The sequence below is a fragment of the Streptomyces barringtoniae genome, assembly GCF_020819595.1.
Lineage (GTDB): Bacteria > Actinomycetota > Actinomycetes > Streptomycetales > Streptomycetaceae > Streptomyces > Streptomyces barringtoniae.
This window is the reverse complement of the sequence record NZ_JAJHNP010000001.1, coordinates 115,344-228,755: the sequence shown is the minus strand read 5'-3', so window position 1 is coordinate 228,755 and position 113,412 is coordinate 115,344. Positions and strand designations below refer to the sequence as shown.

Here is a 113,412-nt window from a genome sequence, read left to right as displayed (position 1 = left end):
GGAGGCCTGGAACTCGGCGTCCGCGTTGATGATCCGGGCCCGGCGCTCCCGGTCGGCCTCGGCCTGGCGGGCCATGGACCGCTTCATCGTGTCCGGCAGCGAGACGTCCTTGATCTCCACCCGGTCGACCTGGATGCCCCAGCCGACGGCCGGGCTGTCGATCATCAGCTCCAGCCCCTGGTTGAGCTTCTCGCGGTTGGAGAGCAGATCGTCCAGGTCGCTCTTGCCGATGATCGACCGCAGGGACGTCTGGGCCATCTGCGAGACCGCGAACTTGTAGTCCTCGACCTTCACCAGCGCGCTCTCCGCGTCGACCACCTTGAAGTAGACGACCGCGTCCACGCGGACGGTGACGTTGTCGCGGGTGATGCCCTCCTGGGCGGGGATCGGCAGCGTCACGATCTGCATGTTGATCTTCTGCAGCCGGTCCACGAAGGGGATGATCAGCGTCAGCCCCGGTGGCCGTACGTCACCGGCGACGCGCCCGAGGCGGAACAGCACGCCCCGTTCGTACTGCTTGACCACGCGGGCCGCCATCGCCAGGTACACCAGTGCGACGCACCCCGCCCCGGCGATCGCTCCCAGCAGTTCCTGGACCATGATGACCTCCTCACCGAGAGGCCTGTGTTTGTCCGCTGCTGTAACGATATGCCACTTCCGTGCGAACCGAGTCAGGGGGGTACCAGGGGCCGGAGCACCCTGGTACCGCCACCGCGGGCGAGCTACCCCACCGGCACCGTCAGCCTCACCGGCTCCGTCCCCGCCGCGCTGTGCCGCTCGGCCCAGTTCTCCAGGGCCGTACGACAGGCGTGGTCCAGATGGTGCAGTCCGGACAGGTCCAGGCGGACCGGACGGTCCTGGGGCAGCGACTCCAGGCTGTCCAGAATCTTCGGCAGCCGCAGGAAGGTCGCGTTGCCCGAGAGGTGGGCCTCGACCGGGCCCGCGCCCTTGTCGACGACCTCCAGCCTGACGTGCGAGGCCTGCCAGGCCGTCTTGACCACGGCCATCGCCAGGCCGATCAGCACGCCCTCGAACATGCTGACCGCCACGATCGAGACCGCCGTCACGGCCAGGATCAGCGCCTCGCCCCGGTGCTCGCGCCACAGCACCGCCAGCGCCCGGACCGGGACCAGCTTGACGCCCGAGTGGATCAGGATGCCCGCGAGGGCCGGGATCGGGATGTGGGCGAGCACGTCCGGCAACAGCGCGGCGAACAGCAGCAGCCACACCCCGTGCAGGACGCGGGAGGCCTTGGTGCGGGCGCCCGCCTGGACATTGGCCGCGCTGCGCACGATCACCGCGGTCATCGGCAGTGCACCGAGCAGCCCGCACACCGTGTTGCCGGCGCCCTGGGCGAGGAGCTCCTTGTCGTACTCGGTGCGCGGTCCGGAGTGCAGCCGGTCCACGGCGGCCGCGCTGAACAGCGACTCGGCGGAGGCGATCAGCGTGAACGCGAGAATCGTGCCGAGCATCCCGACACCCGCCAGCTCGCCGAACGTGCTCAGCGGCGGCGGCTGGACCGAGCCCAGCAGGCCCTGCACCTCGACCGTGGCCACCGGCAGGTCCAGCGCGAACACGGCAACCGTGGCGAGGCCGACCGCGGCCAGCGGGCCGGGCAGCGTGCGCAGCTTCGCCGGGACGTGCTTCCACAGCAGCAGCACCGCGATCGTGCCCGCACACACCGCGAGCGAGGCCACCGCCCTGCCGTCGCCGAGGGCGTCCAGGAACGCCCCGGGCAGCCCGGCGATCTTGTCCAGGCCGGAGTCGGGGGCCTTGGCCGCCAGCGCCGGGTACAACTGCCCGGCGACGAGCACCAGTCCGATTCCGGCCAGCATGCCCTCGACGACGGAGACCGAGATGGCACGGAAGTAGCGGCCCAGCCTCAGCAGCCCCATCGCCACCTGGAGGAGCCCGGAGGCGAGCACGATCACGCCGAGCGCCGGCAGCCCGAACTCCTTGACCGCCTCGAAGACGAGCACGGTCAGGCCGGCCGCCGGCCCCGACACCTGCAGGCTGCTGCCGCGCATCAGCCCGGTGACGAGGCCGCCCACGATGCCGGTGACCAGGCCGAGTTCGGCCGGGACACCGGAGGCGACGGCCACGCCCACGCACAGCGGCAGCGCGACCAGGAAGACGACGAGGGAGGCGGTGAAGTCCTGCCGCAGATACGGGAACCGGGATATGAGGGTGGTGTTCTCACTGGTCATCGGCGCGCTCACAGGGACTCGAAGGTGTCGGTCTGCGGGCGGTGCGCCCGTACGGTGCCGGTGTGCACCTCGTAGTACCAGGCGTGCAGGCGCAGTCGACCTCCCGTCAGCTTGCGCTCGACGCACGGGTAGGAGCGCAGCCGCAGCAGCTGGGTCAGCACATGGGCCTGCACGCCCTCGGCGACCTCCGGGTCCTCGGCCTGGCCGGCCGGGCGCGGGGTGGCGTGCGCGAGCCAGTCGCGTACGGCGGGTACGGCGTCGAGGTCGTCGCCGCGCACCAGTGCGCCGACCGCACCGCAGTGCGAGTGACCGCAGACCACGATGTCGCGGACGCCGAGCACCTCCACGGCGTACTCGATGGTGGCGGCCTCGCTGGTGGGGTGCTGTGAGGTGTGGGGCGGGACGATGTTGCCCGCGGTGCGCAGCTCGAAGAGCTCGCCGGGGCGGGCGCCCGTGATCAGGGCCGGGACGACCCGGGAATCGGAGCAGGTGATGAACAGCACCTGCGGGGACTGGCCTTCGGCGAGCTTGGCGAACTCCTCAGGGCGCTGTCCGAAGGTACGGGCGTTGTCGATGAGGGGCTGCATGTATGTGGTTCCTCCTGGCGCGCCTGAGCGGCGCGTCGGACTTGAACGACGGGTTGTGGGGGAAAGGCTGAGTGCCTGTCAGCAGCGGAAGACCTGAAGTGCTGCCGGGGCGTGGGCTCTGGAGGCTGTGGGGGCCGGGCCGTGCGCGGTGCCGGGTGTGTGTGAGGGGCCGGCACCGGCTGCCCGGCCGGTTATCAGCGGGTGGTGCCGCGCGCAGCGGGAGGCGGGGCTGCGGACCGCGTCCGCCTCGTCCCCCGCCGGCAGTTCGGACGACGCGGTTCCGGCCTCAGCTTTGGCCGTTGCCTCACCGAGAGTGTGCGCAGGTGCGAAGGTTTCCGTGGGTGCCGGGGACAGCAGGGCGAGCAGGATGACGGTCAGGGTGACGAGCACGGTCCCGGTCGTCGTACCTCGGAACATGCGCCCCCCTTCCGGAAGTCCACGTCTCTCGCGTGCGCCAAGCATTGGTCAATGCTTGGTCAAGAAACACATTAACCCTGCAAAGTCCTTTGCAGGGTTAACTGCGCGTTACGAGCGCAAGAGAGCGTGAAAAGTGCCGGTCGGTGGCGCGATCTCGCCCTTGACTAGGAGCCGACGAGTCCCTTCGCGTCGCGGGCCAGCGCGGTGAGCCGGGATATCGCGCGGAAGTACTTCTTGCGGTAGCCGCCGTTGAGCATCTCCTCGCTGAACAGCTTGTCGAACGGCAGCCCCGAGGCCAGTACGGGGACCTCGCGGTCGTAGAGCCGGTCCGCGAGCACCACGAGCCGCAGCGCCGTCGACTGGTCCGGCACCGGCCGCACATCGGTGAGGCACACCGCCGTCACGCCGTCCGTCAGCGCGCCGTACCGGCTCGGGTGGACCTTGGCCAGGTGCTCCAGCAGATGAGGGAAGTCGTCGAGCGAGGCGCCCTCGGTGGCGTAGGCGGCCTTCGTCACCTCTTCGTCGGTGAAGGGCTGCGGCGCCTCGGGCAGGCCGCGGTGGCGGAAGTCCTCGCCGTCGATGCGCAGGGTGCGAAAGCGGGCCGACAGGCCCTGGATCTCGCGCAGGAAGTCGGCGGCCGCGAACCGGCCCTCGCCCAGCTTGCCCGGCAGCGTGTTGGAGGTGGCGGCGAGCGCCACGCCCGCCTCGACCAGCTTGCCGAGCAGGGTCGACACGAGGACCGTGTCGCCCGGGTCGTCCAGCTCGAACTCGTCGATGCACAGCAGGCGGTGGCCGGAGAGGGTCTGCACGGTCTGCTGGAAGCCGAGGGCGCCGACCAGGTTCGTCAGCTCCACGAAGGTGCCGAACGCCTTGAGCGCGGGCTCGGCGGGGGTGGCGTGCCACAGGGAGGCGAGCAGGTGGGTCTTGCCGACGCCGTAGCCGCCGTCCAGATAGACCCCGCGCGGGCCGGCCGGGGCCTTCGGTGCCCTGGCCCTGCCGAAGCCGAAGAAGGCGCGCCTGCCGGGGCCGGAGGCGTGCGCCCCGCCGAGCCCGCCCGCGAAGCCCTCGAGCACCTGCACGGCCTCGCTCTGGCTGGGCTGGTTCGGGTCCGGTATGTACGTCGAGAAGCGGACCGAGTCGAAGCGTGGGGGCGGGACCATCTCGGCGACCAGCCGGTCCGCGGGGACGTGCGGCTCGCGGGTGCACAGGGACAGCGGGCCCGCGTCGGTCAGAGGGCTGGATCCGGGGGTGGTGATGGAGGACGACACGGTTATCCATGCTAAGCGCCGTGTCACACTGCACGACATGCGACGCCTGTTCCCTGTGACCGACGAAACAGCAGCCCAGGCCTCCGGCGGGACGGCCGAGAGAGAGGGGATGAGGGGGGTTGCCGGGGCGCTGGTGGCGCATGTGCCCGGCGGCGCCGGCGGCCACGTGGACCATGACGCCCACGTCGATCGCGAGTGGAGCCTCGCCGAGCTGGCCGCCGCCTACGCCTACCCGGAGCCGCCGGGCCCCCCGCGGCCCTGGCTGCGGGCCAACATGGTCTCCACGCTCGACGGCGCCGCCCAGCACGAGGGGCGTTCCCAGCCCATCTCCAGCGCCGCCGACATGCGGATCTTCGGCACGCTGCGGGCGCTCGCGGACGTGGTCGTGGTGGGCGCGGAAACGGTACGCCAGGAGGGGTACCGCCCCGCACGCGCGCGTGCGGAGTTCGCCGAGGCCCGGGAAGCCGCCGGGCAGGGCCCGGCCCCGGCGATCGCGGTCGTCACCGCGAGCCTGGATCTGGACTTCTCGCTCCCGCTGTTCACCTCGCCCCTGGTGCCCACGCTGGTCCTGACCGGCTCCGGGGCCGCCCCCGACCGTGTCGCCGCCGCCGAGAAGGCCGGCGCCAAGGTGGTCATCGCCGGTGAGGGCGGCGGTGTCGACCCCGTGCGGGCGGTGCGGGCCCTGGCCGGCCTCGGCCACACCCGGCTGCTCACCGAAGGCGGTCCCCGGCTGCTCGGCCAGCTGGTCGCCGCCGAGGTGCTGGACGAGCTGTGCCTGACCCTGTCGCCCATGCTCACGGCGGGCGACGCCCAACGCATCGCCGGGGGGCCGTCGGTCGCCGTGCCGCACCGGTTCGAGCTCGTGTCGCTTCTCGAGGACGCCGGATTCCTGTTCGGTCGTTACCGTCGGTCCTGAAAACAGCGGAATATGCCGTTCCGTTTAGCTTCCGGAGGGCAGACTTAGTCCGGCACGATCCGTGCGATCACGGGGCAGGATGGTTTCCGCAGGGGCCTTGTCAGGGCCCACCGGAGGAGAAGAGGCGTTTGGTGTTCACCAGCGTTCTGATGATCGAGAAGGCTTTGACGTCCGCCGACGTGGAGTTCGTCACCACCTTGCACGGAGACGAGCCGGTCGCTTTCCATGTGCTCCTCCAGCCGCGTGGCGACCAGGCGGACCGCCTGCTGCGGGCCATCGACGACATCGCGCTCGGCGAACTCGACGAGGCGGTCCGCGAACACGAGACGCCCGAGGGCGAGGACGCCAGGAGCGTCGGACAGCAGGCCCTGGACGTGTCGGTGCAGGCGCTGCGGGCCGCCGGGAGCCAGGCGGAGGGACAGATGGTGGAGGACCATCCGCTGGACGCGCTGAAGTCCCTGGTCGCCGAGGTGGGTGCGGACGAGGTGATCGTCCTCACCGACCCCCACTACGTGGAGGAGTTCTTCCACCGGGACTGGGCCTCCCGGGCGCGGCACAAGGTGGGGGTGCCGGTGCTGAAGCTGTTCTCGCACAGCAAGGCGTAGCGCCACCGCCCCTGCTGCTCCGCCGCTCACCTGGCACTCCGCCGGTGCTCCTGGTGCTCCGCCCGGCTCCTCGCCTCCGCCTCGGCCATGGTCCGGGCCTCCGCCTCGGCCAGGGCGATGGCCACGCCGAAGGCCTGCGCGACGTGGCTCGCGGCCGACATGACGCGCGCCGTGCCGATCACGGGGGCGATCGCGACCAGGACGTCCTGGAGCTGTTCCACGAGGACCGGAGCCTCTGATGCGGCGGCCATGTCCGGACCGCCTTCCCGACATGCCGACCGCTTGCTCGGCCACCGTATGAGCCCGCCCGCGCCTCCTCGCCTCACCCCTGCCGGGTGAAGGCAGGCCGCGGCCTCGGGTGGTGCGATACCGGCATGAGCGGGACCGGGGATCGGCCGGCCGCGCCGGCGCCGGAGAGCCGGCCGGGTGCGGACGGCCTCGAACGGGCCGTCGCCGTGGGCGTCACGCGCGTGGTCGTGGGCCTCGCCGACCTGGCCGCGCAGGCGGTCGCCGTGGCGCGCCCGCGGGCGCTGCAACCGCCGGGCGGGTCGGCGTCCCTGCCGGACGCCGTGCTCGGACTCGCTCTCGCGGTCCCGCGGCGATCGGTGTCCGCGGCCCTGGACACGGCGGACCGGGCCGGGCGCTGGGCGCGTGCCGCGACCCGGGCGTTCGTGCCGCCGGCCGTGCGGGGCACGGTGGTTCGCCGGATCCGCGACTGGGGTGTGCGGGGAGCACTGGAACGGGCCCAGGCGCGGGAGGAGGCACGCTCCGTCGCGCGGGCGCTCGTCCGGACCCTGACGGCGGCCGTGGTGGACGAGATCGACCTCGACGCCGTGGCCGACCGGCTGGACGTCGACCGCGTGGCCCGGCGCATCGACCTGGACGCCGTGCTGGCGCGTGTGGACCTCGATGCGGTCCTTGCCCGGGTCGACGTGGACTCGGTCCTGGACCGGGTCGACTGGGACGCCGTGCTTGCCCGTGTCGATGTGGACGCGTTCCTGGGCCGTGTCGACGTGGAGGCCCTCCTCGGCCGTGTCGACGTGGATGCCGTTCTCGGTCGCGTGGACGTGGAGGCCCTCCTCGGTCGCGTGGACGTGGGTGCGGTGGTGGACCGGGTGGATGTGGACGGTGTGGCCCGGCGCGTCGACCTGGATGCCCTGCTGGCGCGCGTGGACCTCGATGCGGTCGTTGCCCGGGTCGACGTGGACTCGGTCCTGGACCGGGTCGACTGGGACGCCGTGCTTGCCCGTGTCGATGTGGACGCGCTCCTGGCCCGGGTCGACGTGGACGCCCTGCTTGCCCGGGTCGACGTGGACAGCCTCCTGGCCCGGGTCGACCTGGATGCCGTCCTCGACCGCGTCGACCTGGACGCGATGGTCGACCGGCTGGACGTCGGCCGGGTGGTACGGCGTGTCGATGTCGACGCGGTGCTGGCCAGGGTGGATCTGGCGAGCTGGGCGGAGCGGGTGCTCGAAGAGGTGGACCTCGGGCGGATCGTCAGGGACACCGGCGGCAGCATCACGGCGGAGACGCTGGACGCGTTCCGTGAGCGGAACGCCCGTGCCGACGGGCTCGTGGACCGGATGACCGACCGGCTGCTGCATCGCGACGGGCCCGGCGGGGCGGCTCCGCGGGCGGGCAGGGGGAAGAAGGCGCCATGACCTCGGTGGCCCGCCCTCGGGGCCCGGTGGCCGTCCAGGGGCGGCCGGCCGGGATCGTCACGCGCCTGGTCGCGGCCGGCGTCGATCTGCTCGTCGTGCTCGCGACGGTCGCGGCCCTGGATCTCGGCTACGCGGCACTGAGGTATCTCCTGCTCGGGCCGCCGTTCGTCCTGCCCGACCTGGGCCCGTGGGGCGCCCTGGGATACGGGGCCGCCGTCATGGCGGGCTATCTCGCCGTCAGCTGGGGCACGGCCGGGCGTACCGTCGGCGACCACGTGCTGGGCGTGCGGGTGACGAGCCGGTCGGGGTCCCTGCTCACTCCTGTCGCCGCGGTGCTGCGGGCCCTCCTGTACGTGATCTTCCCGCTCGGACTGCTCTGGGTGGCCGTCGGCCGGCGCCGGGCCTCCGTGCAGGACCTCCTGGTGCGCAGCGTCGTGGTGTACGACTGGTACGGCCACGCCGGGGCCACCGCGGCCCGTCCGCACGCATGAGCCCGCGGACCGGTGATGCCCGGGCCGTCCCCCGGTCCGCTCGGCCGGGCCCAGGGCCTGTCGTCAAGGACCGGCACCACCCCGCTGCAGTTGCTGCTGACCCAGCGGATCCGCCGCGCCCAGGAACTTGCCGGAGACCACCGACACCGGCAGCGAGGCCATCGCGACGGCCACCGGCACGGGCACGGCCACGACACTGTGCCGCCACTTCCACCGCACGGCCGGCGTGCCCCCGGACACCTGCCGCCGCACCTTCCGCGCACGCACCCCGGAGCCGGGTGAGCCGGGGCCCGGCGTCGCGCCTCGCCCCTTGCACGGGGCTCGGCACCCGAGCGCATAGGCTAGGGCGCGCTCAGCCCGTACCGGAATCTTGGGGAGAACCACATGGCACCCGGCCTTCCTACCGCCATGGACCGACCGCACTTCATCGGCATCGGCGGCGCCGGGATGTCGGGCATCGCCAAGATCCTGGCGCAGCGCGGGGCGAAGGTCGCAGGCAGCGACGCCAAGGAGTCGGCGACCGCCGAGGCGCTGCGGGCGCTCGGCGTGAGCGTGCACATCGGGCACGCCGCCGAGCACCTCGCCGGCGACGCGAGCTGTGTCGTCGTGTCCTCGGCGATCCGCGAGGACAACCCCGAGCTGGCCCGCGCGGCCGAGCTGGGCATCCCCGTGGTGCACCGCTCCGACGCGCTCGCCGCGCTGATGGAGGGGCTGCGCCCGATCGCCGTGGCCGGCACCCACGGCAAGACGACGACCACGTCGATGCTGGCCGTCTCCCTCACCGAGCTGGGCCTGAAGCCGTCGTACGCCATCGGCGGCGACCTCGACGCGCCCGGCTCCAACGCGCTGCACGGAGAGGGCGACATCTTCGTCGCCGAGGCGGACGAAAGCGACCGCAGCTTCCACAAGTACGCGCCCGAGGTCGCCATCGTCCTCAACGTCGAACTCGACCACCACGCCAACTACGCCTCGATGGACGAGATCTACGAGTCCTTCGAGACCTTCGCCGGGAAGATCGTCCCGGGCGGCACGCTGGTGATCTCCGCCGACCACGAGGGCGCACGGGAGCTGACCCGGCGGCTCGCGGGTTCGGTGAGGACGGTGACGTACGGCGAGGCCGAGGACGCCGGCGTACGTGTCCTGTCGATCGTCCCGCAGGGGCTGAAGAGCCAGGTCACCGTGGTCCTGGACGGGCAGGAGCTGACCTTCACGGTCTCCGTGCCCGGCCGCCACTACGCCCTCAACGCCGTAGCCGCGCTCACCGCCGGTGCCGCCCTCGGCATCCCGGCCACCGGCCTGGCGCCCGCGCTCGCCGCCTACACCGGCGTCAAGCGGCGCCTGCAGCTCAAGGGCGAGGCCGCCGGGGTGCAGGTCATCGACTCCTACGCCCACCACCCCACCGAGATGACCGCCGACCTGGAGGCCATGCGCGCCGCCGCCGGCGACTCCCGGATCCTCGTCGTCTTCCAGCCGCACCTGTTCTCCCGCACCCAGGAGCTGGGCAAGGAGATGGGCCAGGCCCTCGCCCTCGCCGACGCCTCCGTGGTGCTCGACATCTACCCGGCCCGCGAGGACCCGATCCCGGGCGTGACCAGCGAGCTGATCATCGAGGCCGCGCGCGCCGCCGGCGCCGACGTCACCGCCGTGCACGACAAGGACGGGATCCCCTCGGTGATCGCGGGAATGGCCAAGCCCGGCGATCTCGTTCTCACCATGGGCGCGGGCGACGTGACCGACCTGGGCCCGCTGATCCTGGACCGCCTGTCGCAGTAAAAGGGGCTGAGGCTCATGTCGTACGACGTCGAGAAGCCGGACGAGCAGTGGCGCGCGGAGCTGAACCCCGCCGAGTACGCCGTGCTCCGCCAGGCCGCCACCGAGCCGGCCTTCACCGGTGAGTACACCGACACCAAGACCAAGGGTGTCTACTCCTGTCGCGCCTGCGGCGCCGAACTGTTCACCTCCGACACCAAGTTCGCGTCGCACTGCGGCTGGCCGTCCTTCTACGACCCGAAGGACACCGACGCGGTGGAACTGGTCGAGGACCGCTCCCACGGCATGGTCCGCACCGAGGTGCGCTGTGCCCGCTGCGGATCGCACCTCGGGCACGTCTTCGAGGGGGAGGGGTATCCGACCCCGACCGACCAGCGGTACTGCATCAACTCCGTCTCCCTGCGGCTGGCGCCCACAGAGGACTGACCCGCCCTTGATCCCCGCTCCGATCGGTCGACACTCCGAATCTGGCAAAACACATCCTCGACAGGGCTCGTCCGGTCGAAGATGAACCCCATCGGATACCGGAGCGGGGCTCATGTTCTGTGCTGGGGCCTGCCGAGGGCACTGGGACGATGAGGCTGGTGCCCGACTTGCTCCGGTTTGAGATTCTGTGAGGGTGTTGGGTGTGGCGCGCTGGATCCAGTCCCGTCGCAGGCCTGTGCCCGCCGACAGCGGTCGCCACCACGAGGACGGAGGCGGGCACGACGCGACGGCGATATCCGCGCGGGCCGGTGATTCCGCGGATGTGGCGGGCTCCGCGGATGTGGCGGGCTCTGCTGATGCCGCGGGGCCCGCTGGTATCGCGGGCCCTGCGGAGACGGCGGGCTCCGCGGAGGCGGCGCAGAGCGTGCCGGCCGCCGATCCCATGGCGGCCGGCGGCGAACCGCTGAGCCTGCTGCGGGACGCGCTGGCCGGGATAGGCACCACCCTCGACGAGGCCACGACCTGCGCCGAGCTGACCCGGATCGCCGTACGGCTGGCCGGCGGTACGGCCGCCGTGCTGCGCCTGACCGGTCAGACCCTCTCCGGATACGAGGCGATCGCGGGGGACGCCGACGCGCTGCCCGACGTCCGATGGGCGACCGCGGCGGCCCGCGAGGCCGGGATACCGGCGCTCGACGCACAGCCGGAGCCCTGGCTGGAGTACGTGGGCGCCCCCCGCTCCCGGATCGCGCTGTGCACGCCGCTGACCAGCGGCGAGGACGGGTACGGCGTCCTGGTGTGGGCCCGCTCCGGGCAGCCGCTGCGCCGCGCGGAGGCCGAGCTGCTCAGCCTGCTCGCCGAGCGCGCCGCCTCCCACATCCGGCACGCCCGCGCCTACGCGACCATCAACCGCACCGCCGGCGACCTGCAGCGCGCCCTGCTCGCCGAGCCCGGCCGCCCGCACCCCAACCTCGACGTCGCCATCCGCTATCTGCCGGCCGGCGGCGGCGTGCTGGTCGGCGGCGACTGGTGCGAGACCGTGCGGCTGCACTTCGGGCGGACCCTGCTGGTCGTCGGCGACGTGATGGGCCACGGCCTGGAGGCCGCCGTCGACATGAGCGCCTACCGTTCCTCTCTGCGCTACATCGCCTCCGCCGACCTTCCCCCGCACCGGGTGCTGCGGCAGATGGACGAGATCGCCTCCCGAGAGGCCGACCTCAGGCCCGCCACCTGCCTGCTCGCCCGCGTCGACCCGGGCCGCCACCAGGTCACGCTGGCCAGCGCCGGGCACCTGCCGCCCGCGCGGATCAGCTCCGGCGGTGAGGCCTCGTTGCTGTCCGTCCCCGTGGGACCACCGCTCGGCACCGGACTCGGCGGCTACGAGTCGGCCACCCACCCGCTGGCCGAGGGGGAGACGCTGGTGCTGTTCACCGACGGGTTGGTGGAACGACGCGGGGAGGACATCGACCAGTCCCTGGCCCGGCTGTCCGCCCTGCGGTTCCCCGGCGGGGACGGACTGGAGAACGTGCTGGACCTGATCCTCAGCCGGTTGGACGCGCGGCATGCGGAGGACGATGTCGCTGCGTTGGCCTGCCGGCCGCACAGCCGACAGGGGCCTTCGGCCGACGCGGTCTCGCCGTAGAGGGTGCTGTGCGCTCGCGGGTGCGGGACTTGTCGACGCGGTAGAAGCGGTCGAGCACGGTGTGGACCAGCGGCTCCCCGCCCGGACCGTCCAGCTTGCGGCGCAGTACCTCGAACAGGGTGGGGGTGAGGGCGCCCATCCTCGTGCACCCGTCCGGCCCAGCCGGAGCTGCCGCCCCCACCGGTCACATCAATACTCAAGTGAAAGTCGTCCGACAGGGAAACGACAGCAATCCCGGGCGAAGCTCGTCATCCAGGACCCGATCAAGGAGCCGCGTCCGTGACGACCCTCCAGACACGTCTCGAACCCCCCACGACCATCCGCCCCCGGGTCGTGGCCCGCACCGGCCTGTACACCCTGCTGGCCGTCAACGCGGCCGTTGTGGCCTGGTTCTTCGTCCAGGCCGGATTCGCCTCGAACACCCTCATCGTGCTGGGCCGCCTCGCCGGCCTGAGCGGCGCCCTCCTCATGGCCTTCCAGCTGCTGCTGGTGGCCCGGCTGCCCTGGCTGGACCACCGGATCGGCATGGACCGGCTGACCTCCTGGCACCGCCGCACCGGCTTCGGCATCCTGTGGACCCTGCTCACGCACGCGGTGTTCATCACCTTCGGCTACGCCCAGGCGTCCTCGATGGACCCGGTGAACCAACTCGTGAACCTCGCCGAGACGGTCGAGGGCGTGCTGCGCGCCGTCGTCGCGCTCGCCCTGATCGTCCTGGTCGGCGCCGTCTCGGCCCGCTGGGCACGCCGCCGACTCGCCTACGAGACCTGGCACTTCATCCACCTGTACACCTACGCCGCCGTGGTCCTCGCCTTCACCCACCAGGTCGCGGCCGGTACGACCTTCACCTCCTCGCCCGCCGCGAGGACGTACTGGTACTCGGTGTGGGGCACGGCCCTCGGCGCGGTCCTCGCGGGCCGGCTGGCGCTGCCGCTGTGGCGGAACCTGCGGCACCGGCTGCGGGTCTCGGCGGTCGTACCCGAGTCCGACGACGTCGTCTCCGTCTATGTCACCGGACGCCACCTGGACCAACTGCCCGCCCGCGCCGGCCAGTTCTTCCTCTGGCGGTTCCTCACCCGGGACCGCTGGTGGCAGGCCAACCCGTTCTCCCTGTCCGCCGCCCCCGACGGCCGCACCCTGCGCCTCACCGCCAAGGCGTCCGGCGACGGCAGCGCCGCCCTGCGGCACCTCAAGCCCGGCACCCGCGTCTTCGCCGAAGGCCCCTACGGCGCCTTCACCACGCTGCACCGCACCCGCCCGGAGTCCGTGCTGATCGCCGGCGGCGTCGGCGTGACACCCATCCGGGCGCTGCTGGAGGACCTTCAGGGCCACGCCGTGGTCATCTACCGGGTGGCCACCGACCGCGACGCCGTCCTCTACGACGAGCTGTGCGACCTCGCCCTCACCAAGGGCGCCGAACTCCACCTGGTGACCGGCCCGATCCTGCCCGACCGGCTCGCCCCCGACGAACTGGCGCGGCTCGTCCCCGACATCGGGGCACGGGACGTCTTCCTGTGCGGGCCGCCCGGGATGATGACCGCCGTGCTGCGCAGCCTGGCCGAGCTGGGCGTGCCCAAACGGCAGATCCACTTCGAGCGCTTCAGCCTCGCGGGCTGAGAGAGGGCGTTTGACCGTGAAGCGAGCCATTCCCGTCTTCGTCCTGACCGTCGCCGGACTGATACCGGTGTGGCGCTACCACCCCTCGGCCGGGACCGTCGAGACCGCACAGCCGGCGTCGACACCGCCCCCCGTGCCGTCCGGTACCGCGTCCGCGCCTTCCGCGTCGTCCTCCGCGGCCTCCTCGAAGGTCGTCCCGGGCACCGCGGTCAGCACCACGAAGGGCGTCTTCCAGGTGGAGGTGACCTTCCGGGGCGACCGGATCGCCTCCGTGCGGATGCTCCAGGCGCCCCACCATCCGCAGACCCGGTGGGCCGTACCGGAGCTGATCGCGGAGACGCTCACGGCGCAGAGCGCCCACATCGACACGGTGTCCGGGGCCACGATCACGAGCCAGGGATACCGGGAGTCCCTCCAGGCCGCGCTCGACGCCAAGGGCTCCTGACGTGCGCCGGGTCGAACACGTCATGGGGTTTCCGGTCTCGCTGCGGATCGACGACGAGGGCGACTTCGGCGCGGCCGCCGACGAGGTCTTCGCCTGGCTGCGCCGGGTCGACGCCCGCTTCAGCCCGTTCAAGTCCGGGAGCGAGGTGTCCCGGTACGGGCGCGGGGAGCTGGCGGAGGACGAGCTGAGCGCGGACCTGAGGGAGGTCCTCGGCCTGTGCGAGCGGTACCGGTCCGCCACCGGCGGTGCCTTCGACGTGCGGCTGGCCGGCCGGGGCCTCGATCCCTGCGCGGTGGTCAAGGGCTGGTCGGTGCAGCGGGCGGCCGGGCTGCTGGCGGCGGCCGGGGCGCGGCGGTTCTGCCTCAACGCCGGCGGGGACGTGGTGGTCTCCGGCGGGCCGTGGCGGGTGGGCATCCGGCACCCGGAACAGGCCGACCGGGTCTGTTCCGTGCTGGCCGTCACCGACGCGGCCGTGGCGACCTCCGGGCGGTACGAACGCGGTGACCACATCCTCGACGGCCGTACGGGACGTCCCGCCACGGGGCTGCTCAGCCTCACCGTGGTGGCCCCGACCCTGACGGAGGCGGACACGACCGCGACGGCCGCCTTCGCACTGGGCGCCGACGGTCCGGCCTGGGCCGCCGCGCGCCCCGGCTGCGAGGTGTTCGCGGTGGACACCGCACGGCGCGTGCTCCGCACCCCGGGACTGCCGGTCGCCTAGCCATTCACCCGCCAAAACGCCGAAACACTCGAGGTCTAGACTCTCCCCGCAACGGGCTGCGCAGCGACGACCGTGGCCGAAAGCGGGCGGAAATCCGCCAAACCCGAAGGGCATTCGGCGTTTTGATACGGATAGAGTCAGTCACGAAGCGGTATCCGGACGGCACGGTCGCGGTCGACCGGCTGTCGCTGGAGATACCGGACCGCGCGATCACCGTTCTGGTCGGGCCCTCGGGCTGCGGCAAGACGACGACCCTGCGGATGATCAACCGGATGGTGGAGCCCACCGAGGGCAGCATCCTCCTCGACGGCACGGACATCCGGCAGCAGCCGGTCAACACCCTGCGCCGTTCCATGGGTTACGTCATCCAGAACGCCGGACTCTTCCAGCACCGCACCATCCTCGACAACATCGCCACCGTGCCCCGGCTGCTCGGCTGGAGCAAGCAGAAGTCGCGCGCGAAAGCCGCCGAGCTGATGGAGCGGGTGGGGCTCGACGCCGCGCTCGCCAAGCGGTACCCGTACCAGCTCTCCGGCGGCCAGCAGCAGCGCGTCGGCGTGGCCCGGGCGCTCGCCGCGGATCCGCCGGTGCTGCTGATGGACGAGCCGTTCTCCGCCGTCGACCCCGTGGTGCGCAAGGGACTCCAGGACGAGCTGCTGCGCATCCAGGACGAGTTGGGCAAGACCATCGTCTTCGTCACGCACGACATCGACGAGGCGATCAAGCTCGGCACGATGGTCGCCGTGCTGCGCACCGGCGGGCGGCTCGCCCAGTTCGCCCCGCCCGCCGAACTGCTCAGCGCGCCCGCGGACTCCTTCGTGGAGGACTTCCTCGGCGCCGACCGGGGCATTCGCCGGCTGTCCTTCTTCCCGTCCGCCGGCCTGGAGCTGCAGACCGCGCCGATCGTGGCCATCGACGCCGACGCCGGCCTGCTCGCCTCCCGCGCGGACGCCCCCTACCTCCTCGTCACCGACCCCGACGGCAGGCCGCTCGGCTGGAGCGAGCCGGACCGGCTCACCGCCGGGGCCGTGGACCGGGCACAACTCCTCGACCACGGGCGGCCCTTCGTGCCCGGCAAGGACTCGCTGCGCACCGCCCTCGACGGCGCGGTGCTCTCACCGACCGGCTGGGCCGTCGCGATGGACGACGAGGGACACGCCGTGGGCGTCGTCTCCCAGCAGACCATCGCCGAGGCCATCCGCGCGGCACACAGCCGGGCCGCGCGAGGTCGGGCTGAGGATGCCGGCGATGCCGAGCGCGGCCAGGCCGCGGACGGCACCGACGCCGAGCCCGCTGGGGCTGAGGGCGGCACCGAGGCCGCACAGGGCCGGGCCGAGGACGGCGGCGACGCCGCGCAGGGCCGGGCCGACGGCGGCGCAGCGCAGGGCCGGGCCGAGGACGGCGGTGGCGCAGCGCAGGGCCGGGCCGAGGACGGCGCCGAGGCCGAGCGCGGGCAGGTCGCAGACGGCGCCGACGCCGAGCCCGGTGGGGCTGAGGGCGGCACCGAGGCCGCACAGGGCCGGGGCGCGGACGGTGGCGACGCCGCGCAGGGCGGGTCCGTCGACGGGGTCGACCTCAAGGCCGCGCAATGAACGGCTTCTTCGACCTTCCGAGCGATCTTCAGCACAGCTATCTGGGGCTCGTCGGCCTGCATGCGCGTGAGGGCCTGCTGCCGGTGCTGGTCGCGCTGCTCGTCGCGCTGCCCGTGGCCCAGCTCTGCGTACGCTTCCGCTGGGTCTACCCGCCCGTCCTCGGCGTCACCACTGTGCTCTACTCCATCCCGTCGCTGGCGTTCTTCGTCGTGCTCATCGACTACTTCGGGCAGAGCGAGACCACGGTGATGATCCCGCTCGCGGTCTACAGCCTGGTGGTCCTGGTGCCCGGGATCGTGGACGGCGTCCGCTCGGTGCCGCAGGAGACCCTGGCCGCCGCGCAGGCCATGGGCTTCGGCCCCGTACGCCGCTACCTCCAGGTCCAGTTGCCCATCGCCGCACCCGCGATCATCGCGGGCCTCAGGGTCGCGGTCGTCTCCAGCCTCTCCCTGGTCAGCGTCGGCATGCTCATCGGCAACCAGGGCGCGCTCGGCAACATGCTCAACGACGCCACCACCTACCACCGGCCGGCCCTGGCCGTGAACTCGGTCCTGACGACGGCGCTGCTGGGCATCCTCGCCGACGCCCTGCTGGTCCTCGTCCGCCGTCTCCTCACCCCCTGGATGCCGAGGAAGGGTGCCACCCGGTGAACGTCCTGAACTTCGCACACGCCTTCTTCAGCGACAGCGCCCACTGGCACGGCTACGACGGCATCCCCACCCGGCTCGCCGAGCACGTCAGGTACTCCCTGGAAGCGCTGCTGTTCGCCGCCCTGATCGGACTGCCCGTCGGCCTGGTCACCGGCCACTACGGCCGCGGCGGCAACGCCCTCGCCCTGATCGCCACGGCGGGCCGGGCGCTGCCCAGCTTCGGTCTGCTGGTCCTGATGTTCATCTGGATCGGGTTCGGTCTGCTGCCGGTGATGATCCCGCTGGTCGTGCTCGCCGTACCGCCGATCCTGGTCACCACCTACGAGGCGGTCCGCTCCGTCGACCCCTCGCCCGTGGACGCGGCCCGGGGCATGGGCATGCCCGAGGCACGGGTGCTGTTCCAGGTCGAGCTGCCGGTCGCGCTCCCCCTCATCCTGAGCGGGCTGCGCACGGCGGCCATCCAGATCGTCTCCACCGCCACCATCGCCGCCTACGTCAGCCTCGGCGGGCTCGGCCGCTACATCATCGACGGTCTCTACCAGAGGAACTACGAGAAGGTCGTCGGCGGCGCCACCCTGGTCGCCGGACTCGCCCTGACCACCCTCGTGGTGTTCTGGGCGGCCTCCCGGATCACCGTCTCGCCGGGGGTGCGGCGCAGCAGCTGACGCCTGCCCGCCGGTCCCGGCCGACAGGGCGCGGACAGGCGGGCAGGCGGGCTGTGCCCACAAGTGTCCGCAGATCGAGGCCAATCGGTGATCTGCGGCCCTTGACTGACCGAGAACCGGCTGGATTGGATCGGCGGGTGACTTCCAACAACCGCATCAGCAGGTCCATCCGGAGGAACCGAGGCGCGGCGGTGGTCGCCCTCGCGGCGGCGACGGCTCTGCTGGCGGGCTGTTCCTCCAGCGACGGAAAGTCCGGCGGCAACCCGCTGACGGACAGCAAGGCGAGCGGCGACACCGTGGTCGTCGGATCCAACAACTTCCCCGAGAGCACCCTGCTCGCCGACATCTACGGCGAGGCCCTCAAGGCCAAGGGCATCAAGGTCAGTTACAAGCCGAACATCGGCAGCCGCGAGACCACCTACGGGCTGATCAAGAACGGTTCCATCAAGGTGCTGCCCGAGTACAACGGCGCCCTGCTGGCCTACCTCGACCCGAAGGCCAAGCCCACGACGGCCGAGGCCACCACGACGGCCATCGAGGCCAAGCTGGACTCCAAGCTGACCCTGCTCAAGCCGGCGGCGGCGGAGTCCAAGGACTCCGTGACGCTCAACGCGGCCACCGCGAAGAAGTACCACCTCACCGACAAGTCGACCATCGCCGACCTGAAGGGCATCGCGAAGGACCTGGTCATGGGCGCCTCGCCGGAGTTCCAGACCCGGCAGCAGGGCCTGGTGGGCCTGAAGTCGGTCTACGGTCTCGAGTTCAAGTCGTTCAAGGCGCTCGACGCGGGCGGCCCGCTCACCCAGGCCGCGCTGAAGAAGAACGCCGTGCAGGCCGCGGACATCTTCACCACGGACTCGACCATCTCCAAGGAGAAGTTCGTCGTCCTGCAGGACCCGAAGAACCTCTTCGGGTTCGAGAACGTCCAGCCGCTCGTCCGCAAGGGCGTCCTGTCGCAGAAGGGCGTCGACGCGCTCGACGCGGTTTCGGCCAAGCTCGACACCGCCACCCTGCTGGACCTGGACACCCAGGTGCAGGTCCAGGGCAAGGACCCGCTGGACGTGGCCAAGGCCTGGCTGCAGTCCGCCGGTATCGCCTGACGTCCCGTCTCCCTTCGACACGACCCTGCACTGCCGACGCGGGTGCTCCCGAGGACCGGGAGCACCCGCGTCGTGCTGTGGCATGTGGCATGTGGGATGCGGGGCGTGTGGGATTTCTTCGGGGGCAACGCTGCTGATGGAGGAAATCCGCATGCACACCGCTCCTGCTGGAGCCCCTCTCCCTCGCTCTCGCACGCTGGCCCGGGGCCGGTCCCGGTCCCCGCACCGAGCGTGAGAGGAACAGCTGAACACCCATGACCACAGCACACGTGGCTGTCGCCACTCCCTGCCGAGGGCGGTGGCCCGGCCTGGCCGCCCTGCTGCTCGGCGAGGCGATGAACCTGCTGGACGCGACCGTCGTACAGGTGGCCGCGCCCGCCGTCCACGCCGACCTGGGCGGGCCGGTCTCCGACGTCCAGTGGTTCGGCGCCGCCTACACCCTGCCGTTCGCGGTGCTGCTCATCAGCGGCGGGCGGCTGGGGGACATCGCGGGCCGGCGCCGCGTGTTCGTCCTCGGCGTCACGCTGTTCACGGCGGCGTCCGTGGCGTGCGCTCTGGCGCCGTCCCCGGGGCTGCTCATCGCCTTCCGGGCCGTGCAGGGCGCCGCGGCGGCGCTGATCATCCCGCAGACCATCGGGCTGATCAAAGCGATGTTCTCGGGCGAGGAGACGGCGAAGGCGCTGGGCAGCATCGGACCGGTGATGGGCCTCGCCGCCGTCTGCGGACCCGTCGTCGGCGGAGTGCTGACCCACGCCGACCTGTTCGGCTCGTCGTGGCGGTCCGCGTTCCTGGTGAACGTGCCGGTGGCCGCGCTGGTGCTGGCCCTCGCCCGCAACCTCCCGGAGAACCGCGCCCCGCGCCGCCCGTCCCTCGACTGGCCCGGCACCGCACTGGCCGCGCTCGGCACCGGGCTCCTGGTGTACCCGCTGATCGGCGGAAACCTCCGTCAACTGGGTGCCGAAGACTGGCTGTTGCTCGGCGCGGGACTGCTCGTGCTGGCCGGTTTCGCCCGACACCAGCGGCGCACGGCACGTCCGCTGCTGGAGCCCAGCCTGTTCACCCACCGCGGCTTCCCGGCCGCTCTCGTGACCTCCACCGCCTTCTTCGCGGCGACCAACGGGCTGACCGTCGTGGTCGTCCTGCAGCTCCAACTCGACACCGGAACAGGCGTGCTGGCGTCGGGACTGAGCCTGCTGCCGTGGTCCGCCGGTCTCGCCCTCGCCTCCTGGTGGGCCGGCTCGCGGCTGGTGCGGCGGCACGGGCGGCGGGTCATGCCGTACGGGCTCGGGCTGCTGCTGGCCGGGCTGCTCGCCGCCGTGGCCGCGTACCGGTCGGCCGCGCCGGGGCACTACCCGGTCGCGCTGCTGCCGGCCCTCGCCCTCGTCGGCCTCGGCGCCGGCCTGTTCACGCCCGCCTTCTTCACCCTCGCCCTGCACCCCCTGCGTCCCCAGGAGGTCGGCTCGGCGGCGGGCCTGCTCAACGCGGTGCAGCAGTTGGGGGCCACGCTGGGAGTGGCGGTCCTCGGCAGCGCCTACCTGGCGGGAACGGGCCCGGCCGCACCCCAGGGCGCCTGCTGGGTGGCGGTGGGGCTGCTGGGCGTGGCGTGGGCGGCGAGTGCGCGGGTCGGAACGGGGGAGGGAGCTTAGGCGCCGGTGGCTGAGCGCACCAAGGGGCGCGGGGCTGTGCCGACATGCGGCTCCGCCGCCCGGGCGCGACCAGCCCCCCCGGCACCCGCAGCCGCGTACGGCCTCAACCACCCCGCCGGGCGGGCGCCACCCGGTGCCCGGCCGTCAGCGCAGGACTCGCCGCTTTCAGGGTGCGCAGCACCGGGCTGGTCTCCAGCGTGTCGATCTCCCGCAGCGCGCCGAGCCGCCGGGTGAGGTAGCGGTGCAGGTCGGCCGGGTCGCGGCACAGCGCCTGGGCGACCAGGTTGGTGCGGCCGGTGGTCGCGGCCACGAAGGCGAGCTCGTCATGGCCGGCCAGGGCGACCGCGACCTGCTCCAGGTCCGCCGGCCGCACCGACAGCCACAGCAGGGCCCGGGTGCGGACGCCGAAGAGCCCGGCGTCCACCTCCACGTCGAAGAACAGGGCGCCCGACGCGCGCAGTTCGGCCATCCGCCGGGCCACCGTCGTGGGCGACCAGCCGGTCGCCCGGGCCAGCTCGCCCTGCCCGGCCCGCCCGTCCCGCTCCAGCGCCGCGAGCAACTCGGCGTCCTCCGGGCCCGGTTGCCGTACCCCCTCGGCGTTCTCCCGGTACTCCAGTGCCGCCTGCTGCCGCTCGTCCAGGGCCCGGGCGCTGCGCCGCCAGTTGGCGGGGCCGCCCAGATAGGTGTGCAGCAGGCAGTGCGCGGAGACGGCCGTGATGCCGCCGGTGCGCGGGACGTCGTGCAGCAGGAGGGAGCCGGGGGAGGCGTCCACGGCCGGGGCGTGGATCACCGCGGTGATCTCGGTGCCCCCGGAAGTGAGCTTCACCCAGGACGTGTCCGGCCGCCGCACCAGCGCCCCGGCGATGTCCTGCGCCGAGCGTGCCGTCGCCGTCAGCCGGACCAGCCACTGGGCGCGGCCCGCCCGGTCCGGGTCGGCGAGGCCCACCACGCGCAGCCCCGCCTCGGTGCGCAGCCGGCGGTAGCGGCGGGCCACGGTCTGCGCCGAGACCCCGAGCACCTCGGCGATCCTGCTGAACGGCGCCCGGCCGTCCAGGTGCAGGGCGTGGATGAGGGCACGGTCGAGGTCGTCCAGCATGCCCCCATCCTCGCGCGGCCCGACGGGCTCGGAGTTCCAGCCCGCCTACACTTGGTTCCCGCACACGGACGGAACAGACGGAACAGACGGACCACAGGACGACGCGGAGGGAAGGCGACAGTGGCGACAGGGCCCGGCACCGGCTACCAGGACCCCTCCGCCGAGGTGCTCACCGAGGCGGCCGCCGCCTTCGGACTGCTCGCCTCGCCCGCCCGGCTGCACATCGTCTGGGCGCTGATCCAGGGGGAGAGCGACGTCACCGGGCTCGCCGAGCGGGTCGGCGGCGCGCTGCCCGCGGTCAGCCAGCACCTGACCAAGCTGAAGCTCGCCGGGCTGGTCCGGTCCCGGCGCGAGGGCCGCCGCCAGGTGTACTTCGTGGACGCCGCCGGACAGGCCGCCGTCGTCGACGTCGTACGCCTCCTCGTCGGCCGGCTCGCGGAACGGGCCGCGGACGCACCGGCCCCGGCCCGCCGCCTCCATGGCCTCTGAGACCCCGACGGGCCCGGCGGGCGGACCCGCGACCGGGCCGGTGAGCGGTCCCGGGACCGGTCCGGTGGGTGGCACGTCGCTGCAGGTGCTGCGGCGCCTCGGCACCGGCCCGCGCGGACTCACCGACGCCGAGGCCGCCGCCCGGCTCGCCACCCACGGCGAGAACGCGCCGCCCCGCTCGCGCACCCCCTCCGTGCTCCGGCGCTGTCTGCGGGGCCTGCGCGACCCGTTCACCACCGTCCTGCTCACCCTCGGCCTGGTCTCGGCGTTCGTCGCCTCCTGGGGCACCGCCACGGTGATCCTCGCCCTGGTCGCCGTCAGCTGTGCGCTGCGCGCGGCCGGCGAGCGCCGCGCCGACCGCGCGCTCGCCGCCCTGCGCGAACTCGTCGCCGGCACGGCCACCGTGCTGCGCCGCACCGGCGACACCGCCGCTCCGCGCACCCGCGAGGTCCCGGTGGCCGACCTGGTCCCCGGCGACGTCGTACGGCTCGGCCCGGGCGACCTCGTGCCCGCCGACGTACGACTGCTGCGCGCCCGCGGGCTGACGGTGTCCGAGTCCGCGCTCACCGGCGAGTCCGCGCCCGTGGCCAAGGCCGCCGCCGATCCGCCGGAGCCGTCCGCCGAATCCCCCCTGTGCTTCCAGGGCAGCGCGGTCGTGGCGGGCAGCGCCACCGCGGTCGTCGTGGCCACCGGGGCCGACACCCGGTTCGCCGCCGCGCAGCGCACGCCGGAGCCGCGCGAACCCAGCGCCTTCGACCGGTCCGTGCACGGCATCGCCTGGGTGCTGGTCCGGTTCATGCTGCTCACCCCGCCGCTGGTGCTCATGGCCGGCGCGGCGCTGCGCGGCCGCGGGCTGCAGACGCTGCCGTTCGCCGTGTCCGTGGCCGTCGGGCTCACCCCCGAGATGCTCCCGGTGATCGTCACCACCTGCCTGGCCCGGAGTGCCGCGCTGCTGGCCCGCACCCGCCGGGTCGTCGTACGGCGGCTGCCCGCGCTGCACGACCTCGGCGCGGTCGACGTGCTGTGCGTGGACAAGACCGGCACCCTCACCCAGGACCGGCCGGTCGCCGCACGCTCCCTCGGACCGGACGGCCGGGACGATCCGGAGGTGCTGCGCTGGGCGGCCGTAGGCGCCTGGTGGACCCTGCAGCTCGCCGAACTGCCCGCTCCCGACGCCCTCGACGAGGCGCTGCTCGACGTCGCGGGAGCCGTGGGGGAGGAGTACGACGGGCTCGCCGCGCTGCCCGTCGTGCCCGGCCGGCGCCTCGCGACCGCCGTCGTCGCCGGCCGGCTCGGCCACCACCTGCTGATCACCAAGGGGGCCGCCGAGGACGTCCTGGAGCGCTGCGACCTGCCGGACGCCGAGCGGCAGCGGCTGCTGGCGCTCGCCGCACGCGAGGCGGAGAGCGGGCAGCGGGTGCTGGCCGTCGCCACCGCCGAACGACCCGCCCGCACCCGCCCGTACACCCCCGCCGACGAACGCGGGCTCGCCTTCCGCGGTCTGGTCACCTTCCACGACGAACTCGCCCCCGGCGCCGCCGAGTCCCTGCGCACCCTCGCCGCCCTCGGCATCCAGGTCCACGTCCTCACCGGCGACCACCCCGCGACCGCGGCCCGGGTCTGCCGGGAGGCGGGGCTGGAGCCCGGGGAGGTGCGGACTGCCGGGGGCTGGAGCCCGGATGCGGCCGACGGGACCACCACGGTCGTCGCCCGGTGCACCCCCGAGGACAAGGCCCGTGTCGTCGCCGGGCTGCGCGCCGCCGGGCACACCGTCGGATTCCTCGGGGACGGCGTCAACGACGTGGCCGCGCTCCTCGCCGCCGACGTCGGGATCGCCCCGCGCGGGGCCGTCGCGGTGGCCCGGGAGAGCGCGGACGTCGTGCTGGCCGAGAAGGACCTCACCGCGATCGGACACGCCGTCACCGCCGGCCGGATCGGCAGCGCCAACATCGCCGCCTATCTGCGGGTGACCCTCTCCTCCAACCTCGGCAACGTCCTCGCCATGCTCGCGGCCGGACTGCTGCTGCCCTTCCTGCCGATGCTCCCCGTGCAGGTGCTCGCGCAGAACCTGTGCTTCGACGCCGCCCAGCTCGCCTTCGCCCACGACCGCCCGGCCCCGAGCGAGCTGCGCCGGCCGACCGTGCTGCGGCCGCCGGCCTTCCTGCGGTTCATCACCGGCTTCGGCGTGCTCAACGCCTTCGCCGACCTCGCCACCTTCGAGGTTCTCGCGCTCGCCCTGAACGGCCCCGACGCCCTGGACGACGAGGCCGTCTTCCACTCCGCCTGGTTCACCGAGAACCTGCTCACCCAGGCGCTGGTCATGCTGCTCCTGCGCGACGGCCGGCGCCTGACGCGCGGCGGCCGTCCGGGACCGGTCGGCTGGGCCGCCGTCTTCCTCGCCGCCGTCGGACTCGCCGTACCGCCCAGCCCGCTCGGCGCCGCGCTCGGCATGACCGCGCTGCCCGCCCCGTACCACCTGTTGCTCGCCGCCGTCCTCGGCCTGTACGCCCTCGCCCTCATCGTGGTCATCGCCCGCCACGCGCGGTGCCGGCCCCAGCCCGCGGGTTGTACAGTTGCGCAAAACAGCAAGCTTTCCCGGAAACAGCAAGCTTTCCCAGAAGGGGGGCGGTCGTGCTCCGCAACGGACTCGAGCCCTGGCACCTGTTGATCGTCGCCGTCGTCTTCATCGTGCTGTTCGGCTCCCGGAAGCTCCCGGACACCGCGCGGGCGCTGGGCAAGTCCATGCGCATCCTCAAGAGCGAGGCGAAGGCGATGAAGGACGACACCGGCGCGCCGGGCGCCGCCGGCGCACCGGTCGTGGAGCCGTCGCAGGTCATGCCCGCGAGTGACGTCCGCGCGTCGACGGCGGAGCGTACGGCCGCGGAGGCGCCGAGGCCCACCGATGCCCCGGCGAGCGCCGGCTGAGTCCCGGCGCCGGATCGGTCGAGCGGCGGACAGCTGTGTCCGCCGTACCGGGGCGTCGGGCCGTCAGACGGTCAGGCCCTCCGGGCCCGTGGTGCCCTCGGCCGGTGTGCGTGCCGCCGCCTTCGCCTGCCTGCGGCGCTCGCGGCGGCCGACCCGCGGTTCCTGGTCGGGGAGCCAGCCGAAGGCGAGGCAACTGCCGGTCACGCCCAGCAGGAGGCCGATGAAGAAGCCGCCCAGGTTGGACGTGACCCAGGTGCCCAGGGAGAGCAGGACGCCGGTGATGGAGTAGAAGAGCCGCTGCGCCGGGTTGAAGAGGATCAGCAGGCCCAGCAGTGCCATCAGGCCCGGCAGCAGATAGCCGGCCGCCCCCTGCATGCCGATGTGCATCACGACCTTCAGCGAGGCCTTCTCCGTGAGCAGGATCTCACCGCCGGCCAGCGCGAGCAGCAGCCCGCCCCAGAACGGCCGCCGGGCCCGCCAGCCACGGAAGGCGGCCCGCGCTCCCCGGCGTGGACGGTCGGCCACCGCGATCAGCAACCCGAGTCGCTGAAGCGGAGCTTGAGACCGGGAAGCTTGAACACACCGGCCGTGGTCGCGTAGTTGGTCTGCCGCAGGTTGGCGATGTGCACGGTGTCGGCCTGCTGGCTGAACACCCCGATCGGGCCCTTCACGCCCGCCTTCGTCAGCGTGCTGGCGTCGTTGCCGATCTCGATGTTGTTGAACTCTGCGTTGCCGGACAGCTCAGTGGAGTCCGTGGTCAGAGCGCTCGCCTGTACCTTGTCCGCGCCGCCGCCCGCCGTGATCATCAGGTTGGTGCCGCCGAGGTCGACGCTCTGGCACAGATGGTCGAGCGTGGCCTTCTTGATGGCGGAGGTCACCACGAGCTCCTGGCCCCCGGTGTCCCCGGCGTTCGGGCTGCCGTCCGCCATGTTGTCGAGGGCGCCGAACTGCTCGAAACCTGTTCCGTTCAGGTCCGTCGCGGTGACCGCGAACGGCATGCCGGAGATCGCGAACTGCACACCCAGCGCCCCCTGGGCGGTCAGCACCGCGAGACCGGCGGCGACGAGGGTGGCAGGTACGGCCATCACCGCGGCCCGGCGTGCCCGGACCCGGCCCCGCCTCTCGTCGGCGGCGGGCTCGGCCGCGAGCGGCGCTTCGGAGGACCCGGAGGCTGCGGAGGCGGCGGAGGTCTCGGAGGGTGAACCGTTTCCCGGGTTCTCGGGGGTGTTGCCGACGGACGGGACGTCCGGGGACGAGGCCATGTCTGCTCCCATGGGCATGGATCAATGCGGGTTGGGCTTCAGCGGCGCGGTGTCCTGGCGCGGACAGCGACTGTCGCGTACGCCTCCTCGCACCCCGGCGGAGCAAGGGCTTTCTCGTTACGCGGCAGTAGCCTGCGAGGAAGTTACCGCCGGTTACTTCGGGGGGTCAAGGCGGATGTGAAAAAAGAGTGTCGGATGTGCCAGACCTGCGATCGCATGCCGCAACTCCCCTTGCCCGGCTTGACGTTGACGGTTGATCAGGTCTACAACTTCCCCTGATCTCGCGGATCCGTGGCGCCGGGTCCGCCGAGCGGCACCGGATGCGTTTCCCGGTCTCTCACGCCGACCGCTCACCACGCCGACAGAAACCGTTCACACCGCTGCGGCCCCGCACGGCCCCGCCCCCCGGCCGTGCCCGGCCGCCCCCTGCCGGCCCGGCCGAAGGCCTTCCCCCGGGTCTTCGGCCGGTGCCCGGACCGCCGCCGTCGCCGGACCGTCGCGTACGGAGAAGGCGCACGGTCCTGCGCCGGCGGCACCGCGCGCATCACCGCACCACGCCGCTACGGCATCACTCGTCACCCGCGCGCCGGCCACCCCCACCATCCGCCACCCCCACCATCCGCCACCCCCCATCCCCACCTCACCCGGACCCCACCCAGGAAAGAGGCACCCGCATGCGTACGCGATCCCTTCTCGCCCTCGCCGGCACCGCCACCGCGCTCACCCTCGCGGTCGCCGCACCGGCCTCCGCCGACGGCAGCGCCGTCCTCACCACCGGCGGCGCGGGCGGCACCGCCGTCGCGACCGGCGACACCCTCACCGCGCCGCTGGCCTCCGGCACGTCCGCCACGCTCTACTCCAGCGCGACCGGCACCAGCGGCGTGACCTGCAAGTCCTCCCAGTTCACCGCCGCGGTCACCGGCAACCCGACCGCCCCCGGCACGGCCACCGAGTCCGTCACCGGGCACACCTTCGACAGCAGCTCCTGCACCAGCAACGTCACCGGCGTCCTCGGGGTCAGCGGCATCACCGTCGACAACCTGCCCTACACGGCGACGGTCGCCTCCGACGGCACCCTCACCGTCTCGGCGGCCAGCGGCTCCACCATCCAGACCACGGTCAAGCTGCGCACCCTGCTGGGCTCGATCACCTGCGTCTACCAGGCGCCCTCCCTGACCGGGAAGGCCGACAACGCCGACAACAGCATCAGCTTCACCAACCAGCAGTTCACCAAGACGTCCGGTTCGTCGCTGTGCTTCGCCAGCGGTTACTTCACCGCCAAGTACGCGCCCGTGACGGACGGCGGCGCGCCGGTCTACGTCAACTGATCGTCAAATACCCAGCACCACAGCCGAGTTCAGCGGCGACGTAGACGCGCCGTGAGGGCGGCGCCCCCGGTGAGCACCAGCACCGCGGCGGCGCCGCCCGCCAGCACGGGCGCCGAGGGGCCCGTGTCCCGGGCGGCCTGCCCGCTCACGACGGAGGCCGGACCTGCCGACACGGCAGGTCCGGCCTCCGTCTTCCCCGCACCCTTCTCCGGGAAGACCACGTCGGAGCACGAGTAGTAGGTGTCCGACGTGCTGCTGTTCTGCCACACCGTGTACAGGACCTGACGCCCCGTCCGGTCTTGCGGCAGCCTGGCGGCGATGTGGTAGGCCCCGTCGCGCAGTGGCGGATCGGTGACCTGCGCGAAGGGCCGCTCCGGCAGATCCGACCAGGCGAGCGGTTTCGCCGGGTCGTAGCCGGGCCTGGTCAGATACAGCCGGAACGTGCCCGTGTGCGCGATCGTCGAGGCGTACGTCATCGTCAGTGCGGCCCCGGGCGTCAGCCGGGTCGCCGGCCAGTCCCGCCGCGCCAGGTCCAGGCCCCGGTACGCCGGAAGGTTCCCGCTGCACAGTCTGCCGTCCGGAATCACCTGCCGGTCACGGCCGTTCACCCCTGCCACGCGCAGGTTGTCCCACGCGGTGAAGGGGGCGCCGTTCGCCGCGACCGCCGCCCGGCAGGCCGCCGAGCGGCCGGTGTCGCCACCCTCGGGGGAGCAGGCGTAGACCCGGCTGACCGGATCCGTGGGGGCCCCGTGCGCCCGGGCAGGCCCCGCCGCCCACGACAGGAGCAGGAGCGGGGCCGCGGCGGCGGCCGCCATGACGCTCGGGCGGGCGGTCATCCGGGTCATCCGGGATCTCTCCTCGGCGGGCGCGGGAACGGGTCTGCCCGGTCCAGTACGGCGGCGGCGTCGAGGGTGTTCAGCCGGACCGGCGTATCGGTGCTCGGGGGGCGCAAAAGCACCGACTGGTTCGGACGTTTCGCGCCTGATTCGAGGCCCCGTTGAGGAGCCGCCGGTCATGCTCGTATCGTGGCGATCACGGGTCCGGCACCCACCGCCCCGCGGCTGCCGATCGTAGCCGGGCAAGGAAGGGGGAAACCGTTCTGGTCTCGTGGTTCCCGAAGCCCCGAGGGCCCGTTCGGCGCCGGATCCGCCGTGACACGTGTCGGGGCGCCCACCGCCCGGGTCCCGGACTGCCGCTGCCACTCGGTGAGTTATCGTGTGCAGGGGGTTAAGAACAAACCGCATGTCCCGTTCGTACGTCGCGAGGAGGGGTCCCAGGATGGCGAGGCAGTTACGCGCCGAACAGACCCGGGCAACGATCATCACGGCCGCCGCCGATCTGTTCGACCGGCAAGGCTACGAGTCCACGAGTCTGAGTGACATCGTCGCACACGCAAAGGTCACCAAGGGTGCGCTGTACTTCCACTTCGCCGCGAAGGAGGATCTCGCCCAGGCCATCCTCGAACTCAACGCCAGGGCCGCCAAAGCGCTCGTCGCCGAGGTCGACAGCCGCGGCTGCTCCTCGCTGGAGGCCCTGATGCGGACCACCTTCGGGGTCGCCAGACTCGCCGTGGAGGACCCGGTGCCGCGCGCCGCGCTCCGCCTCGCCACCGCCGACGTCGCCGTACGGCCGCCCCTCAGGCACCCCTTCAACGAGTGGCTGGAGTTCGCCACCCGGAAGTTCGCAGGAGCGGTCAGGGAGTCGGACGTGCACAGCGATCTCGACGTCGGAATCGTCGCGCACTCCCTGGTCTCCTTCTTCGTCGGCACCCGGGTCGCCGGCCGCTCGCTCGAACCGACGGGACGGCTTCCGCGCCGGGTCGCCGAGATGTGGCACCTCCTGGTCCGGGGCCTGGTCCCGGTGCACCGCCGTCCCCGCTACGTCACGCTCGCCACGCAGCTGGAGCGGGAGATCAGAACCGCTTGAGTCGCGCGATACGGTGACGGACATGCCCTCCACCCCCTTCGCACCCGTGATCCTCGGCAACGAACCCGGCTCGTTCCCGCACAGCGTGCTGGCCGAGCGGCACCCCGCGATCATCGGCCGGGTACGGGACGCCTTCCCCTACGGCCCCGGGCAGCACCGGGCGCTGGACGAACTGCTGAAGAACTGCACCGAGGGGACGGTCGAGCCGCTGCCCGCCGATGCCCCGGACCGCGACCGGTGGGATGAGTGGGGCCTGGCCGACTGCGCCGGGCGCTCCTGGTACGACGTGCCGTGGCTGTGGTCCGAGAGCTACTTCTACCGCCGGCTGCTGGACGCCGTCGGCTGGTTCGGCTCCGGCGCCTGGCAGGGCATCGACCCGTTCCGGCCGTTCAAACGCGCCGAACTCGACGCGCCGGAGACGGACGAGGAACTGGCCGCGCTGGACGCCCTGCCCGGCCTGCCGCAGGAGGAGCGGGCGCGTGCCCTGCTGCACGGCTCGCTGTGGGGCAACCGCGCCGACCTCGGCTTCCGGCTCTCCGCCGAGGGCGCCGAGACCCGGGAACCGGCACCCGCGCTGGTCGCCGACGACAGCGCGGCCCTGTGGTCGCTGCTGCCGCCCGGCAACGCGGCCACACTCGTCCTGGTCGCGGACAACGCCGGCCGCGAACTCGTCCCGGACCTGCTGCTGATCGCCCATCTCCTCGCCGAGGGCCGGGCCGCACGGGCGGTGCTGCACGTCAAGCCGTACCCGTACTACGTCTCCGACGCCACCACCGCCGACGTCGTCGACGCGCTGCACCGGCTGCGCGCCGCCTCCGGCGCGGCCGCCGAGTACGCGCGCGTGCTCTGGTCGGCGATGGCCGACGGCCGCCTCACCGTGCGCGCCCATCCCTTCTCCTGCGCCCCGCTGCCGTATGCGCAGATGCCGGACGACCTGCGTGCCGAGTTCGCCGCGGCGACGCTGACCGTCTTCAAGGGCGACCTCAACTACCGCCGTCTGGTGGGCGACCGGCTGTGGCCGCCGACCACGCCCTTCCAGGAGACGACCGCCTACTTCCCCGGCCCGGTCGCCGCGCTGCGCACCCTGAAGTCGGACGTGATCACCGGCCTGTCCGCGGCGACCGAGGCCGCACTGGTGGCGGCCGAGGGCGACCGCTGGCGCACCAGCGGCACCCACGCCCTGATCCAGGTCTCCGGTGCCGACGTCAAGTGACCTGCAGCCGCAGTGACTTGATGCCGTTGATGAAGTTCGACACCAGACGCCCGGCCGGTGCGGCGAGCCGCGGCCCGGGAAGCACCCGCAGCGCCTCCTCGTAGAGCAGCCGCAGTTGCAGCCGTGCGAAGTGGGCGCCCAGGCACACGTGCGGACCGTCGCCGAAGGACACGTGCGGGTTGGGGGAGCGGGCGAGGTCGAGCCGGTCCGGATCGGTGAAGACCCGCTCGTCCCGGTTGGCGGAGGCGTGGAACACCACGACCTTGTCACCGGCCCGGATCCGCTGCCCCGCCAGCTCGGCGTCCCGCACGGCGGTCCGCCGGAAGGTCAGCACCGGCGGATGCCAGCGCAGCAACTCCTCCACAGCGGTGGCGAGTTCCACCGTGCCGGCGCGCAACGACTCGTACGCCTCCGGGTGTTCCGCCAGGGCCAGCAGTCCGCCGGGGGCCGCACTGCGCACGGTGTCGTTGCCCGCGACGGTGAGCAGGAAGAAGAACATCTCCAGCTCGCCGTCCGCGAGTTCGGTCTCCCCGGCGAGGGTGGTCATGACGTCGTCCGCCGGACGGTCCCGCTTGTGGACGGCCAGCTGCCGCGCATAGGCGAACATGTCCTTCAGCATCGCCGGGGACCGCGGATTGACCGGCTTGCCCGTCGCGCCCAGCACCGGGGGACCGGCCTCGTCCGGGTCCTGGTAGCCGATGACCCGCTGCGTCCAGTGCAGCAGCAGCCGCCGGTCGCTCTCCGGCACGCCCAGCAGGTCTGCCAGGTTGAGCAGGGCGTACTCGTCGGTGACGGCGGCCACCAGATCGACCGTCCCGTCCCCTTCCCGCGCCCGCTGAAGCGCCCCGGCCAGCAGGGTGCACGCCCGCTCCCGGGCGACGGCCGCGAACCGGTCGATACGACCCGGTGTGAACGCCCGGCTCACCAGTCGCCGCAACCGCCCGTGATCCGGAGGATCCTGATTGAGCATCATGCGGCGGATGAACGGCAGGTCCGCCGGATCCGGGTCGCGGATCTGGGTCGCGCCGAGATGAGAGGAGTACGTCGTGGCGTCCTTCAGCACCCGGACGACGTCCGCGTGCCGGGTCACCGCCCAGAATCCCGGCCCGGCCGGCCAGCCCAGCACCTCCGGCTCGTCCTGCCAGGCGACCGGGTGCCGGTCGCGCAGCAGGCGGTAGTCGTCGTACGGCACACCGACGGCGTACCGGCGCGGGTCGAACACGTCGGGCACCGGCCGGGTCTCGCGCACGCTCACGCCGGTTCGCTCTCGCCGGGAGGGGCCACGGCGACCGCAGGATCTCCGGCGTCCGCGCGCAGGAAGTCCTCGACCGCGCGGATCAGGTCCAGCGGGGCCTCGTCCATGGCGTAGTGCCCGGCGAACGGCAGCGCCACGAGTTCGGCACGCGGGTACCAGGACATCCAGGTCTGCCGCATGACCTCGGGCGACAGGGCCGGGTCCAGTTCCCCGGCCACGGCCAGGGCGGGCACCTCGCTGCCCTCGACGTCGGCGTGGAAGTCCTCGCCCGCCCACGAGTCCAGCCAGGCCCGGAACGCCTTGGCGTCGCTGCGCTCCAGCGACCGGGCGACCATCCGCTCCAGCCAGGCGGCGGGACGCCGGCCCCCGGTGGTGAAGTCGATGATCGCGCGCCGGTTCTCCGGCCTGTGCGCGGCGTCCGTGAACAGCGCGGACTGCTCACCGGCCAGCGGCACCCCCGAGGCCGGCACCGGGGAGACACCGACCATCCGGCGCAGCCGGTCCGGTACGGCGGCCGCGAGCCGCTGAGCCACCGCTCCGCCCATCGAGTGCCCGACGACCGAGAACCGCTCCCAGCCCAGCCGGTCGGCCAGCTCCACCAGGTCCCAGGCTGCCTCGGCCGTCGTGTACGCGCCCGCCGCGTCCCGGGCCTCGCCGTAGCCGCGCAGGTCGACCAGCGCGTAACTGAACGAGGTGCGGTCGAGATCCGGCAGGACGGCGGCGTAGGCGGACCGGTCGGCGAACCAGCCGTGCACGGCGAACACCTTGTGGGCACCGTCGCCGTGCACCTCATGGGGCAGCACAAAGGAGGTCATGCGCCTACCGTGGCCCGCCCGTCGGGGCACGGCAAGGGAGCGGGCGGGGCATACCGGGGCTTCGACCACATCATCGGCTGCGGCCCCCCGGCCGGAGGCGTCTGGGTGACCTCGGATCCACTGGTCCTGCCGGCGGCGGTGGCGGGCGCGAGCGGGCGGATCCGCCGGGGACACCCACGTCCTGGTGCAGCCCCGTACGCCCCGGTCGTCCTCGCCCGCCCGCCGGACCGCCACCCTCCACCCACGGCCGCGTCGCCCTCGGGGCAGGCACCGGATGGGAGCGCGCGGAGTTCGCGGCCGTCGGCGTCCCCTTCACCGGACGGGCCGGGGCGTGGTTCGGCTGACCGCAAACCGGGGCGCCTGGCGGAGGCCGGGCTGTCGTCCCTCGCTTCGGGGCCGTCCGTCGCCGCGCCCGCGCTGCCGGACGCCGTGGACCGGGCAGTGGCGGAACTGCTGACCCGTTCGCCGTGAGGGCTGATCGTCCACGGCGGGACGGCGTAAGTTCCCCGTTCCGGGGGCAGTTCACGCGATGGTGTGATCATGTTCCGCGCGGTGGATGGCCGTCGGGGGCCGCGGGTATGGCCCCGGCCATGACGCAGCCGTTCGAACTCCCGCACTTCTACATGCCGTATCCCGCGCGGCTCAACCCGCACCTCGACGAGGCCCGCGCCCACTCGACCGAGTGGGCGCGCGGGATGGGCATGCTGGAAGGGTCCGGGATCTGGGAGCAGGCCGATCTGGAGGCGCACGACTACGGACTCCTGTGCGCCTACACCCACCCCGACTGCGACGGACCCGCTCTCTCGCTGATCACCGACTGGTACGTGTGGGTCTTCTTCTTCGACGACCACTTCCTCGACATGTACAAGCGCACCCCGGACCGCGCCGCCGGAAAGGCCCACCTGGACCGACTGCCCCTGTTCATGCCGCTCGACCCGGCAACCCCCGTGCCGGAGCCGGAGAACCCCGTCGAGGCGGGGCTGAGGGACCTGTGGGCGCGCACGGTGCCGTCGATGTCCGTGGACTGGCGCCGCCGCTTCTCCGTGGCCACCGAGCACCTGCTCAACGAGTCGATGTGGGAGCTGTCGAACATCAACGAGGGGCGGATCGCCAACCCCGTCGAGTACATCGAGATGCGCCGCAAGGTGGGCGGCGCCCCCTGGTCGGCCGGGCTCGTGGAGTACGCGACCGCCGAGGTGCCCGCCGCCGTCGCCGGCACCCGCCCGCTGCGCGTGCTGATGGAGACCTTCGCCGACGCCGTCCACCTGCGCAACGACCTGTTCTCCTACCAGCGCGAGGTCGAGGACGAGGGCGAGAACAGCAACGGCGTGCTCGTCCTGGAGACCTTCTTCGGCTGTACGACCCAGGAGGCCGCCGAGACCGTCAACGACATCCTCACCTCGCGCCTGCACCAGTTCGAGCACACGGCCCTCACCGAAGTCCCCGCCGTCGCCCTGGAGAAGGGCCTCACCCCGGCCGAGGCCGCCGCGATCGCCTTGTACACCAAGGGACTTCAGGACTGGCAGTCCGGCGGCCACGAGTGGCACATGCGCTCCAGCCGCTACATGAACAAGGGAGCGCGGCCAAGCGCGCCCTGGCAGCTGCAGAGCGGCCCCGGCATCTCGGCCGCCGCCATCGGCGCACTCCTCGCCTCGGCCGCGCAGGAACGCCTGCGCGCCTACACCCACGTGCCCTTCCAGAAGGTCGGCCCGTCCATCCTGCCCGAGTTCCGCATGCCGTACCGGCTCGAACTGAGCCCGCACCTCGACGACGCCCGGCTGCGCCTCGTCGCCTGGTCGCACCGCATGGGCATCCTGGAGGAGGGCGTCTGGGACGAGGACAGACTCGCCGCCTCCGACCTCGCGCTGTGCTCCGCCGGCCTGGACCCGGACGCCACCCCCGAGGCGCTCGACCTCAGCGCCCAGTGGCTCGCCTGGGGGACGTACGGCGACGACTACTACCCGCTGGTCCACGGCCGCCGCCGGGACCTCGCCGCCGCCCGCCTGACCACGGCCCGCCTGTCGCAGTGCATGCCCGTGGAAGGAGAGCCGGCCCTCGTGCCCGCCAACGCGATGGAACGGGGGCTGGTCGACCTGTGGGCGCGGACGACGGCCGGCATGACCGCCGACCAGCGGCGCACCCTGAAGGCCGCCGTGGACACGATGACCGAGAGCTGGGTGTGGGAGCTGTCCAACCAGCTGCAGAACCGCGTCCCCGACCCGGTCGACTACCTGGAGATGCGGCGCGCCACCTTCGGCTCCGACCTCACCCTGAGCCTGTGCCGGATGGGCCACGGCCCCGCCGTCCCGCCGGAGGTCTACCGCAGCGGTCCGGTGCGCTCCCTGGAGAACGCCGCCATCGACTACGCCTGTCTGCTCAACGACATCTTCTCGTACCAGAAGGAGATCGAGTACGAGGGCGAGCTCCACAACGCCGTTCTCGTGGTGCAGAACTTCTTCGGCGTGGACTACCCGGCCGCGCTGGGAGTCGTCCACGACCTGACGACCCAGCGCATGCAGCAGTTCGAGCACGTCCTCGAGCACGAACTGCCCGTGCTCCACGACGACTTCGCGCTCTCGGAGGCGGGCCGGGCCGCCCTGGACGGCTATGTCCTCGACCTGCAGAACTGGATGGCCGGGATCCTGAACTGGCACCGCCGCGTCGACCGGTACAAGGCCGAGTGGCTGGGCCGCCGTGCACACGGCTTCCTGCCCGACCGGGCCCCGGCGCTGCCCGTCCAGCTCGTCAGCTGACCTCGCCGAGCCGCTCCGCCACCTTTGCCACGGCCTCGTCCAGCCCCGTGCCGGCCGCCCCGCGCAGTTCGCCGCGCATCGCTGCCGCCCGCCAGGACCGCGCGGGCCTCCTGACGGAGGTCCGCGCCGCCGCAGCAACCGCAGGCCGAGACCGGTCATGTCACAGAACGCAACAGCGGCCACTGACAACGCCGCCCCGCCCTCGGGCCCCGCCCGTGCACCGCCGTTTCCGAACCTTCGCGTGCGGAAGGGGACATTCAGGGAACTTCGGGGCGGTCCCGGGAGTCTTGCTGGGTAAGGGGAACGAACAGAACACACGGGGGTGTTCAATTTGACCGACATCATCGAGTGGACCGACGGCGCGGCCGGGCAGCAGGCGCAGAAGGAGTCCGACCAGTTACCGGCAACCGCCGAACTGACGCCGTACACCGCGCCGTTGACCGTCCCGCCCGTCCTGCGCCCGGCTTCCGCGGATGTCCTGCGCGAGACCGAGATCGCCCTGCGCCCGACCTGGGTGCGCCTGCACCCGGAACTGCCGCCGACCCTGATGTGGGGGTACGACGGCCATGTGCCGGGCCCGACCATCGAGGTGCGGCGCGGACAGCGCGTCCGCATCGCCTGGACCAACCGCATACCGAAGGACAGCGAGTACCCGGTCACATCCGTCGAGGTGCCCGCCCGCGCGCCCGGCACCCCGCCGCCCAGCACCGAGCCGGGCCGCGAGGGCGTCGAGCCGGACAAGGACGTCGCCGCCCTGCCCGCCTGGACGGTGACCCATCTGCACGGCGCCCAGACCGGCGGCGGCAACGACGGCTGGGCGGACAACGCCGTCGGGTACGGCGACGCCCAGCTGTCGGAGTACCCCAACGACCACCAGGCGGTGCAGTGGTGGTACCACGACCACGCCATGAACATCACCCGGTGGAACGTGATGACGGGCCTGTACGGCACCTACCTCGTCCGTGACGACGAGGAGGACGCCCTTCACCTGCCGTCCGGGAAGCGGGAGATACCGCTGCTCCTCGCCGACCGCAACCTCGACACCGACGAGGACGGCCGCCTCAACGGCCGGCTGCTGCACAAGACGGTGATCGTCCAGCAGCGCAACCCGGAGACCGGAAAGCCGGTCTCCATCCCGTTCACCGGCCCGTACACCACGGTCAACGGCCGCATCTGGCCGTACGCCGAGGTGGACGCCGCCTGGTACCGCTTCCGGCTGGTCAACGCCTCGAACGCGCGCATCTTCGAGCTCGTGCTGATCGACGAGGACGGCAACCCGGTGCCGGGCGTCGTGCACCAGATCGGCAGCGACGGCGGGCTGCTGCCGCGCCCCGTGCCCGTCGACTTCGACGGCGACCTGCCCACGCTGACCGCCGCGCCGGCCGAGCGCTTCGACCTGCTGGTCGACTTCCGCGCCCTCACGGGCCGTACCCTGCGGCTGGTGAACAAGGGCCGCAACCAGCCGGCGGGCGTGTCCGACCCGGCGGGCGACGTGCGCCACCCGCACGTCCTGGAGTTCCGGGTCCGCGAGACGTGCGAGGAGGACACCTTCGAACTGCCCGAGGTGCTCTCCGGGTCCTTCCGCCGCCTGACCCACGACCTGCCGCACAACCACCGCCTGGTCCTGCTCACCCCGCCCGCCACCAAGGGCGCCGGCGGCCATCCGGAGATCTGGGAGCTGACCGCGGTCGAGGACCCGAGCGGCCTGCAGCTCCCGGCGGACGGCATCGTGCAGGTCACCGGGCCCGACGGCACCACGAAGACCTACCGGCGCACGTCCCGGACGTTCAACGACGGCCTCGGCTTCACCATCCCCGAGGGCGGCTACGAGCAGTGGGGCTTCCTCAACCTCGCGCCCATCGTCCACCCCATGCACATCCACTTGGCCGACTTCCAGCTGCTCGGGCGGGACGCCTACGACGTCTCGGGCTTCGACCCGGCCGTCGGCGGCACCCGCACGCCGATCCGGTACGACGCCGGCCGGGTGATCCCGCTCGCACCCAACGAGCGGGGCAACAAGGACGTCTTCCGGGTGCCGGGCAGCCAGATGCTGCGAGTGATGGGCCGTTTCGACGGGGCGTACGGCCGGTTCATGTACCACTGCCATCTGCTGGAACACGAGGACATGGGCATGATGCGGCCCTTCGTCGTCATGCCGCCCGAGACCCTGAAGTTCGACCACGGCGCCACCCACGGCGGCCACGGAGGGAGCCACACGGGCTGACCCAGCGCGGCCCGGCCCCCGGACCGACGGCTGCCCGGGCGCGAGGCGGGCGGACAGTGTGCGGGCGATTCGTGGGCCCGGGCGGTGTGTGGGGTGGCTGTTTCGTGGCCGCCCGCTCCGGTGGTCCGAGCTCTGGCTGTGCCGAGTCTCGGGGGGCTCCGAGGCTCTGCGGTCTGGGGGGCCGTTCTCCCGATGCTTGGGTGGCCGGGTGGCCGGGTGATCCGGCGGGGCGGCCCGAGGCGGGCGGATGGTGTGCGGGGTGGCTGTCCGATGGGCGGCGGTTTGTGGGCCCGGGCGGTGTGTGGGGTGGCTGTTTCGTGGCCGCCCGCTCCGGTGGTCCGAGCTCTGGCTGTGCCGAGTCTCGGGGGGCTCCGAGGCTCTGCGGTCTGGGGGGCCGTTCTCCCGATGCTCGGGTGGCCGGGTGGCCCAGCCGTCCGGCGCCCGCGGCCCTGTGTTCAGGCGACGGGAGGCGGGGAGGTCCAGCGGTCCGGCGGCTGGGCGTGGGGAGGCCCGGAGCCGCTGCGGCCTGGTGCCCGCGGCTCGGCATGCGAGGAGATCCCGGCCGCCGTCGCCACCGGCACCGCGGCCTCGGCCTCGTCGACGGGCTCGCCGCACCCAGCGACCCGCTGCGCCTGCCGGACGTGGCGCCGCCGACGGGGCACGGCCTCGCCGAGGAACCCGTGAGCGTTCTGCTGCCCGCTGGGCACCCCCTCGCCGCCCGGACCGGCCTGTGCCTGGACGACCTCGCCGTCGCCCGCCGGCTCGACGCGCCCGACGCCGCCCTCCCGCTCGACCAACTGCGCGCCGCGACCGGCGCCGGCGCGTTCCGCCCCGCCCTGCGCTACGAAGGCACCGACCTGCGCATCCTCACCGCCCTCGCGGCCGCAGGAGTGGCCTCGCCCTGCTGTCCCGCTCGGCCGCCACCGCCGTACCCCGCACGGTCGCCGTCCCGCTCACCGCGCCCCGGGTCGTCACCGCACGGAACTCCTCCACGACTCCTCCACGGCGGAACTCCCGGGGGAGCGGAACGGGAGGTGGTCCGGAGGCTGGTGGGAACGGTGTGATCACCCGACGCGACCGCCGGTGACCCGGGGAGCCGGGCGCGTCCCCGCGCTCGCCCCCGGAGGTTATGGCTACCCTCCGCCACGCTCCGGCCAGTCTCACCCGTTCGTGTCTCGTGGCGGCCCGGCGCCCCGGGTAGAGCATCACCCGGAGGCGAGCGAACCATGGAACAGACTGCGTTGCGTCCCAAGCCGATGCCCGGTCAGGACCGGCGGGAGGGCGGCACCCCCGGTCCGCCCCACCGCCCCCACGCCGCGCCACGGCGCGGACGGCGGCTGCGGACCCTGCTGTTCGCACTGTGCACCGGCATCCTGCTGGTGCTGTCCGGCGTCGGCGTGGGCACGGTCGGGGCCACGGTGATCGGCATGAGCCGGCTCGCCGAGCTGCAACGCCAGGCCCCGCCGGCCACACCCCCGGCCAGGGCCGCATCCACCGCCCCCGCCGCCACCCCGAGCCCCGCTCCTGACGCCGCGGCCGGGGCGACCCTGGGCATCGAGGCCGTCGACGCCGAGAAGGCGGGCGCGCTGGTCGTGGGCGTGCACGTGCCCGGCCCGGGCTATGCGGCGGGCCTGGTCCGCGGAGACCTGCTGCTGCAGTTCGGCTCCGTCCGCGTCGACAGCACCGCCGACCTCGCCCGGGCCGTCGCGCGGGCCCGCCCCGGGAAACAGGTCCTCCTCACCGTGCGTCACAGGGGCGGGGGCTACCAGCAGTTGACGGTCGTACCCGGCGTGGTGATCTGAGCCTGCCGGCGCGGGTCCCTGCCCCACGACCTCTCGGTCACCCCGGGAAACCCGCTGGTCACCGTCCGCCCCACGCGCCATGATGGCCCCATGCGGAGTCCCTTCCGAGCCGACCGCGCCAAGCGGGAAACACCGGCGATCGGCTCGCGTGACCCTGTCCGGCCGGGCAGGATGCTGCCCGAGACGCCGTCGCCCGTTTTCCCACCCGTGCCCGGAGGCCCGGATGACCGGTAGTACGCCCGCGCTCTTCACCGCCGCCGACTACAGGGCCCGCATGGACCGTGCCGCGCGTTCCGCGGCCGACGCCGGCCTCGCGGGACTGCTCGTGGCCCCGGGACCGGACATGGTCTGGCTCACCGGCTACACGCCCACCGCCGTCACCGAGCGGCTCACCGTGCTGGTGCTCACGCCCGGCCAGGACCCCGTGCTCGTCGTACCGACCCTGGAGGCCCCGGACGCCGAGCACGCCGTCGGCTCCTCCACCCTCACCCTGCGCGACTGGACCGACGGCAAGGACCCCTACGCCGTCACCGCCGCCCTCCTCGACGGCCACGGCCGGTTCGGCATCAGCGACAACACCTGGGCCATGCACCTGCTGGGCCTCCAGCGGGCCCTGCCGGACACCTCCTACGCCTCTCTCACCGACGCCCTCCCCATGCTGCGCGCCGTCAAGGACGCCGCGGAACTGGAACTCCTCGCCGCCGCCGGAGCGGCTGCCGATGCAACGTTCGAGGAGATCCGCAAAGTTCCCTTCGCCGGCCGCCGCGAGTCCGACGTCGGCCACGACCTCGCCGGCCTGCTGCGCCGCTTCGGCCACGAGCAGGTCGACTTCACCATCGTCGGCTCCGGCCCCAACGGCGCCAACCCGCACCACGAGGTCGGCGACCGCGTCATCCGGCGCGGCGACATGGTCGTCCTGGACTTCGGCGGTCTGAAGGACGGCTACGGCTCCGACACCACCCGTACGGTCCACGTGGGCGAGCCCACCGAGGAGGAGCGCCGGGTGTACGACGTCGTCCGCGAGGCCCAGGAGGCGGGCTGCCAGGCCGTACGGCCCGGGGCGGCCTGCCAGGAAGTCGACCGCGCCGCCCGCGCCGTGATCAGCGACGCCGGGTACGGCGAGTACTTCATCCACCGCACCGGGCACGGCATCGGAGTCACCACGCACGAGCCGCCGTACATGATCGAGGGCGAGGAACAGCCACTCGTGCCCGGCATGTGCTTCTCCGTCGAGCCCGGCATCTACCTGCCCGGCCGCTTCGGGGTGCGCATCGAGGACATCGTCACGGTGACCGGGGACGGCGGCCGCCGCCTCAACAACACCACGCGTGACATGGTCATAGTGGGCTGAGAGAGCACGCGGAGACCCAGGAGACACACTTTCCGACGACATCCCGGAACGGCGACGCGCGAACCCATGACCCAGGCACCGACACCTACCGCGGACACCGTCCGCCGACTGGTCCGTTCGCTGCTCAAGGAGGGCGGCGACGACACCGCGGGCCCCGATGTGCGGCCCGTGACGGAGGGCCTCGAGTACACGTGGTGGGTCGGCACCCGCCATGTCCTGCGCCTGGAGCCCGACCGCGAGGCCTCGGTACGGCGCCGCCGGGAACTGCGCCTGCGCGACCTGGTCCGGCCGCACGTGCCCGTGGCCGTCCCCACCAGCGTCGCGCACGGCGACTGGGCGCCCGGCCTCGCCTACACCCTGGACACCAAGGTGCCCGGCGGCACGGCCGACGAACACGAGGTCTCCGCCGTCGGCGAGGCCGACCTCGCCGGGCTGCTCACCGGGCTGCGCGCGGTGCCCGTACGGCAGGCCGAGGCACTGGGCGCACCGCGCACCGCCCCGCGTTCCCTGGAGGCGCTGCGCCGCATGGCCGTGCACGCGGCCGAACGGCTCGCCGCCGCCGACGAGTTCGACGCCGCCCGGCTGCACCAGCTGACCCCGCCCGGCGCGGCCCAGCTCGCCGCGCAGCCCGGCACCGCGGTCCTCACCCACCACGGGCTGACCGGCGAGCACGTGGTGGTCAGCGCCGACGGCCGGGTGCGCGGCATCCTGGACTGGACCCGGGCCGCCCTGGGCGACCCCGCCGAGGACATCGCCGGCCTGGCCGTCGCCGTCGGCTCCCCGGCGGCCGTACGCGCCGCCACCCTGGCCGGCTACGGCGCCCGCCCCTGCCTGCGCGGCCTGTGGCTCGCCCGCTGCGACACGGTCATCCGGCTCGCCGCCCACCTGGAAGGCCGCGCGGGCGGTTCCCCGGTGCTGCTCCGGACCCAGCTGCGGCGCGCGTGGGAGCCGATCCTGCTGGAGCGGCTGTCGGACTTCAAGGAGGACGAGCCGGAGCCGTAGACAGCGGGGTACGGGCGCGCGCCGTCCGCCCGATGGGCGCGCCGGCCAACCCAGGGCCTGCCGCGGGCCCGGGGCCGGTGGTCCGGCGGGACGGCCGGGTGGCGTGCGGCCGCCGCACCGCGGGTCGGCGCGGCCGCGCACGGAGGGACCGTCCGGCGCCCGGGCAGATGCCCCAGGGGCTGCGGCCCGGGCACACCGCGAGCCCGCCGCCCCTGCCTCGGCGCCGTCCCCCGGCCACCGGGCTTGCTTCAGGGCTGCGTCAGTACCACGCACGACTCCCCGGGTACCTGGAGCAGGCCGTCCCCGCCGGGGGGCTCCACCTGCTCCCAGGCCGCCAGGAGCACCGCGGGGCGGGTGCCCAGGGGGATGGACGCCGGTGCCTTGCCCAGGTTCACCGCCACGCACACGTCACCGCGCCGGAAGGCCAGCCAGCGGGCGTCCTCGTCGTACGCCACCTTGGTGTCGGCCAGGTCGGGGTCGGTGAGGTCCGGCTGTTCGTGCCGGAGGGCGATCAGCCGGCGGTACCAGGCGAGCACGCGCGCGTGGGGCTCGCGTTCCGGTTCCGACCAGTCCAGACAGGACCGCTCGCGGGTCGCCGGGTCCTGTGGGTCCGGTACGTCCTCCTCGGCCCAGCCGTGCGCCGCGAACTCCCGCCGCCGACCCCGCCGTACCGCCTCGGCCAGCTCCCGATCGGTGTGGTCGGTGAAGAACTGCCAGGGCGTGCCCGCCGCCCACTCCTCGCCCATGAACAGCATCGGCGTGAACGGCGAGGTCAGCGTCAGCGTCGCCGCGCAGGCCAGCAGACCGGGGGACAGGCGGGCGGAGAGACGGTCGCCCTGGGCGCGGTTGCCGACCTGGTCGTGGGTCTGGCTGTAGCCCAGCAGCCGGTGCGCGGCCACCCGGGCGCGGTCCAGCGGCCGGCCGTGGTGCCGTCCCCGGAAGCTGGAGTACGTGCCGTCGTGGAAGTAACCACCGGTGAGCGTCTTGGCGAGCGCGGGGAGCGGGGCGCGCGCGAAGTCCGCGTAGTAGGCCTGCGACTCCCCGGTCAGCGCGGTGTGCAGCGCGTGGTGGAAGTCGTCGTTCCACTGCGCGTGCAGCCCGAGGCCGTGCTGCGCGCGCGGGGTGATGACCCGCGGGTCGTTCAGGTCCGACTCGGCGATCAGGAACAGCGGCCGGCCCACTTCCTCGGCGAGAGCGTCCACGGCCGCCGACAGCTCCTCCAGGAAGTGGCACGCGCGCGTGTCGTACAGGGCGTGCACCGCGTCCAGCCGCAACCCGTCGATCCGGTAGTCCCGCAGCCACGCCAGCGTGCTGCCGACGAGAAACGCGCGCACCTCGTCCGAGCCGGGGCCGTCCAGGTTCACCGCCGAGCCCCACGGCGTGTGGTGCGCGTCGGTGAAGTACGGCCCGAAGAGCGGCAGACAGTTCCCGGACGGGCCCAAGTGGTTGTGCACGACGTCCAGGACGACCCCCAGGCCGAGTTCGTGCGCCCGGTCCACGAACCGTTTCAGCGCTTCCGGGCCGCCGTAAGGCTCGTGCACCGCCCACAGGGACACGCCCTCGTAGCCCCAGCCGTGCCGCCCCGGGAACGGGCACACCGGCATCAATTCCACGTGCGTGACGCCCAGTTCCACCAGATGCTCCAGCCGGGCCGCGGCCGCGTCCAGGGTGCCCTCGCGGGTGTACGTGCCCACGTGCAGCTCGTAGAGCACCGCACCCGGCAGCCCGCGCCCCGCCCACTGCGCACGCCACGCGTACAGCCCGTGGTCCACGACCGCGCTGAGCCCCTCCGGGCCGTCCGGCTGGCGGCGTGAGCGCGGGTCGGGCCGCACGGGCCCGTCGTCCAGCGCGAAGCCGTACCGGGTGCCGTCCCGGGCAACCGCCTCGCCCCTCCACCAGCCCGCCCGCTCGGGATCGCGCGCCAACGCGCGCGTGCCGTCCTCGCAATGAAGCGTCACTCGGTCTGCCTGCGGTGCCCACACCTCGAACTGCACGGACGGTTCCCCTTCGCCTGTGATCTCTCGCCTGCTCACCGTGATGTCCCGCGCCCCCATCGTGCCCGCCGCAACGATCAATCCGCTTTCGAATCCGCCCTTTCCCGGTGGGTGTCGTGGAAGTACCCGCAGATCGGCGCCGATTCCCCGTTTTCTGGACACCCGGGGTTCACTGCCCGACAATCACCTGCGTGACGTCGTCCTTCGAGTTCTCCACGTACCCCGCGCGGCTGTCCGACGCACAGCGCGACAAAGCGCTGCAGGTGCTGCGGGACGGCGTCGCCATGGGCCGGCTCTCGCACGACACGTTCGTGCGCCGCATGGAACTGGCGCTGGCCGCCCGCCGCGCCGACGAACTGGCCGCCCTCGTCGCCGACCTGCCCCGGGAGAACCGCTTCTCCCGCGCCCTCCTCGGCAGCGTCGAGGCCGTCTCGGGGTTCACCGTACGGCTGCGCCGAGCCTGGCAGGCCGAGCGGCTGCCCAAGCTGCTGCTGCCGCATCCCGCGCACACCCATCCGCTGCGCATCGGCCGCGACCCGGCCAACGGGCTGCGCCTGAACCACGAGACCGTCTCCCGTGTGCACGCCGAGCTCAGCCGCCAGGGCGGCATGTGGGTCCTCAGGGACCTCGGCTCCACCAACGGCACCACCGTCAACGGCCGGCGGGTGATCGGCTCGGTCGTCGTCCGCGAGGGCGACCAGGTCGCCTTCGGCAGGATGGCGTTCCGGCTCGCCACGAGCTGAGCGGCGCCGTCAGTGGGCGTGCGAACCGGCTCACCCTCACGGGCGGGTGACGAACCGATCGGGTGAGCCGGGCTGTGGAACGCGGGCCTGTGTGCCGATGCATCGGTCATGACGTACATCACCCGAGTCACCGCGGCCGCCGGCGCCCTGCTCACCTGTGCCGGCCTCCTCGCTGCGGCCCCGGCCCAGGCGGCCCCCCGCACCTCGTTCCCGCTCAGCGACAACTGGCTCTACGTCACCGTCGCCCCCGGCGAGAAGGCCCAGTCCGGTGACAAGCACGGCACGCTGCTGCTGTGCGACCCGCTGCCCCTGGGGTACGCGCGCGCGGCCGAGGCCTGTGCCGAACTCGCAAAGGCCGACGGTGACATCGCGCGCATCCCGCAGAAGAAGGGGGTCTTCTGTCCGATGATCTTCGCCCCCGTGACCGTCCACGCGAGCGGCCAGTGGAACGGACGGCCGGTCGACTACCAGGAGACCTACTCCAGCAAGTGCGCCATGGAAGCGCGGACGGGAGCGGTGTTCGCCGTGGACCACTGATCCCGGCTGCCGGGCGGCGCGGCACGGGCGGCACGGGCGGCGTGGCACGGGCGGCACGGGCGGCGTGGCACGGGCGGCACGGGCGGCGTGGCACGGGCGGCACGGGCGGCGTGGCACGGGCGGCACGGGCGGCGTGGCACGGGCGGCGCGGAGGTCTCACGCCGCCCGTTCCCGGGCCTGCTGCGCCGCCACCAGCACCGTCCGGGACTGGTGCTCCACCTGGTGCTCCAACGGCACCCAGCGGGCCCGGAACCGGGCCGCGAAGGCATCGCACCAGTCGGTGACGAGTTGTTCCAGCCGCGGCGCCGCCCGGTCGTCCGTCTCCCGCAGCACCCGCAGCAGCATCGCAGCCGCCCGCAGCGGCAGCCGCCGCCCGAAGGCGTCCACACTGCCGACGTACGCCATCGTCGTAGCGGCGGGCGGGGTGTGGATCCAGTCCTCGGCCAGACCCGGGATCAGCTCCAGCGCCCAGCGCGCCGCCCGCAGCAGGGGCCCGTCCACGCCGTCGAGGCGGGGCAGCGCCTCGGCGAGGATCCCCTCCACCTCCAGCGAGTCCCGCAGCAGCCGCTGCGCCAGGCGCCGCATCGCCGCCGCCGGCGCCGGGTGCGGTGCCGGGTCGTCCACCAGGTCGCTCGCCCACATCGGCACCTCCACCACGGCCGTCAGACCGCCGTAGCGGTGCGCGTGGTACCAGGTGCTGTGCCGGGCGTCGTCCGGCATGCTCGGGTAGGCGGCGCCCGTCTCCGGGCCGGGCATGACATGCACCCCGGGGCCGGAGGCCGGCCAGCCGGCGGCGTCCGAGGCGCCCGTCTCCACCGGGATGTGCAGCTGCGCCGCCGACTTGGCGAACGGCTCCGCGAGCCCCGGCACGTCCCTGGTCAGCTGCACCCAGCTGCCGCCCAGATCGGTGCCGTGCAGGGTCACCTGGAGGTAGGGCCGCAGCTCGTCGATCACCCCGGTCAGCGCCCGGGTCTCGGGCGGCAGCCGGTCCGGTGGCAGCACGGACGGCGACCACTCCGGCTGCTCGGCGCCCGTCGGGCGGTAGAAGCCGAGGTGGTAGTCGAGCAGGCTGCGCGGCGCCGGCGTCACATGCAGGCTCGCGCCGTCCGGGTCCGCGCACAGCAGGAAGTGCCAGGACGTGTCCGCCCGCAACTCCCGCTCGGCCAGAACGCGTTCGGCCAGCACCCGCAGGGTGGAACCCCCGGTCGGCTCGTTGGCGTGGGCGCCGGCGACCACCAGCACCGCCCGCCGGGCGTGCCCCACCGTCAGCAGGTGCAGGGGTCTTCCCGCGCGCGAGAGGCCCACCTGCCTGAGCGAGCACAGCCCGGGTTCCTGAGCGGCCAGCGCCTGTGCGGAGGCCACCAGTTCGGGAACGCTGGGATAGCGCAGCTCCGGCAGAAGACTCACCCCCGACTTGTTCCCGCCCGGCCTCGCCCTCCAAGTCCCGCACGCGAAAGGTGAACTGTCAAGCATGCGGCGGGGGAGGCTATGGGGGGCGCCCGGACGGAATCGAGGGGGCGCGGCGAGCCCGGTGCGTGCCGTGCGTTCACTGCTGGTGCAGGCCGCGTCCCGCGAGCGTCAGGAACACCTCGCCCACCGCCTCCGACAGCGTCGGGTGCGCGTGACGTGCCGGGCCCGTTGAGGCTCGTCAAGCGGATCCCCTGTGCTGCTGATCCCTCGGCGACCTGCTCCGCGCCACGTGGCCCGCCCCGGCGGCCTCCCTTGTCCGTTGAGGTTCGAGTGGTTGTCCCGGCGCCGCCGAGGCCTTCGCGGACCTGCTCCGCGGCACGTGGCCCGCCGCCGGCGGACTCGCGGGCCCGTTGAGGTTCCTCGAGCGGTTCCCGTGCGCCGCTCAGCCCTTGGTGAGGCGCTCCGGCGCCGGGTGGCCCGCCCCGGCCGCCTCCCCGGCTCGCTGGGGCTCGTCGAGTGGTTGTCCCGGCGCCGCCGAGGCCTTCGCGGACCTGCTCCGCGGCACGTGGCCCGCCGCCGGCGGACTCGCGGGCCCGCCGAGGCTTCTCGAGCGGTCCCGTGTGCCGCTCAGTCTCGGTGACTCGCTCCGCCAGGTAGCCCCCGCCCCCGCGGCCTCCCCGGCCCGCTGAGGCTCCTCAGCCTCCCCGGTCGCTGAGGTGTCTCAAGCGGTTCCCGGTGCCGGTCAGCCCTCGGTGACCCGCTCCAGCAGTACGACCGGCAGCCGGTCGAAAAGGTCCGCCACGCGCGCGTCGCCGGTGAACTCCCGCTCCGGGGCGAGCACGTCCGCCCACCGGCCGGGCGGCAGCGCCAGCCGGGTCTCCTGCCAGCCGGCCGCCTCCGCGAGCCGCATCGACAGCCGGGTCACCGCCGTCACCACCTCACCGGAGCGCGCGAACGCCACACAGTGGCCTGCGGCCGGGCCCTCGGCGGTCAGCGGGTCGTAGGACGCGGCCGTGCCGAACGCGTCGGGACGCCGGGCGCGCAGCCGCAGCGCCGCCGCCGTCAGCGCGTCCTTCTCACCGGGCATCTCGGGCGGGAACGCCACCGCGCGCCGGTTGTCCGGGTCCACCAGCGCCCGGTACTCGCCCTCCGTTCCCTGGTACACGTCCGGCACGCCCGGCATCGTCAGATGGACCAGGGCCGTGCCGAGCACGTTGGCCCGGATGTGCGACTCCAGTGCCTTGCGGAAGGCCGCCACGCGCTCACCGGGAGCCCCGCAGGGCCCAGCGGCGACGAATGCGGCCACCGCCTCCTCGTACGGCGGCTCCTGCTCCGTCCAGCTGGTGTACATGCCCGCCTCGCGCACATGCTTCAGCAGCGCCTGCCGCACCCGCTCCTCCTCGGCCGGCCCCAGCCCGAACACCGTCTGCCAGGCCGCCCAGGCCAGCTGCCCGTCCGGCACGCCCACGCCCTCCTCGGGCCGGTTCACCTCGGCCAGCAACTCCGTCCACCGGCCGGGGCACTCGGTGAGCACGGCCAGCGCGGCGCGTACGTCGGCGCTGCGCTTGGTGTCGTGCGTGGAGACCACCGTGCCGGTGCCCGGCCAGTCGCGCTGCACGCGCGCGCAGTACGCGTGGAAGTCCTCCGGGGACACTCCAGGCCGGCCCGGATCGCCGCCCACCTCGCTCGCCGACAGCAGCGGCACATAGCGGTAGAACGCGGTGTCCTCCACCGACTTGGCGCGCAGCGCCGACGCGGTCTGCGCGAACCGGGTGCGGAACTCCACCCGGTCGGCGTGGTCCGGTGCCGACGGCTCACCGGGCGGCTCGACCAGCAGTCGGCGCACGATGCCGACGGCCTCCGCCTCCTCGGGCACCACGAAGGCGAGCCGGGCCTCCTCGGCGGCTTCCTCGGTGACGACGGCGGAGGCGTCGGTGGAGGCGTACGGCCGGTACACCCGCATCCGCACCAGCAGCTCCTCCACGGCCGTGCGCAGCGCCCAGGGCGCCCGGTCGCGCAGGCCGAGGTCCGGCGAGGTGGCACACACCCGGGTGGCCACCCGGGTGAGCCGGTCGGTCTCGGCGGCCAGCTCGTGCGTGAGCACCTTGTAGGCGGCCCGCCGTACCGTCGCGTCCCAGTTGCCGCCCCGGTCCGTCTGCGGCGCCGCGAACGCCCGGTAGCGGCCCAGCAGTTCGTACGCTCCCGTCTGGTCGGTGAACAGGCCGTCCACCTGGCGCAGGGCGTCGTAGCCGGTGGTTCCCGCGACGGGCCAGGACGCCGGGAGCCGTTCGCCGTCGGCGAGGATCTTCTCCACCACCGTCCAGCGGCCGCCGGTCGCCTCGTGCAGCCGCGCGAGGTAGCCGTCGGGGTCGGCGAGGCCGTCGGGGTGGTCGACGCGCAGCCCGTCGAACACGCCCTCGTGCAGCAGCCGGAGGATCTTGGCGTGGGTGGCGTCGAACACCTCCGGGTCCTCCACGCGCACCCCGATCAGCTCCGAGATGCTGAAGAACCGCCGGTAGTTCACCTCGGTGCGGGCCAGCCGCCACCACACCGGGCGGTACCACTGGGCGTCCAGCAGCTCGGGCAGTGGCAGGTCGTGGGTGCCCGCGCGGAGCGGGAAGGCGTGCTCGTGGTAGCGCAGCACGTCGCCGTCGACGACGAGGTGCTCCAGCTGCGAGCCGACCGGACCGCCGAGCACCGGCAGCAGCAGCCGCCCGCCCTGCGCCTCCCAGTCGATGTCGAACCAGCGCGCGTACGGCGAGTCGGGCCCCTCGCGCAGCACCTCCCACAGGGCGTGGTTGTGCCGGGGCGCCATGGCCATGTGGTTCGGCACGATGTCGGCCACCAGGCCCAGACCGTGCTCCCGCGCGGTCCGAGCCAGCGACCGCAGGCCCTCCTCGCCGCCCAGTTCCTCGCGCACGCGCGCGTGGTCCACGACGTCGTAACCGTGCAGGGAGCCGGGCACGGCCTCCAGGACGGGGGACAGGTGCAGGTGCGAGACGCCGAGCGACGCCAGGTACGGTACGGCCGCCGCGGCGGCGGCGAACGGGAACGCGGGCTGGAGCTGCAGCCGGTAGGTGGCCGTGGGCACCTCCGGTCCGGGTCGCGCAGAAGTCATGGAAACCTACGTACCCAGCCCGCCGCCTTTCGTGTCACCGGCCCCTGAACGGACCCATACTCGCCCATCCGGCCCATGCGGCGAAAACGTCCTCCACGCGCGCGTGAGCCGGGCGGGCAGTCTCGCCGGCTGGGCCGCCGCCGCGCGGGCCCGGTTACGCCGGCCGCTGCAGTACCGTCATGCTGCGGTCGGGCAGGGTGATCTGCTCGCCCGCCGCGACCTTGGTCCCGGATCCTGGCGGCACCCCGTCCGGGCAGGCGGTGTCGACGACCACCTGCCACTGCCTCCCGTGGTTGACCGGCACCAGGAAGTCCAGCGGCTCCGGGGAGGCGTTGAACATCAGCAGGAACGAGTCGTCGGTGATGCGCTCCCCCCGCGCGCCGGGCTCGGAGATCGCGTTGCCGTTCAGGAACACCGTCAGCGCCGACGCCCGCGCCGAGTCCCAGTCCCGCTGGGTCATCTCGTCGCCTTCCGGAGTGAACCAGGCGATGTCGGACAGATCGTCGTGGGTGCCCTCCACCGGACGGCCGTGGAAGAAGCGGCGCCGGCGGAAGACCGGATGGTCCCGGCGCAGCCACACCATCGCGCGCGTGAACTCCAGCAGGTCGCCTTCCAGGGGCTCCGGCCAGTCCAGCCAGGACAGTTCGCTGTCCTGGCAGTAGGCGTTGTTGTTGCCGCGCTGGGTGCGGGCGAACTCGTCGCCGTGGCTGATCATCGGCACGCCCTGGGACAGCATCAGCGTGGCGATGAAGTTCCGCATCTGCCGGGTGCGCAGCGCGAGCACGTCCGGGTCGTCGGTCTCGCCCTCCGCCCCGCAGTTCCAGGACCGGTTGTGGCTCTCGCCGTCCCGGTTGTCCTCGCCGTTGGCCGCGTTGTACTTGTCGTTGTACGAGACGAGGTCGTGCAGGGTGAAGCCGTCGTGGCAGGTGACGAAGTTGATCGAGGCCAGCGGGCGGCGGCCGTCGTCCTGGTAGAGGTCCGAGGAGCCGGTCAACCGGGAGGCGAACTCGGCGAGCGTCCGCGGCTCGCCCCGCCACAGGTCCCGTACCGTGTCCCGGTACTTGCCGTTCCACTCGGTCCACATCGGCGGGAAGTTGCCCACCTGGTAGCCGCCCTCGCCCACGTCCCAGGGCTCGGCGATCAGCTTCACCTGGGAGACCACCGGGTCCTGCTGCACCAGGTCGAAGAACGACGACAGCCGGTCCACCTCGTGGAACTGCCGGGCCAGGGTCGCCGCGAGGTCGAAGCGGAACCCGTCGACATGCATCTCGGTGACCCAGTACCGCAGCGAGTCCATGATCAGCTGGAGCACGTGCGGGGACCGCATGAGCAGCGAGTTCCCGGTGCCCGTGGTGTCCATGTAGTAGCGGGGGTCGTCGGCGAGGCGGTAGTACTGCCGGTTGTCGATGCCCTTGAAGGACAGCGTCGGGCCCAGATGGTTGCCCTCGGCGGTGTGGTTGTAGACGACGTCCAGGATGACCTCGATCCCGGCCTCGTGCAGCGCCCGGACCGCCGACTTGAACTCCAGCACCTGCTGACCGCGGTCGCCCCAGGAGGCGTACGCGTTGTGCGGGGCGAAGAAGCCGATGGTGTTGTAGCCCCAGTAGTTGCTCAGGCCCATGTCGACGAGCCGGTGGTCGTGCACGAACTGGTGGACGGGCATCAGCTCCAGGGCCGTCACCCCGAGCTTGGTCAGGTGTTCGATCACCGCCGGGTGCGCGAGCGCCGCGTAGGTGCCGCGCAGCTCCTCCGGCAGCCCCGGATGACGCATGGTCAGGCCCTTGACGTGGGCCTCGTAGATCACCGTGTGGTGGTACTCGGTGCGCGGCGGCCGGTCGTCGCCCCAGTCGAAGTAGGGGTTGATCACCACCGAGGCCATGGTGTGCGGGGCCGAGTCCAGGTCGTTACGGCTGTCCGGGGTGCCGAAGTGGTAGCCGTACACCTCCTCGCCCCACCGGACCGTGCCGCTGACCGCCTTCGCGTAGGGGTCGAGCAGCAGCTTCGCGGAGTTGCAGCGCAGTCCGCGCCCGGGCTCGTACGGGCCGTGCACCCGGAGCCCGTACCGCTGTCCCGGCATGACGCCCGGCACGTACGCGTGCCGCACGAACGCGTCGCTCTCGCGGAGCTCCACCGCGGTCTCCGAACCGTCGTCGTGCAGCAGACACAGCTCTACTCGGTCCGCGACCTCCGTGAAGACCGCGAAGTTGGTTCCGGCGCCGTCGTAGGTGGCGCCGAGCGGATACGCCTGTCCAGGCCAGACCTGCATGGCTACGACTCTCCCAGGTGTGCCGCCGTCCCGGGGCCGCGTTGGCCCCCGAGTCGCCCCGAATTGGCGGAACCTCACGTGTCTTGTGTCCCTCTTACCCACCGACCGGCGCATACGGTGGCTCTCGTACCCGCCGTGTGCCGAGCCAGTGGGGCGACACGTACTCCCGTGAACCACGGGGAGCAGGGGGAAATGTGCGTGAGACAGTGCACCGCCATCTGGGCAAGTTAGTGGCAGGAGTGGCCGTCGCGGCGGTGGGGACCGCCGCGACGGTCGCGATCACGCTGCCGGGCACGGCGGGGGCGGACACCTCGGCGGGGGCGAGAGGCGGTACGCGGGCCGGGCAGGGCCCGGACGCGGTCCGGCCCGGTGTCGTCGAGCAGGCGCCCGCCGAGCGCGGCAGGGGGACCGGCCGGGATCCGCTCACCGACGACGAGATCCGGCGGGCCGAGAAGATCGCCCTGAACGGGCAGCTGCCGACCACGGGCGAGAACGTCGACGGCGGCCGCGGACCACAGCGCCTGAGCGTCGACCTCGCCGAACCCGAGCCCGGCGGGGCGGACGACCCGGCCGCGCCGCGCCGGGCCGACATCACCTTCTACGACTACAAGAGCGACACCCTCCTCACCAGGACCGTCGACCTGGACACCGGCAAGGTCGAACGGACCGGCACCCAGCGCGGCGTCCAGCCGCCGCCGAGCCGGGACGAGAACGCCGAGGCCGCCCGGCTCCTGATCGCCTCCCCGCTCGGCGCGGGTCTGAAGGCGGACTACAAGGACGCCACCGGCAAGGAGCTCACCTCCCCGGACCAGCTGCTGCTGAGCGGCGGCGTCTACCGGGCCGCTCCGGGCGCCCAGCCGGCGGTCCTCGACCAGTGCGGCACGCACCGGTGCGTCCGGCTGTTCACCAAGGTCAGGAACGGGCCCTGGATCGACACCAGGTCCCTCGTGGTCGACCTGAGTGCCCGCAAGGCCGCCGCCCTCGACCGCGGCTGACCGAACGTTTCCCCAGACCTGCACCTCCTGAAAAGGGAGCCATATCGTCATGCCCGAGTACGGAACCCGCCGTGCCCGCAGGGCAGCGGCCGTCGGCCTGACCGTGGCCGCGCTGGCCGCCGGCGCGACGACCGCTGCCGGACCGGCCGCCGCCCGGCCGAGAACGGCCGCCGCCGCGCCCGCCGCCGACTGCAGCGCCTCCTACCGCATCGAGCAGAAGCTCTCCGGCGGCACCACCTGGCGCATGTGCTGGCACTACGACAGCAAGGCCGGTCTCGTCCTGGAGGACATCAGCTACCAGCCCAAGGGCGAACCGAAGCCGATCAAGGTGCTGAACAGCGCCAGACTCGCCCAGATCCACGTCCCCTACGACGACGGGAAGAACGAGTACAGCGACCTGACGGGGCAGGACTTCGCCCAGGCGCTGATGAACCTCTCGCCCGCCGAATGCCCCGGCGGCACCATCAAGACCGTCAAGGTCCCCGACGCCGTCGACCCGCGGCACCCGAACGTCAACGGACTGTGCACGACCACCCGGGCCCGCGGCCACGCCTACCGCATGCACGACGTCGGCACGGACAAGGTCCACCAGGCCCAGGGCAAGGACTTCCTCGTCTACACCGTCAACCAGGTCGGCTGGTACGAGTACATCACCGAGTGGCGCTTCCAGGACGACGGCCTGATCTCCATGAACATCGGCGCGACCGGCAGCCTCTCCTTCGACGACTACGACTCCGGCGACGGACGCGGCTGGCCCATCGGCAAGGGCGCCAGGGCCTACGCCACCAGCCACAGCCACGACGTCTTCTGGCGGCTGGACTTCGGCCTCGACGGCTCGTCGAAGACGAAGGTCGAGCAGTACGACTCGGTCGTGAGCCCGCGCACCGGCGGACAGCAGGGGCCGACCACCCGGACCACCCGAACGAAGGTCACCAGGGAACTCGCCGGCGACCTGAAGGACTACCGCTGGTGGCGGGTGGTCAGCGCGACCGGAACGAACAAGGACGGACACGCACGTTCGTACGAGATAGTCCCCGGGCCCACCACCAAGTACCTCGGCCGCGGCTTCACCCGGCACGACCTCTACGTCACCGAGTACAACCCGTGCGAACTGTTCGCCAGCGACAACCCGAAGTGCGACCAGGGACACCCCGCATCCGTGGACCGATGGGTCGGCGGACAGACCCTGACCCACCCGGTGATCTGGATGAACGTCGGCTTCCACCACATCGCGCGGGACGAGGACCAGCAGCCCATGCCGGTGCACTGGCAGGGCTTCGCCATCGCGCCCCGGGACGTGACCGCTATGAATCCGCTCACTCCGAGTGACCTCGCATGGCAGAACGGCCATTGGGAGCCGCGTAGTTGAGCGTGACAGTTGGGAAACCGACCTGTCCATCCGGCTGCACCGCCCACCTCTCGCGGAGTACCCTTCCTTGATCGTTGAGACGGGAAAGGCCCGGGGATCGGAAGGCGGTGCACGGGTGGGCTCGGGAGGCCTGGAGCTGCCCCCTGGTGACGAGGGTCACGAGGGGAACTCCAAAGACGTCCCGCCCGGCGCGGTGTCCCTGGCCCGCCCGATGGACGCGGGGTCCATCGGGCCGGAGCTGGACTGGGACGCCGACGCCTGGCGCGAGGTGCGCACCCGCGCCCAGCGGGCCGGCCGGGCCTACATCTGGCTGAACCTCGTCGAGCAGCGGCTGCGCGCGGTCGTGGCCGCCGTACTGCGGCCCATCTACGAACCCGTCCACGGGGACGACTGGGTGGTCGCCGCGGCCGGTCCGGCCGGTCAGGAGTGGGTGCAGCGGGCCGTCGCCGTCCGCGAAGTCAGCCGCCGCAAGGGATACCTGCTCGATCCGGCCGACGACAACGTGCTCAGCTTCCTCACCCTTCCCCAGCTGCGCGAACTGATGGTGCAGCACTGGCCGTGCTTCGAGCCGTACTTCGACGAGCGCCGCGACCTCGAACTCGCCCTGGACGAGCTGGAGGTGACCCGCAACGTCGTCTCCCGCAACCGGGCGCTGTCCGGGGCGGTTCTGAGCCAGGCCGAGCGCGCCGCCGCCCGGCTGCTGGAGACGCTCGGTGCCGGCGGCGACGTCCCCTCGGCGCGCCGGCTGCCCGTGGACGCGGTCGAGGACCTGGTCGGCGACCGGTACGCCGACGTCGTCGCCGTCCACCCCGACCGGGTGCGGCTTATGCGCCAGTTCCCCGCCGAGGACCTCTTCGGCGGCGCCCGCCGCCTCGACGCCATCGGCATCGGCCTCAACCTGCTCGTGCAGAACTTCTCCGGCCGCCGTCTGGTCCGGCTCGCCGAGACCGGCTGCCGGGTACGGCTGCTCTTCCTCAACCCCGCCTCCAGCTCGGTCAAGCGCCGCGAGCGCGAACTCGGGATGAAACGGGGCGAACTGAGCCGCTCCGTCGAGATGAACATCCTGCACATGCGCCGGGTCCGCTCCCGGCTGCGCGACCCGGGCGCCTTCGAGATCCAGGTCTACGACGAGACACCGCGCTTCACCGCCTACCTGGTGGACGGCGACGGCGCGGACGGCATCGCCGTGGTGCAGTCCTATCTGCGCGGGGCGCGCGGGATGGAGTCGCCGGTGCTGGTACTGCGCAACGGCAGCAAGCTGGTCAAGTCGGACGAGGTGGGGGAAGCAGGGCTCTTCCCGACATACCGCGAGGAATTCGAGCTCGCCTGGGCGGATTCGCGCCCTGTGTCGTGAACGTCCGCCGGTGCAAGCGGAACGCGCTCCTCTGATTGTCAGTGCCGCGTGCGAGGGTGGAGACCACTGGGGGAAAGCACCACCAAGAAGGGGGGCCGCCCATGGGCTGGCACCGGGAGCTGCTGATCGGCTTCGACCTGGAGACGACCGGGACCGATCCGCGCGAGGCGCGCATCGTCACCGGCGCGGTGATCGAGGTCAGGGCCGGTGAGCCCATGGGACGCCGGGAATGGCTGGCCGATCCGGGCGTGGAGATCCCGGCGGACGCGGTGGCGGTGCACGGGATCAGCAACGAGCGGGCGACGAGTGAGGGCCACCCGGCCGACCGGGTCGCCGACTCCATCGCCGACGTCCTGGTCTCCTACTGGAAGGCGGGCGTCCCGGTCGTCGCCTACAACGCCGCGTTCGACCTCACCCTGCTCTCCGCCGAACTGCGCCGCCACGCGCTGCCGTCCCTCGCCGACCGCCTGGGCGGCGCCGCCCCCGCCCCGGTCGTCGACCCCTACACCATCGACCGCTGGGTCGACCGCCACCGCCGCGGCAAACGGAACCTGGAAGCGGTCTGCGCCGAGTACGGGATAGTCCTCGACGCGGCCCACACGGCCCCGGCCGACGCCCTCGCCGCCGCGCGACTCGCCTCCGCGATAGCCGACCGCCACCCGAAGATCGCGTCCCTGAGCCCGGTCGAACTCCACCGGCGGCAGATCGAGTGGTATGCGGAGTGGGCGGCGGACTTCCAGGCGTTCCTGCGGCGCAAGGGGGATGCGGGGGCGGTGGTGGACGGGGCGTGGCCGCTGCGGGAGTTGGCGGAGAGTCAGCCCGTTTAGTCCGGCGGCCGTTTGCGGCTGCGGGTGAGTGGGGCCGGTCGCGCCCACGCGGCGGAGCCGCGTATCGACCCAGCCCCGCGCCCCTCAGGTGCGCGGAACAGCCTCAGAACGGGTACCAGCGCACCGTCTCATCCCCGTCCCGCAGCGACGCCACCCGCCGCCGAAACTCGGCCAGCGCCTTCGGACTGCTCGGCGCGTGCTGGGCCACCCAGGCGCAGCTCGCCGTCTCCCGGGCCCCGCGCAGCACGCTGCACCCCTCCCACTCCCGCACGTCCCACCCGTACGCCTCGGTGAAGGAGTCGTACGCCTCGGCGGGCAGCCCGTACCGGTCGCGGGAGAGGGCCATGACCACCAGGTCGTGCTCGCGCAGGTCGGCGGAGAAGGTCTCCAGGTCGACCAGGACCGGCCCGTCCGGCCCGATGTGCACGTTGCGGGGCAGCGCGTCGCCGTGGATCGGGCCCGGCGGCAGACGGGGCGTCAGCGCCGCCGCGGCCGCCGCGAACCCGTCCCGGCGCGCGCGGAGGTAGGCCGCGTCCTCGGGCTCGATCGCGTCGCCCGCGAGCCGCAGCCACCGTTCCACACCGCCCAGCAGCTCGCGGGGCGGCAGCGCGAAGGGAGGAGGGGGAAGTGCGTGCACCATCCGCAGCAACCGCGCCAGGTCCCGCGGCTCGGCGGGCCGTACGGGGTCGGGCAGCCGGTGCCACACGGTCACCGGGTGGCCCTCGACCAGCCGCGGCTCCGGCTCCGCCGCCCGTACCGCCGGCACGCCCGCCGCGGCCAGCCAGCCGGCGATGTCCAGCTCGCGCCGGGCCCGTTGGAGCAGCTCGGCGTCGCGGCCCACCTTCGCCACCAGATCACCGGCGGCGAACACCGCGTTCTCGCCGAGGGCGAGGAGGGCCGCGTCCCGGGCCGGGCCCGGCAGCACGCCCGCCGCGGCCAGTACGTCCCGTGCCCGTGCCTCGTCCATGGTGCCTCCGTGCCGCGCCGTCGTCCCGTGCCGTCTCTCCGGCCAGTCTCGCATTCGCACAGGTCGGGCGGTGTGCGCGGGCCCTTGACGAGGATGCGGCGCCTCCAGCCCCGGGCTTGCGGCAGGCGCTGGGCCCGCTGCCGTCCCCCTGACGGCGAACGGAAAATGACTTTGAACGAGACGTCTCGTCTCGTCTACTCTCGGCGCCATGACCACGCCCGCCCATATCGCCATGTTCTCCATCGCCGCGCACGGCCATGTGAACCCCAGTCTGGAGGTGATCCGCGAACTGGTCGCCCGGGGCCACCGGGTCACGTACGCCATTCCGCCGGTGTTCGCCGAGAAGGTGGCCGCCACCGGGGCCCGGCCCGTGCCGTACACCTCCACACTGCCCGGACCCGAGGCCGACCCGGAGGCCTGGGGGAGCACGCCGCTGGACAACGTGGAGCCGTTCCTCGCGGACGCGATCCAGGCACTCCCGCAGCTCGCCGCGGCCTACGCCGGCGACGAGCCTGGCCTCGTGCTGCACGACATCGCCTCCTACCCGGCCCGCGTCCTCGCCCACCGCTGGGGCGTCCCGGCGATCTCCCTCTCCCCGAACCTCGTCGCCTGGGAGGGGTACGAGGAGGAGGTGGCCGAGCCGATGTGGGCGGAGCCGCGGAGGACCCCGCGCGGGCAGGCGTACTACGCCCGGTTCGAGGCGTGGCTGGCGGGGAACGGGATCACCCAGCACCCGGATTCCTTCGTCGGCCGCCCGGCCCGCTCGCTCGTCCTCATCCCGAAGGCGCTGCAGCCGCACGCCGACCGGGTCGACGAACGCGTCCACACCTTCGTCGGCGCCTGCCAGGGCGACCGCGCCGACCAGGGCGACTGGCAGCGGCCCGCCGGCGCCGAGAAGGTCGTGCTGGTGTCGCTGGGCTCGGCCTTCACCAACCAGCCGGGCTTCTACCGCGAGTGCGTCCGCGCCTTCGCCGGCCTGCCCGGCTGGCACCTGGTCCTTCAGGTCGGCCGGCATGTGGACCCCGCCGAACTGGGCGACGTACCGGAGGGCGTCGAAGTGCACGACTGGATACCGCAGTTGGCGGTCCTGCGGCAGGCCGACCTGTTCGTCACGCACGCCGGTGCCGGCGGCAGCCAGGAGGGGCTGGCCACCGCCACGCCGATGATCGCCGTACCGCAGGCCGTCGACCAGTTCGGCAACGCCGACATGCTCCAGTCCCTCGGCGTCGCCCGCCGGCTGGACACCGAGGAGGCCACCGCCGACCGCCTCCGCGAGACCGCGCTCGCCCTGGTCGCCGACCCGGAGGTGGCGCGGCGCCTGGAGGACGTCCAGGCGGAGATGGCGAAGGAGGGCGGCACGCGGCGGGCGGCGGACCTGATCGAGGCGGAATTGCGGGGCCGCGTGGGGAAGTAGGACACCCGGCCCCGGATTTCACCGGCCCCCTGGGCCGGGGCGGGTGCTGGGTCGCTTGCCCGCGCCTGCGGGGGCCTTCCCCGCCGGGGGTACTCCCGGCGTCCATCCGTGCCGCCCCCAGCGGCACGACTGCCCGCGGCTACGAGCGCCCGAAGGGGGCGCGGGAACTGTGCCATCAGCCCCCACACCCCCGCACCCGCGCACGCTCTCAACCGCCCGGCGGGCAGGCGCCCATCCGCCCGCGGAATCAGACCGGGAGCCGCTCCCCTTCCTCCCGCACCGGACGGGCGGCGACCACAGCCGGCGTCTCGTCGTGGGTCAGGTCCGGCAGCCAGTGGAGCCACTTCGGCAGGTACCAGTTGCGCTCGCCGAGCAGGGCCATCACGGCCGGCAGCAGCACACCGCGGATGACCGTCGCGTCGATGAGGACCGCCGCGGCCAGGCCCACGCCCATCTGCTTCATGGACTGCATCGACAGCGTGCCGAAGATCGCGAACACGGCGACCATGATGACCGCGGCGCTGGTGACGACACCGGCCGTGGTCACCACGCCGTGCCGGATCGCGTCCTTCGTCGTACGGCCGTTCATGCGGGCCTCGCGGATCCGGGACACCACGAACACGTGGTAGTCCATCGACAGCCCGAACAGGATCACGAACAGGAACAGCGGCAGCCAGGTCACGATCGCACCGACCCCCTCCGCCCCCACCAGCGAGGCACCCCAGCCGTGCTGGAAGACGGCGACGAGGATCCCGTACGCGGCGCCCACCGACAGCAGGTTGAGCACGATCGACGTGATCGCCACGGTCAGCGAGCGGAACGACAGCAGCATCAGCAGGAAGGCGAAGACGATCACGAACGCGAAGACCGGGACGACGGAGCCGAGCAGTTGGTCGTTGAAGTCGTGGTTGCCGGCCACCTGTCCGGTGATCGGTGCCTGCACGCCGCCCACCTTGCCGAGGGTGGCGGGCCGCACCTCGTCGCGCAGCTTGTCCAGGCTCTTGACCGCCCGGTCCATGTCGGAGCCGCCGACCAGCGGCACGGAGACCAGGGCGACGTTCTGCGCGTCGTGCACGCGGATGTCGACCGGGCCGCGCGAGGCGCCGGAGGCGATCGCCTCCTTCTTGAAGTCGGCCAGCGCCTGCCGCACCTCGGGCGCGTTGATGTCCCTGGCCTTGACGACGACCTGGGCCGGCTCACTGCCGCCCGGGAAGGCGTCGTTGACGCGGTTGTACGTCTGCACGATCGGCAGCGACTTCCCGAACTCCTGGTCCAGGGTGAGCTGCTGGGTGTTCATGCCGAGCGCGGGCGCGGCGACCGCCAGCAGCGCACCGGCGGCCACGACGACGGAGACCAGCGGCCTGGCCAGCACCGCGCGCAGCACGGCGGTCCAGACCCGGCTGCCGTCGCCCGCGGGCCGCTTCCGGTCGCGGTTGCGGCGGTTCAGGAACGGGATCTTGCCCTTCTCCACCCGCTCGCCGAGCAGCGACAGCAGCGCCGGCAGGACCGTCACCGACCCGACCATGGCGACCGCGACCACCATCAGCGAGGCCAGACCCATCGCCTCGAACTGGGCGAGCCCGGTGAAGAGCATGCCCGCCATCGCCACGCACACCGTGACACCGGAGACGATGACCGCCCGGCCGCTGGTGGCGGCGGCGATCCGCAGGGCGGTGCCCGGGTCCCGCCCGGCCTGCCGTTCCTCGCGCTCGCGGCGCAGATAGAACAGGCAGTAGTCGACGCCGACGGCCATACCGACCAGCAGCATCACGGAGTTGGCGGTGTCGCTCATCGGCTGCAGATGGCTGACGATGCCCATCAGACCCATCGTCGCCATGATCGCGGTGATCGCCAGGGCCACCGGCAGCAGCGCCGCGACCAGCGCCCCGAAGGCGATCAGCAGGATGCCGAGGGCCACCGGCACCGCCGAGTACTCGGCCTGCTTGAAGTCGTCCCCGAAGGCGTCCTTGTACTGCTTCTGCATGCTGGCGCCGCCGATCTCCTCGATCCGCAGCGAGCCGTGCGCCTTCCGTACCCCGGAGACCGCCTTCAGCACCGGCTCGACCCGGTCGACGGCCGTCTTGGCGTCGCCGCGCATGTCGAACTGCACCAGCGCGCTGCGGCCGTCCCGGGAGATGGTGTGCGTGTCGTACGGCGAGGTCACGGCCGTGACCTTCCTGGTGCCCTCGACGGCCTTCACCACGTCGGCGACGGCGGCGCGGAACTCGGCGCCGGTCGCCGTGACTTCGGCGTCCTTGGACTGGATCAGGACCGTCTCGCCGGCCGGCTCCTTGATCCCCGCGTCGTCGATGATCTGGGCGGCGGTGTGCGTCTCGCCCTTGAGCTGGTTGTTCTCGTCGACGTCGACCCGGCCCGCCGCCGAGCCGAGCCCCATGGCCAGCACTACGAACAGCACCCATATGCCGACGGCCGCCCAGCGGTGCCGGGCGCTCCAGCCGCCGGCGCGGGCGGCCAGCCCCCGCACCGGCACGTCCCTGTTCCCCATCGCGGGTTCTACCCCCTCGTGTGCGGTGGCGGCCCCCTGCCGCCACCTCTGCGCTTGCTCCGGTATGACCGTATGAGCTGGATAAACGCGTCTCGTCGTGCTGCCCGGTGAACTCGGCGAGCGGCCGGTCAGCACTGGGGAGGACGGCGGCCCCTTACACCTATCCGCACTTCTCGGGGGCGCGTCTCGGGGTTCGGCAGCCCGTTTCGCCGCCGGTCGGACGTGGGTTGTCCGTTCTGCCGCCGGCGCGTTGGTTTGTGATTACGAAACCTTGTTGAACAAGTCACAGCTGCGTGTAGAGGTTGATCCGGTGCCCGCCGATCGGCGAGAGTTTCGCGCAGCCCCGCCCGGCGCGGGCCCGGCCGTCGTGCCCACCCCCACGGGGCACGACGGCCCCTTAGGGTGGCCGGATGACGACCTACGCGGCGCTGTTGCGCGGAATCAACGTCGGCGGCAGCAGGAAACTGCCGATGGCCGACCTCCGTACGCTGCTGACCGGCCTCGGCCACACCGGCGTACGGACGCATCTGCAGAGCGGCCAGGCCGTGTTCACCGCCGATCACGGCGACGAGGAGTCGCTGGCGGCGGAGTTGAGCCGGGCGATCGAGGAGCGGTTCGGCTTCCCGGTCGACGTGATCGTGCGTGACCACACCTATCTGAAGGCGGTCGCCGAGGCCTGCCCGTTCCCGGCCGCCGACCTGGAGCCCAAGCAGCTCCACGTCACGTACTTCTCCGCACCGGTCACCCCGGACCGCTACGCGGACATCGACCCCGCCGCCCACCTCCCCGAGGAGTTCCGCCTCGGCGACCGCTGTCTGTACCTGTACGCCCCCGAGGGCCTCGGCCGCTCCAAGCTCGCCGAGACCCTGTCCCGGACGCGGCGGACCAAGGACCTGATCGCCACCAGCCGCAACTGGAACACCGTCGTCAAGCTGGTCGAGCTGACCGCTCCGGGAGCCTGAGGGCCCGCGGGGTCCAGCGGGTCGCCCGGATCGCTGTACGGCATCCGCCGCAGGTGGACGTCGTCTTTGCCCTCGCACACCTCGCCTTGTCCCAGAGGCGAGGTGAAGCACGGACGCTTGCCGGGCCTTGTCGGGCGGGGTCACGTACGCGTGTGCGAGGCTCTGCCCATGCGCTACATCATCATCGGGGCCGGAGCGGTCGGCGGGACCGTCGGCGGGCGGCTGGCCCAGTCGGGGCGTGAGGTCGTCCTCGTGGCACGGGGCGGGCATCTGGCGGCGCTGGCCGAGCAGGGGCTCCGGCTGCGGGTGCCTGAAGGCGAGTTGACGTACCGGCTGCCGGCCGTCGACGGGCCGGGACCGCTCGGTGAACTGCGGGGCGACGACGTACTCGTGCTCGCCGCGAAGACCCAGGACACCGTGGCCGCCCTGGAGACCTGGGCCCACGTGCCCGTGGCCGGCGGGGGCACGGCGGCCGAGCGGCTGCCGCTCCTCCTGCTGCAGAACGGGGTCGAGAGCGGGCGGCTCGCGCTGCGCCGCTTCCGGAACGCGTACGGCGTCTGTGTCTGGCTGCCCTCGACCTTCGTGGAACCCGGTGTCGTCTCCGCCGCGGGCACCCCGCTCAGCGGCATCCTCCACCTCGGTCGCCTCCCGCACGGCACCGACGACACCGCCCGCCGGATCGCCGCCGACCTGGAGGCCTCCCGCTTCGAGGCGCCGGTGGTGCCCGACGTGGCCCGCTGGCAGTACGCCAAGCTGCTCTGGAACCTCGGCACCGCCTTCGAAGCCCTGTGCGGGCCCGCCTCCGACGAGGGCGCGCATGCCCTGCTCGCCCGCGTGCGGGCCGAAGGGGAGGCCGTGCTCGACGCGGCCGGCATCGCGCGCGCCGGCGCCGGGGAGCAGCGCGCGGCCCGCGGCGACAAGGTCACCCTGGTCCCGCTGGACGGGGCTCCGCGCGGCGGCGGTTCCTCCTGGCAGTCCCTCGCCCGGGGCACCGGCACCATCGAGGCCGACTACCTCAACGGGGAGATCGTGCTGCTCGGCCGGCTGTACGGCGTAGCGACCCCGCTGAACGAACTGCTCCAGCGGCTCGCCAACCTGTTCGCACGGGAGCAGCGGGCCGCCGGGTCGTTGCCGGTCGCGGAACTGGTGCGGATGGCCGACGCCGCCGAGGGCAGGGTGTCATCCGACTCCTTTGCACCGCACGGCAGTTGACCTTGCGGTCGGTTCGGCGTCCCATCAGGGCCCGGACGGTGCCTACCAATTCGCAGCAGGGGGCGGGGGAACGGTGGACGACGTCACCGAGGACGCCGGGCGGCGGCTCGCGGAGCGGTTCGAGGCGGACCGGCCGCACCTCACGGCCGTGGCATACCGGCTGCTGGGCTCGGCCGCCGAGGCTGACGACGCGCTGCAGGAGGCCTGGCTGCGGTCCCGGCAGGCCGACCTCGACACGGTACACAACCTCACCGGCTGGCTGACCACCGTGGTGACCCGGGTCTGCCTCAACCTGCTGCGGGCCCGCCGCAACCGGCGCGAGGAGTTCCTCGGGGCCTACGACCACGACCATGACGCCCCGGCGGTCTCCGCCGAGGCCGGCGACCCCGCCCGGGAGGCGCTGCTGGCCGACCAGGTCGGCGTCGCGCTGCTGGTCGTCCTGGACACCCTCCGCCCCGCCGAGCGGGTCGCCTTCGTGCTGCACGACATGTTCGCCGTGCCCTTCGAGGAGATCGCCCCGCTGATCGAGAAGACTCCGGCCGCCACCCGGCAGCTCGCCGTCCGGGCCCGTCGCCGGGTCCAGGGCCGGCCGGCCGCGCCCGCCGCCGACGCCGTACGCCGTCGGCGGGCCGTCGAGGCGTTCCTGGCCGCCACCCGCGGCGGCGACTTCACGGCCCTGGTCGCGCTGCTCGACCCGGACGTGGTGCTGCACGCCGACGCGCTGGTGGTGCCCACGCCGGAACCGATCACCGTGCGGGGCGCCGTGCCCGTCGCCCAGGAGGCGATGGCCGCCACGGCGCGCGCCCGGCTCACCGGACTCGCCCTGCTGGACGGCGAGTTCGGCCTGGTCATGGCGGAGCGCGGGCGGGCGCGCCTGGTCCTGGCGTTCGCCTTCGGCGCGGACGGCCGGATCACCGGGATCGACGTCGTGGCGGAAGCGGAACGCCTGTGCGGGACGGAGATCGCGGTGGCGGACCCGGTACCGGCCGGGGCAGGTGGCGGCCTGGAGGAATTGGACCCATGAAGTAAGAGCGGATTGGGCCGGGACGCTGCACCAATCCGGCGGTAGCGTCGCTGCCATGACATACCGCGACACCGCCACCGAGCCCGCCCCGACCCGGGTCGACTTCTTCTTCGACCCCGCCTGCCCCTTCGCCTGGATCACCTCCCGCTGGCTGCTGGAGGTCGAGCGCCTGCGCCCGCTCGACCTACGGTTCCGGGTGATGAGCCTGTACCTGCACAACACCGGCAACGAACTCCCCGACTGGTACCGGGACCTGGTGGACCGCTCGATCGGCCCGGTGCGGGTCGCCGTGGCCGCCGCCGAACGGCACGGCGACAAGGTGCTGCGCGACCTGTACACCGCGTTCGGCACCCGGATCCACGAAGCCCGGATCGAGGACTTCGACCGGGTGGTCGCGGAGTCGCTGGCCGAACTCGGGCTGCCCGCAGACCTGTCGGCCGCTGCCGACGATCCGTCGTACGACGACGCGGTGCGCCGCAGCCACGAGGCCGGCGCCGAGCCGGAGACGGGCGGCTACGTGGGCACGCCGACCCTGCACGTCGACGGCACGGTGTGGTTCGGCCCCGTGCTGCGCGCCGTTCCGCGCGGCGAGGAGGCGGCCGAACTCTTCGACAGCTTCCGGGTGCTGGCCCGCCACCCCGACCTCTTCGAACTCAAGCGCACCCGCGCCGGAGCCCTCCGCTTCGACTGAACGAGGAACGGACCGACCGGGAAAAAGAGGTGGCCGATAAACGCCCCCCGAACGCCTCGGGTCCGCCGCTCCTGTGACACACGAATCGTGAGCGGCGCAGAACGAAGTGCCGCCGTGGTCCGACGTCGCAGGGGAGCGCCGGACCACCGCGGCCCCTCTATCACGCGCCCGCCCTCCAGGGCCAGCCCTCGCAGAACCTCGCGACAAACTCATCCCGTTGTCCCTAGGGTGAAGCGCGCAGACGCCGGAAGGGCGACCGGAAGGGGCGAGGGAACCGATGAGCGCGACGGGCAGTCCGTTACGGGCACTGCCGCGGTACCACTGCGACGGGGGCGACCCCGGAGGCGGGACGCCCCCGTGCTCCCTGCTGTTCGGTCAACGGACGCCGGTCACCCGGACGGGTGGCGATTTTCGGCCTAGTAGGCGCCATCGCGGCTGGCCGGGCCCTGGCCCACCGCACTGCACGCGCGGTGTTCTTCTCCGCAACATCGGTAACGTCAGCCGCCCCAGCACCTTCGGTAGCCAGAGCCCGGTCGCCCGCGCCGAAGCCGTAGCCACCCCCCATCCCCGAAGGCTCCTTCGGACCACAAGCGAGGACAGGACATGAGCACCTACGACTTCGGGAACACCCCGGCCTACTTCGCCCGCATCGACCCCAGGAACGGCACACCCGACATCGAAACCCTCATGGACGTCGCCGACCGGCTCACCGAGGCACTGCGGGCCGAGTACCCCGGGATCGCCGGGAACGGGGAGGTCATCCAGGCGGAGCTGGCGCTGTCGGCGGAGGACGGCCTGCCGCCCAACCGGGGCCGGATCCGCACCGCACTGGAGAACGTCGCCATCACGGCGGGCGCGGGCACCGCCAGCCTCACCTTCACCCAGCACCTCCTGCACGCGCTCGGCCTGTGACCCCAGGAGAGCCGGCAAAGCCGCGGAAGCCGGGCAACGGTCAGGCGCCCAGGGCCGCAAGCGCCGGCCGGCGGGCCGCGTCGTAGCGTTCCAGCAGCACCCGCGCCACCTCCGGCGCGGGACCCAGCACGTCCGCCAGTACGTCCGCCCCGGCCGCGCCCCGCGCGATGCGGTCCGGCAGAAAGCCGGGGGCCAGGACGTACGGCGCGACGGCGACCCGCTCGCAGCCGAGGGCGCGCAGTTCGGCCACCGCGTCCTCGGTGCGCGGAAGGGATGCGGAGGCGAACGCAGGTCGCACGGCGCACCAGCCGGTGTGCCGCCACTCCCGCGCGATCTCTGCGATCACTGCGATCGCCTCCGGGTCGGTGGACCCCGCCGAGGCCAGCACGACCCCGGTCGAGGACTTGTCGGCGGGCGTCAACCCCGCCTCGTACAACCGTCGTTCCAGCGCCGACAGCAGCAGCGGCGACGGACCCAGCACGTCCGCCTGCCGGATCCGCAGCCGCGCCGGCGCCTCCCGCAGCACGGCGGGGATGTCGGCCTTGGCGTGGAAGGCGCGGGTCAGCAGCAGGGGCAGGGCGACGACGTCCTGGACGCCGTCCGCGGCCAGGGACTCCAGCACCCCGTGCACGGACGGCACGTTGAAGTCCAGGAAACCGGTCTCCACGCGCAGCCCCGGCCGCTGCGACCGCACCCGCTCCACGAGGGCGTGCACGGTCGCGGCGTGCCGCGGATCGCGGCTGCCGTGGGCGATGACGAGAAGGACCGGTTCGCGCATGTCGTGCCTCAGCCCTTCACCAGCAGGCCGCGGCTGCGCAGCACCCACCGCTCCAGCGGGCTGAAGATCAGCAGGTCGATGGCGATGCCGACGAACAGGATGAGCAGGATGGCCTCGAACACCATGGCCATGTCGCTGGCGGTGCGGGCGTTCTCCAGCAACTGGCCGAGGCCCGTGCCCAGGTCGGGGAAGTTGGCGATGATCTCCGCGGCCATCAGGGAGCGCCAAGAGAAGGCCCAGCCCTGCTTCATGCCCGCCACATACCCCGGCAGGGCGGCCGGCAGGGTGACGTGCCAGGTGCCCTTCAGGCCCCTGGCCCCCATCGTGCGGCCCGCGCGCAGGAACAGCGGCGGCACCTGGTCCACGCCGGACACCAGACCGTTGGCGATGGACGGCACGGCGCCGAGCAGGATCACCGCGTACATCATCGAGTTGTTCAGCCCCAGCCAGATCACCGCGGGCGGCACCCACGCCACCGACGGCAGCGACTGCAGACCGGACAGGATCGGGCCGATGGCCGCACGCACGAACCTCACCCGCGCCACCAGCAGGCCCAGCGGGGTGCCGATCAGCAGCGCGAGGCAGAAGCCGAGCAGACCGCGCGAGACGCTGGTCCAGATGTAGCCGAGCAGTTTGCCCTGCAGCCAGTCGTTGCGGAAGGCGTGCCAGACCGCGCCCGGCGTGGGCAGCTTGGTGGGATCGGCGACGATCTTCAGCGTGATCAGGCCCTGCCAGACCACCAGGACCACGACGATCGCGGTGATCGGCGGTACGACCTTGTCGACGAAGGTCTTGCGGAACGGCGTACGGCCCGGCTGCGCGGTCTCCAGCGCGTCGAGGCCCGCCTCCACGCTCCCCGACTCCGGGGAGGTCTTCGTCTCAGTGCTGGCCATGACGGCGGATCTCCCCACGCAGGACTTCGGTGATCTCCAGCGACAGTTCCGCCACGGGCGCGTCCTCGATGCGGCGCGGCTGCGGAATGTCGACATCCCACTCCCGGGCCACCCGGCCCGGACGGGAGGACAGCAGCACGACACGCTGCGCGAGCCGCACCGCCTCGCGCACGTTGTGCGTCACGAACAGCACGGACAGCCCGGTCTCCGACCAGATGCGGGTCAGCTCGTCGTGCAGCACGTCCCGGGTGATGGCGTCCAGCGCCGCGAACGGCTCGTCCATCAGCAGCAGGTTGCTCTCCTGCGCGAGCGCGCGGGCCAGCGCCACCCGCTGCCGCATACCGCCGGACAGCTCGTGCACGCGCTTGCCGTACGCGCCCTTCAGGCGGACGAGTTCGAGCAGCTCCTCGGCCCTGCCGCGCCGCTCGGACTTCGCCACGCCCCGCAGTTTCAGGGCGAGTTCGATGTTCTTGCCCGCGGTCAGCCACGGGAACAGGGCGTGTTCCTGGAACATCAGGGCCGGGCGGCCGTCGGTCGTGATGGACCCGGCGGTGGGCCGGTCCAGGCCCGCCACCAGGTTCAGCAGCGTGGACTTGCCGCAGCCCGAGGCCCCCAGGAGGGTGACGAACTCGCCGGGCGCGACATCGAGGGTGATGTCGTCCAGGACGAGCTGCTGCCCGCCGGGCGTCGCGAAGGACTTCGAGACTTGCTCGAGGCGTGCGGCGTACTCGACCGACTCAGCGGCCTTGGCAAGGGTTGTGGCCATGGTCGTCACCTCCTGGGAACTCGTCGGGCTCTTACGTCAGCTGCTGCCGAGACCGGCGTCGCCGACCGTGCTCTCGCCTGAGGCCTTGAGGACCTTGTTGAGGATCGTCAGGTCGTAGATCCCCTTGAGGTTCGGCTTGTCCAGCAGGCCGGCCTTGACCGCGTGCGCCGCCTCGGTGCCGAGGGTGGAGGCCAGCGGGTCGTCGGTGAACCGGATGGACTTCCAGGCCGGGTCGAGCACCTTGGCCGGGAGCGCCTTGCCGGAGTCCGCCGCCAGCTGCTTGTTCGCGGCCGCCTTCGCCTGGTCCGGGTTGGCGTTGATCCACTTGTTGGCCGCGACCGAGGCCTTCAGCACCGCCTCGACGGCCTTCGGGTGCTCCTTGAGGAAGGCCTGCCGCACGATGATGTTCGTGATCACGAACTTCTTGTCCGGCCACAGCGACGACTCGTCCAGCAGCACCTTGCCGCCCTCGGCGACCAGCTTCGACGCGGTCGGCTCCGGCACCCAGGCGCCGTCGACCGAACCGGACTTGTAGGCGTCCGGGGTGATCTTGTTGTCGGTGCGCACGACCGTGACGTCACCCTTGCCGCTCTGCGCGTCGACCTTCCAGCCCTGCTCGGCGGCCCAGTTGAGGAACGCCACGTCCTGGGTGTTGCCGAGCTGCGGGGTCGCGATCTTCTTGCCCTTGACGTCCTTGAGGGACGTGATCTTCTTCGGGTTCACGACCAGCTTGACGCCGCCGGAGGCCGAACCGCCGATGATCTTCAGGCTCTTGCCGTCGGACTTGGTGTAGCCGTTGATCGCCGGGGACGGGCCGATCCAGCCGATGTCGATGGAGCCGGAGTTGAGGGCCTCGATCTCGGACGGGCCGGCGTTGAAGGTGGCGTAGTCGGCCTTGGTGGCGCCCAGTTCCTTCTGGAAGAAGCCCTTCTGCACGCCGACCAGCGCGGTCGCGTGGGTCAGGTTGCCGAAGTAGCCGATCTTGACGGAGTCCAGGCCATCGATCTTCTTGGCCCCGGCGGCGACCTTGGTGGTGTCGTCGTTCTTGGCATGGGAGCCGTAACCGCAGGCGGCGAGCGTGAGGAGGGGGAGCGCGGCGAGCGCGGATATGCCGCGACGGAACAGTTTCGAGCGGTTGGCAGGCACGGGAGGGTGTCCTCTCGTTGGCCCGGCGGTCACGGTCTCTCAGGTCGTGGCCGGGAAATCGGCAAGGGTCTTCGTCGCTTCCGGGACGTCGGGTGGGGGGTCAGGGCGCGCAAGCGGTGCGCGTACGTCAGCACACACATCGAGCCACTCCGCCCTGCCCGCTGCCGAGGGCGCCGCTGCCGACGCGGCCGCCCTCCTTCGCGAACGTCGAGTAGATGTCGGTCATCGTCATGATCAGAAGTCCCAGCCGTCGTCTTCGGACTCGTCCTTGACCGGCTCGGGGGTGGCGAACGACTCGCCGACCATGCCCGCGGTGAGGGTGGTGCCGTCGCCGGGGTCGATCAGGATGAAGGAGCCCGTGCGGCGGGAGTCGGCGTAGGAGTCGAGCGGCAGCGGCTCGGCGGTACGGATCTTCACCCGGCCGATGTCGTTGGCGACGAGCTGTCCCGGGTGCGGATGCAGGGACAGGTCGTCGAGCGTGAGCCGGGACGGGATGTCCTTCACGATCGCCTTGACCGTGCGGGTGCCGTGCTTGAGCAGCACGCGGTGGCCGACGGTCAGCGGGGCGTCGGCCACATGGCAGACGGTCGCCTCCACGTCCTGGGTGGTGGCCGGCGCGTCCTTCGTCGGCACGATCAGGTCGCCGCGCGAGACGTCGATGTCGTCCTGGAGCAGGACCGTCACCGACTGCGTCGTCCACGCCACGTCCACCGGCTCGCCCAGCAGGTCGATCCCGGAGATCCTGGTCGTCCGCCCCGACGGCAGGACGGTGACCTCCTCGCCGACGCGGAAGGTGCCCGCCGCGATCTGACCCGCGTAGCCCCGGTAGTCCGGGTGCTCGGCGGTCTGCGGCCGGATCACGTACTGCACGGGCAGCCGGGCGTGGCAGTGCGCCAGATCGTGGCTCACGGGAACGGTTTCGAGGTGTTCCAGGACGGTCGGGCCGCCGTACCAGTCCATGTTCGCGGACGGCTCCACCACGTTGTCACCGGCCAGCGCCGAGATCGGGATCGCAGTGACCTCGGGCACGCCCAGCTCGGTCGCGTACGTCGTGAACTTCTCGGCGATCGCGGCGAACACGGCCTCCTCGTACGCGACGAGGTCCATCTTGTTGACCGCGAGGACGACGTGCGGCACGCGCAGCAGGGCCGCGATCGCCGCGTGCCGGCGGGTCTGCTCGACCACGCCGTTGCGGGCGTCGACGAGGACCACGGTCAGCTCGGCGGTGGAGGCACCGGTGACCATGTTGCGGGTGTACTGCACGTGCCCGGGCGTGTCGGCCAGGATGAACCGGCGGCGCGGGGTGGCGAAGTAGCGGTAGGCGACGTCGATGGTGATGCCCTGCTCCCGCTCGGCGCGCAGGCCGTCGGTGAGCAGCGCGAGGTCCGGGCCGTCCTGGCCACGGGACGCGGAGGCCCGCTCCACGGCCTCCAGCTGGTCGGTGAGGACCGACTTGGAGTCGTGCAGCAGCCGTCCGACGAGCGTGGACTTGCCGTCGTCGACGGAGCCCGCGGTGGCGAACCGCAGCAGCGTGGTGGCCGAGAGCGCCTCGGTCGTGGTCGTGCTCATGGCTAGAAGTACCCCTCGCGCTTGCGGTCTTCCATCGCGGCCTCGGACAGCTTGTCGTCGGCGCGGGTCGCGCCCCGCTCGGTGAGCCGGGACGCGGCGATCTCGGCGATCACGGCGTCCAGCGTGGTGGCGTCGGAGTCCACGGCGCCGGTGCAGGACATGTCACCGACGGTGCGGTAGCGCACCTGCCGCTTCTCCACGGTCTCGCCGTCCTTCGGGCCGCCCCACTCGCCGGCCGTCAGCCACATGCCGCCCCGCTGGAACACCTCGCGCTCGTGCGCGAAGTAGATCTGCGGCAGCTCGATGCCCTCACGGGCGATGTACTGCCACACGTCCAGCTCGGTCCAGTTGGACAGCGGGAACACCCGCACGTGCTCGCCGGGCGCGTGCCGGCCGTTGTACAGGTTCCACAGCTCCGGCCGCTGGCGGCGCGGGTCCCACTGGGAGAACTCGTCGCGCAGCGAGAACACCCGCTCCTTGGCGCGCGCCTTCTCCTCGTCGCGGCGGCCGCCGCCGAACACCGCGTCGAACTTCTCGCTCTGGATCTTCTCCGTCAGCGGAAGCGTCTGCAGCGGGTTACGGGTGCCGTCGGGACGTTCCTTGAGCACACCTCGGTCGATGTAGTCCTGGACGGAGGCCACATGGAGCCGCAGCCCATGTGCGGCCACCACACGGTCCCGGTATTCAAGGACCTCGGGGAAGTTGTGTCCCGTGTCCACATGCAGCAGCGAGAAGGGCACCGCCGCCGGGGCGAACGCCTTCAGCGCCAGGTGCAGCATGACGATCGAGTCCTTGCCGCCGGAGAAGAGAATCACCGGGTTCTCGAACTCGCCCGCCACCTCGCGGAAGATGTGCACCCCCTCGGACTCCAGCGCGTCCAGGTGCGACAGGGCGTACGGGCTGTCCGTACCGTCCTCGACCTCGGCCACGGTCGTCATGCCAGTCCCCTCTCGCTCAGCAGGGCGTACACGGACGCCGCGGACTCCTGCACGGTCTGGTACTGCGACTCGATCCGCAGATCCGGCGCCTTCGGTTCCTCGTAGGGGTCGTCGACACCCGTCAGCCCCGACAGCTCGCCCGCGGCCTGCTTGGCGTACAGCCCCTTCACATCGCGCACGCTGCACACCTCGACGGGGGTGGCCACATGGATCTCCAGGTACGGCGTCCCGTTCTCCGCGTGCCGCCCCCGCACCGCCTCCCGGCTGTCGGCGTACGGCGCGATCACCGGCACCAGCGCCTTGACGCCGTTGCGGGCGAGCAGCTCGGCGAGGAAACCGATGCGCTGAACGTTGGTGTGCCGGTCCTCGCGGGAAAAGCCGAGGCCCGCCGAGATGAACTCGCGGATCTCGTCGCCGTCGAGCACCTCGACGCGGTGGCCCTCGGCACGCAGCCGGCCGGCCAGCTCGTAGGCGATGGTGGTCTTGCCGGCGCTCGGCAGACCCGTGAGCCAGACAGTGGCTCCGGTGGTCACGTCGTTCTCCTGAAGAGTGTGATGGTTCGTCATCCGTGCAGCCCGCACTCGGTCTTGGCGCGGCCCGCCCAGCGGCCGGCGCGGGCGTCCTCGCCTTCCAGGACCCGGCGGGTACAGGGGGCGCAGCCGATGGAGGCGTAGCCGTCCATCAGCAACGGGTTGGTGAGCACGCCGTGCTCGGTGACGTAGGCGTCCACGTCGTCCTGGGACCAGCGGGCGATCGGGGAGACCTTGACCTTCTGCCGCTTCTCGTCCCAGCCGACGACCGGGGTGTTCGCCCGGGTCGGGGACTCGTCGCGGCGCAGGCCGGTCGCCCACGCCTGGTAGCCCTTCAGCCCCTCCTCCAGCGGCCGCACCTTGCGCAGCTTGCAGCACAGGTCGGGGTCGCGGTCGTGCAGCCTCGGGCCGTACTCCGCGTCCTGCTCGGCGACCGTCTGCTTCGGCGTCAGGGTGATGACGTTGACGTCCATCACGGCCTCGACGGCGTCGCGGGTGCCGATGGTCTCCGGGAAGTGGTAACCGGTGTCGAGGAAGACGACGTCCACGCCCTTCAGCACCCGGGAGGCGAGATGGGCGACGACGGCGTCCTCCATGGACGAGGTGACGCAGAACTTCGTGCCGAAGGTGTCGACCGCCCACTGCAGGATCTCCAGGGCGGAGGCGTCCTCCAGGTCGCGGCCCGCCTGCTCGGCGAGCGCCTTCAACTCCTCGCTCGTGCGGTCTTCCTGAGCCGTCGTCATGTCTGCGGGTCCCCTCCGTTGTCGGCTCGCTGAAGGCCCCGGGCCAGCAGCCCGAGGAACTTCAGCTGGAATGCGCGGTTGCACGCCCCGCATTCCCAGGCGCCGTGGCCCTGCTCGCCCGGACGCAGGTCCTCGTCGCCGCAGTAGGGGCAGTAGAAGGGCGCGGCACGCTCCGTCACGACAGAGCCTCCTCGCCGGCCCGCGCGGCCCAGGCGGCGAACCGCTCGCCGTCCTCGCGTTCGGCCTGGAACCGCTTCAGCACCCGCTCGACGTAGTCGGGCAGCTCATCCGCGGTGACCTTCAGCCCGCGCACCTTGCGGCCGAAGCCCGGCTCCAGGCCGAGGGCGCCGCCGAGGTGCACCTGGTAGCCCTCGACCTGCTCGCCCTTGTCGTTGAGCACGAGCTGGCCCTTGAGACCGATGTCCGCGACCTGGATACGGGCGCAGGCGTTCGGGCAGCCGTTGAGGTTGATGGTGATCGGCTCGTCGAAGTCCGGCAGACGGCGCTCCAGTTCGTCGATCAGCGTCGAGCCGCGCTGCTTGGTCTCGACGATGGCGAGCTTGCAGAACTCGATGCCGGTGCAGGCCATGGTGCCGCGCCGGAAGGAGGACGGCCGGGCGGTGAGGTCCAGCGCCTCCAGGCCCTCGACCAGCGAGTCGACCTTGTCCTGCTCGACATCGAGGACGATCATCTTCTGCTCGACGGTGGTGCGCACCCGGCCCGAGCCGTGCGCCTCCGCGAGATCGGCGATCTTCGTCAGGGTGGCACCGTCGACGCGGCCGACCCGCGGGGCGAAACCGACGTAGAACCGGCCGTCCTTCTGCCGGTGCACACCGATGTGGTCGCGCCACTGCTGCACGGGCTGCTCGGGGGCGGGCCCGTCGGTCAGCTTGCGCCCTCCCAGGTACTCGTCCTCCAGCACCTGACGGAACTTCTCCGCGCCCCAGTCGGCGACGAGGAACTTCAGCCGGGCCCGGTTGCGCAGCCGGCGGTAGCCGTAGTCACGGAAGATCGAGATGACGCCCTCGTAGACGTCCGCGACCTCCTCCAGCGGCACCCAGGCGCCGAGCCGCACGCCCAGCTTGGGGTTGGTGGACAGGCCGCCGCCGACCCACAGGTCGAAGCCCGGGCCGTGCTCGGGGTGCCGTACGCCGACGAAGGCCACGTCGTTGATCTCGTGCACGACGTCGAGCAGCGGCGAACCCGAGATGGCCGTCTTGAACTTCCGGGGGAGGTTCGAGTACGCCTTGTTGTTCAGGACGCGGCGCTTCATCTCCTCCAGCGCGGGGGTGGCGTCGATGATCTCGTCCTCGGCGATGCCGGCGACCGGCGAGCCGATCATCACACGCGGGGTGTCACCGCAGGCGGTGAGGGTGGACAGGCCCACGCCCTCCAGCCGCTCCCAGATCTCGGGCACGTCCTCGATCCGGATCCAGTGGTACTGCACGTTCTGCCGGTCGGTGATGTCCGCGGTGCCGCGCGCGAACTCCTGGGAGATCTCACCGATGACCCGCAGCTGCTGGGTGGTCAGCGCGCCGCCGTCGATGCGCACCCGCATCATGAAGTAGCGGTCGTCCAGCTCCTCCGGCTCCAGCACCGCCGTCTTGCCGCCGTCGATACCGGGCTTGCGCTGGGTGTACAGCCCCCACCAGCGCATCCGGCCGCGCAGGTCGCCGGGGTCGATCGAGTCGAAACCGCGCTTGGAGTAGATCGTCTCAATGCGTGTCCGCACATTGAGACCGTCGTCGTCCTTCTTGACCTGCTCGTTGCCGTTGAGCGGGGTGAAGTGACCCACCGCCCACTGACCCTCACCACGGTGACGGCTCACCTTGCGGCGGGGCGCGGAGGCGGCGGGGTTCGGCGGAGTGGCGGCCATGGTTCTACGTCCTTCGGGACCGGTGGGAATCGGCTCTCACCTGCACATACGCGCGCACGCGGGCAGGCGTGCGCGTCGTTGCGCAAGGAAAAATCAGGCAGAGGGTTCGCGGCGGTGCTGGGGCGCTCAGCTCGCCGGACAGATGGCGCTGGACATGCGGCCGAGGTCGACGTGCCGCCGACTCACCAAGGCAATTCCAGTTCCAGACATGACGGAAGCGTGTCATGGCGATCTGGACACAGTCCAGCTTTATCCATCATGCGGACACCCTTGTCCCGGAATATGGGACAAGGGTGTCGTCGCTCACATGACCTGCGGGAAGGCTTGTCTCGGCAGGTCAGACGGGGTATCAGGCCGGGTGTGCGCCGGGCCAGGGCCCCGGCGCCGGTGCGTCCGGCTCCAGCTCGACCTTGGTGTCGAACAGCGTGAAGCCGCGCCGCTGGTAGTTGTCCATGGCGAACTCGCCGTCCTTGCTGCAGGTGTGCAGCCACACCCGCTTCGTCGGCGTCAGCTGCGGCCACCGCTCGGCCAGGTCCCAGGCGCGCGCCGTACCGTACGACAGCAGGTGGCCGCCGATGCGCCGGCCGCGGAAGGCGGGGATCAGCCCGAAGTAGACGATCTCGACCACGCCCTCGTCCTGCGGCTCCAGCTCCACATAGCCGGCCGGGGTGCCCCGGTCGTAGGCCACCCAGGTCTCCACCCCGGGCCGGACCAGGTGCTCCTGCCACCGGGCGTACGTCCAGCCCAGCCGGTCGGTCCAGCGGATGTCGCCGCCGACCGAGGCGTACAGGAAGCGGCTGAACTCGGGGGAGGGAACCTCGGCGCGGACGATCCGGACGTCTCCCTCGGGCGCGGCGGCGGGCAGAAGGTCGGCCGGCGAGGTCTGCTCCAGGGACCAGGTGGTGACGGGGACGCTGCTCATGCGGGCCAGGGAATCATCCCGGCCCCCGGTCTGTCGATCGACCTGGTCGAGCGACGGGGCGGGGGCATCTCGGGCCGACTCCGCGACAAGACCGGCTCAGGGGCCGGACGGGGGAGTGGGTGGCCTTTCAGGGGCCGTCTGATTGCGGGCCTGGTTCGGGGGTTGGGCTGGCGGGTGGGGCATTCGGGGCCGGTGCGGTGAGCGAGCCGGTGCCGGGGATGGTCCGGGGAGTGGGTTGCCTCAGCGGATGGTCCGGCGGCGGAGCACGGCCCAGTGGGGCGGGCGAGTGGGTAGTCCAGCGCGGTCCCGCGGGGGGGTCAGCCAGGTCGCTTCAGTGGATCGTCGTCCCGGGGCGTGGTTCGAGCGGTGCGGTCAGTGCAGGGAACGGTCCAGCTCGGCCAGGGGCAGGGCGAAGAGCATGCGGTCCGTCAGTGACCACACCTCGCCGGTCTCCTGCCAGTAGGACAGGGCACCCGCGGACTCGGCCCAGCAGCGGTGCGAGCCGTCCGAGCCGCAGTGCGCGGCCTTCGCCCCGCCGGCGTCCTGCCGCCACAGGGTGCCGTGTCCGTCCCGTGAGCCGGGCAGACGTCCCACATACCAGGACGCGTCCTCCGCGCCAGGCTGCCAGTACGACAGCACGCCCCGGATCCCCGCCGCCCGGGTCCGGTACGCCTCCGCCGCCGTAACCCGCCCCGCGGCGTCCGTGGCGAGCAGCCCCCCACGCGCCGGATCCGTGCTGAACGCGTACCGCCACAGCCGGGCGTTCCGCTCGCCGTCCGGCGCGGTCCACTCCGCGGCGACCAGACTGTCCGGCACCGTGCCCCGGTCGACGGCGAGCGCACCGGGACAGGGCGGGCCGGAGCGGTCGCAGCGACCCCCGGTGAAGCGGTAGGAGCCGATCGCGGGCATCACATAGCGGTAGCCGTCGGCGGACCAGCCGCCGGGCACCCGGCCGACCGCGGGCCCGTCGACGCCCACGCGCTGGATCCGGTCCAGGTCGTAGACATACAGCGCGTCGGCGCCGCCGGTCCTCGCAGTGACCAGCAGCTTGTCCTGGTACCAGACCATCCCGGAGATCCCGGAGGCCAGCCCCCGGTAGTCGCGGCCGCCGTCGACCGGCACCACCAGCAGCACCCAGCGGTAGGCGAGGCGGGCCGGGTCGTCGGCGTTCACGAAGGCCACCCTGGCCAGCCCCCGCTCGGATGCCGGGCCGGTGGAGGTGCTGTGGGTCCAGCCGGCGAGCAGGACCCGGTGGGTGCCCCAGACGCCGTCGTCGTCGGCGTCCCCGGACGTCGTCACCGATGCCGGCCGCCAGCCGGTGCCTTCGGAGTCGGCCGGGTCCCAGCAGTAGCCGCGGGTGGCGGACGGGGTGACGGGCAGGGACGCGCGGTCGGCGGAGGAGCAGTCGGCGGAGGTGCGCATCCCGCGGTCGGCGCTCGCCAGGACGGCGTCCACGCCGACCGGGCGGCCCATCGCGGCGGAGAGCCGGTCCAGCGTGCGGGCGGGGACCAGCTGCTCCTGGAGCCGCAGCCGGCCGGTGTCCGCGGGGGAGGAGAGCGGCTTGAGCGCGCCGGGGCTGTCGGTGACGTCCGCCTGGGAGGCGCTGATCAGGGTGGCGGCCGCGGTGAGCGCCAGCGCGGTCCCGGTCAGGACCGCGCGCAGTGCAGCGCCTCGTCTGCGCCGGCGGTGTCTGCCGCGATGCTTCATCTCGTCCCCTTCTCCAGGGCTCCTTCGCCGCCGGGGCGCGCCGGCCGGTGGCGGACCAACTGCGCCCGACGGCCCGTACGTTGACGCGAGAAGCGGCTGGGGAGGCCCTCATGGGATGCTACGGCAGCAACGGCCCGCGCAGGGCGAAGACCCCGCAAATATGCGGAAGACACGCTCACCGGTCGGCGGGCCCGCCGCACTGCGCGGCCGTCCGCCTCCGCGTGATCGCCGGAGCCGTCGAGGAGAGCAGCAGGTCACCGGGGTTGTCGGGGAGGAGCACCTCGATCTCCGTATCTTCGCGGAAACGATACGGCCGATGCTGCAGAAGTTCCCCGCAGTACCGCCGTATCCGGGACATCTCCGCCCGTACCGTCACCGTGCGTGAGGGATCCCCGAACAGATCCTCGGCGAGGGCCGCCGCCCCCCTGCCCGCGCGATGCGCGGCGAGCAGATACAGCAACTCGGCGTGCCGGGGGCTGAGTTCACGCGACCAGGAACCCGCCGATCCGGACACCGTCAGCGTGTTGCGGCCCGGCCTGGCCAGATCCAGCACGATCCGCGTGACCGTGCCGACCGGTTCCTCGGCCGCCCGCAGCAGCCAGCCCCCGGCCAGCGGCTCCACCGCGCACGAACCCAGCGACGGCAGCCACCGGCGGCCCGGTGCCAGCGCCTTGGGCAGCGCGACGCGCCGTACGTACGGCATCCCGGACACCGCCGCCGACCAGCCGTCCCGGTCCACCACCAGCGCCCGCCCGTCCAGCCGGGCGAGCACCGGCGCCGCCACCGACCGCAGCCGCTCCAGCGAGTCCAGGTGTATCTCCCGCAGCCGCGCCTCGGCCAGCTTGGCCACCGAGTCCACCCAGGCGAGGGTCGCCGGATGCATGGTCTCCAGCGGACCGCTGACGTCCACCACACCGATCAGCCGGCCGTCCCTGGGGTCGGTGATCGGCGCGCCGGTACAGGTCCAGGCGGCGTGCGAGCGGACGAAGTGCTCGGCGGCGAAGACCTGCACCGGCCGCCGTACGACCGCCGGGGTGCCCACCCCGTTGGTGCCGACGACGTCTTCCCGCCAGTCCGCGCCGAGTTCGAAGCCCAGCCCGTCCGCCTTGCGCAGCACCGGCGGGGAGCCCTCCCGCCACAGCACCCGCCCGTCGGCGTCCGCGACGACCATGATGTGCTGGGCGACGTCGGCGACCGAAAGCAGACCCTGGCGCAGCACCGGCAGGACGTGCCTGAGCGGTGACTCCTCGCGCCGGCGCCGCACTTCGTCGGAGGACAGCAGCCCGGATCTGAAGTCGTGGTCGGGATCGACACCGCTGCGCAGCATCCGTCCCCAGGACTCCTCGATCACCGGCCGGGGCGCGATCCTCGCCCGCTGACCGGCGAGGGTCGCGTCGCGTACCTCGCTCAGCAGCCGCGCCGCCCGGGTCGCGTCCATGACGGCCAGGCGCGCCACGTTCATCGGCGGGTTCACCACGGGGGTCCTCCCGGAAAGGGCGTCGAACATACTTGTCAAGCAATCGGGGCGGCGGTTTCCGGCCCGGCTGTGCCTCTCATACTGCCGCTCCGGGCAGGCCGGAGGCACACACTCCGCGCATGTGCACCGATAAGTTGCAACCCCCTGCAACCCTGGTGGACGGTCGGAGGGTGGCCGAGACTTGACCCGACGCGGTCTCGCGTCCGCGGGCTTAACGGGCCCATGAGGTGGGGGTGGTGCCGTGTCGGCGCAGCACCACCCCCACCGGGAATCTGGCCGACTTCGTTCGGTGCGGCCCGAGTTTCAGAGTGCCGGACGGGCTCGTTCCACAATCGACGCCAGATCCAGGCCGGTCGGCAGCGTGCCGAACGACGCCCCGTGGTCTCCGCCCAGGCGGGACGCGCAGAAGGCGTCAGCCACTTCCGGTGGGGCGTGCCGGACCAGAATTGAGCCCTGGAGCACCAGTGCGAGGCGCTCCACGAGCCGTCGTGCGCGGCCCTCGACGGAGTCCAGGTCGGCGAGTTCGGTGAAGAGGTCCTTCACGGCGCGGTCGAGACGGTGGTCGGCGCCGTGGGTCCGGCCGATCTCGGTCAGGCAGGCGTCGAGTGCCCCCGGCTCGCGTTGCAGCGCCCGGAGCACGTCCAGTGCCTGAACGTTTCCGGCGCCCTCCCAGACGGAGTTCAGCGGTGACTCCCGTACCAGCCGGGGCAGGCCCGACTCCTCGACATAACCGTTTCCGCCCAGGCACTCCGCGGCCTCGACCGCAACGGGCGCACAGCGCTTGGTGATCCAGTACTTGGCGGCCGGCACCGCCAGCCGCAGAAAGGCGCGCTCCTGTTCGCCGCCGTCGTCGCAGGCGGCCGCCAGCCTGAGCGCGAGCGCGGTCGCCGCCTCCGACTCCAGCGCGAGGTCGGCGAGGACGTTGCGCATCAGCGGCTTGTCGATCAGCTTCCCGCCGAACGCCTCCCGGTGGGCGCAGTGGTGCACGGCCTGCGCCACCGCCTGCCGCATCAGGCCCGCCGAGCCCAGCGCGCAGTCCAGCCGGGTCGCCGCGACCATCCCGATGATCGTCCGCACCCCGCGCCCCTCCTCGCCCACCCGGCGCGCCCAGGTGCCGGCGAACTCCACCTCGGCCGAGGCGTTGGACCGGTTGCCGAGCTTGTCCTTCAGACGCTGGATGAGGAAGACGTTGCGGCTGCCGTCGGGCAGGACACGTGGCACCAGGAAACAGGTGAGGCCTTCCGGGGCCTGCGCCAGCACCAGGAAGGCGTCCGACATCGGCGCCGAGCAGAACCACTTGTGCCCGGTCAGCTCGTACGCGCCCGCCTCCGCGAGCGGCCTGGCCCCGGTGGTGTTCGCGCGGACGTCGCTGCCACCCTGCTTCTCGGTCATGCCCATACCGAACAGCACGCCGGGCTTGTGCGCGGCGGGCCGCAGCTCACGGTCGTACACCGTGGAGGTCAGCCGCGGCTCCCACTCGGCGGCGAGCTCGGGGTCGGTGCGCAGCGCCGGCACCGCAGCGTGGCTCATCGACAGCGGACAGCAGTTGCCCGCCTCGACCTGGGTCCAGACCAGGAAGCCGGCGGCCCGGCGGACGTGACCGGACGGGCGGGTCCAGGCGCCGGTCAGCCCCGCCGAGACACCCTTGCCGAGCAGCCGGTGCCAGGCCGGGTGGAAGTCGACCTCGTCGATCCGGTGGCCGTAGCGGTCGTGGGTGCGCAGCCGGGGCGGGTGCTCGTTCGCCTGCACCGCCCACTCCTGCAGCTGCGCCGAGCCCGCGGCACGGCCCAGCGCGGACAGCTCCGAGCGCACCTCGTCGAGCACGTCCGGACCGGTGTGCCGCTCGACGGCCGCCACGAGGGCCCGGTCGGCGGCGAAGACGTCGTAGCCGGCCAGGGGAGGCGGCTGGTTCGTCACGGTGTGGGTGGAGGTGCCTGCCATGATTGCGAACCTACCCGGGACAGCGGCGGTGGTGGCCTCCAGAGTGGCACAGGTGCCCGCCGGGCGCGCCGGATGTGCTCACCTGCCCCGGAAGGTGAGGCGGGTCCGGTGCTGCGGATACCTTTGGGTCGTGCAGCCAGCAAGTGAACCCCCCGAGCGGACCACCGGTCGCCTCCACCGGGCCAGAGCCCTGTACCGGAACGTATCCAAGCGCAGGACCGCCTGGCTGCTGCTCAAGGACACCGTCAACTCCTGCATGGAGTACCGCATCCTGGGCCTGGCGGCCGAGGCGGCGTTCTTCACGCTGCTGTCCGTGCCGCCGCTGCTCCTCTGCCTCATCGGGCTGCTCGCCTACGTCGACACCTGGACCGGCGCCCACACCATCAGCAGCCTGGAGACCAACATCCTCGAGGCCTCCCGGACGGTCCTGTCCGACAAGGGCGTGAAGGAGATCACCGAACCGATCCTGCACGACGTGATGCGGGGCCGGCCCGACGTCATCTCCATCGGCTTCGTCTTCGCCCTGTGGTCGGGATCGCGCGCGGTGAACGTCTTCATCGACACCATCACCGTGATGTACGGCCTCGACGGCGTCCGGGGCATCGTCAAGACCCGGATGATGTCGTTCCTGCTGTTCATCGTGGCGCTGCTGATCGGCTCGGTGGCCCTGCCGTTGATGGTGGCGGGCCCGGACGCGGTGGTGCGGGTGGTGCCCTGGTCGGCGACGGTGGTGCAGGTCCTGTACTGGCCGGTCGTCATGGTCCTGTCCATCGTCTTCCTGACGACCCTGTACCACGTGTCCGTGCCGGTCCGCTCCCCGTGGATCGAGGACGTCCCCGGCGCCCTCGTGGCCCTGGCCATGTGGGTCCTCGGCAGCTTCCTGCTGCGGATCTACCTCGTGCACACCATCGAGGGCGCCACGATCTACGGCTCCCTCGCCGCCTCCGTCGCCGTGCTCCTGTGGATCGGCGTGGCGGCCTTCGCCGTCCTCGTCGGCGCGGCCGTGAACGCCGCCATCGACCGGGTCTGGCCCGCCGCCGCCACGGCAGCCGCCCGCGCCGCGAACGAGCGGATGCGCGAGGCCCAGGTCGCCGAGTACGTCGCCCGGGCCGCGGCGGCCCGCGAAGCCGACCCCGACGACCCCGACATGCCCTCCGAGTTCCCCGAGCGCTGGTCCCGCTTCCTGCCCCCGGAGGACGTCACGGCCCGCCTGCGCACCCACGCCAGGCACACCCACCACGGGCACAAGAGCAACGGCCGGGACCCGCACGAGGCCGACGGGCCTCCGCACGACACCGCCGAACGGCATCCGCATGAGGCCAACGGGGACGGGGGCACGGGGCGGCAGTAGAGGGACTGGCGGGCCGTGGGAGCGTGCGGCCTGCGGGCCGTGCGGGGCCTGGGGCGTGCTGCCGGGGCATGCGTGTCCTGACCGCGCCCTGGGGCGCCGGGCACCTGCTCGACGGCGGCCACGGCCCACTCGCCGCCGCCACGCTGCCCACGGACGCGGTGCCCCGGCTCGCCGGAGTCCCCTCGCTTCTCCGGCTCGCCCTGACCGCCGCGGCCACCGCCGCCCGCACCCGCCGCTGCGGCATCCGCCACGGTCGCCGGCGGCGGCATACCCACCCCGGCGACGTAGGCTGGCACCCGTGTACACCGAGTGGGCGTCCCGGCTGACCGGTGCGGTCGTGTGGACGAACACCCCGGACGGGACCGGCGGCGGGCCGGTGCTGCCCGACGGCTGCATGGACCTGCTGTGGAGCGAGGGCCGGCTGCTGGTAGCGGGCCCCGACACCCGCCCGTACGTCCCCGGGGGGCCGCCCCGCTCCTGGGCTGGCGTCCGCTTCTTCCCCGGCACCGCGCCCGCCCTGCTCGGCGTGCCCGCGCACGAACTGCGCGACCTGCGCGTCGACTTGGCCGACCTCTGGCCCGCCGCCCGGGTCCGGCGGCTGGGCGAGCGCGTCGAGGCGGCGCCCGACCCGGCGACGGCACTGGAGCACATCGCCCTGGACCGGGCAGCGTGGAGCACGCCCCCCGACCCGCTGCTGCACCGGCTGGTGGAGCGCCTGGGCGAGGGCCACCCGGTGTCGGCCACGGCAGCCGAACTCGGCATCGGCACGAGGACCTTGCACCGCCGCTGCCTGGACGCGTTCGGCTACGGCCCCAAGACCCTGGCCCGCATCCTGCGTCTGCAACGGGCGCTGGCGCTGGCCCGCTCCGGGACGCCGTACGCCGAGACGGCCGTCCGCGCCGGGTATGCGGACCAGCCCCACCTCGCGCGTGAGGTACGGGAGTTGACGGGTGTGCCGCTCGGCCGGCTACTCGGCGGCGGGTAGCGGGGCGAACAGATCGACGCCGTTGCCGTCGGGGTCGTGGACGGTGGCGTACCGCTGGCCCCAGAACGCGTCCCACGGCTTCAGCTCCCCGTGGTACCCGGCGTTCACCAGGTCCTCGTACAGGGCGTCGACCTCGGCGGGCGAGTCGCACCGGAAGGCGAGCCCGACGCGGCCACCGCGCTCGGGCGGCTGCCAGCCGGAGTGGAAGGAGCGGACGGTCTCCTCGGTGTCCAGCGCGAAGATCAGCCCGCCGGGCAGCTCGGCATCGACGTGCGGCTGCTCTTCGGACCCCTCGGGAAAGACGAGTCCGAGGCGACGATAGAAGGCGAGCGCGGCGGCCATGTCGGACGTCACCACGCCGATCAGGGCGAATCGTGGAGTCATGCCGTCACCGTAGGGGGGCGGTCGACGGCCGGTCTTGAAGGAATCGGACACCCGGAGAGGACGTGGGGACGGGAAAAGATTCCCCGCGCCCTGCCCTCCCCGCCTCAGCCGAAGGCGACCGGTCCGTGGGGTGTGTCCACCGTGAAAGAAAGGGCGACCGGTCCCGCCGTGAGGCGCAGCCCCGTGTTCAGGGCCGTCAGCGGGCCGTGTACCTCCTCCGGGGCCGGCGCCGTGGCGGAGACCTCCAGCAGGGGGGTGACCGGCAGGCCCGAGGCCGTGGGGTGGGGGGAGGCGCCCCAGTCGATCAGGAACGGGACCAGACCGGAGGGGTGGGCATGGCCGCTGTCGGTCAGTCGCCACCGCAGCACGGTGCCGCCGGGGGTGCGGCGGCTCATCGGGTGCACGGGGCCGGGGTCGTAACCCCGCGCGCGAGCCGTCGTGATCGCCGCGTCCAGGTCGGGCGGGCTGATCGCCCAGGTCAGCGTGCGCGGCCCGGGCAGCCGGTCGACCCCGAAGGGACGCGGACCGGCGGGCTCGCTCTGCTCGGGGTCGGGGCCGAGGATCTCCAGATAGCTGCGGCCGCCCAGCCCCACCAGGTGGTTGCGCGTGCCGAGGCCCGGATGCGCACCGCCGGGCACGGGCGTCACCCCGGTCCGCCGCGCGAAGTCGGCGACGGTCGCCGCCAGGTCGGGCGTGGCGAGGACGAGATGGTCCAGGAGCGGGGGAATGGCGTCCATGCCCGGCGAGGCTACGGTCAGCGCCCCTGCGCTTCAAGGGAGTTGGAGCCGGGCCGGGCGTCCGCGGCTTAGGGTCGTCGCATGGCCGCGCGACTGCTGCTGTACACCCGCACCACGGACTACCGCCACGACTCCATCCCGGACGCCGTCGCCGCCGTACGCGCGCTCGGCCGGTTCGCCGTCGAGCACACCGAGGACCCCGCGGACCTCGAACGGCCGCTGGGGGCGTACGCGGCCGTCGTCTTCCTCTCCACCAGCGGCGATGTGCTGACCCCGGCCGGCCGGGAGCGGCTCGCGCTCTACGTCGGCTCCGGCGGCGGCTTCGCCGGGGTGCACGCGGCGGCCTGCACCGAGTACGGCTGGCCGTACTACGGCGAACTCCTCGGCGCCCGCTTCGTACGGCACCCCGCCCTCCAGCCCGGCCGGGTCGTCGTCGAGGACCCCGGCCATCCCGCGACCCGCGGGCTGCCGGCCGTCTGGGACTTCACCGACGAGTGGTACGACTTCGACGCGAGCCCCCGCGGACGCGTCCGGGTGCTGCTGAGCGCCGACGAGGCGTCGTACGACGGCGGCGGGATGGGCGCGGACCATCCGCTGGCCTGGTGCCGTGAGCAGGGCCCGGCAGGCGGTCGCGTCTTCTACACGGCACTCGGTCACGCCGCCGAGGCCTACCGCGACCCGGACTTCCTGGCCCATCTGGACGGTGGGCTCCGCTGGGCGGGGCGCGTCCCCGCGTGACGTTTCTGCGGTGAACTGGTTCCGCCATTGGGGTGAGTAAAGCTCGCATATATAGAAGTTCACGTGACTATCTAGACATGCTCTTGTCTTGGCAAAGGGCGTCGAGACGTGTCGGCCATCCGGCCGCGCGTCACCCACCCACAGGAGGAGCCGGACCTTGACTCACGGTAACAAGCTGCGCGAGCGCATCGCCGGGCCCGGGACCACACCGCTGATCGGCGTGTACGACATGTACTCGGCGTCGATCGCGGCCAAGCACTACGACGGCATGTTCGTTTCGGGCTTCGGCTTCGCGGCCTCGTACTACGGACTGCCGGACATCGGATTCATCGCCTGGCCCGACATGGTGGCCTTCGTCCAGCGGCTGCGGGGCGCCTTCCCGCACCACCACCTGCTCGTCGACATCGACGACGGGTACGTCGACCCCGAGGTCGCCTGTCACGTCGTCGAGGGGCTGGAGCGCATCGGCGCCTCCGGCGTGATCCTGGAGGACCAGAAACGGCCCCGCCGCTGCGGTCACGCCGACGGCAAGCAGGTGCTCCCGCTGGACGAGTACCTGGAGAAGCTGGACAGGGTCCTGGAGACTCGCAGGGACCTGGTCGTCGTCGCCCGTACGGACGCCACCGACGAGGACGACATCCTGCACCGGGCCGAGCGGCTGGCCGCGACCGACGCCGATGTGGTCCTGGTCGACGGGGTGCGCAGCGTCGAGTGGATCAAACGCATCCGCAAGGTCGTCGGGGACAAGCCGCTGCTGTTCAACCAGATCGCCGGCGGCAAGTCGCCCCGGCTGTCCCTCGGTGAACTGTCCGACCTCGGCGTCGACGTCGCGATCTACAGCACCCCGTGCCTGTTCGCCGCGCACGAGGCGATGGACACCGCGCTCGCCGGGCTGAAGGCGGCCGACGGCCGGCTGCCGGAGGTGGACCCCGCGAGCGGGGTCGGCGTGAAGGCCTCCACCAGCCTGCTGGAGCGCAACATCGCCCGCGACCGGCTCGTGGCCGAGGAGGTGGGCGTGTGACCGGTGCCGTACCCCGGTTCGGGATCGCCGCGGTAGCCACCGCCGCGCTGCTCGGGGCGGGCGCCGTCCCCGCGGCCGCGTCCGGAAGCCTGATCACCGTCATCGACAACTCCCACGCCGACTCGTGGCTGGAGGTCGACCGCACGGCCAACGTCCAGACCGGCAAGGGCACAGCAGGAAGCGACCACGACGGCAGCGCCGTGGACGCGGTCGAGGCCCTCGTCGGCCGCGGCCATCAGCACAGGGAGGTCTGGGACTGAACCCCGGCGGGCAACCGCTCGCCGGAAGACGATCGACCGCTGACGTGGACCGCTGACGTACGACCGATGACGACGACGACCGATGACGACGACGGCCGGGCGCCCCGTGCGGGAGGCGCCCGGCCGTCGCCGCGCTGCGGCCCGGTGCGGCCCGGTGCGTCCTGATGCGGCCCGGTGCGTCCTCGTGCGGGCGGTGAATCGACACCAGTACGTCACTTGAGGGCTCCCAGCGTCACCCCGGTGCGCCAGTAGCGCCGCATCGCGACCATCATCACCGCCATCGGCACGATGGACAGCAGCGCGCCGGTCAGCACCAGGCCGGTCAGGTCGACGCCGGATTCCAGGCGGGTGCCGGACCAGTTGTGCCGTACGCCTCGAACGCGCGCCGCGCGCCCCTCGACCGGGCCTGTGCGGTGGTGAGTTCGGCGGGTCCGGACAGGACGAGGACGCGCCGGTGGCCGCCGACAGCAGACGGCCGGCCATGGAGTAGGCGCCGCCCTCGTTGTCGTGGTCGACCGTGGTGGCCGGGACGGTGCCCTCCAGGGGCGGCCTGCCCACGAGGACGAGATGGGATCCGGCCGCGTCCAGCGAGCGGGCGAAGCGGGCCATGCGCAGCTGGTACTCGTCGTAGTCGTACGCGCCGCCGAGCAGTACCACGGCCGCCACGCCCTGCTGTCGTATGAGGTTGACCAGCGCGAGCTCCCGTTCCGGGTCGTCGCCGGTCGTGCCGACCAGCGACAGCCAGCCGCGCAGGGCGGCGGCGCCCTCGACGCCCTTGGCCACGTGGGCGAAGGCGGCGCCGGTGATGTTGTTGACGAGGATCGCCACCGTCGGCGTGCCGCCGCCGGCCAGTGAGCGGGCGTGGGCGTTGGTGACGTAGTCCAGGTCCCGGACGACCTTCATCACGCGTCGGCGCAGCTCGTCCGAGACCGGGTAGTTGCCCGACAGCACCCGCGAGACGCTCGCCACGGAGACACCGGCGTGCTCCGCCACGTCGCGGATGGTCGCCCGGCGGGCGTCACTGGGCGCCCTGCGCTGAGTCACCGTTGCGGCTCCTTCGACGCCCGGGCGCGTCCGACCTGCCCGGGTCCCACCCGCGCCGGTGCGGGAACCGCATCCCATCGTTACTGCGGCCCGGTGGGCCTGTGGACAGCGGGTTTCCAAGGCTCGGCGGGCCTGTGGACAGTGGTCCTCCAGGGCCCCTGTGTGACCGTGGACAGCGGTTTCTCCAGGGCCTTGTGCGACTGTGGGCAGCGGCTCTCCAGGGCTCTGTGCGCCTGTGTGTGGGGCGGCCCTCCTGTGGGCATCAGGCGACCCGGACGAGGTCCGAGTGCCGCACCTCGTGCAGCGGCGGCAGGCCCGCCGCGAGCCGCTCCAGTTCCGTCACGACGATCGCGCCCAGCCGCTCGAGCTCGTTGCCGAGCGAGCCCGCGATGTGCGGGGTGAGGAAGACGTTGGGCAGCCGGTACAGGGGGGAGCCGGCGGGCAGCGGCTCGGGCTCGGTGACGTCGAGGACCGCGTGCAGCCGTCCCGAGACCAGCTCCTCGGTCAGCGCTTCGTGGTCGACCAGCGCACCGCGCGCGGTGTTGATCAGCACGCCGCCGTCCCGGATGAGGGAGAGCCGGGCCCGGTCGAGCATGTGGTGGGTCTCGGGGATGTCGGGGGCATGCAGGCTGACGATGTCACTGCGCCGCAACAGGTCCTCCAGAGGCAGGAGTTCGGCCCCCAGGGCGGCGGCCTCGGCGGGGCTCACGTACGGGTCGTGCAGCAGGACCGTGAGGTCGAACGGCCGCAGCAGCTCCATGAGCCGGCGGCCCACACGGGAGGCGCCGACGACCCCGACACGGCGGCCGAGGTTGCCGGTGGCCGCGGTCTCGGCGGGGGGCGGGCCGACGTGGGTGCGGCGGTAGCGCTCGCGGTGGCCGAAGGCGTCCTTCCCGGCGAGCAGGATCATCGCGAGCGTGTACTCCGCGACCGGCAGGGCGTTGCCGGTGACCGCGCTGGACACGGTGACGCCGTGTTTCCACAGCGCTTCGCCGATCAGGGAACGCACCGAGCCCGCGGTGTGCAGGACGGCGCGCAGCTTCGGCACCTTGGCCAGGGCGCCGGCGTCCAGGTGCGGACAGCCCCAGCCGGTGATCAGCACCTCGGTCGGCGTCAGGGCCTCGGCCACCGCCGGATCGGCGAAGTCCCGTACGACGAGCTCCGCGTCGACGTCGGCCGTCCGCCTCAGCCGAGCCATGAGCGGCGGGGGGAACAGCAACGGCAGGTGTACCGGATCCATCGCGAACACGGCCCGCGGCGGTTGACGGCTGGGCATGGCTCTCCTGGGAGGGACCGGGGAAAGGAGTGTGGTGCGGGGATGGAAACAGTTTCAGAAAGCGCCTTCTACCGTATGTCTGCCGAGAAGGGACGGTCAATCAGGCGGGTGGGTCGGTGAGCGTCGGCGGACATGGCCGGGGCTTGGGGTTCGGTGTGGCTTCGCGCCCCTGCTCGCGACCCGTCACTGGAAATCGGTTACCCGCTCGCGTGCTTTCGGCTCGGCAGCTGAGCAACTGGACAACCGGTTTCCGGTCAGTTGCACCGCATGTTCGTCAACGCCGCCGAACTGCTCCGCCACAGCGGCTACGACGGCTGGGTCGCCCACGACATCGCCCGCTGCGAGGAGTCGTTCCGCACCGTCTGGTATCCGGCCGTGTCCGGATACATACTCTACGCCAACGGAATCTGGGACCTGACGGACATTCATATCACCCTCGCCATCGGAGTGTTCTGGGAGGAGCACACCCTCTTCGAGGACGCGCTGCGGTTCGCCGCCGCCGGCGCGGGCAACGGCAGCGTCCTGCACCGCATCGTCACCGATGCCGGCCAGGGCCAGGAGTCCGGGCGCGACCAGGGTCACGAGCAACTGGCCGTCGGCCTCATGGGCGACATCGCCCAGGTCGCCTGGAACCAGGGCGACGACCTGTCCTCCCACGACGACCGCCGCTTCATGAAGGCCGCCCAGTACGTCGCGAAGTACGACACCGGCCAGGACGTCACCTACACCACCTACACCTGGGGCACTGGCCAGAACTGCGCCCAGCAGTCGCAGCCGGTCATCGGTTCCGGGTCCCGTGGGCAGGTCCGCCCGGTGTGGGCGATGCTGCACTTCCACTACAACCGCCGTCTGTACCTGGACGACGAGTACAACTCGGGCATGTACCGCGACCTCGTCGCCCCCGAGGGCGGCGGCGGTGACTACGGCTCCACCAGCGGCGGCTACGACCAGCTCGGCTTCGGCACCCTGAGGTACGCCAAGTAGCCGCCGTACGGAAAGCAACGGATGCGGCACTCACCGTCCCGGGGTAGCCCGAACGGCCCTCCCGCGCGCCCGTGCACCGGAATACCGGACGCTCTTGTGGTGCTCTGATGTCACACGGTGCACGAGCGCGCGGCGAAGGGCTGGTGGGCGATGACGGCAGACCAGGCGAACCCCGTGGTCCGAACGCCGTACGGGGCCGTCCGCGGCCGGTACGAGCAGGGCGTCGCGGTGTTCAGGGGCATCCCGTACGCCGCACCGCCCTTCGGCCCCCTGCGGTTCCGCCCGCCCGAACCGCCCGAGCCCTGGGACGGGGTGCGCGACGCCGGCGCCTTCGGGCCCACCGCGCCGAAACCGCCGTACTCCGAGGCGTTCGCCCAGTACCTGTCCGACCCGGAGATCTCCGGCGACGACTGCCTCAACCTCAACGTGTGGACCCCGCAGCCGGACCCCGGCGCCCGCCTCCCGGTCCTCGTCTGGCTCCACGGCGGCGCCCTGACCAGAGGATCCTCCGCCGTGCCGGTCTACGACGGCGTCACCTTCGCCCGGGACGGCGTCGTCTGCGTCTCCGTCAACTACCGGCTGGGCGTCGAGGGCTACGGACTGTTCCCCGACGCACCGCCCAACCCCGGCCTGCGCGACCAACTCGCCGCCCTGCGCTGGGTGCACGACGCGATCGGCGCGTTCGGCGGCGACCCCGACCAGGTCACCCTGTGCGGCCAGTCGGCCGGCGCCATCAGCGCCGGCGCCCTGCTCGCCGCACCCGCGACCCGGGGCCTCGTCCGGCGCGCGGTGCTGCAGAGCGGACCGCCGGAGGCCTCCGAACGGGACAAGGTACGGCGGATGGTGCGCCGCATGGCCACCCGGCTGAAGATCCCCGCCACCGCCGAGGCCTTCGCCGCCGTCGACCGCGACCTGCTGCTGCGCACCCAGGCCGAGGTCGGCCGGCTCAGCAGCCCGGTCCTGGGCGGACCGGCGTTCGGCATCGTCGTGGACGGCGACCTGGTGCCCCGCGACCCCCTCCAGGCCCTGATCGACGGCGACGCGGCCCCGGGCGTCGAGCTGCTCATGGGCTGGACCCGGGACGAGTACCGGCTCTGGCTCGTGCCCGGCGGGCTGCTGGAACGCGTCGACCGGCTCGGCCCCGTCGCCCTCGCCGGAGCCATGGCCCGCTGCCGCGTCGGCCACGAGGTGCCCCGCGGCTACCGTGTCCTGAGCCCCGACGCCGGCGCCGCCGAGATCGTCGGCCAGATGGTCACCGACCACCTGCTGCGGCTCCCGCTGCACCGACTCGCCGACGCCCGCCCCGGCGCCTGTCACGTGTACGAGTTCGCCTGGCCGTCCAACCGCCCCGGCCTCGGCGCCTGCCACGCCCTGGAGCTGGGGTTCGTCTTCGACTCCGGTGACCTGGCCGAGTCGAAGAAACTGGCGGGTGAGGGCGCCCCGCGGGAGCTGGCCCAGGCGATGCACACGGCCTGGGTACGCTTCGCCACGACAGGGGATCCCGGCTGGCAGGCCTGGGACGCCTCCCATCCGGTGCGGATCTTCGGCGACGGTGCACCGCATACCGCGTACGGTCCACGGGACGCGGAAATCGCCCTCTGGGCCACCGCCCCCACCCTCCCCGAACCCGACCCCGCCTCGGACTTCCGCGCACCGGGAGCCGAGCTGGCGGCGGCGGTACGGCGCCTGCGGCGGTCGGTGGGGGCACGGCGGCGGTGAGGTGGGGTCACGGCGCCCGCACGGCGCGCATCACCCGGGTCCGGGTCGCCGCGCTCACCGGATACACCCCGCCCAGCACCCGGGACACCGTGGACGCGGACACCCCGGCCCGCGCCGCGACGTCCCGGATCGTGCTCCGTCCGGCGACCTCGCTCTTCCTCGTCATCTCCACCCCCTCCGCACCGTCGGGCACTGCGGCGACACGACAGCAACCGGTTCCCACGCGGGCGGCTGGCGCCCGCAAGGGACACGGACCAGTGCGGATGCGCGGCTCGTGCGAGGGCCTTCTGAGCCGGTGCCTTGGCCTTGGCGCGGGGTGGTGACGTCAGGTCACGCACTCGGGTGTCGGTCTCGGTGCGGGTGGTGATTTCGGGTCGTGCACCCGGGCGTCGGTCTTGGTGTGGGGCGGTGACTTCTGGCGGCACGCCCGGGCGTCGGTCTCGGTGCGGGTGGTGATTTCGGGGCGTGCACCCGGGCGTCGGTCTTGGTGTGGGGCGGTGACTTCTGGCGGCACGCCCGGGTGTCGGTCTCGGTGCGGGTGGTGATTTCGGGGCGTGCACCCGGGCGTCGGTCTTGGTGTGGGGCGGTGACTTCTGGCGGCACGCCCGGGTGTCGGTCTCGGTGCGGGTGGTGATTTCGGGTCGCGCAGCGGGCGTCGGTCTTGGTGTGGGGCGGTGACTTCTGGCGGCACGCCCGGGCGTCGGTCTCGGCGCGGGGTGGTGACTTCGGGGCGCGCAGCGGGCGCCCGTCGCGGTGCGGGGTGGTGACGTCAGGTCACGCACCCGGGCGTCGGCCTCGGTGCGGGACTTCAGGCAGCGCACTCGGGTGTTCGCCTCGGTGCGGTTCGGTGCGGTTGCTTCCGGCCGTGCACACGTGCGTCCATCCCGGTGCGCGGACGTGGCCCGAGGGCTCGCACCCGGGTATCCGCCTCGCTGCCGGGCGAGGCGTTCAGGCCGCGCCCAGCGCCTGCCTGATCGACGTGATCGCATCCGGCCCCACTCGGCAGCACCCGCCGATGAGCCTCGCCCCGGCGTCCCGCCACGTCTTCACCTGGCCGGTGCCGAACCTCGTCCGCCCCGTCCAGGCCCGCGCCTCGGCGTCCCAGACCTCGCCGCTGTTCGGATAGACCACGACCGGCTTGCCGGTGACCCGCGCAGCGATCTCCACCGCCGGCTCCACGTCCTGCGGCGCACAGCAGTTCACGCCGACCGCGATCACCTCGTCCACGTCGGCGGCCAGGGCGAAGGCCTCCTCCAGCGGCTGCCCGGCCCGCGTGTGCCGACCGTCGACCGTGTACGACAGCCACGCCGGCACCCCCAGCCCGCGCACCGCCCTGAGCAGCGCGGCGCCCTCTTCGGCGTCCGGCACCGTCTCCAGCGCGAGGACGTCCGGCGCGGCGGCGGCCAGCACCTCCGTCCGAGGCCGGTGAAAGCGCTCCAGTTCGTCCACGCTCAGCCCGTAGCGGCCCCGGTACTCGGAGCCGTCCGCGAGCATCGCGCCGTACGGCCCGACCGACGCCGCCACCCACAGCGGACGGTCGATGCCCGCGCCCTGGGCCCGCCGGGCGGCCTCCCGCGCGAGGCCCACGCTCAGCGCGAGCAGCCGCGCTGCCTCGTCATGGCCGATCCCGCGCCGCGCGAACCCCTCGAAGGTGGCCTGGTAGCTCGCGGTGATGGCCACGTCCGCGCCGGCCCGGAAGTAGGCGAGATGCGCCTTCGTAACCGCTTCCGGCCGCTCGGCGAGCAGCCGCGCCGACCACAGCTCGTCGCCGAGGTCGTGTCCGGCCGACTCCAGCTGGTTGGACATGCCGCCGTCGAGCACGACCGTCCCGGCGGTCAGGGCGGAGGCGAGGCTGGGGGAGGTGTCGCTGGTCATGTCATGACGCTAGTCGAACCGGCGGGCGTACGGACCGGGCAGCCGGCCCGGCAGCCCGGTTTCGGAAAGGCTCAGGCGAGCAGGTCGATCGCGTCGATCGCCGTGCCCGCGCTGAGACAGCCCGTCGTCCCCGAACTGCTCACCACGTCGATCCTCAGCACGTTGTACCCCTCGGACGTACGGGGCGCGTCCTGGAGCGGCAACTGGTGATCGGAAGCGGTTCCGAAGGTTCGGGTGTTGGCAGGGTGGCAGTCGAACGCGCCTCGCGAAAGGCCTTGCGTGCGGGAGGACTCGGTAGTCCAGGAATTTCGCCCCAGGTCTAGAAAGCGCTTGTGCGAGCCGGTACGGTCTCGGATCGGCCGATGACGATCGACGGAGGACCGCCCATGAGACGTGACGGACGTGTCGGAACCGCCGTGCTGCCGGCGGTCACCCTGGGCGCGCCACTCGGCCCGGAGGGCTCCGAGGCGATCCACCTCTCCAACGAGAAGCGCGACGACACGCACACCTCCGTGCACGGCGCCACCGTCCACGCCGGCCTGGTCCGCGACGGACTCCTCGCCCTGCATCTGGTGCCCAAGGGCGCCGTACGGGTGGGATGAAGCCCTGGGGCGCCCCGACCGGAACCGGGGCGCTCCAGGCCCGCCAGGAAGGAACGTCACCGCCGTGATCGAACTGCCCGCCGACGACCGCGTGTCGAGCCCGTACACCGGCTGCACCCGCGCCCACTGGGAGGCCGCCGCCGACGCCCTGCTGGCCGCCGTCGCCCGCTACGCCAGCCCCGACCGCGCCCTCTACCACCTCCCCGGCGACCACATGAGCCAGTCCGGGCACCTCTCCGACGGCCTGGAGGGATACGCCCGTACGCTGCTGCTGGCCGCCTTCCGCCGCGACGAGACCGCGCTCGGCCGCTACGCCGACGGCCTCGCCACCGGTCCCGGCGGGGTCTGGCCGCGCATCGAGCACCGCGGCCAGCCGCTCGTCGAGGCGGCGTCCGTCGCGCTCGCCCTGCGGCTGACCCGGCCGCTGCTGTGGGACCGGCTCGATGACTCCGTACGGCAGCGCACGGCCGACTGGCTGGCGGACGCGCTCACCGCCCAACCCTGGCCGTGCAACTGGGAGTTGTTCCCCGTCACCGTCGGCGGCTTCCTGCAGGATGTCGGCCACCGGCCGGAGGCGGCACGCAAGGCGATCGACCGCGGTCTGGAACGGGTCGAGGGCTGGTACCTCGGCCACGGCTGGTACACCGACGGCGACGGCCGGAAGTTCGACTACTACAACGGCTGGGCCATGCACCTGTACACGGTCCTCCACGCATGGCTGGCGGACGACGGTGAACTGCTTTCCGTGTACGGCGGACGGTTGTCCCGCCACCTCGCCGACTACGCCCGTCTGTTCGGCGGCGACGGCGCCCCGATGCACCAGGGCCGCTCCCTCACCTACCGTTTCGCGACGGCCGCCCCGCTCTGGCTCGGCGCACTGACCGGACATACGCCCCTGCCCCCCGGGGAGACACGGCGCCTCGCCTCCGGCGCGCTGCGGTACTTCCTCGACGGCGGCGCGGTCGACGAGCGCGGCCTGCTCCCGCTGGGCTGGCTCGGCCCCGACGACTCGCTCGTGCAGACCTACTCGGGCCCGGCCTCCCCGTACTGGGCCAGTAAAGGGTTTCTCGGCCTGTTGCTGCCCGCGGAGCACGAGGTGTGGACGGCGACCGAGGAACCGGGCCCGGTGGACCGCGCCGACGAGGTACGGCCCGTCCGTGCCCCCAACTGGCTGCTGCAGTCCACCCGTTCGGACGGAGTGGTCCGGCTGCACAACCACGGCAGCGAGGACGTCCGCTACGACCCCTACTACACCCGCCTCGCCTACTCGACCGCGACCAGGCCCGACCGGGCGTCGTACGACAACAGCGTGATCGTCGGCGGCGATGCGAGCCGCACAGGGATCGAGCCGCTCGGCACCGGCGAGGGGTGGATCGCCTCCCGGCACACCGTGCGCGACGGGATCACCGTCACCAGCCTCGTGCTCGCCCGGGGCTCGGTGGAGGTGCGCGCCCATCTCGTGGCCGGGGCCGGGCCCGGGACGCCGGTGCGGATCACGGGATGGGCGGCACCCGACGGACTGCGCGCCGAACTCCTGCCGGTGTCCGGCCTGTCGGAGGAAGGGACGGGGGAGCTGACGGGAGAGCTGAGGGAGGAACTGACGGGGGAGCTGACGGGGGAGACCGGGCCGGGCGAGGCCACGCTGTTCGTGGCGCTCGCCCGGCTCACCGGTGAGCCGGACCCCCGGCCCCTCGCGGAGCTGGTGTCCGTGCGGGTGGGGGAGGAACTGGAGGTGAGCGTCCGCTGGGCGCCCGGCGCGGAGGGCACGGAGGGCACGGAGGGCGCGCCGGACGCGCCGGGCGTCTTCAGTTTCACGGCTTCGGACGGGCGATCCGCAGGCTCGTCGTGGTCGGTGACGCGCCGGTGAGAGGCGTGGCGTAGGACGGGGTCGGTTCCCGTGAACGGCGACCCGGAGCGAGCCGTTCGGGGCGACGGCGGTGGCGGTGCGGTTCCACTCGCGGGTGTTGTTGCAACCGGCCGCCAGATAGGGGAACTCGGCGGGCAGGCTCATGCCGTGCGTCGTGCGGATGTCATGCCCCACGGTGGCCGCCGGGCCGGGAAGGGTTGCCGCCGGGGGTTGCCGATCTTCACAGCCGCTCAGCAGACTTCGTCGCATGACTTCCAAGATCCGTCACGTGACCATCGACTGTGCCGACGCCTACACCCTGGGCAGCTTCTGGGCGAAGGCGCTGGGCCAGCCCCTGCACGAGGACGACCACCCGGGTGACCCGATGGCCCTGATCGAGGGCGCGGGCCTGCTCTTCGTCACGGTGCCGGACGCCAAGACCGTCAAGAACCGCGTCCACCTCGACCTCCAGCCCCAGGACCGCAGTCGCGACGAGGAGGTCGAACGGCTGCTCACCCTCGGCGCCACCCTGGTCGACGACCGGCGCAACGGCGACGGCACCGGCTGGGCGGTCCTTTCCGATCCCGAGGGGAACGAGTTCTGCGTGGAGCGCAGCGCGGCCGAGCGCGGGGAGTAGCCGGGCCGGCCCGAGCGGTTCGGACGAGTCGGTGGCCCGAGCGGTTCGGACGAGTCGGTGACCCGGACGATTCGGCGGGCGCCGAAACGACCCGCGCCCAGCATGGCCGTATGACCGCAGAGCCCACCCTGACGACGTTCGCCGGACTCCACCACCGCCCCGGCGCGCCACTGCTGCTGCCGAACGCCTGGGACCATGCCTCGGCGGCCGCGCTCGCCGCCCGGGGCTTCCCCGCGATCGGTACGACGAGCCTGGCCGTGGCGGCGGCCGCGGGCCTGCCGGACGGCGCGGGCGCGACCCGGGAGCAGACCCTGGAGCAGACCCTGGAGCTCGCCCTGACCCTCGGCTCGGGGCCCTGGCTCCTTTCGGTCGACGCCGAGGACGGATTCAGCCCCGACCCCGGCGAAGTGGCCGCGACGGCACGGGAGTTGTGGGCCGTGGGGGCGGCCGGGGCCAACCTGGAGGACGGGCTCGGGCCGATCGGCCGGCACGCCGCGAAGATCGCCGCCGTCAAGGCCGCCGTACCCGGCCTGTTCGTCAACGCCCGCACCGACACGTACTGGTCCGGTGACGGCGACGAGCGGGACACCCTGCGGCGGCTCGACGCCTACCAACAGGCCGGGGCCGACGGGGTGTTCGTGCCCGGGGTGACCGATCCCGAGCGGATCGCGGCCCTCGTGCGGCACCTCGACGTCCCCCTCAACATCCTCTACTCGCCCGCCGGACCCACCGTCGCGCAGCTCGCCGACCTCGGTGTCCGCCGCATCAGCCTCGGGTCGCTGCTGTACCGGCGGGCGCTCGGCGCGGCCCTGGACGCGGCGGCGGACATCGCCGCCGGACGCGCCCCGGGCGGCACCACCCCCGCTTACTCCGACGTCCGCGCACTGGAACGCAGCAGTGTGTCGGTGAGCAGGTCGGCGAACGCCACCGGGTGATCCAGCGTGCCCAGGTGTCCGCCCGGGAACTCCACGAACCCACCCGCCAGCCGCTCCGCGAGCAACCCGGCGGTGTCGTACAGCGGTTGGCCGGCCGAATCGGCGCCGGCGGCGAGCGTGAGGCCGCCCGGGGGAGCGGTGAAGGCGGGGACGTGGGCGGTGAACGGGCGCAGCACGCGGGCCAGGAAGACCCCGTACGGGGTCGTCTCCGCGCCCTGGGACGGCGGGCGTCCGGGGCCGTCGAGCTGCCCGATCAGCTCGGCCCGCCGTGACTCCCCGTCCGGCAGCACCGTCACGCACGGCGGCTCGTGCGCGACCACGTGCGCCAGCCGCCCGGGGTGCCGGGCGAGCAGGTCCAGGGCGGTGATGCCGCCGGAGCTGGTCCCGAACACATAGGCGGACCCGCCCTCCGGGAGCACCGCCTCCAGCACCCGGTGCGCGCCCTCGCTCCAGTCCGCCACCCGCTGCTCGGCGACCGGCAGACCGAGCCGGCCGTGGGCGAGGCCCAGCGGGTCGTACGTCACCACGGTGAAGTGCGCGGCCAGCCGCTCGGTCAGCGGCCCGAGCCCCATCGGATGCCCGGCTCCGCCCGGCAGGACCAGCAGCACGGGACCGCTGCCCGCGACGTCGTAGTGGAGCGGTTCGCCGTGCGGCGGTTCAGCCATCGGTTCAGTCATCGTTCCTCGTCTCCCGGGGCCAGTGGGTGAGGGCCAGGTGCAGGGCGTCGATCGCCTTGTCCCAGGAGGCACGTACGTCCCGGTCCGCGCCGAAGCCGCCGGCGGACTCCAGGGCGCAGTAGCCGTGGAAGGTGCTGCGCAGCAGGCGTACGGCGTCGGTCAGGTCCGGCTCCTGAAGGCCGTAGGCGCGCAGCATGCCGTACGTGATCTCGGCGGTGCGGCGCAGGGCCGGGGAGTCGGCGATCAGGCTCTGGTCGATGCGGATCTGGGTGGCCGCGTACCGGCCGGGGTGCTCCAGGGCGTAGGCGCGGTAGGCACCGGCGAAGGCGGCCAGCGCGTCCTTGCCCGCGCGGCCCGCCACGGCCGCCGCGATCCGGTCGATCAGCTCGCCGCCCGCGTGCAGCGCGAGCCGGGTGCGCAGGTCCGCGAGGCCCCGGACGTGCGAGTACAGGCTCGCGTCCTTCACACCGAAGCGGCGGGCCAGCGCGGACAGGGTGACGTTCTCGAACCCCGCCTCGTCGGCGAGTTCGGCGGCGGCCGTGACGACACGGTCGACGGTGAGGCCCGCTCGGGCCATGGGAGCCTGCCTTTCCACGTTTCCTAGATCCTCTAGGTTACAGGCTAGGTGTACCAGGAAAGTGGGCCCGACCGGTCAGCAGCGCTTTCCCTGGGCGGGGATCAGGGCCACGTCCTCCGCCCTCAGCCGCAGGGCATGGCGGGACGAATCCTGCCCCGCGCCGGGTCGGGGTCCCAGAGCCGGACGGTGTCGCCGCTCGCCTGGAAGGTGAGGACCGGGTGGGTCGTGGGCACCGGCCCGTTGATGACGGGGATCTTCGAGTTGAGCGGTGCGACACACACGAGTTCGCCCCGGATGCCGAAGTGCGCGGCGGGGTAGCGTTTCCCGGCGGTGGCGTCGGCGATCGTTCGGTCGGCGGCCCTGTCCACGCCGGGGGTCCCGCGCCGGGCGCACCCGCCATCCCTGCGCGGCGAACACGCCCGTCGCGAGCTCGAGTTCGTCGGGGTCGTCACGGACCTCGACGACCAGCCGCACCCTGCGGTTGAAGGGCTCCGGTCTCACCCGCGGTCGCGGCCGGCGAACGCCACGAACTCCGCCCAGGGGGCGGGGGAGAGGGCGAGTTGGGGGCCGGGGGTGTTCTTGGAGTCGCGGACGTGGATGGTGGTGGGGGAGGTGGCGACTTCGATGCAGTCACCGGAGCTGTCGCCGCTGTAGCTGCTTTTGAACCAGGCCAGTTCGGTAGTGCTCATAGCGCTCCTCGCATCCGCTCCAACAGGCTCCGGGAATCCTCCGGGGTCAGAGCCTGTGAGCGAAGTTTCGCATACCGCATATGGAGTGCGCTGATCGTGTTCGGCTTGACGATGAACTGGCCGTTTTCCTGCCCCTCGGAGTAGGCGAACCACTCGTTCTCCGGGGTCTCCAGCAGCTGGACGGGGCCGTTCAGGCCGGCATGGAACCCGCGGGACATCGGCATCACCTGGAACTCCACATTGCGTGGTTCCGTCCCCTCCAGGAGGTGCTCGATCTGCTCGCGCATGACGTCCGCCCCGCCGGTGAGGCGCTGGAGCACGTGCTCCTCGACGATGAAGCTGAACAACGTGTTGGGTCGCTCCTGGATCAGCGATTGCCGCTCCAGCCGGGCCGACACCTGGGCCTCGATCTCCGAGTCGCTGAACATCGGGATCCGCCCGCTGAACAGCGTTCGCGCGTACGCCTCCGTCTGCAACAGCCCTGGAACGAGCCGGTTCTCCCACGTGTACAGACTGATCGCCTGCTCCTCCAGCTCCGCCCACTGCCGGAACCAAGAAGCCAGCCCCTTCTCCCTGGTTGCGTGCTTGTACACGCTCCTCAACACGCCGAACGCGTCCAGGACTTCCTCCGCCCGCTCCACGAACGACCGAGGCGGGAACCGCCGCCCTTGCTCGATGGAGGCGATGGTCCCCGGCTGGTACCCGACCAGCGGCGCGTACTGCTCCTGTGTGTAACCCGCCCTCTTGCGAAAGGCCTTGTGCGCCGCGCCGAACGCCTTCAGGCTGTCGGACGGCTCGGGCTCGTTGGTGGCGGGCTGCTCGATGCTGATGGTGCTGTCCGTCATGCCGACCAAGGGTCACGGAACGTCACGACAACTGTCCAGAGCGTGAACTCGTACAGTCCGCAGCGTACGAGTTCCGTCGCTGGCCGACTCCCGTGTCCCACGCGACGGTTGGGGCATGCGACGTACGTTCACCCAGCTCTTCTGTGCGACACCGCACGGAGCACGACAGGCGCGGCGACTGGTGGCGAACCGGATGGATGTGTAGGGGTTCGCACGCGGGAGCGAGGCGAGCGACGCGGTCACCCTCGTCGCCGCCGAACTCGCCGCGAACGCGGTACGGCACGGACGGATCCGGGGGCGCGGCTTCCGCGTAAGGCTGCTGCTGGAGGAGGACGTCGTACGCGTGGAGGTGCTGGACGCGCGCGTGGAGCGGCTCCCCGTGCGGACGCAGGGGGAGCCGGACGAGAGCGGGCGCGGGCTGCTGATGGTCGAGGCGCTGGCGGACAAGTGGGGTGTGGAACTCCGCCCGGACGGCCTGCACAAGACCGTCTGGGCGGACGTCCCGGTGTGTACGCGGCTCAGCTGATCGGCGCGTACAGCACGCCCAGTTTGTCGATCTCGTCGCCCGCGCGGCCGGTGAAGCCGACGATCTGCCAGCCGGACGGCGCGGTGAAGGAGGCCGTGTCGGTCGTCGCCGTACCGGCGGACAGGGTCCGGCCCCGGTCCGTGGTGAACGCGGCCGAGAAGATCCGGGTGCGGCCGTCCTTCTGCCCCTCTGTCAGCTTCACCGAGGTGAGGTGTTCACCGGCGGCGAGGGTGAGGGAGGCGGCCGTACCGCCCGTGCCGCCGTGGCCGAGGACCGTGCCGTCGTCGTGGGTGAGGGACACCGCGTCCAGCCGGGCGGCACCGCGCAGGGTGAGGGTGCGCGGGGCGAGGGCGGCCGGGAGGTCGTCGGCGTCGGTGAACGCCGTACCGTGCGGGCCGCCGAAGAAGTCGCTCGCCCGGAGCCTCGGGCTGAGGGTGTAGGAGAAGTCGACGGTGTGCGGGAAGTGGTCGGAGAGGTTGCCGCCGGCGGAGTCCAGGAACTTCGCCCACTCGTCGTTGTACCGGGTCGCGGAGAGCGAGACGAGGTCGCTGCCGCGGTAGAGCACCTTGTCCACCACCTCGCAGTCGTTCGGCGGCGCGGACGTCGGGCACAGCAGGGGGTCGGCGCCCTGTGCCGGGGCCGTACCGCCCTTGACCAGCCGCACCCAGGCGTCGGTCAGGTGGTTGTCGTCGACGAGCGTGCGGATATTGTCGCCGGTCCGGGTGTAGCGGGTGTTGCTGTCCCCCATCACGATCACCGCGTTGCCGGCCGAGTTGGCCTGGATGAACTGTGACAGCTGGGTGATGTTGGCGCGGCGGGCGGCGAGGGCGTCGTCGGTGTCGTCGGCGTTGGGGTGGAGGTTGTACAAGTCGACGTACACGCCTTCCGCCAGGCGCACCCGGGCCAGTGTGAAGCCTTTCGGAGTCAGGCAGTTGGTGCCGGTGCAGTCGTTCCACTTGACCCGCTCGAAGTCCTCGAAGGGGTAGCGGGACAGGGTGTTGAGGCCGTCGCCGATTCCGGCGCCGCCGCTGGTCGCCGTGCGGTAGGGATGGTCGTCGCCCGCGTACAGCGCCGCGTGGTAGTTGAAGTCCTCCTGGACGTTGACGATGTCGTACCGCGCCAACCTCGGTGAGATCAGCGGGGTGTTGGTGGCCGGATGGCTGGAGCTGAGCCCCTCCGGCAGGCCCGCCACGTTGTACGTCAGCACGCTGAAGGTACCCGAGCCGGCGGCCTGCGCGGGACCGGCGGACAGGGTGAGCCCGGTGAGGGTCAGCGCGCCGGCCGCGAGGGCGCCGAGGAGTCGTCTGATGGGTCGCATGTGACTCATGTTCATGTCAACTCACCTGTTTTTGAAGGGTGGTTGAGAAAACTGTTCAACATTAATGCATGACCTGGGAGTGGCCTCCTGGACCACTTGTGTAAGGTGACCGGGTGCAGCGTGACGACCCCCAACCCCTGTTGGGGCAGCGGGACTTCGTCGTCTTCTGGGTCGCCCAGACCCTCTCCGTCCTCGGTGACTCCTTCGCCCTGATCGCGCTGCCCCTGCTGGTGCTGGAGGCGACCGGATCGGTGGCCCGGATGGGGCTGCTCACCGCCGTCGGCGGGGCCGCCGCCGTCCTCGCCGCCGTGTTCGCGGGCACCGTCGTGGACCGCGTGGACCGGCGGCGGCTCCTCATCATGTGTGACCTCGTCCGTATGGTCCTGTACGGTCTGATCCCGCTCGTGTGGGCCTTCGGGCCCCGCATCTGGCTGCTGTACGTGGTGCTGCCGGTCTGTGAGGCCGTCGGCATGTTCTTCGCCGTCGGGTACGTCACCGTGGTCCGCGGGCTCGTCGGCACCACGCGGCTCACCGAGGCCAACGGCCTGCTGAACGCCACCGCCGCGGCGGCCGGAGTGCTCGGGCCGGTGGGCGCGGGGCTGGTCGCCGCCTGGACCGGTCCGGCCGCCGCCGTGGCCGTCGACGCGGCCAGCTTCGCCGCCTCCGCCGCGTGCCTGCGCTGGGTACGACTGCGCCCCCGGACCGGCGACGACACCCCCGCGCCCGGCCGCGGCACCGTACGGCAGGACCTGCGCACCGGCATCGCCTTCCTGTACCGGCACCCCCTGCTGCGCTCGCTGACGGCCCTGCTGTTCGGTTTCAGCTTCCTCACCCTCGGCCTGAACGACCTCGTCATCTACCACCTGAAGCACGACCTCGGCCACGATGACGGCACCGTCGGCACCGTCATGGCCGCCGGCGCGCTCGGCACCATCGCCGGATCGCTGCTCGTCGCCCGCGTCCGCCGCCTGGTCGGCTTCGGCACCGCCTGGATCGGCGCGACCGCGCTGTGCGGGCTCGCCTGCGCCGGCCTCGGCCGGGTCGGCGCCGTACCCGGGGTCGCCCTCCTCGCCGCCGTCTTTCTGGCCGGTGTCGGCATCGCCGGCACCTGCTCGATGTCCCTGCGCCAGGAGGTCACCCCGGAACACCTGCTCGGCCGGGTCACCTCCGCCTACTGGACCCTGCAGTACTCCGCCGCTCCGGTCGGCGCCGCCCTGCTCACCTGGGCCGCCGGCCGCTGGGGCACCGCACCGGCCGCCCTGACCGCGGGCACCACCTGCGTCCTGCTCGCCCTCACCGCCCTCCTCACCCCGGTCCGCACGGCCTGACCCCGCCTTCCGCGCCGCTCGCCGTGCCCCCTGGGGTGCGCTCAGGAGGGCACGCTCGTACGACCCGCGAGCAGCGCCGCCCCCAGGCCCGCCGCCACCAGGGCGAGCAGCGCCACGCGGAGACTCGTCACCCCGGCCGCCAGTCCCACCGCCGGGCCCGCCAGCAGGAAGCCCGGCCACTGGCCGATCGTCACCACCGAGACCCCCTCCCCGGCGGGCACCCCGGGCGCCAGCCGCACCGCGAGCCGGGCCGGTACACCGCTCGCCGCGCGCACCTCGATGCTGCCGGGCACCCCGGCCGTTCGGGTCACAGGGCGTTCCTCCTGGTCGGCGCGGCCGCGGCCGGCCGGGTGGGGAACCGGTCGGCCGCGGTGGGTGTCGGGGCCCTGGCGGTCAGCCGGCCTCCGCGGCGGGGGTGGTGGAGAACACGAAGGAGAACTCCGCCGGTTCGGCCCGCAGGTGGTACTGGGGCAGCGGGGCCGGACCGCAGGACTGGGAGCCGATGCCGTGCTGGCCGTGGTCGAGGTTGACCCAGACAGTGTCGCCGGGGGTGAGGTCGGTGCGGTGCGCGGCGGCGTCCAGTTGCTCGGTGGTCCAGCGGCGGGCGGTGAGCCAGAACGCCGGGTCGCCCTCGATGCGCAGGCCGCCGAGCTCCGCCCAGCGCACGTCGATGCGGGCACCGTTCTCCTGGGGGCGGACGTACGGCGTCTGCATGCCGTCCACGGTCGACTGCCAGCGGCCGACCGCCGAGGCCGTACTGGTGTCGGGATACGCCTCGCCGGGTCCGCCGCCGTACCACCGCACACGGTCGGCCGCGGACAGCCCGAAGCGGATGCCGAGCCGGGGGAGGGGGACGGTCCAGTCGCCCTCGGGGGTGGTGCACACGGTCAACCGCAGCCGGTCTCCGTCCGAGGTCCAGCGGTACACGGTCGACAGCCCCAGCTCCCGCGCCGCCGGGGCCACCCGGGTGCGGACCGTCAGGGTGTGCTCGCCGGTCTCCACCGCGTCCAGCCGGTGCCGCATCCGGTGCAGGCCCAGCCCCCGCCACAGCAGCCCGTAGCGCAGGTCGGGCTGCCAGGGGGCGCCGTCGTCGTTGTCGGTGGTGGCCCGCCACACGTCCAGGCGCAGCCCCGAGACGGGCACGCCGCCCACGGCCGTCAGGGCGCCGGTGCGGGCGTCGAAGGTGCCGGGGCCGAGGGTGATCACCCCGTCGCCGGACACCGGCCGGGCGGTCGCCGGGACCTTGGGCACCGGGCGCTCCGACACCGCGACCTGGCCCCAGGCCACGACATGTCCCTCCGGCGCCCAGGCGGTGTCCGCCGCGAGCGCGGCCCGGACCGTCCACAGGGCCTCGCCGGACGGCGCCCCGGCGGGCGGCGCGGGCAGCTTGACGTCGGCGGACTCGCCGGGCGCCAGCGCCGGCACCGACAGCGGGCCGGACTCCACCGGCTCCCCGTCGACCTCGTACGACCACGAGAACGCCAGCGCCGACAGGCCGGCGAAGTCCTGCTTGTTGGTGATCCGGACCGTGCCGTCGCCGAAGTCGCCCGCGATGCCGACCGGTTCGATCACCTTCTTGAACTCGGTCAGACCGGGGGAGGGCTGCCGGTCCGGGAAGAGCAGGCCGTCGCAGACGAAGTTGCCGTCGTGCAGCTCCTCGCCGAAGTCGCCGCCGTAGGCGTAGCCCAGCTCCGGATGGGCGATGCCGTGGTCGATCCACTCCCACACGAAGGCGCCCTGCAGCCGGTCGTACGACTCGAACAGCCGCTGGTAGTCGGCGAGTCCGCCGGGTCCGTTGCCCATGGCGTGCGCGTACTCGCACAGGATGAAGGGGAGCCGGCGTCGCCTGAGGGTGCCGCCGTCCCGGCCCCGGCCGATCCGCTCGACCTCGGCGTGGTCGGCGTACATCCGTGAATACATGTCCGTGTCACGGCAGTTGTGGTCGCCCTCGTAGTGGACCAGCCGGGAGGAGTCCCGGCCGCGGATCCACTCGGCCATCGCGGTCAGGCCCCGGCCGGTGCCGGCCTCGTTGCCGAGCGACCAGACGACGATCGACGGGTGGTTCTTATCCCGCTCGACCATGCGGGACGCCCGGTCCAGCAGGGCCGGGGTCCAGCGGTCGTCGTCGACGGGGTTGTCCCGCCAGCCCTGCTCGGTGAAGCCGTGGGTCTCCAGGTCGCACTCGTCGATCACCCACAGGCCGTACTCGTCGCACAGGTCGAGGAAGGCCGGGTGCGGCGGGTAGTGGGAGGTACGGACGGCGTTGACGTTGTGCCGTTTCATCAGCAGCACGTCCTCGCGCATGGTGGCGGGGTCCAGCGCGCGGCCCTGCTCCGGATGCCACTCGTGCCGGTTGACGCCCTTGAAGAGGACCGGCCTGCCGTTGACCTTGATCAGGCCGTCCGCCAGCTCCACGGTGCGGAAACCGATGCGCAGCGGCACCCGCTCGCCCTCGGTGGTCAGCGTGCCCTCGTACAGCCTCGGGGTTTCCGCCGACCACGGCTCGACCGGCACGGTCACGCCCTCGCCGGTCGCGACGTCGATACCGAGCTCGGAAACGGTTACCCGGCCGTCCACGTCGGAGTCGACGCGCAGGGTGCCGGTGCCGGCGCGGTGGTCGTAGGAAGCGTGCACGAAGAAGTCGAGGGCGGCGCCCGCCGGGCGGTGCAGCAGGGTGACGTCACGGAAGATGCCCGGCAGCCACCACTGGTCCTGGTCCTCCAGATAGGAGCCCGCCGACCACTGGTGGACCCGGGCCGCCAGGATGTTGCCCTCGGGCCTGAGCAGATGGCCGACCGCGAACTCGTGCGGCAGCCGGGAGCCCTTGAACTCGCCGAGGTCCGTACCGTTCAGCCACACCCGGGCGCAGGACTCCACCCCGTCGAAGCGCAGCACCGCGCCCCCGTCCGTGCGGTCCGGCCAGTCCTGAGGCAGGTCGAAGAGCCGCAGATGGTCGCCGGTCGGGTTCTCGGTCGGCACCCGCGGCGGGTCGACCGGGAACGGGTAGAGGTGGTTGGTGTAGATCGGGGAGCCGTGCCCCTGCAGGACCCAGTGGCCGGGAACCTGGATCTCCGACCAGCCGGCGGCGTCGTACCCCTCCTCGGCGAAGGAGTCGTCCTCGGCGTCGGCCGTCGGTGACAGCCGGAAACGCCAGCTGCCGTTCAGCGAGAGGGACTTGGCGTCCGAGGACGCGTACCAGGCCCGCGGCGGCAGCGCCCCGGAGCCCGGTGAGACGTCCTCGACGTAATCGGTGACGGTGCGGGTGCTCAACGACATCGGTCTCCTAGCTCAGCCCTTGATGCCGGTCTGCGCGATCCCCTGCACCAGCCAGCGCTGGAGGAAGAGGAACACGAACAGCAGCGGCAGGATGGAAATGGCGGCCGCCATGAAGATCTGGTGGAAGACGACGGTCTGGTTGGTGATGTACGACGAGAGCGCGACCTGGACGGTCCAGGAGTTCGGGTCCTGCCCGATGACCAGCGGCCACAGAAACGCGTTCCAGCCGTTGATGAACGTGATCGTCGCGATCGCCGCGAAGAAGTTCAGCGAGTTGGGGACGACGACCCGCCAGTACGCGCCCCAGTAGCCGAGCCCGTCCACGCGCGCCGCCTCCTCCAGCTCCTTGGGGAACCCGAGGAAGTACTGCCGGAACAGGAAACAGGTGAAACCACTGAACAGGCCCGGGATGATCAGGCCCCGGTAGCTGTCCACCCAGCCGAGCGACGACACCAGCACGAAACTGGGCACGAAGGTCACCGAGGTCGGGACCATCAGGGTGCCGAGGACGACGTAGAAGATCTTGTTGGCATGCCGGTACGGGATGCGGGCCAGGGCGTAGCCCGCGAGCGAGCACACCAGCAGGATGCCGGCGGTCATGGAGACGGCGACGACCAGGGAGTTCAGCAGCGACCGGGCGAACGGCACCGACGGGTCGTCGAACAGCTCGCCGATGTTGCCCCACTGCAGGTGCGTCGGGAAGAACTCCCAGTGCTCTCCGGTGATCCGGGCGTCGGTGGACAGGGCGTTGCGCAGCAGCACGTAGAACGGGACCAGGAAGAGGAAGGCGGCGACACCGGTGGCGATGCAGAGGCCGGTGTTTCCCATCACCCCGCCCCTGCGTTTCGTGGTCACTTGGACTCCTCCCCCCTTCCGAAGCCCATGATCCTGCCCTGGAACAGGGTCACGACGACGATCAGCGCGGTCAGGATGACGGCGCCCGCGCTGCCGGCGCCGTAGTCCTGTTCCGTGCCCAGGGCCGTGTAGTACAGCTCGACCAGCGGGGGGCGGCCCCAGGTCGTCTTGTCGAGCAGGTTGTAGAACTCGTCGAAGGCCTGGTACGCGGCGACGAGCAGCAGCAGGACCACCGCGGTGGACGTGGCGCGCAACTGGGGCAGCGTGATGTGCCGGAAGGTCTGCCAGCCCGGCCTGGCGCCGTCGATGGCGGCGGCCTCGTACAGCTCGGCCGGGATGTTCTGCAGCGCGGCCAGGAAGAGGATCATGTAGAAACCGGACTGCAGCCACAGCCGTGCCGAGACGATGACCAGCCAGTACCAGGGCGGATCGGGGCTCGCCAGCCAGGCGATGTCGTCGATACCGAACCAGCCGAGGACCGTGTTCATCAGGCCGAAGCGCACGCCGCTGAAGAGGGACATCTTCCAGATCAGCGACGCGGCCACATAGCTGCACGCGGTCGGCAGGAAGAACACCGACCGGAAGAACGCCCGCATGAACCGCAGCCGGTTCACCAGCAGGGCGAGGCCCAGCGACACGGCCCAGGTCGTCGGCACGATGAACGCGGCGAAGACGGTGAAGGTGCCGAGCGAGTGGACGAACTTGGGGTCCGTCAGCATGTACGTGTAGTTGTCGAAACCGATGAAGTTGCTCGGCGTGACCGTGAAGCGGGCGTCGAAGAAGCTGAGGTAGACGCTCCAGCCGATGGGCACGTAGATGAAGATGATCAGCCCGGCCAGGAAGGGGCTGACGAAGAGCCAGAAGTTGAAGGTGCGGCTGCCCCGCAGGCCCCGCCAGGTCCGGGCCGGTGCGGCCTTCGCCGGGGCGGGGCCCGTGAGGGCGGGCTTGGTGGTCGTCGACATGTCGTGGTCCGTCCGCGGGCCTATCCGAAGAGCTTCTTGAGCTCGCGGGTGACGGCCTTGTCGCAGGTGTCGAGAGCCGCCTCCGGGTCACCGTCCTTGCGGACGCAGTCGGCGATGACGTCCCAGGTCGCCTGGATCATGGCCTGGGTCCAGCCGATGTTGTCGAAGTGCCCGTAGTCGTTGAACAGCTTGACACCCTGGGCGGGCAGGCCCGACTTGAGCTTGGTGGCCGCCGCGGCGATCGAGGAGCGCGGCGGGATGTGGAAGCCGTACGAGGTCGCGAAGTCCTCCTGGTACTGCTTCTGGTCGACCCACAGCCACTTGACGTACTCCTTGGCCGCGTCGACGTTGTCGCCCTTGGCGTTGACGAACATCGACCAGCCGCCGTTGTAGACCGAGGGCTTGCCGGAGTCGACGGTCTTCGGGAAGGGGAAGATCCCGAGGTCGTCGCCGAGCGCCTGCTGGAACTGCGGCATGGCCCACATGCCGCAGAACTGGATGGCGCACAGGCCCTGGCTGAGCGAGGAGGGGTCCCAGAAGTCCGTCGGGGCGCCGAGGAGCAGATGGCCGCTGGCGAAGAGCCCCCGCAGCTTCTTCAGGCCCTCGATGACGCCGGGGGTGTGGTAGGCGATCCGGTTCTTGTCGTCGAGGGTGTCGGCGCCCGCGGACCAGATCAGCGGGTTGACGATCGAGTGCAGGTCGTTGCCGAGATAGACGCCCTTCATCTTGCCGGTGGTGAGCTTGGCGGCGGCCTCGATCAGCTCGTCGAGGGTCTCGGGGACCTTGACGCCGGCCTTCTCGAAGAGCGAGGGCCGGTAGAAGAAGAACTGGGGGTCGTCGATCATCCGGACGCCGTAGATCTTCCCGTCGACCGTGTGGGACTTGATGTCGGCCGCGTTGAAGTCGGCCTTGACCGGATCGACGATGTCGCTCAGGTCCGCCACCTGGCCGCTCTTGACCATCTGGATCTGCGGGTGGAACTCGAAGACATCGGGCGCGTTGTCGGTGAGCAGCGTGGCGAAGAGCTTGCTCTCGTAGTCGGCGCTGGTGATCCACTGCGTGGCCACGTCCGCCTTCTTGTACGCGGCGGCGTACCGCTTGAGTGCCTGCTCCACGCCCGGCTCGCCGTAGGCGTGGAACATCTGGGTGAGCCGCTTGCCCGAACCGCTGCCTCCGCCGCGGCCGTTGTTGCTGCCGCACGCGGCGAGCGGGGCGGCGACGGCCAGCCCGGCGGCGGCCCGGAGTATCGAGCGGCGGTCCCAGGTGCGGTTGCTCTGTGCCGACATGGTGACGTCCTTGTCTGTGGGTGCGGGTGCGGGTGCGGGTGCGACCTGCGGCTGAGGCTGGTGCGGGACGTTAACCTTCGGCTAATACTTCGGCAAGGGGTTGGACGAAGTCTGTTCGAAGAGTTGTGTCCGGTTCGGAATTCCGAACCGGCTGGCAGGGAAAGGGAGATGAGGGCCGCCGCGCCAGGGGAGTGGCGGGCGGCCCTCAGTCGGGGAAGAGCGGCGGCTACTGCCGGGTCCAGGCCTCGTTCGCACCGCCGTTGCAGCCGTAGAGATTCACCTTGCTGCCGTCGGCGGTCGCCTGTCCGCCGACGTCGAGGCACTTGCCCGACGCCTCGTTCACGATCTGCCCGTTGCCGTTCAGCAGCCACTGCTGGGTTCCGTCGTGCGTGGCCGCGGCGGTGGCCCTCAGGCCCGGACTCCCCGCCGTCAGGTAGCCGTTGACACCCTTCAGGGTGCCCTGGGTGTCGTACGACCAGGACTGGCCGGCCGCGCCCGTGCAGGAGGCGATCGCGGCTCCCGAGGCGTCGGCGGTCAGGCACTTGCCGGACTGCGTGCCCGTCAGGGCGCCGGTGAGCGCCGTGCTGCCCTGGTCCTTCTGGTCGAAGACGTAGGTCGTGATGGAGCGGGCGGCCAGGGTGGCGGAGACGGTGTGGCCGCTGACGGCGGGCTTCGCGACCTGCGCCCAGTTCTCGTCCGCCGAGGTCCGCACCGCCTGGCTGGCGCGCACCGGCGTCTTGCTGTTGAAGTGCAGGTTCAGCGCGGTGTCGGTGGTGTTGTGGTTGTTCACCACGACCACCCACTGCCCGGTGGGGGTGCCCCCGGGCGAGTCTGTTCGAGCCTGGGGGAGGTCGTACGACGACACCTCCACGCCGTCCGGAGCCCCGGTCACGTCGTGCGCGACCGCGCCCGGCCGGACGAACCTGCTGTACTGGCCCAGCGCGTAGTACCGCTTGGTGAAGTACAGCCTCTGGTCGCCGTTCGTCGCGTAGTCGGGGTCGTAGTAGATCAGGCCGTCGTTCCAGCCCTGGTCGTTCCTGGTGGCCGGATCGCTGCCGTAACCGCTGGCGAGCGCCACCCACCACTGGAACGCCGAGTCGTGGGAGGTCGCGAAGTCCTTGTAGATGATCCGCGACATCAGCAGCGCGTTGTCGATGGTCGGGTCGTACTCCTGGTTCCAGCCCGTGCTGCCCTTGCCGAAACAGCAGATCTCGGTGGCCCACGGCGACTTGCCGACCGACTTCGCCGTTTCGTAAACGCTTCCGAGCCGGCCGTCGTCCGGGTTGTCGTAGGTGTGATGGGCCAGCCTGGAGACGTACTGCGCGGTGCCGGGCTGAGTGATCCACTGCGGGACCTCGCTGGTGAACTGCGTGGTCCTGCTGGACTCGTCCGCGATGATGCCCGTCTTCCGGTGCCGGGCCCGCTGCTCGGCGCCCAGCGCCCGCACGATGTCGTCGCGCTGGTCGACGGGTACCGGCATGCCCTCCTGACCGCAGTCGGCGAAGCTGTTGTCCGGCTCGTTGAAGGGGCTGATGTAGTCCAGCCTCACGCCCTGCCGCGCGAAGTGGTCGGTCACGTCGGCGATGTACTTCGCGAAGTCGGTCTCGTGCTCCGGCTCCAGCCGGCCGCCGCAGCTCTTGGCGTTGGTCGTCCACTGGGCGGGCGCGCTGTTGACGAAGCCGATCAGATCCTTGACGCCGTACTGCGCGGCGTACTTCAGGAACGTCCGGCCGCCGTTGTCCTTGCTCCAGTCGTAGGAGCCGTCGGAGGCGAGGAAGTCCTCGGCGGCGCGGGCCGGGGTGGTGACCGCGACACCGCCGCCACCGATGTTGTAGCGGTACGAGCTCAGGTCCAACCCCTGTTCGGAGAAGAGGAGTCGGGCGACCCGGGCCTGGACCTTCGGGTCGAAGTGCTGGAGGTCGTTGACCCACCAGGCCCCGGACGCCCCGATGTTGTCGATGGTCTGGGCGGCGTGCGGGGAGACCTCGGCGGCGGCCGGAGCGGCCTCGGCGTTCGCGGAGGGGGAGGTGAGAAGGGCTCCGGTGACGGCCAGTGCGGCGGAGGCTGTCAGCAGCAGGGATCTCTTGCGGGGGTGAGACACGTGCATCCCTTCCGTCGTCATGAAGGCGGTGCGGTACGGCTCCTTGCGAGAGTGGTGCGCTTGGTGGTGCCCTGCCTCTGCCCGGCGGACTGCAGCGCCCCCTCCAGCGCGAACGTGGCCGCGCCCAGGGACACCGGGTCGGTGGGGATCGGGGAGAGGACGATCTCGGTGGCGGCCAGCGGCCGGCGCAGCGCGTGCCGGGCGACGGCCCGGCGGACCTCGCCGAGCAACGGCTCGCCCAGCCGGGCGGCGACCCAGCTGCTGAGCACGACCACTTCGGGGTTGAGCAGGTTGATCAGGTCGGAGATGCCGGCGCCCAGGTAACGGGCGGTGTCCCGGACCACCTTGAGGGCCACCGGGTCGTCCGCGCCGATCGCGCGGGCCAGGGCGTCGATGGTGGCGGTCTGGTCCCCAGGGTGCAACAGCGGGGACTGCGGGCTGAGCTCGCGCAGGTTCTGCATGATGCCGGGCGCGCCGACGTACGTCTCGACACAGCCGTGGTTGCCGCAGTGGCACAGGCGTCCGTCCAGCACGAGCGTGGTGTGGCCCCACTCGCCGGCACTGTTGCTCACCCCCCGGTGCAGGCCGCCGCCGAGGGCGAGGCCGGCGCCGACTCCCGTGCCCAGGTTGACCACGACCGCGTCCCCGCGGCCCCGCGCGGCCCCGAACCACAGCTCGGCCACCGCGCAGGCGCGCAGTGGATTGTCCAAGTACAGGGGATACGCGATCTGTTCGGCGAGCAGGTCGAGCAACGGCACGTCGTGCCAGTCCCAGTTGGGCGCGTACTCGGCGACGCCGGTGTCCCGGTCCACCTGGCCCGGCACACTCACCCCGACGCCGAGCACCCGGGCCGCCTCGACGCCTGCCTGTGCCACCACCGAGCCGACGGCCGTGGCCACATGCCCGACCACCTGCTCCGGGCGGCTCTCGCCGGGCCGCATGTCCTCGTCGGCGCGGGCCAGCACGTTCAACGCCAGGTCGAACAGCTCGACATGGACGTACGTCTCCGCGATGTCGACGCCGATCAACGCGCCCCCCGACGCGTTGACGGCGACCAGGCCCCGGGGCCGGCCGCCGGCGGAGTCCTCGAACCCCACTTCGGTGATCATGCGGAGGTCGAGCAA

Annotated in this window: 100 protein-coding genes and 8 pseudogenes (2 of these 108 running past the window's edge); 55 read left to right on the top strand and 53 right to left on the bottom strand. The window is 72.4% G+C overall.

Annotated elements, in window-relative coordinates:
• The 5 genes from LMU33_RS01005 to zapE all read right to left on the bottom strand — a co-directional run.
• A protein-coding gene (locus LMU33_RS01005) for a slipin family protein (RefSeq protein ID WP_228616378.1) crosses the window boundary here: on the bottom strand, positions 1–600 show its 5' portion. The gene continues 303 nt to the left of window position 1, outside the view; the window shows 600 of its 903 coding nt (coding positions 1–600); its start codon is at positions 598–600; its stop codon lies beyond the left edge, outside the window.
• A gap of 122 nt (positions 601–722) precedes the next feature.
• Positions 723–2,207: a SulP family inorganic anion transporter gene (locus LMU33_RS01000; protein ID WP_228616377.1), complete on the bottom strand. Its 1,485-nt coding sequence runs from the start codon at positions 2,205–2,207 to the stop codon at positions 723–725.
• 8 nt (positions 2,208–2,215) lie between these two features.
• Positions 2,216–2,794 (bottom strand): carbonic anhydrase, encoded by a 579-nt coding sequence (locus tag LMU33_RS00995; protein ID WP_228616375.1) that lies wholly within the window; start codon positions 2,792–2,794, stop codon positions 2,216–2,218.
• 78 nt (positions 2,795–2,872) lie between these two features.
• Positions 2,873–3,211: a hypothetical protein gene (locus tag LMU33_RS00990; RefSeq protein WP_228616373.1), complete on the bottom strand. Its 339-nt coding sequence runs from the start codon at positions 3,209–3,211 to the stop codon at positions 2,873–2,875.
• A gap of 164 nt (positions 3,212–3,375) precedes the next feature.
• Positions 3,376–4,479: a cell division protein ZapE gene (gene zapE, locus LMU33_RS00985; RefSeq protein WP_228616371.1), complete on the bottom strand. Its 1,104-nt coding sequence runs from the start codon at positions 4,477–4,479 to the stop codon at positions 3,376–3,378.
• Positions 4,480–4,516: 37 nt separating this feature from the next.
• Between zapE and LMU33_RS00980 the strand changes: the two genes are divergently transcribed.
• Both LMU33_RS00980 and LMU33_RS00975 read left to right on the top strand, forming a co-directional pair.
• Positions 4,517–5,395: a pyrimidine reductase family protein gene (locus LMU33_RS00980; protein WP_228616369.1), complete on the top strand. Its 879-nt coding sequence runs from the start codon at positions 4,517–4,519 to the stop codon at positions 5,393–5,395.
• A gap of 131 nt (positions 5,396–5,526) precedes the next feature.
• Positions 5,527–6,000 carry an indole-3-glycerol phosphate synthase gene (locus tag LMU33_RS00975; protein ID WP_228616367.1) on the top strand — a complete coding sequence of 158 codons (474 nt, stop codon included), beginning with the start codon at positions 5,527–5,529 and terminating at the stop codon, positions 5,998–6,000.
• Positions 6,001–6,026: 26 nt separating this feature from the next.
• Here the strand turns inward: LMU33_RS00975 and LMU33_RS41585 are convergent, their stop codons facing one another.
• Entirely contained in the window at positions 6,027–6,251 is a 225-nt protein-coding gene (locus LMU33_RS41585) for a hypothetical protein (protein WP_372477842.1), read from the bottom strand.
• A 123-nt stretch (positions 6,252–6,374) separates the two neighbouring features.
• On the opposite strand from LMU33_RS41585, the gene LMU33_RS00965 reads away from it, so the two are divergent.
• The 14 genes and pseudogenes from LMU33_RS00965 (at position 6,375) to LMU33_RS00900 (ending at position 20,426) form a co-directional block, all read left to right on the top strand.
• Complete coding sequence (locus LMU33_RS00965) at positions 6,375–7,661, top strand: hypothetical protein (protein WP_228616363.1); 1,287 nt, start codon at positions 6,375–6,377, stop codon at positions 7,659–7,661.
• A complete protein-coding gene (locus LMU33_RS00960) occupies positions 7,658–8,152 on the top strand; it encodes an RDD family protein (RefSeq protein ID WP_228616361.1) in 495 nt (164 codons plus the stop codon). Before LMU33_RS00965 ends, LMU33_RS00960 begins: the two co-directional genes overlap by 4 nt.
• A 63-nt stretch (positions 8,153–8,215) precedes the next feature.
• A pseudogene (locus LMU33_RS00955) lies at positions 8,216–8,492 on the top strand (helix-turn-helix domain-containing protein); the annotation flags it as partial.
• Positions 8,493–8,536: 44 nt separating this feature from the next.
• The gene (gene murC / locus LMU33_RS00950; RefSeq protein WP_228616359.1) at positions 8,537–9,925 is read left to right on the top strand and encodes a UDP-N-acetylmuramate--L-alanine ligase; all 1,389 of its coding nucleotides are present in this window, start codon (positions 8,537–8,539) and stop codon (positions 9,923–9,925) included.
• Positions 9,926–9,940: 15 nt separating this feature from the next.
• A complete protein-coding gene (gene msrB / locus LMU33_RS00945) occupies positions 9,941–10,348 on the top strand; it encodes a peptide-methionine (R)-S-oxide reductase MsrB (protein ID WP_228616358.1) in 408 nt (135 codons plus the stop codon).
• Between the two features lie 202 nt (positions 10,349–10,550).
• The gene (locus tag LMU33_RS00940; protein WP_228616356.1) at positions 10,551–11,990 is read left to right on the top strand and encodes a PP2C family protein-serine/threonine phosphatase; all 1,440 of its coding nucleotides are present in this window, start codon (positions 10,551–10,553) and stop codon (positions 11,988–11,990) included.
• Between the two features lie 279 nt (positions 11,991–12,269).
• Positions 12,270–13,607, top strand: coding sequence for a ferredoxin reductase family protein (locus LMU33_RS00935; RefSeq protein ID WP_228616354.1), 1,338 nt, complete (start codon positions 12,270–12,272; stop codon positions 13,605–13,607).
• A 16-nt stretch (positions 13,608–13,623) separates the two neighbouring features.
• Positions 13,624–14,052 (top strand): FMN-binding protein, encoded by a 429-nt coding sequence (locus LMU33_RS00930; RefSeq protein WP_228616854.1) that lies wholly within the window; start codon positions 13,624–13,626, stop codon positions 14,050–14,052.
• Position 14,053: 1 nt separating this feature from the next.
• Positions 14,054–14,773, top strand: a complete 720-nt coding sequence (locus tag LMU33_RS00925) for an FAD:protein FMN transferase (RefSeq protein ID WP_228616352.1) — start codon at positions 14,054–14,056, stop codon at positions 14,771–14,773.
• Positions 14,774–14,895: 122 nt separating this feature from the next.
• Positions 14,896–16,020, top strand: a pseudogene (locus LMU33_RS00920) (ABC transporter ATP-binding protein); the annotation flags it as partial.
• 341 nt (positions 16,021–16,361) lie between these two features.
• On the top strand, positions 16,362–17,015 hold the full coding sequence (locus LMU33_RS00915) for an ABC transporter permease (protein ID WP_228616349.1): 654 nt from the start codon (positions 16,362–16,364) through the stop codon (positions 17,013–17,015).
• Positions 17,012–17,680, top strand: a complete 669-nt coding sequence (locus LMU33_RS00910; protein WP_228616348.1) for an ABC transporter permease — start codon at positions 17,012–17,014, stop codon at positions 17,678–17,680. The genes LMU33_RS00915 and LMU33_RS00910 overlap by 4 nt, the downstream gene beginning before the upstream one ends.
• A gap of 137 nt (positions 17,681–17,817) precedes the next feature.
• Positions 17,818–18,780 carry an ABC transporter substrate-binding protein gene (locus tag LMU33_RS00905; protein ID WP_228616346.1) on the top strand — a complete coding sequence of 321 codons (963 nt, stop codon included), beginning with the start codon at positions 17,818–17,820 and terminating at the stop codon, positions 18,778–18,780.
• Positions 18,781–19,034: 254 nt separating this feature from the next.
• Positions 19,035–20,426: an MFS transporter gene (locus tag LMU33_RS00900; RefSeq protein WP_228616344.1), complete on the top strand. Its 1,392-nt coding sequence runs from the start codon at positions 19,035–19,037 to the stop codon at positions 20,424–20,426.
• Between the two features lie 103 nt (positions 20,427–20,529).
• Here the strand turns inward: LMU33_RS00900 and LMU33_RS00895 are convergent, their stop codons facing one another.
• Entirely contained in the window at positions 20,530–21,522 is a 993-nt protein-coding gene (locus tag LMU33_RS00895) for an Lrp/AsnC family transcriptional regulator (RefSeq protein WP_228616342.1), read from the bottom strand.
• 120 nt (positions 21,523–21,642) lie between these two features.
• Here LMU33_RS00895 and LMU33_RS00890 point away from each other — a divergent pair, with 120 nt between their 5' ends.
• The 3 genes from LMU33_RS00890 to tatA are packed head-to-tail and all read left to right on the top strand — an operon-like array spanning position 21,643 to position 24,936.
• Positions 21,643–22,011: an ArsR/SmtB family transcription factor gene (locus tag LMU33_RS00890; RefSeq protein ID WP_228616340.1), complete on the top strand. Its 369-nt coding sequence runs from the start codon at positions 21,643–21,645 to the stop codon at positions 22,009–22,011.
• Positions 22,001–24,679, top strand: a complete 2,679-nt coding sequence (locus LMU33_RS00885) for a cation-translocating P-type ATPase (protein WP_228616338.1) — start codon at positions 22,001–22,003, stop codon at positions 24,677–24,679. The genes LMU33_RS00890 and LMU33_RS00885 overlap by 11 nt, the downstream gene beginning before the upstream one ends.
• Entirely contained in the window at positions 24,643–24,936 is a 294-nt protein-coding gene (gene tatA / locus LMU33_RS00880) for a Sec-independent protein translocase subunit TatA (RefSeq protein WP_228616336.1), read from the top strand. The genes LMU33_RS00885 and tatA overlap by 37 nt, the downstream gene beginning before the upstream one ends.
• A gap of 63 nt (positions 24,937–24,999) precedes the next feature.
• On the opposite strand, the gene LMU33_RS00875 is transcribed toward tatA, so the two are convergent.
• Positions 25,000–25,461 carry a DUF6114 domain-containing protein gene (locus LMU33_RS00875; protein WP_228616334.1) on the bottom strand — a complete coding sequence of 154 codons (462 nt, stop codon included), beginning with the start codon at positions 25,459–25,461 and terminating at the stop codon, positions 25,000–25,002.
• A gap of 5 nt (positions 25,462–25,466) precedes the next feature.
• Positions 25,467–26,198: a DUF6230 family protein gene (locus LMU33_RS00870; protein WP_228616333.1), complete on the bottom strand. Its 732-nt coding sequence runs from the start codon at positions 26,196–26,198 to the stop codon at positions 25,467–25,469.
• Between the two features lie 674 nt (positions 26,199–26,872).
• Between LMU33_RS00870 and LMU33_RS00865 the strand changes: the two genes are divergently transcribed.
• Positions 26,873–27,526: a Tat pathway signal sequence domain protein gene (locus tag LMU33_RS00865; RefSeq protein WP_228616331.1), complete on the top strand. Its 654-nt coding sequence runs from the start codon at positions 26,873–26,875 to the stop codon at positions 27,524–27,526.
• Positions 27,527–27,555: 29 nt separating this feature from the next.
• Here the strand turns inward: LMU33_RS00865 and LMU33_RS00860 are convergent, their stop codons facing one another.
• Positions 27,556–28,371, bottom strand: coding sequence for a lytic polysaccharide monooxygenase (locus LMU33_RS00860; RefSeq protein WP_228616329.1), 816 nt, complete (start codon positions 28,369–28,371; stop codon positions 27,556–27,558).
• 433 nt (positions 28,372–28,804) lie between these two features.
• Between LMU33_RS00860 and LMU33_RS00855 the strand changes: the two genes are divergently transcribed.
• Both LMU33_RS00855 and LMU33_RS00850 read left to right on the top strand, forming a co-directional pair.
• A complete protein-coding gene (locus LMU33_RS00855) occupies positions 28,805–29,452 on the top strand; it encodes a ScbR family autoregulator-binding transcription factor (RefSeq protein WP_228616327.1) in 648 nt (215 codons plus the stop codon).
• A 22-nt stretch (positions 29,453–29,474) separates the two neighbouring features.
• Positions 29,475–30,665, top strand: coding sequence for a damage-control phosphatase ARMT1 family protein (locus tag LMU33_RS00850; RefSeq protein WP_228616325.1), 1,191 nt, complete (start codon positions 29,475–29,477; stop codon positions 30,663–30,665).
• Here the strand turns inward: LMU33_RS00850 and LMU33_RS00845 are convergent.
• Both LMU33_RS00845 and LMU33_RS00840 read right to left on the bottom strand, forming a co-directional pair.
• Entirely contained in the window at positions 30,658–31,920 is a 1,263-nt protein-coding gene (locus tag LMU33_RS00845) for a cytochrome P450 (RefSeq protein WP_228616323.1), read from the bottom strand. The genes LMU33_RS00850 and LMU33_RS00845 overlap by 8 nt on opposite strands.
• On the bottom strand, positions 31,917–32,735 hold the full coding sequence (locus tag LMU33_RS00840; RefSeq protein ID WP_228616321.1) for an alpha/beta fold hydrolase: 819 nt from the start codon (positions 32,733–32,735) through the stop codon (positions 31,917–31,919). Before LMU33_RS00840 ends, LMU33_RS00845 begins: the two co-directional genes overlap by 4 nt.
• A 590-nt stretch (positions 32,736–33,325) precedes the next feature.
• Between LMU33_RS00840 and cyc2 the strand changes: the two genes are divergently transcribed.
• The 6 genes from cyc2 (at position 33,326) to LMU33_RS00810 (ending at position 41,867) form a co-directional block, all read left to right on the top strand.
• Complete coding sequence (gene cyc2 / locus LMU33_RS00835; protein ID WP_228616319.1) at positions 33,326–35,488, top strand: germacradienol/geosmin synthase Cyc2; 2,163 nt, start codon at positions 33,326–33,328, stop codon at positions 35,486–35,488.
• A gap of 331 nt (positions 35,489–35,819) precedes the next feature.
• Positions 35,820–37,712: an O-aminophenol oxidase PhsA gene (gene phsA, locus LMU33_RS00830; RefSeq protein ID WP_372477841.1), complete on the top strand. Its 1,893-nt coding sequence runs from the start codon at positions 35,820–35,822 to the stop codon at positions 37,710–37,712.
• A 545-nt stretch (positions 37,713–38,257) separates the two neighbouring features.
• Positions 38,258–38,776, top strand: coding sequence for a type 2 periplasmic-binding domain-containing protein (locus LMU33_RS00825; protein ID WP_372477840.1), 519 nt, complete (start codon positions 38,258–38,260; stop codon positions 38,774–38,776).
• Between the two features lie 162 nt (positions 38,777–38,938).
• Positions 38,939–39,514 (top strand): PDZ domain-containing protein, encoded by a 576-nt coding sequence (locus LMU33_RS00820; RefSeq protein WP_228616317.1) that lies wholly within the window; start codon positions 38,939–38,941, stop codon positions 39,512–39,514.
• A 223-nt stretch (positions 39,515–39,737) separates the two neighbouring features.
• Entirely contained in the window at positions 39,738–40,865 is a 1,128-nt protein-coding gene (locus tag LMU33_RS00815) for an aminopeptidase P family protein (protein WP_228616315.1), read from the top strand.
• 66 nt (positions 40,866–40,931) lie between these two features.
• Entirely contained in the window at positions 40,932–41,867 is a 936-nt protein-coding gene (locus LMU33_RS00810; protein WP_228616313.1) for a phosphotransferase family protein, read from the top strand.
• 248 nt (positions 41,868–42,115) lie between these two features.
• On the opposite strand, the gene treZ is transcribed toward LMU33_RS00810, so the two are convergent.
• Entirely contained in the window at positions 42,116–43,861 is a 1,746-nt protein-coding gene (gene treZ / locus LMU33_RS00805) for a malto-oligosyltrehalose trehalohydrolase (RefSeq protein ID WP_228616311.1), read from the bottom strand.
• 191 nt (positions 43,862–44,052) lie between these two features.
• Here treZ and LMU33_RS00800 point away from each other — a divergent pair, with 191 nt between their 5' ends.
• Positions 44,053–44,604, top strand: a complete 552-nt coding sequence (locus tag LMU33_RS00800) for an FHA domain-containing protein (protein ID WP_228616309.1) — start codon at positions 44,053–44,055, stop codon at positions 44,602–44,604.
• 108 nt (positions 44,605–44,712) lie between these two features.
• Positions 44,713–45,141: a subtilase-type protease inhibitor gene (locus LMU33_RS00795; protein WP_228616307.1), complete on the top strand. Its 429-nt coding sequence runs from the start codon at positions 44,713–44,715 to the stop codon at positions 45,139–45,141.
• A gap of 156 nt (positions 45,142–45,297) precedes the next feature.
• Here the strand turns inward: LMU33_RS00795 and LMU33_RS00790 are convergent, their stop codons facing one another.
• The 3 genes from LMU33_RS00790 to glgX form a co-directional block, all read right to left on the bottom strand.
• Complete coding sequence (locus LMU33_RS00790) at positions 45,298–46,548, bottom strand: M14 family zinc carboxypeptidase (protein WP_228616305.1); 1,251 nt, start codon at positions 46,546–46,548, stop codon at positions 45,298–45,300.
• Between the two features lie 745 nt (positions 46,549–47,293).
• A complete protein-coding gene (gene treY, locus LMU33_RS00785) occupies positions 47,294–49,669 on the bottom strand; it encodes a malto-oligosyltrehalose synthase (protein WP_228616303.1) in 2,376 nt (791 codons plus the stop codon).
• A gap of 154 nt (positions 49,670–49,823) precedes the next feature.
• Positions 49,824–51,935 (bottom strand): glycogen debranching protein GlgX, encoded by a 2,112-nt coding sequence (gene glgX / locus LMU33_RS00780; protein WP_228616301.1) that lies wholly within the window; start codon positions 51,933–51,935, stop codon positions 49,824–49,826.
• Positions 51,936–52,129: 194 nt separating this feature from the next.
• On the opposite strand from glgX, the gene LMU33_RS00775 reads away from it, so the two are divergent.
• From LMU33_RS00775 to LMU33_RS00760, 4 genes are all read left to right on the top strand, one after another.
• On the top strand, positions 52,130–52,930 hold the full coding sequence (locus LMU33_RS00775) for a Tat pathway signal sequence domain protein (RefSeq protein WP_228616299.1): 801 nt from the start codon (positions 52,130–52,132) through the stop codon (positions 52,928–52,930).
• Positions 52,931–52,979: 49 nt separating this feature from the next.
• Positions 52,980–54,299, top strand: a complete 1,320-nt coding sequence (locus LMU33_RS00770; protein WP_228616297.1) for a copper amine oxidase — start codon at positions 52,980–52,982, stop codon at positions 54,297–54,299.
• A 115-nt stretch (positions 54,300–54,414) separates the two neighbouring features.
• Positions 54,415–55,653 carry a DUF5919 domain-containing protein gene (locus tag LMU33_RS00765; RefSeq protein ID WP_228616296.1) on the top strand — a complete coding sequence of 413 codons (1,239 nt, stop codon included), beginning with the start codon at positions 54,415–54,417 and terminating at the stop codon, positions 55,651–55,653.
• 101 nt (positions 55,654–55,754) lie between these two features.
• A complete protein-coding gene (locus tag LMU33_RS00760) occupies positions 55,755–56,480 on the top strand; it encodes a 3'-5' exonuclease (protein WP_228616294.1) in 726 nt (241 codons plus the stop codon).
• A gap of 103 nt (positions 56,481–56,583) precedes the next feature.
• Here LMU33_RS00760 and LMU33_RS00755 read toward each other — a convergent pair whose 3' ends face one another.
• On the bottom strand, positions 56,584–57,447 hold the full coding sequence (locus LMU33_RS00755) for a phosphotransferase enzyme family protein (RefSeq protein ID WP_228616292.1): 864 nt from the start codon (positions 57,445–57,447) through the stop codon (positions 56,584–56,586).
• 165 nt (positions 57,448–57,612) lie between these two features.
• Here LMU33_RS00755 and mgt point away from each other — a divergent pair.
• Positions 57,613–58,861: pseudogene (mgt, locus tag LMU33_RS00750) on the top strand (macrolide-inactivating glycosyltransferase).
• A gap of 247 nt (positions 58,862–59,108) precedes the next feature.
• Here mgt and LMU33_RS00745 read toward each other — a convergent pair.
• A complete protein-coding gene (locus LMU33_RS00745; protein ID WP_228616290.1) occupies positions 59,109–61,367 on the bottom strand; it encodes an MMPL family transporter in 2,259 nt (752 codons plus the stop codon).
• 410 nt (positions 61,368–61,777) lie between these two features.
• Here LMU33_RS00745 and LMU33_RS00740 point away from each other — a divergent pair, with 410 nt between their 5' ends.
• The 5 genes from LMU33_RS00740 (at position 61,778) to LMU33_RS00720 (ending at position 66,168) form a co-directional block, all read left to right on the top strand.
• On the top strand, positions 61,778–62,329 hold the full coding sequence (locus LMU33_RS00740; protein ID WP_228616288.1) for a DUF1697 domain-containing protein: 552 nt from the start codon (positions 61,778–61,780) through the stop codon (positions 62,327–62,329).
• Between the two features lie 168 nt (positions 62,330–62,497).
• Complete coding sequence (locus tag LMU33_RS00735; RefSeq protein WP_228616286.1) at positions 62,498–63,541, top strand: ketopantoate reductase family protein; 1,044 nt, start codon at positions 62,498–62,500, stop codon at positions 63,539–63,541.
• A 73-nt stretch (positions 63,542–63,614) separates the two neighbouring features.
• Positions 63,615–64,565: a sigma-70 family RNA polymerase sigma factor gene (locus LMU33_RS00730; protein WP_228616284.1), complete on the top strand. Its 951-nt coding sequence runs from the start codon at positions 63,615–63,617 to the stop codon at positions 64,563–64,565.
• Positions 64,566–64,620: 55 nt separating this feature from the next.
• On the top strand, positions 64,621–65,256 hold the full coding sequence (locus tag LMU33_RS00725) for a mycothiol-dependent nitroreductase Rv2466c family protein (RefSeq protein WP_228616282.1): 636 nt from the start codon (positions 64,621–64,623) through the stop codon (positions 65,254–65,256).
• A 603-nt stretch (positions 65,257–65,859) separates the two neighbouring features.
• Positions 65,860–66,168: a hypothetical protein gene (locus LMU33_RS00720; protein ID WP_228616281.1), complete on the top strand. Its 309-nt coding sequence runs from the start codon at positions 65,860–65,862 to the stop codon at positions 66,166–66,168.
• 40 nt (positions 66,169–66,208) lie between these two features.
• Here the strand turns inward: LMU33_RS00720 and LMU33_RS00715 are convergent, their stop codons facing one another.
• The 15 genes from LMU33_RS00715 to LMU33_RS00645 form a co-directional block, all read right to left on the bottom strand.
• Positions 66,209–66,946 (bottom strand): sirohydrochlorin chelatase, encoded by a 738-nt coding sequence (locus LMU33_RS00715; RefSeq protein ID WP_228616279.1) that lies wholly within the window; start codon positions 66,944–66,946, stop codon positions 66,209–66,211.
• Between the two features lie 8 nt (positions 66,947–66,954).
• The gene (locus LMU33_RS00710) at positions 66,955–67,839 is read right to left on the bottom strand and encodes an ABC transporter permease (RefSeq protein ID WP_228616277.1); all 885 of its coding nucleotides are present in this window, start codon (positions 67,837–67,839) and stop codon (positions 66,955–66,957) included.
• Positions 67,826–68,605 carry an ABC transporter ATP-binding protein gene (locus LMU33_RS00705; RefSeq protein ID WP_228616275.1) on the bottom strand — a complete coding sequence of 260 codons (780 nt, stop codon included), beginning with the start codon at positions 68,603–68,605 and terminating at the stop codon, positions 67,826–67,828. The genes LMU33_RS00710 and LMU33_RS00705 overlap by 14 nt, the downstream gene beginning before the upstream one ends.
• 36 nt (positions 68,606–68,641) lie before the next feature.
• Positions 68,642–69,751, bottom strand: coding sequence for an aliphatic sulfonate ABC transporter substrate-binding protein (locus LMU33_RS00700; protein WP_228616273.1), 1,110 nt, complete (start codon positions 69,749–69,751; stop codon positions 68,642–68,644).
• A gap of 234 nt (positions 69,752–69,985) precedes the next feature.
• On the bottom strand, positions 69,986–71,320 hold the full coding sequence (locus LMU33_RS00690) for a sulfate adenylyltransferase subunit 1 (protein ID WP_228616270.1): 1,335 nt from the start codon (positions 71,318–71,320) through the stop codon (positions 69,986–69,988).
• Between the two features lie 2 nt (positions 71,321–71,322).
• Entirely contained in the window at positions 71,323–72,258 is a 936-nt protein-coding gene (gene cysD / locus LMU33_RS00685) for a sulfate adenylyltransferase subunit CysD (RefSeq protein ID WP_228616268.1), read from the bottom strand.
• Complete coding sequence (gene cysC / locus LMU33_RS00680; protein WP_228616266.1) at positions 72,255–72,791, bottom strand: adenylyl-sulfate kinase; 537 nt, start codon at positions 72,789–72,791, stop codon at positions 72,255–72,257. The genes cysD and cysC overlap by 4 nt, the downstream gene beginning before the upstream one ends.
• 29 nt (positions 72,792–72,820) lie before the next feature.
• Positions 72,821–73,531, bottom strand: coding sequence for a phosphoadenylyl-sulfate reductase (locus tag LMU33_RS00675; protein WP_228616264.1), 711 nt, complete (start codon positions 73,529–73,531; stop codon positions 72,821–72,823).
• Complete coding sequence (locus LMU33_RS00670; RefSeq protein ID WP_228616262.1) at positions 73,528–73,710, bottom strand: PDDEXK family nuclease; 183 nt, start codon at positions 73,708–73,710, stop codon at positions 73,528–73,530. The genes LMU33_RS00675 and LMU33_RS00670 overlap by 4 nt, the downstream gene beginning before the upstream one ends.
• A complete protein-coding gene (locus LMU33_RS00665) occupies positions 73,707–75,407 on the bottom strand; it encodes a nitrite/sulfite reductase (protein WP_228616260.1) in 1,701 nt (566 codons plus the stop codon). The genes LMU33_RS00670 and LMU33_RS00665 overlap by 4 nt, the downstream gene beginning before the upstream one ends.
• A gap of 126 nt (positions 75,408–75,533) precedes the next feature.
• Positions 75,534–75,617: a putative leader peptide gene (locus tag LMU33_RS41860; RefSeq protein WP_309486338.1), complete on the bottom strand. Its 84-nt coding sequence runs from the start codon at positions 75,615–75,617 to the stop codon at positions 75,534–75,536.
• A gap of 139 nt (positions 75,618–75,756) precedes the next feature.
• A complete protein-coding gene (locus LMU33_RS00660) occupies positions 75,757–76,329 on the bottom strand; it encodes a GNAT family N-acetyltransferase (protein WP_228616258.1) in 573 nt (190 codons plus the stop codon).
• Positions 76,330–76,701: 372 nt separating this feature from the next.
• A complete protein-coding gene (locus tag LMU33_RS00655; RefSeq protein WP_228616256.1) occupies positions 76,702–78,036 on the bottom strand; it encodes a hypothetical protein in 1,335 nt (444 codons plus the stop codon).
• 175 nt (positions 78,037–78,211) lie between these two features.
• Positions 78,212–79,498, bottom strand: a complete 1,287-nt coding sequence (locus LMU33_RS00650; protein WP_228616254.1) for a GAF domain-containing protein — start codon at positions 79,496–79,498, stop codon at positions 78,212–78,214.
• Positions 79,499–79,816: 318 nt separating this feature from the next.
• A complete protein-coding gene (locus LMU33_RS00645; protein ID WP_228616252.1) occupies positions 79,817–81,454 on the bottom strand; it encodes an acyl-CoA dehydrogenase family protein in 1,638 nt (545 codons plus the stop codon).
• A gap of 130 nt (positions 81,455–81,584) precedes the next feature.
• Between LMU33_RS00645 and LMU33_RS00640 the strand changes: the two genes are divergently transcribed.
• From LMU33_RS00640 to LMU33_RS00630, 3 genes are all read left to right on the top strand, one after another.
• The gene (locus tag LMU33_RS00640) at positions 81,585–82,805 is read left to right on the top strand and encodes a YihY/virulence factor BrkB family protein (protein ID WP_228616250.1); all 1,221 of its coding nucleotides are present in this window, start codon (positions 81,585–81,587) and stop codon (positions 82,803–82,805) included.
• A 68-nt stretch (positions 82,806–82,873) separates the two neighbouring features.
• The gene (locus LMU33_RS00635) at positions 82,874–83,131 is read left to right on the top strand and encodes a hypothetical protein (RefSeq protein WP_228616248.1); all 258 of its coding nucleotides are present in this window, start codon (positions 82,874–82,876) and stop codon (positions 83,129–83,131) included.
• Entirely contained in the window at positions 83,104–83,790 is a 687-nt protein-coding gene (locus LMU33_RS00630) for a helix-turn-helix domain-containing protein (protein WP_228616247.1), read from the top strand. The genes LMU33_RS00635 and LMU33_RS00630 overlap by 28 nt, the downstream gene beginning before the upstream one ends.
• Here the strand turns inward: LMU33_RS00630 and LMU33_RS00625 are convergent.
• Positions 83,773–84,174, bottom strand: coding sequence for a VOC family protein (locus LMU33_RS00625; RefSeq protein WP_228616245.1), 402 nt, complete (start codon positions 84,172–84,174; stop codon positions 83,773–83,775). The genes LMU33_RS00630 and LMU33_RS00625 overlap by 18 nt on opposite strands.
• A 104-nt stretch (positions 84,175–84,278) precedes the next feature.
• Positions 84,279–84,911 carry a VOC family protein gene (locus LMU33_RS00620; protein ID WP_228616243.1) on the bottom strand — a complete coding sequence of 211 codons (633 nt, stop codon included), beginning with the start codon at positions 84,909–84,911 and terminating at the stop codon, positions 84,279–84,281.
• 81 nt (positions 84,912–84,992) lie between these two features.
• On the opposite strand from LMU33_RS00620, the gene LMU33_RS00615 reads away from it, so the two are divergent.
• From LMU33_RS00615 to LMU33_RS41580, 3 genes are all read left to right on the top strand, one after another.
• On the top strand, positions 84,993–85,649 hold the full coding sequence (locus LMU33_RS00615; RefSeq protein ID WP_228616241.1) for a ThuA domain-containing protein: 657 nt from the start codon (positions 84,993–84,995) through the stop codon (positions 85,647–85,649).
• A 157-nt stretch (positions 85,650–85,806) separates the two neighbouring features.
• Complete coding sequence (locus LMU33_RS00610) at positions 85,807–86,670, top strand: isocitrate lyase/PEP mutase family protein (protein WP_228616239.1); 864 nt, start codon at positions 85,807–85,809, stop codon at positions 86,668–86,670.
• Positions 86,667–86,930 (top strand): hypothetical protein, encoded by a 264-nt coding sequence (locus LMU33_RS41580; RefSeq protein ID WP_308280739.1) that lies wholly within the window; start codon positions 86,667–86,669, stop codon positions 86,928–86,930. The genes LMU33_RS00610 and LMU33_RS41580 overlap by 4 nt, the downstream gene beginning before the upstream one ends.
• A gap of 212 nt (positions 86,931–87,142) precedes the next feature.
• Here LMU33_RS41580 and LMU33_RS00605 read toward each other — a convergent pair.
• The 3 genes and pseudogenes from LMU33_RS00605 to LMU33_RS00595 form a co-directional block, all read right to left on the bottom strand.
• Positions 87,143–87,295: pseudogene (locus tag LMU33_RS00605) on the bottom strand (carbohydrate ABC transporter permease); the annotation flags it as partial.
• A pseudogene (locus tag LMU33_RS41575) lies at positions 87,295–87,974 on the bottom strand (LacI family DNA-binding transcriptional regulator); the annotation flags it as partial. The pseudogenes LMU33_RS00605 and LMU33_RS41575, both read right to left, overlap by 1 nt.
• A 262-nt stretch (positions 87,975–88,236) precedes the next feature.
• Entirely contained in the window at positions 88,237–89,250 is a 1,014-nt protein-coding gene (locus LMU33_RS00595; RefSeq protein ID WP_228616237.1) for a hydroxyacid dehydrogenase, read from the bottom strand.
• 267 nt (positions 89,251–89,517) lie between these two features.
• Between LMU33_RS00595 and LMU33_RS00590 the strand changes: the two genes are divergently transcribed.
• A complete protein-coding gene (locus tag LMU33_RS00590) occupies positions 89,518–90,234 on the top strand; it encodes a hypothetical protein (protein WP_228616235.1) in 717 nt (238 codons plus the stop codon).
• A 150-nt stretch (positions 90,235–90,384) separates the two neighbouring features.
• Positions 90,385–91,953, top strand: coding sequence for a carboxylesterase/lipase family protein (locus LMU33_RS00585; RefSeq protein ID WP_228616233.1), 1,569 nt, complete (start codon positions 90,385–90,387; stop codon positions 91,951–91,953).
• A 16-nt stretch (positions 91,954–91,969) separates the two neighbouring features.
• On the opposite strand, the pseudogene LMU33_RS00580 reads toward LMU33_RS00585, so the two are convergent.
• A pseudogene (locus tag LMU33_RS00580) lies at positions 91,970–92,119 on the bottom strand (LacI family DNA-binding transcriptional regulator); the annotation flags it as partial.
• Positions 92,120–92,901: 782 nt separating this feature from the next.
• Positions 92,902–93,828 carry a homocysteine S-methyltransferase gene (gene mmuM / locus LMU33_RS00575; RefSeq protein WP_228616231.1) on the bottom strand — a complete coding sequence of 309 codons (927 nt, stop codon included), beginning with the start codon at positions 93,826–93,828 and terminating at the stop codon, positions 92,902–92,904.
• Positions 93,829–93,831: 3 nt separating this feature from the next.
• Here mmuM and LMU33_RS00570 point away from each other — a divergent pair, with 3 nt between their 5' ends.
• The 5 genes and pseudogenes from LMU33_RS00570 to LMU33_RS00550 all read left to right on the top strand — a co-directional run bounded on the left by LMU33_RS00570 (position 93,832) and on the right by LMU33_RS00550 (position 97,848).
• The gene (locus LMU33_RS00570) at positions 93,832–94,038 is read left to right on the top strand and encodes a hypothetical protein (protein WP_228616229.1); all 207 of its coding nucleotides are present in this window, start codon (positions 93,832–93,834) and stop codon (positions 94,036–94,038) included.
• Between the two features lie 236 nt (positions 94,039–94,274).
• Positions 94,275–94,430, top strand: a pseudogene (locus LMU33_RS00565) (carbohydrate esterase); the annotation flags it as partial.
• 67 nt (positions 94,431–94,497) lie between these two features.
• Positions 94,498–96,297, top strand: coding sequence for a DUF2264 domain-containing protein (locus LMU33_RS00560; protein ID WP_228616850.1), 1,800 nt, complete (start codon positions 94,498–94,500; stop codon positions 96,295–96,297).
• 247 nt (positions 96,298–96,544) lie between these two features.
• The gene (locus LMU33_RS00555) at positions 96,545–96,913 is read left to right on the top strand and encodes a VOC family protein (RefSeq protein ID WP_228616227.1); all 369 of its coding nucleotides are present in this window, start codon (positions 96,545–96,547) and stop codon (positions 96,911–96,913) included.
• Positions 96,914–97,023: 110 nt separating this feature from the next.
• Entirely contained in the window at positions 97,024–97,848 is an 825-nt protein-coding gene (locus LMU33_RS00550) for an isocitrate lyase/PEP mutase family protein (RefSeq protein ID WP_228616225.1), read from the top strand.
• On the opposite strand, the gene LMU33_RS00545 is transcribed toward LMU33_RS00550, so the two are convergent.
• From LMU33_RS00545 to LMU33_RS00525, 5 genes are all read right to left on the bottom strand, one after another.
• A complete protein-coding gene (locus LMU33_RS00545) occupies positions 97,779–98,513 on the bottom strand; it encodes an alpha/beta fold hydrolase (protein WP_228616223.1) in 735 nt (244 codons plus the stop codon). The two genes, LMU33_RS00550 and LMU33_RS00545, sit on opposite strands and share 70 nt — an antisense overlap.
• 4 nt (positions 98,514–98,517) lie before the next feature.
• Positions 98,518–99,102: a TetR/AcrR family transcriptional regulator gene (locus LMU33_RS00540; protein ID WP_228616221.1), complete on the bottom strand. Its 585-nt coding sequence runs from the start codon at positions 99,100–99,102 to the stop codon at positions 98,518–98,520.
• Between the two features lie 122 nt (positions 99,103–99,224).
• A complete protein-coding gene (locus LMU33_RS00535) occupies positions 99,225–99,470 on the bottom strand; it encodes a hypothetical protein (RefSeq protein WP_228616220.1) in 246 nt (81 codons plus the stop codon).
• Positions 99,471–99,599: 129 nt separating this feature from the next.
• Positions 99,600–99,791 carry a DUF397 domain-containing protein gene (locus tag LMU33_RS00530; protein WP_228616218.1) on the bottom strand — a complete coding sequence of 64 codons (192 nt, stop codon included), beginning with the start codon at positions 99,789–99,791 and terminating at the stop codon, positions 99,600–99,602.
• Positions 99,788–100,636 (bottom strand): helix-turn-helix domain-containing protein, encoded by an 849-nt coding sequence (locus tag LMU33_RS00525; protein ID WP_228616216.1) that lies wholly within the window; start codon positions 100,634–100,636, stop codon positions 99,788–99,790. Before LMU33_RS00525 ends, LMU33_RS00530 begins: the two co-directional genes overlap by 4 nt.
• 280 nt (positions 100,637–100,916) lie before the next feature.
• Between LMU33_RS00525 and LMU33_RS00520 the strand changes: the two are divergent.
• A pseudogene (locus tag LMU33_RS00520) lies at positions 100,917–101,162 on the top strand (ATP-binding protein); the annotation flags it as partial.
• Here the strand turns inward: LMU33_RS00520 and LMU33_RS00515 are convergent.
• Positions 101,155–102,471, bottom strand: coding sequence for a jacalin-like lectin (locus LMU33_RS00515; protein ID WP_228616848.1), 1,317 nt, complete (start codon positions 102,469–102,471; stop codon positions 101,155–101,157). The pseudogene LMU33_RS00520 and the gene LMU33_RS00515 overlap by 8 nt on opposite strands.
• Positions 102,472–102,593: 122 nt before the next feature.
• Here LMU33_RS00515 and LMU33_RS00510 point away from each other — a divergent pair, with 122 nt between their 5' ends.
• Positions 102,594–103,808 (top strand): MFS transporter, encoded by a 1,215-nt coding sequence (locus LMU33_RS00510; RefSeq protein WP_228616214.1) that lies wholly within the window; start codon positions 102,594–102,596, stop codon positions 103,806–103,808.
• 41 nt (positions 103,809–103,849) lie between these two features.
• Here LMU33_RS00510 and LMU33_RS00505 read toward each other — a convergent pair whose 3' ends face one another.
• The 7 genes from LMU33_RS00505 to LMU33_RS00475 all read right to left on the bottom strand — a co-directional run.
• A complete protein-coding gene (locus LMU33_RS00505) occupies positions 103,850–104,119 on the bottom strand; it encodes a hypothetical protein (RefSeq protein ID WP_228616212.1) in 270 nt (89 codons plus the stop codon).
• A gap of 82 nt (positions 104,120–104,201) precedes the next feature.
• Complete coding sequence (locus tag LMU33_RS00500; protein ID WP_228616210.1) at positions 104,202–107,084, bottom strand: glycoside hydrolase family 2 TIM barrel-domain containing protein; 2,883 nt, start codon at positions 107,082–107,084, stop codon at positions 104,202–104,204.
• Between the two features lie 12 nt (positions 107,085–107,096).
• Positions 107,097–107,912 (bottom strand): carbohydrate ABC transporter permease, encoded by an 816-nt coding sequence (locus LMU33_RS00495; RefSeq protein WP_228616846.1) that lies wholly within the window; start codon positions 107,910–107,912, stop codon positions 107,097–107,099.
• A 23-nt stretch (positions 107,913–107,935) separates the two neighbouring features.
• Entirely contained in the window at positions 107,936–108,901 is a 966-nt protein-coding gene (locus tag LMU33_RS00490) for a carbohydrate ABC transporter permease (RefSeq protein WP_228616208.1), read from the bottom strand.
• Positions 108,902–108,921: 20 nt separating this feature from the next.
• Positions 108,922–110,187, bottom strand: coding sequence for an ABC transporter substrate-binding protein (locus LMU33_RS00485; protein WP_228616206.1), 1,266 nt, complete (start codon positions 110,185–110,187; stop codon positions 108,922–108,924).
• 226 nt (positions 110,188–110,413) lie between these two features.
• Entirely contained in the window at positions 110,414–112,294 is a 1,881-nt protein-coding gene (locus tag LMU33_RS00480) for a glycoside hydrolase (protein ID WP_228616204.1), read from the bottom strand.
• An 11-nt stretch (positions 112,295–112,305) separates the two neighbouring features.
• A protein-coding gene (locus LMU33_RS00475; RefSeq protein WP_228616202.1) for an ROK family transcriptional regulator crosses the window boundary here: on the bottom strand, positions 112,306–113,412 show its 3' portion. The gene runs 144 nt beyond the window's last position; only the last 1,107 of its 1,251 coding nucleotides appear in the window; its start codon lies off the right edge, out of view; it ends in the stop codon at positions 112,306–112,308.

Excerpts from the sequence above, each read along its gene's own strand:
- LMU33_RS01000 (WP_228616377.1), bottom strand. The coding sequence starts at position 2,207 with ATGACCAGTGAGAACACCACCCTCATATCCCGGTTCCCGTATCTGCGG.
- LMU33_RS00995 (WP_228616375.1), bottom strand. The coding sequence starts at position 2,794 with ATGCAGCCCCTCATCGACAACGCCCGTACCTTCGGACAGCGCCCTGAG.
- LMU33_RS00990 (WP_228616373.1), bottom strand. The coding sequence starts at position 3,211 with ATGTTCCGAGGTACGACGACCGGGACCGTGCTCGTCACCCTGACCGTC.
- LMU33_RS00980 (WP_228616369.1), top strand. The coding sequence starts at position 4,517 with ATGCGACGCCTGTTCCCTGTGACCGACGAAACAGCAGCCCAGGCCTCC.
- LMU33_RS41585 (WP_372477842.1), bottom strand. The coding sequence starts at position 6,251 with ATGGCCGCCGCATCAGAGGCTCCGGTCCTCGTGGAACAGCTCCAGGAC.
- LMU33_RS00965 (WP_228616363.1), top strand. The coding sequence starts at position 6,375 with ATGAGCGGGACCGGGGATCGGCCGGCCGCGCCGGCGCCGGAGAGCCGG.
- LMU33_RS00960 (WP_228616361.1), top strand. The coding sequence starts at position 7,658 with ATGACCTCGGTGGCCCGCCCTCGGGGCCCGGTGGCCGTCCAGGGGCGG.
- murC (WP_228616359.1), top strand. The coding sequence starts at position 8,537 with ATGGCACCCGGCCTTCCTACCGCCATGGACCGACCGCACTTCATCGGC.
- msrB (WP_228616358.1), top strand. The coding sequence starts at position 9,941 with ATGTCGTACGACGTCGAGAAGCCGGACGAGCAGTGGCGCGCGGAGCTG.
- LMU33_RS00915 (WP_228616349.1), top strand. The coding sequence starts at position 16,362 with ATGAACGGCTTCTTCGACCTTCCGAGCGATCTTCAGCACAGCTATCTG.
- LMU33_RS00900 (WP_228616344.1), top strand. The coding sequence starts at position 19,035 with ATGACCACAGCACACGTGGCTGTCGCCACTCCCTGCCGAGGGCGGTGG.
- LMU33_RS00895 (WP_228616342.1), bottom strand. The coding sequence starts at position 21,522 with ATGCTGGACGACCTCGACCGTGCCCTCATCCACGCCCTGCACCTGGAC.
- LMU33_RS00885 (WP_228616338.1), top strand. The coding sequence starts at position 22,001 with ATGGCCTCTGAGACCCCGACGGGCCCGGCGGGCGGACCCGCGACCGGG.
- LMU33_RS00870 (WP_228616333.1), bottom strand. The coding sequence starts at position 26,198 with ATGGCCTCGTCCCCGGACGTCCCGTCCGTCGGCAACACCCCCGAGAAC.
- LMU33_RS00865 (WP_228616331.1), top strand. The coding sequence starts at position 26,873 with ATGCGTACGCGATCCCTTCTCGCCCTCGCCGGCACCGCCACCGCGCTC.
- LMU33_RS00860 (WP_228616329.1), bottom strand. The coding sequence starts at position 28,371 with ATGACCCGGATGACCGCCCGCCCGAGCGTCATGGCGGCCGCCGCCGCG.
- LMU33_RS00855 (WP_228616327.1), top strand. The coding sequence starts at position 28,805 with ATGGCGAGGCAGTTACGCGCCGAACAGACCCGGGCAACGATCATCACG.
- LMU33_RS00850 (WP_228616325.1), top strand. The coding sequence starts at position 29,475 with ATGCCCTCCACCCCCTTCGCACCCGTGATCCTCGGCAACGAACCCGGC.
- LMU33_RS00840 (WP_228616321.1), bottom strand. The coding sequence starts at position 32,735 with ATGACCTCCTTTGTGCTGCCCCATGAGGTGCACGGCGACGGTGCCCAC.
- cyc2 (WP_228616319.1), top strand. The coding sequence starts at position 33,326 with ATGACGCAGCCGTTCGAACTCCCGCACTTCTACATGCCGTATCCCGCG.
- LMU33_RS00825 (WP_372477840.1), top strand. The coding sequence starts at position 38,258 with ATGCGAGGAGATCCCGGCCGCCGTCGCCACCGGCACCGCGGCCTCGGC.
- LMU33_RS00820 (WP_228616317.1), top strand. The coding sequence starts at position 38,939 with ATGGAACAGACTGCGTTGCGTCCCAAGCCGATGCCCGGTCAGGACCGG.
- LMU33_RS00815 (WP_228616315.1), top strand. The coding sequence starts at position 39,738 with ATGACCGGTAGTACGCCCGCGCTCTTCACCGCCGCCGACTACAGGGCC.
- LMU33_RS00810 (WP_228616313.1), top strand. The coding sequence starts at position 40,932 with ATGACCCAGGCACCGACACCTACCGCGGACACCGTCCGCCGACTGGTC.
- LMU33_RS00795 (WP_228616307.1), top strand. The coding sequence starts at position 44,713 with ATGACGTACATCACCCGAGTCACCGCGGCCGCCGGCGCCCTGCTCACC.
- treY (WP_228616303.1), bottom strand. The coding sequence starts at position 49,669 with ATGACTTCTGCGCGACCCGGACCGGAGGTGCCCACGGCCACCTACCGG.
- glgX (WP_228616301.1), bottom strand. The coding sequence starts at position 51,935 with ATGCAGGTCTGGCCTGGACAGGCGTATCCGCTCGGCGCCACCTACGAC.
- LMU33_RS00770 (WP_228616297.1), top strand. The coding sequence starts at position 52,980 with ATGCCCGAGTACGGAACCCGCCGTGCCCGCAGGGCAGCGGCCGTCGGC.
- LMU33_RS00760 (WP_228616294.1), top strand. The coding sequence starts at position 55,755 with ATGGGCTGGCACCGGGAGCTGCTGATCGGCTTCGACCTGGAGACGACC.
- LMU33_RS00755 (WP_228616292.1), bottom strand. The coding sequence starts at position 57,447 with ATGGACGAGGCACGGGCACGGGACGTACTGGCCGCGGCGGGCGTGCTG.
- LMU33_RS00745 (WP_228616290.1), bottom strand. The coding sequence starts at position 61,367 with ATGGGGAACAGGGACGTGCCGGTGCGGGGGCTGGCCGCCCGCGCCGGC.
- LMU33_RS00740 (WP_228616288.1), top strand. The coding sequence starts at position 61,778 with ATGACGACCTACGCGGCGCTGTTGCGCGGAATCAACGTCGGCGGCAGC.
- LMU33_RS00735 (WP_228616286.1), top strand. The coding sequence starts at position 62,498 with ATGCGCTACATCATCATCGGGGCCGGAGCGGTCGGCGGGACCGTCGGC.
- LMU33_RS00725 (WP_228616282.1), top strand. The coding sequence starts at position 64,621 with ATGACATACCGCGACACCGCCACCGAGCCCGCCCCGACCCGGGTCGAC.
- LMU33_RS00720 (WP_228616281.1), top strand. The coding sequence starts at position 65,860 with ATGAGCACCTACGACTTCGGGAACACCCCGGCCTACTTCGCCCGCATC.
- LMU33_RS00715 (WP_228616279.1), bottom strand. The coding sequence starts at position 66,946 with ATGCGCGAACCGGTCCTTCTCGTCATCGCCCACGGCAGCCGCGATCCG.
- LMU33_RS00710 (WP_228616277.1), bottom strand. The coding sequence starts at position 67,839 with ATGGCCAGCACTGAGACGAAGACCTCCCCGGAGTCGGGGAGCGTGGAG.
- LMU33_RS00705 (WP_228616275.1), bottom strand. The coding sequence starts at position 68,605 with ATGGCCACAACCCTTGCCAAGGCCGCTGAGTCGGTCGAGTACGCCGCA.
- LMU33_RS00690 (WP_228616270.1), bottom strand. The coding sequence starts at position 71,320 with ATGAGCACGACCACGACCGAGGCGCTCTCGGCCACCACGCTGCTGCGG.
- cysD (WP_228616268.1), bottom strand. The coding sequence starts at position 72,258 with ATGACGACCGTGGCCGAGGTCGAGGACGGTACGGACAGCCCGTACGCC.
- LMU33_RS00675 (WP_228616264.1), bottom strand. The coding sequence starts at position 73,531 with ATGACGACGGCTCAGGAAGACCGCACGAGCGAGGAGTTGAAGGCGCTC.
- LMU33_RS00665 (WP_228616260.1), bottom strand. The coding sequence starts at position 75,407 with ATGGCCGCCACTCCGCCGAACCCCGCCGCCTCCGCGCCCCGCCGCAAG.
- LMU33_RS41860 (WP_309486338.1), bottom strand. The coding sequence starts at position 75,617 with ATGTCTGGAACTGGAATTGCCTTGGTGAGTCGGCGGCACGTCGACCTC.
- LMU33_RS00660 (WP_228616258.1), bottom strand. The coding sequence starts at position 76,329 with ATGAGCAGCGTCCCCGTCACCACCTGGTCCCTGGAGCAGACCTCGCCG.
- LMU33_RS00655 (WP_228616256.1), bottom strand. The coding sequence starts at position 78,036 with ATGAAGCATCGCGGCAGACACCGCCGGCGCAGACGAGGCGCTGCACTG.
- LMU33_RS00650 (WP_228616254.1), bottom strand. The coding sequence starts at position 79,498 with ATGAACGTGGCGCGCCTGGCCGTCATGGACGCGACCCGGGCGGCGCGG.
- LMU33_RS00645 (WP_228616252.1), bottom strand. The coding sequence starts at position 81,454 with ATGGCAGGCACCTCCACCCACACCGTGACGAACCAGCCGCCTCCCCTG.
- LMU33_RS00635 (WP_228616248.1), top strand. The coding sequence starts at position 82,874 with ATGCGTGTCCTGACCGCGCCCTGGGGCGCCGGGCACCTGCTCGACGGC.
- LMU33_RS00625 (WP_228616245.1), bottom strand. The coding sequence starts at position 84,174 with ATGACTCCACGATTCGCCCTGATCGGCGTGGTGACGTCCGACATGGCC.
- LMU33_RS00620 (WP_228616243.1), bottom strand. The coding sequence starts at position 84,911 with ATGGACGCCATTCCCCCGCTCCTGGACCATCTCGTCCTCGCCACGCCC.
- LMU33_RS00615 (WP_228616241.1), top strand. The coding sequence starts at position 84,993 with ATGGCCGCGCGACTGCTGCTGTACACCCGCACCACGGACTACCGCCAC.
- LMU33_RS00595 (WP_228616237.1), bottom strand. The coding sequence starts at position 89,250 with ATGCCCAGCCGTCAACCGCCGCGGGCCGTGTTCGCGATGGATCCGGTA.
- LMU33_RS00590 (WP_228616235.1), top strand. The coding sequence starts at position 89,518 with ATGTTCGTCAACGCCGCCGAACTGCTCCGCCACAGCGGCTACGACGGC.
- LMU33_RS00585 (WP_228616233.1), top strand. The coding sequence starts at position 90,385 with ATGACGGCAGACCAGGCGAACCCCGTGGTCCGAACGCCGTACGGGGCC.
- mmuM (WP_228616231.1), bottom strand. The coding sequence starts at position 93,828 with ATGACCAGCGACACCTCCCCCAGCCTCGCCTCCGCCCTGACCGCCGGG.
- LMU33_RS00570 (WP_228616229.1), top strand. The coding sequence starts at position 93,832 with ATGACGCTAGTCGAACCGGCGGGCGTACGGACCGGGCAGCCGGCCCGG.
- LMU33_RS00555 (WP_228616227.1), top strand. The coding sequence starts at position 96,545 with ATGACTTCCAAGATCCGTCACGTGACCATCGACTGTGCCGACGCCTAC.
- LMU33_RS00550 (WP_228616225.1), top strand. The coding sequence starts at position 97,024 with ATGACCGCAGAGCCCACCCTGACGACGTTCGCCGGACTCCACCACCGC.
- LMU33_RS00545 (WP_228616223.1), bottom strand. The coding sequence starts at position 98,513 with ATGGCTGAACCGCCGCACGGCGAACCGCTCCACTACGACGTCGCGGGC.
- LMU33_RS00540 (WP_228616221.1), bottom strand. The coding sequence starts at position 99,102 with ATGGCCCGAGCGGGCCTCACCGTCGACCGTGTCGTCACGGCCGCCGCC.
- LMU33_RS00530 (WP_228616218.1), bottom strand. The coding sequence starts at position 99,791 with ATGAGCACTACCGAACTGGCCTGGTTCAAAAGCAGCTACAGCGGCGAC.
- LMU33_RS00525 (WP_228616216.1), bottom strand. The coding sequence starts at position 100,636 with ATGACGGACAGCACCATCAGCATCGAGCAGCCCGCCACCAACGAGCCC.
- LMU33_RS00500 (WP_228616210.1), bottom strand. The coding sequence starts at position 107,084 with ATGTCGTTGAGCACCCGCACCGTCACCGATTACGTCGAGGACGTCTCA.
- LMU33_RS00495 (WP_228616846.1), bottom strand. The coding sequence starts at position 107,912 with ATGGGAAACACCGGCCTCTGCATCGCCACCGGTGTCGCCGCCTTCCTC.
- LMU33_RS00490 (WP_228616208.1), bottom strand. The coding sequence starts at position 108,901 with ATGTCGACGACCACCAAGCCCGCCCTCACGGGCCCCGCCCCGGCGAAG.
- LMU33_RS00485 (WP_228616206.1), bottom strand. The coding sequence starts at position 110,187 with ATGTCGGCACAGAGCAACCGCACCTGGGACCGCCGCTCGATACTCCGG.
- LMU33_RS00480 (WP_228616204.1), bottom strand. The coding sequence starts at position 112,294 with ATGCACGTGTCTCACCCCCGCAAGAGATCCCTGCTGCTGACAGCCTCC.